A 92,712-nucleotide genomic window follows, 5' to 3' on the forward strand; every position below is an offset into this window, starting at 1 on the left:
ACAACGAGGTTCTCCATGCCGCTTGCCACGCTTATCCGCCGATCCAGTCTGCCTTGCCCCGAGGTCAGCGTGGACCAGGCGCTGCAATTGCTTTCTGAGCACTACGGGCTGAGCGGCACGCTGAAAGCGTTGGGCAGCCAGCAGGATCGCAACTTTCTGCTGGATACCGGCACGCGGCGTTATGTGCTGAAAATCTGCCACGGCGCGTATTCGACCACCGAGCTGAACGCCCAGCACGCGGCGCTGCAGCATCTGGCCGGCCACAGTGCATTCAAGGTGCCGGGCGTGATCCGCGCCAACGACACCGAGCAGTTACTGTCGGCCGACATCGACGGGCAGGCGGTGCATGTGCGCCTGCTGGAGTTCATCGACGGTCAATCGCTGGGGCATGTCGAGCATCTGGGGCGTGACATCGTGGTCGAGCTGGGCGAGCTGTGTGCCCACGTGGATATCGCGCTGGCCGATTTCGACCACCCCGGTCTGCAGCGCATCCTGCAGTGGGACCCGCGCCACGCCCACGCATTGATCAAGCACCTGCTGCCGGTGATCAAGGATGCCGACGCCCGCGCCTGTCTGATCGAAGCGGGCGAGCAGGCTCATCGCCGTCTGTTGCCATTGATTGCGGCACTGCCGATCCAGGCGGTGCATCTGGACATCTCCGAGCACAACGCAGTCTGGCGGCGCGAGGCGGGGCATCCGTGGCACTTGCAGGGGCTGATTGATTTCGGCGATCTGCTCAGTACCTGGCGAGTGGCTGACCTGTCGGTGACCTGCGCGGCGCTGCTGCACCATGCCGAGGGCGATCCGTTGTACATCCTCCCGGCCATTGCCGCCTATCACGCTCTCAATCCGCTGAAGATCGAGGAGTTGCAGGCGCTCTGGCCGCTGATCGTCGCTCGATCCGCAGTGCTTGTGCTCAGCAGCGAACAGCAGGCCAGCGTCGAGCCCGGCAATGCGTATATCCAGGCCAACCTTGCCGGCGAATGGAACATCTTCGATGTCGCCACGTCGGTGCCGATGGCGCTGATGGAAGCCGTCATTCTGCGCGCGGTGGGTCTGGACCTGCCGCCCGTCGAGCAACCTGCCTATTCGCCGTTGTTGCCCAGCCTGGCGGGGCTTCAGCCGGTGCTGGTGGATCTGGGTGTGCTCAGCGAACACTTCGTGGCAGGCAACTGGGAACAGAGCGGCATCGATGAATACCTGCTGTCGCAAGCGGCCGGGGACAATGGTCTGGCGGCCAGCAGGTTCGGTGAATACCGTCTGTCACGCACCTTGCCTGATTGCGCCAGCGAGCCGGAGACCTTTGCGCTGCACGTCGAATTACACGTGCCCGCAGCAACGCCGCTGCATGCGCCGTTCGATGGCACCTTGCGGCTGACGGCCGATGCTGCGGTGCTGTTGGTCGGCGAGCGCATCAGTTTGAAGCTGTGGGGTGTATTGCCGGAGGCTTCGCTGCAGGGTCAGGTGGCGGCGGGCTCGTTGATCGGGCAGGGCGGTGGCTCGCTGTTGCTGCAATTGTGTACGGCGCCGGACCTCAGCCCGCCGCTGTTCACTACACCGGCCTGGGCAGATGTCTGGCGCGCAATCTGCCCGTCGCCGTCGGCGCTGCTGGGTTTTGATTGTGACGCGCCAGCCTTGCAAGACGCCGCGCAATTGCTGGCGCGCCGCGATGCCAGCTTTGCCCGCTCGCAAAAGCATTACTACCAGGCCCCGCCGCAGATCGAGCGCGGCTGGCGCAATCACCTGATCGACATGCAGGGCCGCTCCTATCTGGACATGCTCAATAACGTCGCGGTTCTCGGTCATGGCCACCCGCGCATGGCTCACGAGGCGGCGCGGCAGTGGTCGCTGCTCAACACCAACTCGCGTTTTCACTATGCAGCGATCGCCGAGTTTTCCGAGCGCTTGCTCAAGCTGGCGCCCGAGGGCATGGACCGCGTGTTTCTGGTCAACAGCGGCACCGAGGCCAACGACCTCGCGATCAGGCTGGCGTGGGCTTACAGCGGTGGCCGCGACATGCTCAGTGTGCTGGAGGCGTATCACGGCTGGTCGGTGGCGACCGATGCCATTTCAACCTCGATCGCCGACAACCCGCAGGCGCTCAGCACGCGCCCGGACTGGGTGCATCCGGTCACCGCGCCCAACACCTATCGCGGGTCGTTCAGGGGCGTGGACAGCGCGCCGGAGTACGTGCGCAGTGTCGATCAGGCCCTTGCCACGCTGGCGGAGCAGCAACGGCAGGTGGCGGGCTTTATCTGCGAGCCGGTGTATGGCAATGCCGGCGGGATCTCCCTGCCGCCGGGCTATTTGCAACAGGTGTATCAGAAGGTCCGCGCTGTGGGTGGCGTATGCATTGCCGATGAGGTGCAGGTGGGTTATGGCCGGCTGGGTCATCACTTCTGGGGCTTCGAAGAGCAGGGCGTGGTGCCGGACATCATCAGCATGGCTAAAGGCATGGGCAACGGCCATCCGCTGGGCGCGGTGATCACCCGCAGTGAGATCGCCGAGGCGCTGGAGGCCGAGGGCTATTTCTTCTCGTCATCCGGTGGCAGCCCGGTCAGTTGCCGAATCGGCATGGCGGTGCTGGATGTCATGGAGGAAGAAAAGCTCTGGGACAACGCCCGAATCGTGGGTGACCACTTCAAGGCGCGGCTGCAGGCCCTGGCCGACAAACATCCGCTGGTGGGCGCGGTGCACGGCATGGGCTTTTATCTGGGCATGGAACTGGTCCGCGACCGCCACACCCTGGAACCCGCTACAGAAGAAACCGCCCGCCTGTGCGAGCGCCTGCGTGAACTGGGCATCTTCATGCAGCCGACCGGCGACTACCTGAACATCCTGAAAATCAAACCCCCGATGTGCACTACCCGGCGAAGCGTGGACTTTTTCGTCGACAACGTATCGAAGGTTTTGCACGAACTGGAATAGAGGACGCAGAGCGTCCAGAACGGCATACCCACGCGGAGCATGGGTACGATAGGGGTTGGCCGGACATTATCGTCATACCCGTATCTGTTTTTGATTCTGGCCGAAGGCCGTAGGAGCGAACCGGGCGACGCTTCGCTTGTTCGCGAAAGGGGCCTCCGCGTCACACCCAGCTCGTAGCAACGAGTGCCGTCATGAGCCTTAAGCAGATTAATATCGGTAAAATTCAAAAACTAATGCGTTCTAAACATTTTTTTAGCTTTTAATACCGATTTATATCCGCTATAAGGGTGTTCATAATCGTCATCGCTCGTCTGCTATGGTGATAAGTCCTTTGCAACCGCCCCTGGAGATATTTTCATGAGCCGTATCGTTTCTGTCGCTGCTACCCAGATGGCCTGCTCCTGGGATCTGGAAGCCAACATCGAGACCGCTGAAAAGCTGGTACGTGAAGCTGCCGCCAAGGGCGCCCAGATCATCCTGATTCAGGAACTGTTCGAAACCCCGTACTTCTGCCAGAAGCCGAACCCGGACTACCTGCAGTTGGCGACTACCCTCGAAGCCAACGTCGCGATCAAGCACTTCCAGAAAATCGCCAAAGAACTGCAGGTCGTACTGCCGATCAGCTTCTTCGAGCTGGCAGGGCGTGCGCGTTTCAACAGCATCGCGATCATCGACGCAGACGGCAGCAACCTCGGCATCTACCGCAAGAGCCACATCCCGGACGGCCCTGGCTACCACGAAAAGTACTACTTCAATCCGGGCGACACCGGCTTCAAGGTCTGGCAGACCCGTTACGCGAAAATCGGCGTCGGTATCTGCTGGGATCAGTGGTTCCCGGAGTGCGCGCGCAGCATGGCGTTGCAGGGCGCGGAAATTCTGTTCTACCCGACTGCCATCGGCAGCGAGCCGCACGACAAGACCATCAGCTCGCGCGACCACTGGCAGCGCGTGCAGCAAGGTCACGCCGGCGCAAACCTGATGCCGCTGATCGCCAGCAACCGCATCGGCAACGAAGAGCAGGACGGCTACGACATCACCTTCTACGGCTCGTCGTTCATCGCCAACCAGTTCGGTGAAAAAGTCGCTGAGCTCAACGAAACCGAAGAAGGCGTGCTGGTCCACAGCTTCGACCTGGACGAGCTGGAGCACATCCGCAGTGCCTGGGGCACGTTCCGTGATCGCCGCCCTAACCTGTACGGCGCGGTGAAGACCCTCGACGGTTCGCTGGAGTCCTGATCGCCATGACCACGCTCAATAGCACGCCACGCGCCGACGGCTTCCACATGCCGGCCGAATGGGCACCGCAAACCCAGGTCTGGATGGTCTGGCCCGAGCGCCCGGACAACTGGCGCCTGGGTGGCAAGCCTGCCCAGGCTGCTCACGTCGCCATCGCCAAGGCCATCGCCCGCTTTGAGCCGGTCACGGTGGCTGTGTCCGCTGCACAATACGACAACGCCCGTGCGCGGCTGGACATGCCGAACATCCGCGTTGTGGAAATGAGCAGCAACGACGCCTGGGTGCGCGACAGCGGCCCTACCTTCGTCATCAACGACCGTGGCGAAGTGCGTGGCGTGAACTGGGAATTCAATGCCTGGGGCGGCTTCGATGGCGGCCTGTATGCGCCGTGGAACCTCGATTCTCAGCTGGGCAGCAAGGTGCTCGAAATCGAGCGCTGCCCGCGTTACGTCACCGAAGGCTTCGTGCTCGAAGGCGGCTCGATCCATGTGGATGGCGAAGGCACGCTGATCACCACCGAAGAGTGCCTGCTCAATCGCAACCGCAATCCGCACCTGACCCGCGAACAGATCGAAACGATCCTCGGCGATTACCTGGCTGTGGATAAAGTCATCTGGTTGCCGGACGGCCTGTTCAACGATGAAACCGATGGGCATGTGGATAACTTCTGCTGCTACATCCGCCCGGGCGAGGTGTTACTGGCCTGGACCGATGATCCCGAAGACCCCAACTACTCACGCTGCCATGCGGCATTGGGTATTTTGGAAAACACCCTGGATGCCAAGGGTCGTGCGTTTATCGTGCATAAAATGCCGATTCCGGGCCCATTGTTCGCCACAGAAGAAGAATGCGCAGGCGTCGATCAGGTGCATGGCAGCCAGGAGCGCAACCCTTCGGTGCGTCTGGCCGGGTCGTATGTGAATTTTCTGATCGTCAACGGCGGCATCATTGCGCCCAGCTTCGACGATCCGATGGACGAAAAGGCCCGCGAGATCCTGCAAAAGCTGTTTCCAGAGCACGAGGTGGTGATGGCACCGGGCCGTGAATTGCTGCTGGGTGGGGGCAATATCCACTGCCTGACACAGCAACAGCCAGCCCCTCACAAGAACTAGTGCTTAGTAACTAGTTGTAACTAACAGCAACTAGTTGGTCCCGTTTTTGCTGGTATTAAGCCCGTCATCTGACGGGCTTTTTTATGCGTTACCTTATAACTAAATTGGGCTCGTTTATCCGAATGACCCTAAATCAGACTGGCGAAAACCCGTTTTCTTAGCTTGACTGTCACATGGCATCAGTAGATTTAGCCCCTCATGAATCAAGAGGTTTTCGTTATGAATGCAGGTATGAGCCAACAGCGAGTCCGTGGTTTTTCTGCTTCGCTCAGTAACGAGGCACGCCAGCGAGTGGCGGATTGGTTAAGGACGACCAGGCCCGTGAAAGCCAGACCGGACGTACGTGCCATGCTGCTGCAGCGCTATCCGGCAGGCCTGTTCAACGATGCCGAATTCGAAGCGTTGGCGCGCGTGCTGACAGATTAAGCAATACACCAGACCCGGCCCCGGCCATCCACACGTTTGACACCCCCAGGCACCCGAACTAGGATTCGCGCCCCACTGCCTGTGGCTCCACCCCCTGTACGTGCTTCGTAGTCCACTGCGATGACCTCGTGCGGCTCTCTACCGCTTGATCAGAGGCGGGAAGCCAGACGGCCATTGGCCGCCGCCACAGCGCATGTCATTTGCAGAACAAGGAAGACAAGATGCTTAACACACGTATGGGCATGCTCGCTTTGGGCATCATCAGCGCCGGTCAGGCCGTGGCTCAGGGCCAAGCCGATTCGAAGGGCTTCGTTGAAGACAGCAGCCTGAACGTCAACCTGCGTAACGCCTACATCAATCGCGACTACAAAAACGATCGTGAAGACAAATCCGAATGGGGCCAGGCCTTCATGGGCACCTTCGCGTCCGGTTTCACTCAGGGCACGGTTGGCGTGGGCGTCGACGCCTTTGCGCTGTATGGCATTCGCCTCGATGGCGGAAAGGGCCGCAGTGGCAATGGCGGCATCGACTTCTTCAAGCAGGGCGACAGCGGCGCGGCTGCCGATGACCTGTCCCGTGCGGGCGCTGCGGTCAAAGCGCGCTTCTCGAATACCGTCATCAAGTACGGCGATCAGATGCCGCAATTGCCGGTGCTGAACTACGACAATTCCCGCCTGCTGCCGGAAAGCTACACCGGCACCCTGATCACCTCCAAGGAGATCGATGGGCTGGAGGTGGTCGCCGGGCGTTTCACTCAGGAAGCGCGCAAGAGCGCCGAAGGTCGCGACAGTGGTGACCTGAAAAGCATCAACGTCTACGGCGCCAGCTACAAATTCACCGATGAGTTCAGCGCCGCTTTCTACGCTTCGGACAACGAAGACGTGTTCAAGAAGCAGTACCTGAACCTGAACTACGTCTTCGCCTTGCCGCAAGATCAGTCGCTGACCTTCGATTTCAATGGCTACAAGACCCGACTGGATAAAGACTTCACTGCCAGCGACGCGCGTGACAACAAGATCTGGAGCCTGGCCGCGACCTGGGCCGTGGGTATCCACTCCTTCACCCTGGCGCATCAGCGCAGCACCGGTGACATGGGTTACGCCTACGGAGGCTATCGCAACGACGGTGGTTTTGGTGATGGCGGTAACACCATCTACCTCGCCAACTCCTACTGGTCCGACTTCAACGGCAAGGACGAACGCTCGTGGCAGGCGGCTTATGGCGTGGACCTGTCCGGGCTGGTCCTGCCCGGCCTGAGCTACAAGGCTGCCTACGTACGCGGCGACAACATCGACGATGGCACCGCAGGCAGCGGCGACGGCACTGAACGCGAAATCTTCAGCCAGCTGACCTACGTGGTCCAGAGCGGCCCGGCCAAAGACCTCTCGATCCGCCTGCGCAACTCGTTCCTGCGGGTCTCAGACGATGCACAGGCCTACAACAGCGAAGGCAATGAGACACGCATCTTCGTGGACTACCCGATCAACGTTTTCTGATCTGAAGGCGACGGCCAGGCAAAGGCCGTCGCCTGACTCAGTCCGCGACCAACTGAACAAACACTGCGAAACTGCCGAGGAATATCCAGAAAAAGCTGAACAGCCAAGGACTGCGCTTGGAGAACAGCAAGGACTTTTTCGGCCCGGTTTCGCTGGATTCCCAATCGCTGAACAACGGCGAATCGTCATAGGTCAGCCCGATGACCGGCTCGCTGAGCAGCAGTTGCGCCTGTTTGTGGTGCCAGTGCTGGATGATGTCGCACGCGGCCCGAATACCCGGCCAGGCGAACAGCGTACTGAGCAACCCCAACAGTGCCAGCATCGGCGGCACCACCAGCGTGAACATCGCGCCCCAGGCCGTATTCGTATTGGCCATCGACGACGCGTAAGCGATCACCAGAAATGACTGTGCCGACAAATAGGCGTTGGTGCGGTTGGAGAGGTTGGTGGTTTCGTAGTGAATTTCGCGTCGATAAAAGTCCAGCCGTTCCTTGGGCGAGCCAAACAATTTGACCTGCTGCTCATCCACGACCTTCGCGGGTGTTTCATCCGTTATGATTCTGGGCACTGGTGTTACCGATGTATAAAAGGTGCTGGATAGACCCCCACCTGCAGCCGGCAGTTCGACTTAAATCCCCGGCATACGGGACCGTTCATCCAGTGAGCACGTTTCGACGAACCGAGAAATCGTCATGACCATCATCCCCACGCTGCACACCGACCGTCTGCTGCTGACGCCACTGCAGCTCGAGGATGCGCCTGCGGTTCAGCACCGCTTTCAGCTCTGGGACATCGTGCGCTACCTGAACAACCGCGTCCCGTGGCCTTATCCACAGGACGGTGCGCTGCGCTACATTCAGGACGTCGCACTGCCCGCTATAGCAAACGGCACCGAATGGCACTGGATGATCCGCCTGCAGAGCTCGCCCCACGACATCATCGGCAGCATCACCCTGATGACCCATCCCGGCAACAACCGCGGCTTCTGGCTGCACCCGGACTGGCAAGGCCGCGGCTACATGAAAGAGGCCTGCCGCGCGATCAATCGACAGTGGTTCGACGTGATGGGCAAGCCCCTGATGCAAGTACCCAAAGCCGCCCCCAATGAAGCCTCGCGGCGCATCTCGATCAGCGAAGGCATGCGCAAGGTGAGCACGCAGGAAGGGGAGTTTGTTGGTGGACGGTTCGAGGTGGAAGTCTGGGAGATGACGCGGGAGGAGTGGTTGGCGCGAGCGCTGCAAGCAGGCACTTCGAACGTCTGACATAGAGGCCGACCGGGCGTTATCCCGTTGCCAAAAACCACCAGCCCAAGTGATATTGCTCGACAAACAGGGAGCGACCCGAATGCAGTTGACCCGCAACACCGAGCCCGACATCACTCTGGTAACGGTCCAGCCCGAAGACTTCGAAACCTTGGTGGCCATACGTATCGAAGCCATGCGCGAAAGCCTCGAGCGCGTTGGCCGGTTCGATCCGGTGCGCGCCCGAGAGCGTTTTCGTGAAGGGTTTTCTGCATCATGCACGCACTACATCCAAGTTGCCGGCAGCAAGGTCGGCTTCGTGGTCGTCAAACCGAGCAGCGACGGCCTGTTGCTGGAGCACCTGTACATCAAGCCTGCTGTTCAAGGGCAGGGCATTGGTGCTGCCGTGCTTCGGCAAGTGCTCGCACACGCGGACGCAACCGCATCCACAGTACCAGTGGGCGCCCTGAAAGAAAGCGACTCCAACCGTTTCTACGTCCGCCACGAGTTTCAGCTCGTTGAGAGCGGCGAGTTCGACAACTACTACCTCCGCCCGCCACGTTTTGAGGGTGCCCCGATGGCGTCTATCAACGTTCGTATCGACGACGATCTCAAAACGCGTGCTTACCTCGAGCTGGAAAGGCTTGGCGCCACCCCCTCGGAAGTACTGCGCCAAACCCTTCAATACGTAGCTGAGCACGGCCAGCTACCCTCCATGATGACCGATGAAGACGAAGCGCTACTGGCAACTGTCCGCGAGCGCCTGGCAGCTCCGCAGCGGGTCAAGGTTTCACTGGATGACCTATAACCTCGAATTCGATGCGCGAGTTCTAAAGATTTGGCACAAATAAGGAGATACCGTGCGTCAGCAGATGCCACCGCATCCACGTTATACATCTGCCCCCTGAAAGAAAGCGACTCCAACCGCTCTACGTCCGCCACGGGTTTCAGCTCGTTGAGAGCGGCGAGTTCGACAACTATTACCTCCGCCCGCAACGTCTGCCGATGTGCTGACGGGTTGGGATCAACCCGCAGAGGCAGCTTTCTCCGCCGCACGTGCAGCGAGCATCGCCGCCTCCGATTCCTGGGTGTGCAGCTCACCTTTGTAGGCCAGTTGATTGAAGAACATGCCGTCCGACTGCTCCTTGGACGGCGTCGACGTCTTGGGAATAAACAGCGCGCCCAGGTCCAGAGAATTGGCGAAGTTCTCCTTGTTCAGGTTGTAGCGACCCAGATAACTGCCGCTCCAGGGCGAATCGGCGTCTACCAGATCAATGGCCGTCTCCCGATAGGTAGCCGCTGCGGCTTTCAGCCCACTGGACGCATTCAACAATGTATTGAGTTGCTTGGTATCCGCCTCGCTCAACTCACCAGAACTGTTGATCGCCTTCAGATTACCGTCCGCCTCGATTGTGAAGCCGAACTTCTTGCTGGCCAGATCCGGATACACCGACGCCAGCGTCGACGTGAACGCTTCATACGACGTCTTCAGCGCCTCCGTCGAGTTACTGTGCTGCGCCGCCATCTTTGGGAAATCAGGCGACTGCGAGCGACCTATCCAGGTATCCACTGCTTCCATCGGCTCAGTGGTCGCAGGCACTTCGGTACTCGGATGATAAACAACGGCAGGCGTGTTGGCGGCAGCGTTCTTAAATGCTTCTTTCTGCGCATCGGTGAGCGGCTGCGGGCTGAGCGTGATGCCGGAATTGGGCAGGGTGATGGTGGGAGACGTGTTGTTACCGGGGGTTAGTGAGATAACCATTTCATCGATCCATGATTGCGGGGTTGTATGGAGGGTATCGACGAAGGAGGGGGGAGCTTGAGGGGAGGTCGGGGGACGGAAAATATCCCGACGTACTTGCAGGGCGCGCATTGCCACACGCCCTGCAAATATTTGTTAACGGAATTGATGCTTTTTCAAGACTCTGCGTAGCTCAATACGGTGTCCTTGAGGGCATCGGCAAAACCGTAAATATCATCCAGGGAAGCGATTGGATAGCGGGTTTCGCCCTTGTCCTTTTCAAAAATGCCGATGTATTTCTGAGCGCGATTGAAATGCAGGCGGGTGATGGGTTTACGGTTGTTGTCATCCAGAAGAATGCCGAAATAGCTTTGTGTATCACGATGAGCAATACGTTTCGCTTCAACCACAGTGCGGATGATCGACTTGACGATATGGAAGCCTTCCATTTCCTCCACAGTCGTCACAATCCGGTCGTCTATCGGCTCTTCCTTTTCAGGCTGAGTGTTATTTTCGATGATGGTTTCGGCCACCGTGGGCGCCTGAACTCCGCTCATTGCCAGCTTCAACCGGTCGTTGACCTGATCGTTCAGAAATTGCGAGGTGGCCTTTTTGGTCAGAATAGTGAACTGCTCACGTACCTTCTGAGTAATAGCGCCCTCATAAATGCGTGACGCGAAGTAACGGACGAAATCGTCGTCCGGCTGACTGAACTGGGCCGCAATCACACGCTTGATCTGACCTACGTACTTCAACTCGCCAGCGGCATTGAGAATTGACTCAACGTCGAAGGACGACTTGGTCAGCTTCTGCAATTCCGGAATGGCATGGTCATCAATCGCCAGCAGGTCCAGTTCAAGAAATGGTTTTTCATCCATCTTGTTAGGCGCGTCCAGGTCTGTAAAAAACTTGTAGACCCGGCCATTGGTGAGGATCGAAATCCTTGCAGTGGTCACATGGAAGTAGCGGAAAAGCTGGCTGGCATGATTGATGTTCAGCGGCTCGCCGATTTTCTTGGTCTCGATGAGGATCTGAATATTGCCCTCTTTAACGATGGCATAGTCAATCTTCTCGCCTTTCTTGGTGCCTACATCGCAGGTGTATTCCGGCACAACCTCAGAAGGATCGAATACATCGTAGCCCAGCACGGTATGGATAAACGGCATGACCAGAGCCGTTTTGGTAGCCTCTTCGGTGCGGATGGACGCAGCTTGCTGGCGGACTTTTGCGGAAAGGGAATTGAGTGCTTCAAGAAAATCCATTTTTATTGCTCCGTGCCGGGCTCATGAGCCCTCAGTCCTATCGATAATCGATAGAGGCGCAACGCTACTACGATGGGCTGCGAAATAGCTATAGGATTTTGAGGCGTGAGCGGAGATATCTGAGGAAATCGGAAACGTCTTACGCGTGGCGGGGTATAGCGGGGTGAGCGGTCTGTTTTGGTTCGTGCGTAATGAAGATCTACATGTGCGTTGCTAAATCTGACGTAAAAAAAAGCCTGTATTGTTGAAAGCACTTTTTTGTATGGTGCGGAGCTAGGAGTCGAACGCGAGGCCTACTGATTACAAGGAAGATGCTTTTAACTTGTATATCAGTGGGTTACAGATTTTCGTGTTACGTGCCGATGCCCTAAAAGCCAATGCCTACGTGAGGTCTATAGCTGTTATTACGTGGGTCAACAGGGTGAGGGACGTAGCTCATTCGGCCAAAAGCAGTCGTTCAGGAGTAGCTACGACACTGGGGACGATTCAAGCTCGATTGGGATAAGAGTTTTCATGTTGTAGCCTGAGAAAATCAGGCTACAACATGAAAGCATGTTTTTAGGCGCAATAAGCCAATGCTCAGACTACTCTGCTAATAATGCATCTAGCTTATTGAAATGAAGACGAAGCTGTGTGAATTCGTCTCTTGTAAGATTTTTTGCGTGAGCCTCAGGCCGCCCAAACAGATTTATTTCTTCCAGCATATACATCAGTTTTGTTTTGTCCGCCTCTAGAGACTTGTCAAAAATCGCCCACTCACGTTTAATAATATTTATTAATTCGAGAAGGAAAAGCGGTGACTTATCTCTATCGAGCAGTAGGTTTATGTTTAATCCAGTTAATGCAGGCCTGCGTGTTTCGGGTACTGCAGCTAATACCGCAGTAGCCGCTTTCGCTGGGCCGTAGGTGATTTTCAATACGTTACGGGAAAGGGTTCTTAGATTCTTTTCTAGCAAATTTCGACGAGCCGAAACTTCTTGTACCATTTCCTCATTTGTGAGGTTGATCTTTTCGTTGCTATGTTTTGTTTTTAATAGGTCTGCGATCGCTTCAAGATTGAATGCGTAACCACTTGCCCCTTTCTGAATTAAACCATATCCAATTAGGTGGCGGGTAAGGCTAGCATTCTCAAATGCAAAGCTTTCGAAGCTTTCTCGATCGCCTTGCGCAAGAAAGCGGAGCATTTCATATTCATCCGGATACCAGTCGCTCAAAACCTGCAGCATCATATCTAGATAGTCTTTTGAATGGAGCTTGAACTCTTCTTTTGCCTTGTTGTAGATGACTTTATCAATTGTAACGGGACGGTTTATTCCTGCCATTTTATGAATGCAGCTACACATTTGGCGAATTAAAAAAGGATGACCTCCGAAGTCATCGGTAAGCTTTGCGGCTATGAGGTCATCAAATTTTAAGCCCATATAATCGCCCAGCCTAACGACCATTTGCTTAACTTGTTCTACTGAGAAAGAAGGAACATATTGACTTGGTATCGAAGCATATATTGGGTTGTCATGTCCTACGACCGAAGAGGATTCAACACAGCTGGGGTTCGTACCGACGAGCATGTAGCAAAAAACCTGTGGGTTTTTTTGATAGAAACCACGCAACGTCTGCCAAAAGTACAGAAAATCTGTGCCACTACGCCAATGATCTGAAGACCCTGTCCCAGGAGATATGCGTTCAATTTCGTCGAAAATAAACAACATGCTAGAGGGCTTCTTAGATTCAAAAATCCTCATAATGTCGGTTTCAAAGCTATCAGCTGCATCCTTTTCTGCGTAGCGATCTTTTGTGTCGACTTTGATTCTGGTCTGTTTTACTTTTGCGTATAGATTGACTAGCTTTTCTAGTAGCTCGTTCCAGCGACAAAGATGGATGGAGGGACTTTCACAATCTAAAAGTAGAGCATGCTCCCCGAGTGACTCAAGCTTGCGTTCTATTGCATAGACTATAGATGTTTTACCACTTTTACGTAATCCGAATAAGCTGGTGTGTTCGCCTGACTGATAGCGACTGATTAACTCAGTTATGAGGCTTGAGCGGCCAAAAAAGTAAATGTCCTTTTTGAGTGGCGATAGAAAACCGAAAAGGTCGCGAGAGTAAAAATGTTTTCTAAATTTGTTCTCTAAAATTTTTATGCAATCGTTGTGTAGTAACTCTTGGTACGTTGCTGGAATGACAATAGAGTGCTCGGGGTCGGATTTGAGAAGACGTTCGACTTTTTCCTCTACTACACTCGCGCGGCTGATCAGTAGCCCGCATACTGTCTCTGTGCGCATTTTTGGTAGAGATTTTAGGACTTTGTCAAAAATATCAAAGCTTCGCGGTTCAAAATATTCATAGTCGCTGAATACGCAAATTATTTCGCGCTCAATATTGAACATTTCCGATGTTCTTTGACTGGGTTTCATTAAAAAATATGAATATCGCGATTGGGCGACTCGAACTTCTTGTCCAGAGTTGGTTAGATACCAATCCTTCGATAAATGCAGAAGAATCTTCCTTTCATCTTCTGAGTAATTTGCCATTATAAATTGTTTGTGGATACCAGGGTTTGTTATCGATTTATCAATCATTGCGCATAATCCGTCATGTCCAAAAAATCCAATTTAGCTAGAGGCTATTTTAGTCAGCTATGGTGACTTTTTGCCATCTCCCGGGTGCGGTTTTTTAATAAAAAAAAGGCCAAGGGCACTCTGCTCTGTTTAGAGGGGCCTGAGGTTAGAACACTGATCAAGCGATGAGAGGGGATTTTGTACCTGTTAACACTTTGTTTTATAAGAAATTAACGATTTCAACACGGCCAATTACTGACCCGACTCTGGACGGTAGGAAATAGTGAGACCCGATTTCAACTTTCGGACATTACCACCAACGGCAGCTCTCGACCGAATGCTGCGCCTCGCTTATGAGGCCGTGTTCTGAATTACACGTAACCCGTTCTATGTTCATTCGGCCCCCACATAAAAGCCCGCTCCGACGGGCTTTTTCACATCTCCAGGTCGCCAAAGGATGGGGGCGCGGCATACCGCTGACCTAAGGCATCAAGCTTCGTCAAGTCCTTACATCGCTACGTCTGAGAAGCATTAACCAGCGGAACGCTGAGGTCGTAGACGTCCATCATCGCCCCGTCCCGGTGACCGCTGGCCTCCTGCTTGTCCGCCCGATTACCTACTGTGTCGGTGATGCCCCGTCGCTTGAGGTCATGTAGGCCAAATCGCTGCTCGGCCATGATGGTACCGTCCTCGATAGCCGAGGTGATGAAGCGTTGCCAGGCTGTGTCCAGACTGGATTTGCGCAAAGCCCCGCCATGGCTGGCCACGATGATGTAACGTCGATCGGGACGAATCGGAACGATCGTTGATTTGCTGGCCCACACCTTGGCCCGGTAGGCCTTCGCTCCCTCCCAAGCGGCGCGCAGTCGTGGCGTCCAGCGGACAATATTGTCCCGGCTCCCCTTGCGCCGGTTGGTCATGATCCCTTCGGCCAGTTCATGGGCATCGGTCAGCGTGATGGTCTCAATGCCCCGCAAACGGCACAGGTAACCGATCTCCATCACGTAGCTCAGGTACTCCGGACAGCCGCCTTTCTCGTTCCTGGCCAAGCGCCCGAACGCCAGTGCACGGTCGACCAGCGCTTCCATGACCAAGTGTTCCGGCAAACGCCGGCGCTTGCGCTCCACGGGCGCTTCAATTCCCTGCGCGGGATTGTGGTCGAGGTAGCCCCGGTTGCGACCCCACTGCAGCACTCGGCGCAGGTATCGCAGGACATGCGCCGCTTTGGACGGCGTGCCTTCGTCGGCCAGGCGATCGACAATCCGCTGGATCAATGCTGCGGTGAATTTCTTCACCAGTAGATCCCCCAACGGCTTGCCCAGCCTGGTCGGGATACCCAGCAGGACGTCCCGCGAATAGCAGTAATCGCTGTGAGTCTTGAGGCTGAGTTTCTTGTAACGATCGCTCAAGTGAAACTGCGTACAGACGTAACGCAATGTGCCTTTATCGACGCCCGAGGTTTGCTCCATGATCTGGTGCAACTCGGCCAGGCTCACGTCAGCAGGTGCCACATTGCGCCGGCGCTGTTTGCCTGTCTCGTCGTAATGCAGCGTGTACCAGACGCCGGCGTTGCGATGATCAAAATAGATGGCCGCTGGAAGAGCGGCCTGGTCGATGTGTTGGGGGATGTGCGGATTGTGCTTCCGCTTACGCGCTTTCCTCATAGGATATTGGTGTCATAACTCTTTGAGGTTACAGACTCGATGCCCGCAGCATGGTTGATGAGATCCAGCGTCGTCCACGGACCAGTGCGCCCCCGGAACATGCGGATCCCCTGAGTGATCAGCGAGCGTTCTACGTCGGAGCGGCGTTGGTAGCCGGTGATGCGCTGCAGGTCCTCAAAAGTGAGAACATTGCTTGTTTGGGAGTTCATGATTGCTCTCTATCTCAAGCAGCAATCAGGGCAGTGTAACGTCCCGCCCTGATGCTCAAAGCCAGAACCTGACGGCTCAATTACTGGGGGAGGGGATGGCGAGAATGCTGGCCAGAACGCGCATGTCGTTGGCGCTCAGATCACCTTGGGTCGTGGCCTGTGTGGCCAGGCTTTCAAGTCGCCCGCGAGCGTGCGGAGTCTTGTGCACCTGGTAACTGATCAATGCTGCGCCGATCAGGGCGATAGTCAGCAGGTTTCGGGATGGTGTGCTAGCCTTTGAATCGCTGCTGCTTGGATGTTCCGTCTTCATCACCGTACTCCTAGTCGTAGTGGGTACTGGAGAGCTGCAACTCTCCAGTACTGTTTGCTTAAGTCGTTAACGTCAGTTAATCCGGTGATAGCTCTCATCGACTTTGAACAGCAGGTCGACGTCCTCTACTCGGTAGCATCCGCCCACGCCGCCTTTAACGATGTAGCCCGATGGATCAGGTTCAAATCGCACAGGGAAGGGATAGTCTTTTCCAGGCCGCATCCAGCCGATCTGGGATGCGTACTTGCTTGTAGCCTTAATTTCCGCGTAAAGCTGCTGACCTAGTACACGCGCTGGGTTTGGTGTCAGCCCTTCCAGGTAAGCTTCAAACACTAGTTGAACCGTCTTGTTAACGAAGCATTCACCGTCGTGTCCCATATTCTTTGGATCGATCTTGTGAAACATCAGGTCGACGAACGTTTTAACGTTCAGTTGCTGTTCGAGACGTTGCTTCTCTTCTTCATGCATAGTTGCTTCCTCTGAGTAGTGATTAGGCAGCCTGGAAAATCCAGCATCGGACGGTTTTCGGTTTATCAGCGGCGTCGATATCCCAGGACGAACAAACGTTGCGGTTCGTCTCGATGAACTTCGGGCACTTGCTGGTTTTCAGGTGGCGTTTGAGCTCGACCAGATCCGGGACTTTTTGTCGTTTGTTTGCGGCAGCTTCGGCGAAGTCGTTCAGGTTGACGGCAATCAGCCCCTCATTGCGGGAGTGGTTCAACGCGCCAGCGTGGCTGTTCAGGTATTCGTAAAGCTCCCAGAACTCAACGACCATCGGGTGATCAGCGTTGATTGCCAGTTGTCGCTCTTTGGCCATGCTTTGAACCTCGGCATGGGCAGCGTCAACTTGGTGCTGCTGCAGCGGCACGACGTGTACCAGGGCGTCGACCAACGCGTGCAACTGGGCGTGGTTCTTGGCAATACGCACCGTGCGGATCTCGGGCAACTGCAGCAGCCGCTGTTCATAGAGCGGCACGCTCGCTTTCACGGTCTGCATCACTAGCGCTTCCCGGGTTGTTGCCATCAACAGAAAGCCACTCACCTTGTCGACTGGCATTTGCTCGAGCTCTTCCACCAGCAGTTTGGTTTTGGCTGTCTGGCCGTCCTTTGTCATGCCGACGTGGGCTATCCGCTGCAGGATGGGCTCCGAGGCGTTCACAGCATGGTTTTGAGCGAACACAAAAGCACCGCGGAACGGCGGTTCCCGAGTGTCGTTGCCGTTGTTCTTGACCCCGGTCGACCGGACGCTACGGCCGTTGTAAGCGGTTTTCAGCTCGTCCCAGTCGTACTGCTTAGTCGCGCTGCCGTCGGTCTTTTCCCGTTCGGATTCGATCAGCACGACCGGTAGGTTGCCGACCTGGGCGAAGTTACGGGCGCGGGCGACCGGTGTGCCCTTGGATGGGTCAAAGCCTTCGTAGTCGAGGCGACCAAGTAGCTTCCACAGAAACTCGATCAGCGTGGACTTACCCGCACCGGCTTCGCCGACCACCTCAAGAAACAGATAACTCTTCTGGTGCTGCCGGATCTGCTCCGCGAACAATGCTCCAAGCCAGTACGCCAGAACGACAATTCCTTTGGCCCCAAAGCACTGCCATAGAATGTCGAGCCAGCGTGTGGTGAACTTGTTCAGGTCGGTGTTGATGTTCAGTGTGACGGACTGACTGAGCGTTTTAATGCTCAGTTTCTCCATGTCGAAAAAGTCTTCCTCGTTCAGTTTGTAAACCTTGCCGTCGCGCACGGCCACGTCGCCGTAAACGTAGGCACCGTGTTCGCGGGTGTAGCCGGTGAAGTCGATTGTCTGCACGGTCTTGAGCGCGTTTGTCTGCTCCTCAATGAACGCGTCCAGTTGCTGCGTGGTGCCGGTGAACATCCCACCGGGTGCGATCCCGAGCAGTCGTTTCTTGAACTCGGCGGACGAGGCGATCTGCGAGCTGGTAAAGGTGTTCTTGATCGGCGCGGCGTCGTGGGCAAACGTGATCCGGAAGTAGTACCAGGACTCGTCGGTTAGCTTGTTCTCCTGGTAGTACAGCGCCTTGGGGTTGCAGGTGGCGATTCGCTGAATCGCGCCACATTGCTGCATGGCTTTGGCTCGACGTTGCTTGTCGTTCAGTAACTGATCGTCCTGATGCTCGCTGTCCTCAAGGTCTTGCATGGCCCGGTTGAATTTCTCCAGGTCGAGCTTGAACCAGTAGAGGCGATTACCAAATTCAAGGTGGAATTCGCTACGGCGCTTCCAGTCGAAAAGTACCAACGCTTTTTCCGTTGCGTTGTCGGCGATCAGCAGAGCACCGTGGTGCCGGGCAACAGTCAGGTCCTTCTGTGTCTGCTCAGTGCGCTTGTCATCCTCATCGATGGCCCACCAACGCTGGTGCAGATCGTTCCAATCGACCTTGCGACCGTCACGCTGGGGGATCTGAGCTGCTTCGCAGACAAAGCCCAGCTCACGTGCCTGGCGTACCCAGCGCTTCGTGTACGCGTGTGCACCTGGCTCGTTGTCTAATGCCCACACCAGCTTCGGTAATTTGCCTTCACGGTCTTTGGCTAGGCGCTTCAATGACTCGTCTGGAAAAGCATTGGACGACATAGCGGATACTGCTGCCACGCCGTGATGCACCAGCGCGATGGCATCAAAGATCCCCTCGACAATCCAAAGCTCTTTGACTTCCAGCAACTCGACACACGGGGGGCACCACCATACGCCCTTGTAGCTTTCGCCTGGTTTGAAGCGCGCCTTCATTTTCCCGAATCGGGCAGGGCGATCAATCAACCGCTCCCAGTAGCCACCTTTGTCTAGTGCGAAACGCACTGTGGCGCTGCCAGCGTCATGTTGTGACGAGAAGAAAGTGTCTTGAGTGAACCAGCCGGTGATCAACGACATGTCGAAGCTGCGGGCAAATTCCATGTAGGCGCGAGCTGTTGCGGTAGGGGCGTTATCGGTCGCGGGTGCGCGCTTGCTCCAATCCTCAAACAGGTCGTCATAAATCTCTTTGACGTGCAGCGTGTGACCACACTTTTCCTGCCGGCCGCAAATCAACTGCCACGGGCTGTCAAAGCGGGTGTAAAGCTCCTTTTTGTTGCACTTGGGGCAGGTGCCGCCGCGCATATAGTTGGTTGATTTGCGGAGCTTCAATCCGTAGTCGGACTGAATGCGCTGCAGAACGTCGTGGCGTAGATCGTCTCTCATGAATGCTTCACTGCTTTGAGGCTTTGGCTCAGGGCTGCCATAAGGCGTTTTTGCGCTGCCATAACAGGGACGTGGGCGAGAATTGCGCCATGGCGTTGGCCGTCCGCTACAAAGCGGTATTGGTCGTCGTACCAGTATTCATTGAGCCTCAGGCGATACTGTTCACGCAGTGCTTCAAGCAGTGCTTGAGCCTCTGCCTGGGGCAATTGAGCGGTGACGATCACGGCGTTGGCCATCGTTAAACCTCGAATTTAGGCGCAGCTCACCCATACCCACTGGAGTGGGGCAGGCAATGTTTGGGGGTGTTTAAGTGGCGGGGGAGACGGGTTTGCCGTGGCCGGCAGCGATCAGGTGTTCGTAGATCAGATGAACAGGTACAGACCAAGCGAGTCCTCGAATGGGATCACTGATCACTACTGTCATTTCTGCGCTTGCCTGAAGGTCTATACGCTGGCGACCGATGACTGCCAGAACGTTGCTGTAGGCCTGGTGCACCAGATGGTTCGCAAAAGCCTCTTTGACCTCAAAGCTTTCGACCAGGTGATCGGTCGTTCGACTGAGCAGTTGGCCTAGATCGCCCAAATGCTCGCCCTGATGGCGCTCGATAAATGCCTGAGCTGCAGCGCGGATGGTCTCTTGATAATCCATATCAGCTGGTACGTTATTCATTTTTCAGTCCCTGATTTAGCGCGGTACAGATCGATAGCTGCCAACACTTCTGCATGACGTGCAGCCATGTGCAGGTTGTGTGCGTTGAGGATGTGTTCTGCCTCGGCCTCATTGATGCAACCGTCTGCAAGTGCCTTGGAGATCTCCAGGTCGACACATCCACGCTTTGCCGCCGCGTGAATGGAAAGGGCGTACATCTCGACGTTGTCCAGCGAATCAGGATCAGCCACCGGAACGAACAGGCCGCCGTACATCGACGCCACATAGTTGGGAAAATGCTGAGTTCCGGCTTCCTGCTCCAACTGGAACAACTGAGCATCATTTAGCGGGCGACTGTTGTTGTTCTCGTAAGCGTGGTTATCAAACTTTTTCAAAGCAAGACCGATCCGAGCTGCAGCGCATTCACGTCCGCCTGGATAACTGCAGATGATCGCGCTGACTACTTCACGGCGTGTCTTTAGAACTGGACTTTTCATGTTCTGCTTTTCCATGCTGATGTGTGCCATTACCTTGTAATCACGCCGTCTTTGATCCCGAGGAGGACGGCAGCTCGATGTGCCTCCCCGCATCTACATCGGCTCTGGCCACTCAGCACTGCGTACACTGTGCTGGGATTCAAATTGTGCTGCAGCGCAAATCCTCTGGCCGTCTGGCCACGACGCTCAAGAGCTTCACGTGCAGCTATACGGGCTTGCTCGGTGATGGTGCTGTTCGGCATAGTGCAATTCCATGCATTTTCATGTGGTGTGGAATGCAGAATGATGCACATAAGTGCATTTGTAAAGCCATTGGATGAATAATTTTGCACTCTTCTGAAGAGATCGGCTCGCGACTGCGCGAAGAGAGAATGCGGTGCGGACTTACTCAAGAGCAGGCCGCCAAAGCGGCTGGCGTTGTGAAGCGTACTCAAGCGAACTACGAAGCCGGGTCGAGCGACGCGCCGGCAATGTATCTGAGCATCGTTGCACGTGAGCTGAGCTTCGACGTCATGTACATACTCAACGGCGTCCGAACTACACTCAGTTCTGGTGAACTCAGCGAAGTTGAGGACCAGATGATTCAACAGTATCGAGCAATACCTGAGCACGACCAGCATGCGATTCGACGTTTTCTGAAGGCCATGGCTGATGACGCGAAAACGCATATACGATAAGGCGTGAATGATTTTCCCCGGCCCACACAAAACAGTAATGCCATGGCCGATAAAGCCTCCTCCCCTATGTATTTCAAGGAGTTAAGGCATGTCAGATATGACAAACGTAGCGTGTGATTCTCGTAACCTGAGCTATAGCCGGGAGTACATGCACGGCCTTGAGGAGCAACAGATTATTCAAGGTTTTCGCCGGTTGACTGATGATGAAAAGCGCAGAGTGCTGCGCCTTGTCGATCTGTTGGTTTGTCACCCTGAATGTGAAGAGGATTAATGCGCTGATCGCCGGCCTAGTCGGTCGGCGGTTCTCACTTCACGCGACCGCTTTCCTTCCCAACTGCTCAAACAGTTCCTTCTGTTTGTCAGGTGTCAGATCCCTTAAACGATCAAAAAGCATCACGTCCAGCTGCTGCCCGGACGGCCGGAGTGTGTGCGAAAACGTCAGGTTGGCCACCCATGTATGGCCGCAACCGGCGTCCAAGCATTGGCAGTACAACTTCACATACGCCCTAGTCACTTCCTCCCGTGAGCTGATCCGTCCCTTGTGCCCGCATGTTGTGCAATAAATCCGCATGTTCCCTCCCCAGGGCCATCCTATAGCTACTATTTTGCCATATCTGTAATGGCATTATCTGTGCTTTCGGTCATATCAAGCCGTTACAGATGTATCCGGCAGCGGTTTCCAGGCGAACCGCCTGTCCTCTCGCAAAGTCGCATTAGCCTGGTCAAACAGCTGACAGATCGGCCTGATCTCGTTGCTGGTGTAAACGCGATCGATCTTCTCGATGTCACCGAATCCGCCACTGTTCTCCGGGATGATTCCGGCCAGCGCCGGGTTCATGCGCCAGGCCGCGATCACGTCATTGCGCGTAATGTTCTTCACCTTCTCCAGTTCGTCCTTGGCCTGGAAGTCACCCACCGGGATGATCTGAATGGCCTTCTCAGAACCGCCTGGAATGTTGACGAACATCGATCGGAAGTTGCCCACGCCTTTGCTGGCCGTGATCTGGGCACGCAACTCCTCTTCGTCCTCCTCGGTCAGGTTCGGGTCGTTGGTGTAGAAGATGTATCCCGCGTGCGCGCCGTTGCTGTAGTAACGCCGGCGAAACAGTGTTGCTGCCTCGTTGAGCAGCAGTGCCTGCAGACCGCCCAGGTACTCAGGCACGCCGTAAATGTTCTGTTCGACGTCGTAGTTGAGGACGTGCTCGATCTCGTCCGCGTCGAACTCCGTTTCTCGCCCGTTCTGCTCCAACTGGATGAACCCACCGTCGACCTTGACCCGCATATTGATGGCCGGCAGGTGTCGCAGCTCCAGAATCTGGCCCAGCAGGTTAGGCACCCGGTAGAAGTACGCTTCGCCAAACACCATGAAGTCCAGCGCAGCCCTACCTATTTCGGCCACTGACAGGCCGGCTGAAGGCATGAACTCACGCAGCAGCAGATTGCGCTTGAACCCTGGTATGGCACCGTGGTGTGCGTTGGCCTTGAGCAGCTTGGCCAAGCCTCTCCGCGAAACCGGCGGCGTGTAAATGCGACCGTCGTCGCTGGCGAACACGCCCAGGTACTGCGCGATGTTGTCGGTCAGCACGGATTCCGGAGCACCGAATGTGAACGCGCGCATGGGACGTTGCGCCGGTTTTTCCTGCTGCAGGGTTTTGGGTTTTGCCATGGGGATTTGATCCAGTGAGAGCGTAGCGACTGCGCCGCTTTTTGTCCGTGTTGAGGGGTTCGTACTGCAGGGCGTGCATAACCGCCCAGGCCACGTCCGCGTGACCGGTCGCGTCGGTTCGCGACGCGCTGTAGGTCACTTGGCCGCTGGCGGTTGTGCCGCGCTTGATTGTCAGGAAGGCCTGAGCGATATCGTTCCAACCGGCGTCCCATTCGATGCGGCTGCCCTGGATGGTGTCCTGCGCCTTGAGCACCAACAGGTTCTTGGTTTCCAGGCTGTAGTGGATCGAGGTCGCACGCGGGTAGAAGTCGCGCACCAGGTCGAAGACGCCGTAGCCGATACCGGTCGTGTCGATCCCGATGTGCTGAACGTTGAAGCGCTCGGTAAGCTTCTTGACCTGCTCGGCCTGGTACTTGAATGACTGGCCACGCCAGCTGTGCTTCTCCAGGATCCGGAACTTGCCGCCGTTCTCCAGCGGCGGTGCGATGACCACGCACGTCGCGTCGTCGCGTGTCCGGCTCGGGTCGTAACCGATCCAGACCGGGCTGTTGCCATACGGGCGCGGATCGTCCGGGTCGAAGTCGGCCCACAAAGACAGGTCCGAATAGCAGCGCTCCAGATCTGCCAGGGAAAAAGCGCTCTGGCTGCTGTCGATGAACTTGCACATGAACAGCTGCTGAAACTTGTCGTCGTCGTACTCCAGCTGCAGCTGCTCAAGGTCGAACAGATCGCAGCCACCGGCGATGGCGTCCAGGATGGTGATGACCTTGCGCCACTGACCGTCCGGACACAGCGCGCCGGCAGAGATCTGTTTGTCGCTCGGCCAGGGATCTTTAGCCGCCTTGCGTTTGCTGTTGCGGAATTTCTCACCCTGCCAGAACGGGTACGCCTGGTGCGATACGGCGCTGGGCGTGGAGAAATAGGTTTTGCGCCACTTCTTATGGGTCGCCATGGCGCTCGCCACGGTGTTCAGTTTCTCGAAGTCGCGGATCCAGAAATATTCGTCGACATACACATGGCCATGGTGACCCTGCGCAGTGCTGCTGTTGGTACTGAGAAAGCGCAGCTCGGCCCAGGGCTTGCCGTCCTTGCTGAGTACGATCGGGTTGCCGGTCAGCTCCAGGCCAAACCACGCCTGGGCAAAGGCGATGATGTAGCTGCGGAAAATCTCGGACTGGGCGCGGCTGGCCGACAGGAACACCTGGTTATCGCCGGTCAGCACCGCGTCCATGAAGGCTTCGCCGGCGAAGTAGTAGGTCAGGCCCACCTGGCGGCTTTTGAGGATGTTCCGGATCCTGGCGGTCAGCGGGTTCTGTTTCGCGGCGAACAGCTCTTTCTGGTAGCCGTACATTTTGCTGATGAACTTGTCGAGAAAGTCCACTTCGCGCAGCTCGCTAACGTCGTTCTTGACCTTCTTTTCCCGCTTCTTGCCATCGCGCTTGCCACGCTCCCGACGCTCACCGCGTTGATCATCGGGGCGATGGCCATCGTTGTCCTGGTCATCACGGACCGGCGCAGTCACCGGCTTTACACACTGCTTAACCAGTCGTTCGCGAACAGTCGTCAACCGGTCCAGTTCGTCCAGCTCGCCCTTGGTCAGCGAGTCGGCTTTCTCCAGAAGCAAGGTGATACGCCGGCTGACGGCGGTCAGCGGTTCTTCATCCGTCAGCATGTCTTCCCAGCCACCAACGCGGATCCAGTGGTACACGATCCGGATGTTGGGCAGGTTCAACTGCGCCTGAATTTCCTTGGCCTTGTGACGGCGTAGAAACAGGCGTTTGGCGGCTTCTTTGACTTCGGTTGAGTAGTACATGGGCCGCAGTCTATGCGGCGAAAACGCGGAAAACGTGCAGTTAAAATCCGTGTTTCTCCTATAAATCAAATATAGGAGAAGTGCGAAAGTAAACCGTTTGTTGGAGGCGTTGCGGCTCCCTATCTTGGGGCCTCAACTTACCGATGAGCGCAGTTCTTCCCATGCCCCGTTCCCTTGTCAGCTTCTGGAAACGCGTCGCCACCAGCGGTCCTACCGTCGATGGTCGCGTCATCACGCCCCAGGAACTGCGCGACATCGCCGAGACGTACAGCACTACTACTTACACGGCCACCATCTGGTCCGAACATGACCGCTGGCCAGGCTCCTACGGCACTGTGTTTGCCGTGCGCCTGATCGAGGACGTCGAGGGTCTGGCCCCCGGCCAAGTCGCGCTGGAAGCGCAGTTGAAGCCCAACCAAAAGCTGTTGTGGCTCAACGACCAAGGCGAAAAGCTCTTCACCAGCATCGAGATCATGCCCGACTTCGCTGGCACTGGCAGGGCGTACCTGACCGGCCTGGCTGTCACCGACGAGCCGGCGAGCCTTGGCACTCAAGAACTTTACTTCTCCCGCAACCCCGGCAACTCCGGCAACCCCGGCAAGCGCGTGCACTACGCGGCGGCCGTCCCGCTGGGTTCGATTGGTGAAGACGAACCGCAGGGCGAGGTGGCCAAGCTGTTCAGCATGTTCACCGGCCTGTTCAAGCGCTTTGGCATTGAAGAGGTGCCAGCCGAAACCACCCCGCAAACCCCTACTGAGAGCAAACCCCCAATGGATGAAGCTACAGCCAAAGCGCTGCAGGCCTTGATCGAACAGCAACTGATCGTTACTGCCGGCATTCAGGCGCTGATTGACAGTTTCGCAGAGGCACCGCCGGCCCCCGACCAGGCCCCGATCGACGACGTACAGACGGCGGTCGATGACATCGTGGCCACCGCCGAAGACGAAAAGCAGTTGAGCCGCAAGGGCTCGTCTAACGCCGCAGTGCTGGCCGGCATGAACAAGCTGCAGGCGCAATTCAGCGCGTTGCTGGACAAGCCGGAAGGCCGCCACCTGTCACGCACCACTGGTGCCGCTGACCCTAAACCGAAGCGGGTACTCTGACATGGCCCAGTCACTGAGCGCATACGGCGCGAAGATGTTCGCGGCCCTGCAGGTTTCCCTGGCTGAATCCTACGGCGTCGAGCTGGCCAGCAAGACGTTCAGCGTCGAGCCGTCGATTGCCCAGGAACTCAACGAGGCGATCACCCACAAGTCCGATTTCCTGCAGCGCATCAACGTCATCGGCGTGACCGAGATCAAGGGTCAAAAGGTATTCCTGGGCGTCTCTGGTCCGGTGACCGGTCGCACCAACACCAAGACCACCGATCGCGAAGCCAAGGACGCCTCGGCGCTGGATGACAACCAGTACGAGCTGTATTCCACCGAATCTGACGTCAGCCTGCCTTACGCCAAGATCGACGCCTGGGCCAAGTTCCCGGACTTCCAACAGCGTTACTCCGCTGCCGTGCAGAAGCAGATCGCACTCGACCGTCTGATGATCGGTTTCCACGGTCTCAAAGCCGCGCCGCAGACCAACCTCACTGAATTCCCGATGCTGCAGGACGTGAACAAGGGCTGGTTGCAGATCGCTCGCGAGCAGATCCCGGAGCAGGTTCTCAAGGAAGGCAAGGTCGCTGGAAAGGTGACGCTGGGCGAAGGCGGTGACTATGCCAACCTCGACGCCCTGGTGCATGACACCAAGCAGATGGTCGACGAGCGCGTTCGTGATGGCGGCGACCTGATCGCAATCATCGGCAGTGACCTGCTGGCGGCTGACAAAGCCAAGCTGTACGCCAAACAAGGCGATCTGCCAACCGAGAAAGAACGCATCGAAGACGCTCAGGTCATCGCGACCTATGGCGGTCTGCCAAGCTTCAGCGTGCCGTTCTTCCCGGTCAACGCCGTGGTGGTCACCAGCTTCGACAACTTGTCGATCTACTTCCAGGATTCCAGCTGGCGCAAGCAAACCATCGATAACCCGAAGCGCTCCCGCGTCGAGGATTACAACAGCCGTAACGAAGGCTATGTGATCGAGCAGCTGGAAAAGTTCGCCATGACTGAAAACGTCGAATTGGTGAAAGCATGAGCCTGGCACTGGCGCACAAACGCCGCTTGATCGCAGAAGGCCCAGCGGCTGCGATCGCCGGTGCCCAGATGGCTTATTCGGCTGACACCGCGCTGTCCAGTCCTGCCAATGCACGCAAGCATTTGAAGCTGATGGAAGACGCCTTGGCCGGTGATCTGGAGCGCATCAGCGCGATCAATAGCCGCGAGCAGCGCCAGATGCTCAAGCGTGACGAGCTGCTGCCCAAGTACCTGGATTACGTACAGCGGTACCGCGATTCGGAATTGAATTTCCAGAACTCGGTGCTGGTGTATGTCCTGATCTGGCTGTTCGACACCGAGCAGTTCACCCAGGGCCTGGAGCTGGCCGACTTCGCAATATCCCAGGGCCAGGCGCTGCCTGAGCGCTTCAACCGCGACATTCCGACCTTTGTTGCAGACGAGGTGATCGACTGGGCCGAGGCGGAATTCAAGGCCAGGCGCAGCCCTGAGCCCTACGTTTCCAACCTGCTGCCCCGTGTGGATGGCGAATGGCAGCTGTATGAGCGCATCCCGGCGCGCTACCACAAGTTGCTGGGAATGATCGCGCTGCATCGCAAGGACTGGCCTGTCGCTATTCACCACTTCGAACGAGCCGAACAGCTCTACGAAAGCATCGGCGTAGGGACACGCCTGTCTGACTGCCGCAAGGCGCTGGCCAAGGCGCAAGCCAAAGAAAACGCCGGCAACGGCACCGAATAACCGACTACCCCCCCCCGGCGAGAAACTGTGGATGTGAGCCAACCATTTTATGGCCCCTGACCCACTGAAACAGTTTTCCCGCCCCTAATACAAAAAGCCCCGCACTGGGCGGGGCTTTGTGAGGCACAGATGTTTAACGGATCACTGCGAGAGCTTATCTATCGCCATCTTCCCCTCGGGGAAGGTCGCGGTGACTTCCAAACTACTGCCTCCCAGCACGTGGACGCACTCCCTCAGTGCTATGACGTACCGGTCAGCGACTTTCAGCGCTGCCTTTATCGTCGCCACATGATCACCTTGGGTGCGCATAAACATAAGCGCCATTGCGTGTGCGTCCTCAAGTCTTCTATCGGAGAGCTGCTGCTTACGCCTGGCAGCAGTCTGGCGCGCCTTAAGACGCTCTTTCATAGAAACAACCGTTCCTTGTTCGTCGGTCATGTTGAGCAGTCCTCCTTGGCTTGTGGGGAAAGTGTATGAGCTTTTCCGGAAAACCCACGGTGCTGGTAGACGAACGGATCGGGAACGATGGTTTTTGGCCCGACCTATCGATAGCCGAGTTCCAGAAAGGTTACCGCCTGCCGGCGGAGTACCTGGTAGAGATGCTGGCCGCCGATCTGAACATGGCCATGGTCGAGGTCAATACCGACCTGGCCAAGTTAAAAGCGCGATGGCAGGGCGCTGGCGTGTCCAACGTTGAGTCCGCAGACACCACCGTCCTGCCAGAGCGCACCTTTCAAGCGGGGACGTATAAGCGCGCCGTGTACAGCCGGGCGAAAGCCAGCTTGCTGACCCAGTTCGCCACGGTCAGTCGTCGCGAAAGCGCCGAAAACGTGGGCAAGGAACTGCCAGAGCGCTCCGAAACCTTCCTCGCTTTCAGTCAGGCCGCCGTGCGGTCGCTGCAGGGCCGTGGCCGCATCACGGCGGCGCTGTTGTGATCAAGCTCAAGGCTTTGACCGCCTACCTACTTGAGCGCCAATTGGTTGCCCCTGAGCAGCTCGACAGCTGGACCGACCAGGTGCAGGTCGAGCTGGTCTGGAAGCCTGACACCCAAGGCATGCACATGGGTGACATGAATTACGGCGCGACCATCTCGATCGAGCGGTTCGCGGATCACCCTGCGCGCCTGTTTGCCCTGGTAGGCAGTTGGCTGGAAACCCACGACCAGGACCGCGACGGTCTGCCAAACGTGGTGTTCGATGTGGTCATGCTCGACAACGATCTGGCCGACGTCGACATCAAGCTGCAGTTCACCGAGGCGCAATACCTGGCCGAGGATCCTGCCGGCGAGATCGAGGCCTTTGGCAGAACCTGGTCGTTCGTACCGTTCGAACTGTGGGTTGCTGAGAGCGGCGAGGTGACCGGTCATGGCCTTTGATCTGGACATTCGCGGCATGCTCGAAGCCCAGGACCTGCTGGCTTTGATGGAGCTTCCGACGCCCAAGCGCAGACGTCTGTTGAACAACGTGGCCAAGCGCGTGCGCAGTCTGAGCCGCCAGCGGATCCGCAACCAGCAGAACCTGAATGGAACTCCGTTCGCTGCCCGCAAGGACACGTCCAAGGGCAAGAAGAAGATGGAAACCGGCCTGGGCAAGCTGCTCGATGTCACTCGCCTGACCGGTACCGAAGCGGAACTGGGCTGGCGTAACACGCTGACCCGCTGGGTTGCCTCGCAGCAGCACAACGGCGTGTCCGAACGGCGCACCGCCGCGCAGATGCGCCAGTGGAACAAGGTTCCGCCGGGCACCGCCGCTACGGAAAAGCAGGCCAAGACCCTGCGCCGGCTGGGTTTCAAAACCCGGCAGGAAGGCAAAAAGACCCTGACCCGCCCATCCGTGGCGTGGATCCAGCAACACCTGAACTACGCCCGGGCGGGATTGCTGATCCGCGTCCTGGACGACGAACGAGCCGAATCCACCGGTGCGCAAAGCTGGAACATCCAGCTGCCTGCGCGTCAGTTCCTCGGTGCCAGCGACAGCGAAACCAGCCAACTGGTGAACCTGGTGCTGCAACAAATCCTTAATTCACCCCGCTAACGAGGCACCGCTTTATGGCACTCGGCAAAGTCAGCGTTAACAATCTCAACCTCGGCCAGGGTGCCGTGAGCGAGATCGAACGCTATTTCCTGTTCATCGGTCCCGCCGCCAAGAACGTCGGCAAGCTGGTCCCGTTGGACACCCAAAGTGATCTGGACGTCCAGCTGGGCGTTGCAGACAGCGACCTGAAAACCCAAATCCTGGCAGCACGCAGCAACGGCGGCGATCGCTGGGCATGCATCGCTGCTCCGATCGCAGGCGAAACCACCTGGCAACAGGCGCTTGAGAGCGCCACCCGCAGTTATTCCTTCGAAGCGGTGGTGATCGTCAATCCGGTGACCACTCAGGCCGAGCTGTCAGCGATGCACGTTGCAGCCAATGACCTGAGCAACAAGCTGGGCCGCCGCGTCTTCGTGCTCGCCGCGACTGCCGGCATTGCTCCGCAGTTGAGCTGGAGCGCTTACGTTGTCGAGCAGAAAGCCATCGTCGACGGCCTGGCTGCGCCTCGGGTTCTGCCGGTACCGCAACTGCACGGCAATAACCTGGGCGTGCTGGCCGGTCGACTGGCCAATGCCGCCGTGAGCATTGCCGACACGCCGATGCGCGTTGCCACCGGCGCGGTCCTGGGCCTGGGCGCTGAACCCAAAGACATGGACGGCATCCCGCTGAGCACCGCGGTGCTTTCACAGCTCGACGCAGCACGTCTGTCTGTGCCGCAGACGTACCCGGACTATCCGGGCACCTACTGGGGCGACGGCAACATGCTGGACACCCCCGGCAGTGACTTCCAGATGATCGAGAACCTGCGTGTCGTCGACAAGGCCGCCCGCCGCGTGCGCGCTCTGCTGATCCGCTACGTGGGCGATCGGACCCTGAACAGCTCGGCCAACAGCATGGCGACCACCACGTCCAAGCTGATGGCCCCGCTGCGCGCGATGGCCAAGTCCACCAAATTCGCCGGCCAGGTGTTTCCAGGCGAGATCGAGCAGCCCAAGGACGGCGACATCGTGCTGACCTGGACGAGCAAAACCTCTGTCGTGGCCTACCTCAAGCTGCGCCCCCTCAACTGCCCGAAAGACCTGACCGCGAACATCGCGCTGGACCTTTCCGTTACGGATTCGGAGTAACCCATGGCCGCAAAAATTGGCGGTAAGAACTTCGACGTGAACCTGGGCGATCTGCTCGTTCACGTCGAGGCCGGCACCATCGACATCACGGACAACAGCACCGTGGCCCAGACCAAGGGCGTGCCCAACGGGCACGTCGACGGCGATGTCGCTGCAGCCGGCGAACTGGAGCTGGACACCACCAACTTCAATCTGCTCATTGAGCAGGCCAAGACTGCCGGCAGTTTCCGCGAGCTGGAGCCGTTCGACATCGTGTTCTTCGCCAAGGCCGGCGAAGAGGAGCTGCGCATCGAGGCCTTCGGCTGCAAGGTCCGCGTGTCGAGCCTGCTGAGCATCGATCCCAAGGGCGGCGCGAAGAACACCCACAAGGTGCCGTTCGACGTCACCAGTCCGGACTTCATCAAGATCAACGGCGTGCCGTACCTGGCTGCTGCTGAAATCGAGGGCCTGACGTAATGGTTTGCCCGTTCGATCGTGCGCAGGCTCTGGAGCAGCGACAGCGCGACCAGGCCATTGCGGCCCAGTTGGCCAAGCCGCGAGCGAGCGGGCCGAGCCTCACCCATTGCCAGGACTGCGACAAGGAGATCCCTCCGGCGCGCCAGGCGTTAGGCGGCATGACCCGTTGCGTGCCTTGCCAAACCCTGACCGAAAAAGGACTTCGCTGATGAGCACGAATCAAGTTGCTCAAGACACAGCCATTGCCCTGGTAAAGGCATCGCCCGCCATTGGCGTTGCCGCCACGGGCGCGACCGGTGCCGTCGACTGGTCGACAGTGGCCTACATGCTGACCGCGTTCTACATGGTGCTGCAGATCCTGCTGCTGATCCCCAAGTACCGCCAGATGCTGCGTGAGTGGGAGACCAAGGCATGAGCCTGCGCGTCAAGATCACCGCTGGCTTGCTGCTGCTCTGCAGCGGCACGTTGACCGCCTTCCTGGGCACCTGGGAAGGCAACGGCCAGAACGTGGTGTATGCCGACAAGCTGGCCAGTGGTTTGCCCACGGTCTGCAAGGGCATCACCAAGCACACCAGCCCGGATCCAGTGCTGGTCGGTGAATATTGGTCGGATGCGCGCTGCGCCGAGGTGGAAGGCCTGGTCATCGCAAAGGGGCAGTTGAGCCTGGCCGACTGCCTGACCAACCAGGCGATCGGGCAGAACACGTTCGACGCCTTGAGCAGCCATGGCCACAACTTCGGCGTGCCGACGACGTGCGCGAGCCGTGCCGTGGGCCTGATCAATGCGGGCCGCATTGCCGAGGGCTGCAAAGCGCTGGCCTGGGCTTCCGACGGCACGACGCCGGTGTGGGCCTACGTGACCGGTGCCGATGGTCGTAAGACCTTCGTTCGTGGCTTGCACAACCGCCGGCTGGCCGAAATGAGGCTGTGCCTGCAATGACCATCAGCCCGCTGCGCCTTGCCCTGTTTTTGCTGGTGGTCGGTCTGCTGACCTGGGGCGCTTTTGAGTACCAGGGCAACCAGCTCGTCGCTGCCCGCGCTGAGCTGGTCGACGCCACTGCAGAACTGCACACCGAGCGAGAGGCGGCGCGCCTGGCCCGCGATCAGCTGGAAGCGCGGGACCAGCTCGACACCCACCACACCGAGGAACTGAACCGTGCCCGCGCTCAAATCAACACTCTGCAGCTTGCTGTTGCTGATGGCAGTTACCGGCTGCGCATCAAAGCTGTCTGCCCCGCAATGCCCGGTGCCCCCGGCACCGCCGGCCTGGCTGATGCAGGCAGCGCCGAACTCGCAGCAGACGCTCGATCGGATTATTTCACCCTCAGAGACGAGCTTGCCCTCAGCCGGCAAATGATCCTCGGCCTGCAGGACTACATCCGCCAGGTCGTGCAACGCACGCCGGCACAACCCTGACCCTTTACAACTCAACCTTACGGAAACACCGACATGAGCGAAGTAAACCGCAGCATCACCCTGGAACGTGGCGACAAGGAATTCACGTTCAACCTGACCCCGCAGGTGATCACCAAGTACTTCAATGCCACGACCCAGGCCAACAAGGTCGCGCCGGCCCACAACCTGCTGATGGGCACCGTCAAGGACGAAGACAAGGCCGCACTGAAGGCGCTGCTGGAAAACCCGATCACCACCATGACCCTGGCCGGTGCGTTGCTTGAAGAGTATTCGCCGGACGTTGAAGTGATCGTAAAAAAGCCCTCGAACATGCCGAAGGCCTGACCCAGGACGGGCTGGGCCAGTTGCTGGCCCTGACCCAACGCTGGCTGCCTGGCGCTGAGCCCACCATTGAAAGCATGGGCACTGCCAAGTGGCTTGAAGACGAACACTGGAGACGCATGGAAATTGCCGTCGCCAACGGCATTTCCACTGCCTTTAACGGATAACCCTGATGGCTGACCGTTCCGCCCGCCTGGCTTTCATCCTGAAACTGACCGACAAGGTCAGTGCCCCGTTGGGCAAGGTGAAAACCAGCTTCAGCGACCTTGCCGCCAAGAGCCAGCAGAACATCATTCAGATGGGCGCGGGCCTGGCCGGCATGGTGGGGGCGGGCAAGGCCATCACCGAATCACTGGAACCGGCGCTGGAAGTGAACCGGGCGCTGGGCGACATGCGCGCCTTGGGCACCACTGAAGACGCGCTGGCGTCGCTGAACCGGACTGCCCTCGAATTCTCGATCACCTACGCCACCAGCGCCGCCGAGTTCGTGGCGTCGTCACGCGTCATCGATGGCGCGATCAAGGGCCTGGTCGGCGGCCAGCTGGCCACCATCACCAGTGCCAGCAACCTGTTGGCCAAGGTCACCAAATCCGACGCCGAAACGACCGGCGCGTACCTGGGCACCATGTACAACCTGTTCAAGTCCCAGGCAGACAAGATGGGCAGGGTGGAATGGGCCCAGCAACTGACCGGCCAGACCGCGCTGGCGGTGAAGCTGTTCCGCACCGATGGTGCCCAGTTGAAAGACGCCTTCAAGGAAGTAGGGGCGATCGCCACCCAGGCCGGTGTCAGCTTTGCCGAACAAATGGCGGTGGTCGGTACGCTGTCCAGCACCATGGAAGGCGGCGACGCCGGCGGGCGCTACAAGGCGTTTTTCGAAAACCTCAGCGCGGCTGCCGAAAAAACCGGCCTGAGCTTCACGGACGCCGCCGGCAATGCACTGCCCATGCTGCAGATCATGGACAAGCTGCAGGGCAAGTACGGCGACCTGACCAGTGCTGCTGCCGGCACCAAGCTGATGGAAGTGTTCGGCGGTGAAGGTGCCCAGGTGATCGGCGCGCTGGCCAAGGACACCGATCGGCTGCGCAACGGCATTGCCGAGCTGGGCAAGGTCCGAGGCCTGGAGAACGCCGAGAAGATGGCCAAGGCCATGGTCGACCCCTGGCAGCAGTTCGGTAAAGCCGTCGAAGCGCTACGCATCGCCTTCGGTCAGTCCCTGATTCCGACGCTGACCCCGCTGATGGATCGCCTGGTGGGCATTGCCAAGACCTTGACCCGCTGGACGCAGCTGTTCCCGAACATCACCCGCATCATCGGTATCACCACACTGGTGGTCTTTGGCTTCATCGCCGCGATGTCGCTGCTGACCCTGGTAGTCGGGGTCAGCAAAATGGTCTGGCTGGGCATGCTCACCGTGTGGAAGCTGCTCACCTGGCAGGGCTTCAAATCGATCGCCATGTTCCTGTTCCACACGGTCATGGTTGCGGCTTTCGTGGTCGGCCTGATCGGGCTGTACACCTGGATGGCGATCGTGCGCGTCGGCATGTTGCTGTGGCAGGGCGCGATCTGGTTGGTCAACGCCGCCATGCTGGCCAACCCGGTGCTGCTGATCGTGGCCGGCATTGTCCTGTTGGCCGCTGCCGTGGTTGCGGCGGTCGTGTACTGGGACGATCTGTGCACGGCGCTGATGAACACCACCGCGTTCCAGTGGATCAGCGATCAGATGGCCAAACTGTCCAGCTGGTTCGACTCGATGGGCGGCTGGTCCGGCATCGCCAAAACTGCCTGGGACAGCATCCTGTCCACGGTGAAGGGCGCAATCAATGGCCTGATCGAGATGGCCAACAAGATCCCCGGTATCAACATCGAGACCACGTTTGGCGATTTGCCAGAGCCGCCGAAGGTGCCCGATCTGCCTGGTCAGGTGGGCGCACCTGTACCGGGCCCACAGCTGCCGGCAGTGGTGACCACACCGCCGGCGGGCACAGTGCCGGGGGCGAAAGTCGCCTCGGCTGCGCAGACTCCCGCAAGTCAGTCACCCAAGCCCCTGGCTCTGGTACCGGCTGCCGTCGCTCAATCTGCGCGTGTGCAGGTTCCCGCACCTGCAGTTCAGGTCCAGCCGGGCCAGCCCATCAGCCTGCCGCAACCCAACGTGCTGCCCTTCAAACCGCTGCAGATGCCTGCTCCGCAGATCAGCCAGGCCGACCCGATCATGCTGCCGCCTGCGTCGGCTGACCTGGCGTTTTCTATGCCGGCCAAAGCTGCTCTGCCAGAGCGCGTCGAGAAGGTCATCGAGCTGCCCGCCAAATCGGACAAGGGTATCGAGGCCCGCAAGGCGATCAACGCCAATACGTCGATCAGCCCCACCAAACCGCAGGCCGTCCCGAAAGGAGGACTGATGCAAAGCTTCCAGAACCAGAGCAACGCCATGAACCCCAACCAGCGCCCCGGCACCCATGTCGAGACACTGAATATCAATACCTCCAAACCGATGACACCGCTGGAACTGGAAAACATGATGGCCATGGCGGTGGGCGGCTGATGAGTGAATACGTTGATCTGTTGATCATGAACAACGACCTGGTACTCGATCCGGCCCGCCAGCCTCTGCTGGTGGATGACCGCGCCTCGATCGCTCAGGACATCGCGCACCTGATCCGCGAAAGCGGCCTGCTGATCACCCTGGTGGCCGAGCGCGACCGGTTGCGTCAGCGTGACTGCATTCAGCAGATGGAGCTGCTCGTCGAGGATGACGAACGCCTGGTACCAGGCACTGCGCAGATCGAGCAGACCCAGCCGGGTGTGTACCTGGTGACCGCCACCACCGTGAAGTTCGGCCAGGTGGAGATCACCCTATGACCGTCGACTTCAAAAAGGCGCTGGGTGACTCCGGCATTCCGACCACCGAGGCGCAGCTCAAACAGGCCTGGGAAAAGCTGGCTGTCGAGCAGGGCAGCACGCTGACCAACACCAGCGCGTACAGTCCGTTCTGGCGGATCATCACGGCGCTGGTCACAAAGCCGGTGCTGTGGCTGCTGGAGTTCGTCAGCGGCACGGTGCTGCCGAATTTCTTCGTCAAGACTGCCGGCGCGCAGTGGCTGGACATGCTGGCCTGGGCGGTGAACATCGAGCGCAAGGCCGCGACGGTGGCCGTTGGTGAGCTGCTCTTTACCCGCGCCAATACCGGTGGCGAGCTGGAAGTGCCGATCGGCACTGTCGTTCAGTCACCGACCCTCAATGGTCATATCTATCAGTTGGTGACCACCGAACCGCGCAGCTTTGAAGAGGGCCAGAGTCAGCTGGTGGTACCGGTCAAGGCCGTGGGAGCCGGCAGCGGCTACAACTTGGCACCTGGTTATTACGCCGTGCTGCCTCAGTCGGTACCGGGCGTTGTCCAGGTGGTGAACAATACCGACTGGCTGCAGACGCCTGGCGCGGATTCCGAGCATGACGACCAGTTGCGTCTACGCGTGCGCAACCAGTTTTCGGCGGTCAACCAATGGCACACCGATGCGGTGTACCGGGCGATCATCACCGGGTTTCCTGGGGTTGCCGCTGACGGTGTGTATTTTGAACACGGCGCGCCGCGTGGACCAGGCAGCGCCAATGCCTTCGTGCTGTTCGACGCCGGCGTGCCCGCCGATACTTTCCTCGAGCAGATCAACACGCATATCCGCGATGGCGGCAACCATGGCCACGGCGACGATCTACTGGCCATGGCCATGCCTGAAACCCTGCACGCGATCAGCGTCAACGTTTGGCCGGTGGCCAACCTCACCGTGCTGCAGCTGCAGACGCTGCAGGCCGAGATCGCGTTGTTCATCCGCGCTGCGTTCCGCGAAAGCACCCAGAGTGACTACGCGCCGACTCGCACATTTCCCCTGTCGCGTTTCAGTTTCAGCCGCCTGACCGAAGAGCTGCACGTCCAGTTTCCGGATATCAGTTCGTTGCGGTTCGCCAACAGCGACATCGTCTCGGCCTTGGACATCCCGCGCATCAGCACCCTGGCGGTGGTCCTGCAATGATCAAGCTCAAGCTGCCGTTCTGGCTCGAAGGGCTGGAGCTGACCAAGCTGGTGGCCACCGCCCAGCTTTGGTGGGAACAGGCCACCGAATGGCTGCGCTGGCCGTACCTGCAGTTCGACGCGGACACCTGCCACCTGTCGATTCTGGAGCTGTGGGCTTGGCAGCGCGACGTCACGCGGTTTCCCGCCGAACCTGAAAGCCTGTTCCGGTTGCGGGTCAAGTACGCCTTTATCAACTCCGTGGACGCCGGCAGCACTGCCGGTTTGAAACGCATCCTGGAGCGCCTCGGCGTGGGTTATGTCGAGATCCAGGAACGCATGCCCGAGCGCGACTGGGACGTCGTGTTGCTCACCCTGAGCGATTCCCAACTGTCCGAGAACCCCGACCTGTTGCGTGTGCTGATCCGTCAGTACGGACGCACCTGCCGCCGGTATGACTTCGTAACCATCACCCCGGTGCGGCTTGCTGTTGCCCTGGTGGATTTCAATGACGATCAGCAAACGCTGGTCGCCAGCCTTTAGGAGCCCTCATGGCTGCAAGCATTACCCTCGCCGGCGAGAAACTGATCGCCCAGAAACAAGCGGCCAACCTGCCGCTGACCGTGGCCCGCTTCGTGCTGGCCAACGTGCCAGGCCTCAATGTGAGCGGCCCGGTCAATCGCGCCGGCGTGAAGCCGCCAGCGGCCCAGATCGTTTACACCGCAAACATCACCCAGCAGGGTTACGTAAACCCTAACCAGGTGGTGTACAGCCTGCTGATGGGCACCGATATCGGTGACTTCGACTGGAACTGGATCGGCATGGAGACCAGCGACGACGTGCTGCTGTCGGTCGCCTACGTGCCTGTGCAACAGAAGCGCAAGAACATCCTGCCCGACCAGATCGGCAACAACGTCACGCGCAACTTCCTGTTGGTGTTCGACGGTGCCCAGCAGCTGACCGGCATCAAGATCGACGCCAGTACCTGGCAGTTCGATTACACCGCGCGAATGAAAGGCATCGATGAGCGCGAGCGCATCAGCAACCGGGACATGTTCGGGCGCGCCTGCTTTTTCGGCGCAGGCCTGCAGCTGCAGAAGGTGGGCAATGCCTACCAGCTCAATCCGGGCGTGGCTTATGTCGAAGGCGTTCGCCTTCAGCTTGATGCCGTGCTGCCTGTGACCGTGCCGGCAGTGCCGACCAAAGCGTGGCTGGATGTGGTGCTGCAGCGCGAGCTGAACGACGTCGTGGCCGCGTTCAAAGTTGTGTTCGGCCAGGAAGCGAAGGTCGACTACACCGACAGCGCCTCGGCCAGGCACTACCTGGTGCCGTTGGCCGACATCACCGGTACCAGCAGCTTGGTCGACCTGCGCCCGATCGAGGCGATCGACAGCGAGCTGATGAAGTACTTCGCAGCGCGGGTTGGTGACTATCCAGATCTGCGCGCCCGTGCCACGACCAAGGAAGACGTGGACTTGGGCAACCTGCCCAACGCGATCAGCGACGATCCGAACAGCAACAGCAGTGCCGTGCTGGCCACCACCAGAATGGTCAATGCCGTGCGCACGGCAATCAACCAGGCGATCGCGTCAATTGTTGACGGCTCGACTACCGTCGGCAGGGCCGTGCGTCTTGTTACGCCGCGAGCCTTTCGATTCAACGGTGCAGCCAGCGGCATCGGGACCTATGACGGCGCGAGTGATACCAATATCACCCTGACGCTGGCCGATAGCGGTGTAGCGGCAGGCACGTACACAAAAGTAGCCGTCAACCTGAAAGGTCTGGTCACCAGCGGCAGTAACCCGACAACGCTCGCCGGCTACGGCATCACCGATGCGTACAGCAAGGATGACGCTAACGGCAGTTTCGTGAAGCAAGGCGGCGGTCCTGACCAGAAGACCAACCGGATCAACATCGGCTGGACCGGCGCGATGCTCAAAGTAAGCGTCGACGGCAGCGACATGGGCAGGATCTGGACTGAAACGTCATTCAACCCCAATGACAAGGCCAACAAGGCGACCTCGCTGAGCGGCTACGGGATCACCAACGCCTATACCGTTGAGCAGGTCAACGACTTGGTGGGCAGACGGGTACTGGCCGACTCCATTGTTCACGCCGGTTTTGCCAGCAACAACACTGACTATCCGTATTTCCGTCGTATCTCGGATGACAAGGTTTATTACCTGCAGCCGCAGATCGGTTACACGCCATTGCAGCAGGGCGGCGGTGCCGGCCAGAAGACCAACAAGGTGTATATCGGTTGGTCGGACGTCGGTCTGAAGTTGACGGTCGACACCACGGACATGGGCCGAATCTGGACTGAGCAATCGTTCAACCCTAACGACAAGGCCAACAAGTCTAATTCGATCGCTGGCTATGGCATCACGGACTGTTACACGGTCACTCAGGTTAACTCTCTCGTGAACCAGCGCGTCGCAGGGGATGCCATCCAGACCGCCGGTTTCGCCAGTGACAACCCGGAGTTCCCCTATTTCCGTCGTACCTCTACCGGCGGCATTCATTACCTGCAGAACCGCCTGGGCTATACGCCTGTGCAACAGGGCGGTGGGGCAAGCCAAGCGTCCAACCAGCTGCGTCTTGGATGGGCAACCAACGGCGCGGGTATCCGGGCGCAAGTAGACGCTTCCGACCTTGGTCTGCTGTGGGGCGAACAGAATTTCTACCGACCGGACAACAACAACTTTCTGGCGGTATCCATCACTGCGACTGAAGTGCGACTGCCCGCTGGCGGCACTTGGTGCTATTCGCTGATGCACTACTACTCGGGCGGTGCCGGCGTGATCGGTCGAAGTGGCCAGGCAGCTGGCGGCACCGTTATTTCATTCAGCGGCGGAAGCACCATTTACGGTTTCGCCTGGAGGTACGCAGCATGACAGACGTGAAACTTGAAACCCCTGAAGAGGTCCTGCCGCCGATTTTCGCGGCTCCCGAAGAGCCAGTGGCTTTGGGCGTGTCCTTCTCCGATGTGGCCACTAAAAACGATGGCTCGTTCGTGATAACCGTTGCTGGCAACCGTTGTCATGTTACCCAGGACTACAACCCGCCGCTTTACCAGGCTGTTGTCGACTATCTGGACGCCGGTGGCCACGCTACCGAGTACGCCGAGGACATCGTTGTCCAGGCCGACCCGGCGTTGCTGGCCAAGCTCTGGGTGGAGCTGCGTTTGAAAGTCTCGGACAACTTGGTATCGCAGTACCGCGATGCTCGCGATCTGGGCGGTGAACTGCCGATCACACCCGAGCAGTTCACCCAGTTGCTGACCTGGCGGCAGGCAGTGCGTGAATGGCCGCAGGTGTCTGGCTACCCAAAGGAAACCACGCAGCCGGTTACACCGGACTGGATCGAAGCGGTCGTGCTCGATGGCGAATGAATGGGCACCGATCAAACTGCAATGGCCGGTGCAGGCCACGCAGTGGATGGATCAGATGGCGGACGCTCGGGAGTTGATCCAGAGTGAAATGGTCATCACCGGTCAGCGCGTATCGACGCTGGCCGATATTGCCACCACCAGTCCTGGTCTGATCGCAGGGGCTGCGAAGTCCGCCATCAGTGCCGGACGTGATGCGTTAGTCGCGCAGTTCGAAAACATTCCGTCATGCATTGTGGTGACACCGTTTCAGCACGGTGTAGGGCAGGGCAGCGGTGGTCACCAACGCTTTCTGTCTGCGCCCAACCTGCTGCAGCTGCTGGCCGACAAGTTGACTGACACAACCGACGCAGTCCGTCCGCAAGGTCAGCAGAGCGCCCTGGTACTGATATTCCTCGCCACGCGCCTGGACCAGCTCGCCGCGACGCTGGGGCGGTTCAACGTGGTGTTGCCTATGCCTGACCTAGTGCGCGCCGAGCGCCGTGCCGAACACCTGGCCAAGCTGGAAGTGGAAAAATGGATCATGCCGATCGCCGGGCAAATGCCGCTCTGGAGCCAGTTGCCGCTGCAGCGCTGCCCGATCACCAAGCTGGCCAGCCAGTCCATGGCCGGACAACTGGCGGTACTCGAAGGCTATGCCGCCGACAGCTCGCCCATGGCGGACCTTGCAGATCTGCAGGCGCGAAAGAAGGCGCAGATACAAGAGCGCGAGCAACAGTTGGCCGATCTGAAAGCCCAGTTCACCAACAGTGCCGACGACGTATCGATACAGTCCAGGATGCTGGGACCGGGTGACCTGGGCCAGCTGCGCCGCGAACTGCTCGAAGGCGAAGCACCTGGTCATGAATGGCCGCTGTGTGCCGGCGCATTGTTGGTCGGATCTGCGGAGAGCCTGAGCTTTGTCCAGGAACTGGTGGGCCTATGACGCTGCTACTCAATGGCGAGCAGATCGTCGGCCACCGCATGAAGCTGACGGCCAACCTCAAGATCGAGGCCGACGAGCTGGGCGGCCAGACATCGGCTACCGACAAATCGCACAAGGGGTTCAAACCCAAGACGCTGACCGTCGCGCTGACAATCCCCTACAAGGCCCTTGAGGACCTGCGCACTATCATGCGCCTGGCCGAGGCGACTGCAGGCGGTGGCCAGCTCCAGACCTACCGCATCGTGAACGACACGGCCAAGGCCTTTGGCATCCGGCAGGTGACGTTCTCTGACGGGGTCAGCGCCCGCGAGGACGACACACTGGCCCAATGGATCGTCCAGTTCACCCTGAGCGAGAAGCTATCCAACCCGGAGAAGGTCGAGAACCGGCGCGCCGGCAACGGCGTCACGTCGCAGTCAGCACCAGGTGATGGTGTTACAAACAGCGGATCTGGCACGCCCGAAGAGCTGACGGGCTTTGAGGCAGTGCTCAAGAAGGTGGACAGCTACCTGGGTGGAGCGTCATGAGCATGAAACTGCACAAGGTGCTGTCGATCGGCGGCACGGTCATGCCGCTGGTCAACGACGATGTCCGCCTTGACCTCAAGAGTCCGGGCCGCGCTACGTTCACGATCAAGGCCGGCGTTACCGTCAAAGGTTTGGTCACGTTCGATATCGGCTACAACGAAGCGGTCCTGCAGCGCCATTTCATTGGCTATGTTGAACGCTGCACTGCCACCAACGGCATCGAGCAGGTGGTGCTTTGCCGCGAGTTAGCCGCGGTGCTGGCCAACCCGTTGCCCATGAACCTGCGCCACGTGGATCTGCGCGCGGCACTGGCCGATATCGGCAGCAAGACCGGCCTGCGTTTCCGGGTTCCGGATCAGGCCTACACACGCGTCAAGACACCGTTTTTCTACAACCTGGCCGCTGGGTACCAAGCTCTGGACAGCATGGCGCGGGTGTTTGGCATCAAGGACTTTATCTGGCAGCAGCAGGGCGACGGCGAGATCTACGTCGGTGCCTGGGCTGACAGTTTCTTCGGCGCTCGGTCGCCGTTGCAGTTGCCGGTTAACCTTTTCGACGGTTACCAGGGCAGCCAGAGCGCGATGATTGCGGCCTTGCCAGGCCTGCGACCAGGCGTATCAATCAACCAAGGCGAGCGCATCACGAACGTGACGCTGGCCGGCACGCAGATGGCTATCAAATGGACGACGCAATCAAGCGCAGCGTAGAACGACAATTCCCTGAACTCACCGGCGGCTATCACTTGCCGCGCTTCGCCAAGGTGGTGGCCGTGGCGGATGCGCCGGCCAGCGCTGGACTGTGTGACGACTTCCGTCCGCGCTTCTCAGTCGACCTGCAGGTGATGGGGCCGGACGGCGAGATTGATACAGCGCTGCCGGTACTGGCCGGTGTGCCGCTACCCATGCCGGTGGGCGGTGATGAAATGGGTTTCTTTGCCTTTCCGGAGGAGGGCACCAGCGTAGTGGTGTGTTTCGCCTACGGCCTGCCGCATAAGCCTTACATTCAGACGATCCTGCCGCATGGCCTGACACTGCCGAAGGTGCCCAAGGGCGACCAGGTGTGGCAGCACAGTGACGCCGTGCAGCAGCGCGTCGACGCGGATGGCAACTGGCTGCGCAAGACCGACGGCAAGATCCAGGACCAGGCGATCGAGCGGGAAGTCGACGCCATGACGAACACTGAAAGCTTCCAGAGCCACACCAGGACGGTGGACGACCATTCGACTGAGTCAGTGGGTGGGGTGAAGAAGATCGAGGCTCTGGGAGCGCTCAAGCTGCTGTCGGGCGGATCCGCGAGTTTGGCGGCAGTGGACGACCTGCACCAGGCAACCGGTCGTGACCTGAACCTGGTGGTCGGCCAGAAGCACAACGCCACGGTGGGTGGCGACATGCACGAGCGTATTCAGGGGTTACGAGAGAGCATCACCAGCAAGAGCCAGCGGCTGCAGGCTCCTAAAAACTGGGTTGGATCGGGTGGTGTAAACATCTTTCAGGTGGTGTGTGACCTGCTCGATTTGGTTCAGGATATGAACACCCAGATGGCCGCGCACACGCATGGGCCCACGCCGGTACCTAGCAATGCAGCTGAGTTTACATCTGATGCTGCAACAGCATCACTACTTTATATGAGATTGAAGGCTGCGACTTTGTAACAGTCGGTTTTAGGAGGTCAAAAAGTGAAAGACACATTTCGATCAATATAGTAGTTTGTAGAAATATGGGCTTTTAATATGGGTAGTGGGGTATCTATGCCAAAGTACTTTTATAAATATACCAGTTCGGCTGTGGCAAAAAAAATTATTGAGAATGGTACTCTGCGCTGGTCTACGCCAGGGTCACTGAATGATCCGTATGACATACAGTTTGATTTTAGAACTGACCATGATGTTGAAAAGATCCGCAAAATTGTGATGGATAACTGGTGGGGGTTATACACTGGTGAGTTGCAAGGCGCAGAGGACAATATCGTGGTGGCGCTAATTGGTCTAGTGAAACAGTCAATGCCCAATCTTTCAAAAGATTTTTTTAATCAAAAGTTTAGCGGTGCGGTGGAGCAGGCTGTACAGGTTTTAAATGAGAAGATCGATGCTTTTAATAAAGAGGTTAGAGGTCATATGTCTACGGTGAAAGTATTATGTTTAACCGAGTGTCCAGTTAGCCAGCTTATGTGGGCTTATTATGGTGATAGTAATAAGGGCATTGCACTTCGATTCGAATCCGATCCGGAAATTGATAGTCCATATGTCACAGCAAAACCTATGCGCTACCAAAAGCACATACCTAATCTGTACGATGACGAGGATTTGGCAGGATTCATTTCCGGGGTTTCAAGTATTAGTGATAAGTACATTTTGGAAAAGTTAATATACACTAAGTCTGATGCGTGGGCTCATGAGAAAGAATGGAGGCTTCAAAGTGGTGATGGGCGTAATAAGTATGATGCGTTTGAAGATATAAAATTCGCAAAGTCCGAGCTGACGGGTGTCATATTTGGTTGCCGTATGCCAGAGGAAGAGCGCACTCTATTGGCGAATATGGTTCGACTCCACTATCCTCATGCAGAGGTACTTCAGGCTGAAATTAGATCTGACGAATACCAGATTGAAATATGCATGTCCAGTTATTAGCTGATTAGCAGTCTTGTGTAAGTGTCGTGCAAAGGAGAGGCTCAAACGCGTATCAACCATGCGTGTATCAGCTCTTTTGTTTGCCCATCAAATTCAACGCGCATTTTTTCAATATGAGTTACTAAATTTGCTTCTACGCCAAAAAAGTCCACCACGGATTTATTCTCCCTAGGGTGAGTACTATTCCATTTCTTAAAAAGTGTAACGTATTTTTCTGAGTAGTGGATTTCACCGTTCTCACTCAAAGTGAAACATGCATTTATTCGTTCGCTTTTAAATTTTGAGATCTTCTCAAATAAATCTTGAGAAACTGCGAAGAAAGATGTGGGGTTCAAAAATCTTTCCAAATGAGTAATGTCTAGTCCCTTGGTGTAGCGCAGAACATTGCTGGTGTTGTAGAGGCTGCGCATAAAATCCTCAGCGAGAATACCAAACTCGTGAAGTGCTCTAAATGTAAGAAGCAGAGTGATCTTTGACGTTATAGAGAATATTTTTTCATGAGGGTAAACCTCTAAGTCAACAGCGTCACCGTGAGCAATAGTGTCTCTTACTTTTTTCAGTAGTATGAATTCTTCATTTGACAGGTTTATGGTTTTAAGGATGTTTGCATCAGTGTTAAGGATGATATATTCATACTTTTCTTGAAAGTGTAGTTCCTTCCTCGGTTTTGGTAGCGCACAATTTAGTATCGCCCTAATTGCTGCTACGCCCTCACTGCTAACTAAAGTATTGAGATTTTCAATCTGTTGAATTATGCTCTCTATTGTAGCAAGTTTATTGCTCGTGGGCTTGATGTTATTCAGTTTTGTAATGCTCGTTGCGTAAGAGTCGAGTAGGCTTACATAACCTAAGACTTTATATTCCCAAAAACCCTGATATCTCTGCATTCCTGCTAGCCGAACCCAAATCGATTCACGATGCTTTGAATTAAAATAAGAGTTTAGTATTCCCGGCCAATGTAGATCTAGCATTTCACGACGAATAAGCGAGTTGCGCCAGAATCTGTTTCTCTCAAACTCTTTTTTAGGACGCTCAAAAGCTGAGAAGTAAGTTGGCAGCCAATTCCTTTTTGCTCCTGTGACCCAAATGCAAGTGATAGTTATTGGAGCAGCAATCAATATGGAAAAAAGGCATGCCAAGTGATGAGGCTTCTCTCTTACTTCAGAGAAATCGAAAAGAGCTTTATCTTTTGAAAAAATGAAATTCACATATTCAACAAGTACACGCTCTTCTACTCTATTGTTAATAATGAAAGAAGAAACTTCACTGCTTATTTTAAATTGTTCGCGATCAGTTTGTACTGTTGCATCTATAGGTGGTGGAGCATTGCTCCAGTTAAGTGACTCGCCAACGTTACCCTCTATACGTTGATCATGCAGAAACCATTCAGATATATCCGCGTATCTTATTATAATACTGCTAACGCCCAACTCTATTTCACCCGAAATTAAGAGGTCGGCGTATATAGTTAAGTCTTCTATCTCGCAGTTTATTAGGGTAAAAATGTCACCGCTTGCTGTTATGGCCTGTATATTGGGCTCTCCTTCTGGAATGGGAAAGCTATCAAACCCACTAATGTTAACACTGATAAAGTTACCCGCTCCAAACTTAAGAGTTCCAGACCCTAGCAATTTTTTATTTTGGCCATGCAGCTCAACTGAGTACTCATGCTTTTCTGAAAAGATAATTTCATTAATCATCGTCATTTCCTATGATCGTTGATGTCTGACCGAGATGGGAATCATGTGGGTTTTTGCCATTATTCACATGATCTACTGTATGTGCCTACACCACCAAGACTGTGCGTAAGCACAGCCATCGATATACTCAATCCCACTAAGAACAAAACCATTATGAGCCATCGCGGCCAATGTGACATCCAGCAAATCCGGCAGCAACTTTTGTTCCTTTGGCATACCGGCATCGAGCCAAGCAACATTTGTATTTCTGCCCAAATATTCGCAGTGAGTTGATCTGACCAGCACGCTTCCTTTTATTGCTTCGTATCGCTCCCTCTCCCTCCGCTCAAGCGCCACCCCCTTGAGCCTCATTGGAATCACCAAGACCTGCATCAGGCAGCACTGTCTGGTGCATTAAGGTCTAACTGAGCCTCAATAGCATAGGCTAATGCTCCGTCAGCGAGTTCCAGCATGTCACCGTATTCCTCCGGACTGACTATCTGCGAGGTGTGCAAGGCGCTTGCGCGCTGAACCAATAATTTATGGTGAGCACCAGGACTTATGAGCAACGTCGCGCTTTCTTCGAGCAGCGCGACCCAAGCATCGACCGCTGGCTTTTTCTCTGTGATCACTATGGCCATGAGCTTCTAATCCCCCCCTTAACTGTATTTTGCTGTATGTACATACAGTACATCTGGGCGTAAGCGTTTTGCCATCGCTGTCCGATGAATGACCGAATCAGCTAAGAGCGTCGATTACAGCAAAATCTGCTAGGGAATAAAAAACGCGAAGGAAAAGCACTTATCCCCCTCCCGCCGACGGGCTCCGCGTCCGTTTTTTGTGCAAATCCAGATGCGATGAAAGCACTACCCCAGCCCAAGCCAGCCGTGGGGTTGCGCAGGGGAGCGGCAATTGCACAACGTGCAAGCTTATGCAGAAAAATGTCAGCGCCTTACACAGTGAGCGACTGAGCGGTACAGATGGTGGCAAATCTCGGGGGCCCGGCCCGCTTGGGTGAAAAGTTGGAAAACCGAGGAGGAGGGTGGTTTTCCAAATCGACACCAGTCCTGAAGCGGCGCACCAGGGCATCGATAGCCAGATCAGGTCAAACCTCTACAACGCACGCAGGACGGGGGCTATAGCCGCACTCAGGATGCTTTGGACGTTGCACACGGTTACACGTGCTGGTGACGACCTGAAGACCTTAATCCGCTGCAGTCGGCGTTTTGAAAAAAGCCGTTTTAAATGAGATCGAATCTCAGGTATGGGAGGGTGTTTTCAAAAAGAGCGATATTAGCTATATGACCCACGAACCTAGGCTGGAGGCCACGGTTTTACTGGGCTGCGCGTATTACATCGAAAGGTAATATGAAGCGATATGAAAGGTAATATTTTCCTGAAACCCCCGGATTCATTGGGTTTTAGGAAATGAAAATATAGCTTTAGTAAAAGGTAATATTATCGCCTTTGTATCGCTTCAATATTACCTTTGCCCGGAAACGCTGAAAGCCACGGCCTGCAAGGGCTGCAGCCATTTTTCCAGAGCCGTATTACTAATATTACCTTTTTTCTGACCCCCCTCAGATTTTGAGCGGGGCACCCTGTACCGAGCGGTTGGCCAGGGTCTCGCGCTACTGCTCATGAGCGTCTGTAGCTGCGGTTGGAGCTCGACGTGGAGCGCGTAAGAGAGGCCCGATCGGTGGCCTTGTTACGTGGCTTATTACGTCTGGGGGAAAAAACAAGGGCCTGCATCGCTGCAAGCCCTTGATTTATATGGTGCCGGCACCAGGAGTCGAACCCGGGACCTACTGATTACAAGTCAGTTGCTCTACCAACTGAGCTATACCGGCGTAATGGGCTGCGAGTATATAGAGTCTGATGCGCTTGTAAAGCCTAGCTGTCTGATTCAGTTGAAAAAAATCGACCATTGGCGCCTCGGGTCGGATGCGGGCGGGTGGTGGTGCAGGACGTTTCTGTTGGTTTGGACGGATTGGTCTATGCGGCAGGGCGGATGGCGTTGAATTCGGGGGTTGATTTTGCCTTTGGCGCTCGTCGCTTGTGCCTGACAGAACGCTGGATTTTTAACCTGGTCGCGCAAACCAATGGGTCCAGCGTTGATGGCGATTTGGCGTACGAACAGGCACCCATCCGACCCCGCCATTTTTGGGCAGTTGCGGGGCAGGAGGGCTTTGCATAGGCTTGTTCTCAACGGCCCAGGCTACTGAGTCAGCAGCACGGGTCGTTAGCTTTTCAGCCATGCAGATAAAGGACTATCTGATGAGTGATGCGATGGATCGTAACCGGGTTTGGGGTGTTGTATGCCGCAGGCTGGTCATTCGCTGAAGAGTTGTTGAAGGATATTTGCAGGTGCGCCTGGCCTGTTGGCTTTGCGCAGGGTGGGGCTGAGGATGGCTGTCTGAATCGCATGAATGTGCGTCTGGATGCCGACGAAGGCTTCATCGATGTTTCAAGAAATGCCCGGATCCTCTGGATTCGGGCATTTTCTTGTGGGCTGGTTGCTGTTGCGTCGGATTTGCACTGGAGCTACCGGCTTTTTGGCCGATACAGCTGTATCGAAAATGGCAGTCAGCCATGGACAGCAAGTGCAATGCAGAGAACGCCTACGCATTACGAGCTGCTGAGTGTCGCTCGCGATGCCTCTCCTGAGCAGATCAAGAAGGCTTATCGCAAGCTGGCGCAGAAGCTGCACCCGGACAGGAATCCAGATCCTTACGCCTCGGACATGATGGGCGTCGTCAACGCGTCTCACGATGTGTTGGCTGACCCTTCGCGGCGTGCGGCTTATGATGCGCAGCTCGCTGCCAATGAGCACAAGGCGCGTATCGACGCTGCGCGCCGCAAGCAGGCGCATGCAGCGCGTGTGCAGTCGGTGCATGTGTATGCGGCCACTTCTGCAGCCACTGCTGCTGCGCCGTCTCAGGCGGCTCGTTCGGGGCCGGCGCCCAAGTCTTCGTCCCATGCTTCTGCATCCCCTTCCCGTGACAAGCGTCGTCGCAGTGCGTGGCGTTGGGCGCTGTTGTTTGTGGTGTTCTGCGCGGGTGGCGCGTGGATGGGCTACGACCCGGGTGCAGGCAAGTCGTTTGTGCCGTCCGAGCCTGCGCCGGTTGCGCAGACATGGGTCAAGCCCGCACCTGCGACGCCTGCCGCGCCGGTCGAGGAGCCTGTAGCGAGCCCGGCCAAGCCGGTGGATGCGGCGGCGTCCGAGTGTGGTGTGCCGGCGCTTGATCCGATGGGCGCGCCGTGGCCGGACAAGGCGGGCTATGTGAAGGACATGCCGGTGCTCAAGGACAACGGTTGGTCGCAGATCACTGTGGATAACTCGGCGGGCGAGTCGGCGGTGTATGCCAAGGTTACGGATGCGGTGGGGCGCAGGGCGTTTCGGCATGCGTTTGTGCCGGCCGGGGCGGTGTTTACGTTCGCCAAGATGGACCCGGGGCTGTACCTGCTCAAGTACAAGATGATGAGTACCGGCTGTGCATTTGCGTCGGGTCGGATTTTGCTGGAGGAGACGCCGATGGGCAGTCAGATCAAGTCCAGTGCCTACAAGCTGACGTTGCGCAAGCTGCAGAACCGCAGTGTGCCGTTTGCGCGGTTGAAGGATGATCAGTTTTAGTAGTGAGTCATGACAGGAATGCGGCGCTGCGTATTCAGTCTTCGCGAACAAGTTCGCTCCTACGGCCTTCGGCCAGAATCAAAGCGTCGTACTGTGAACTCACCTTTTGCAACGCTTTCAGGCGCGTTTTTGCAGGCACCGTCTCTTTCTTTTGAAGGACATTTCCGAGAGAATCCCCGACCGCTTGCGCCCCTCTATCTGGGCTTCTACTCTCCGCCCGTCGCTGCCTATCAGCGATCGGGTTTAGTCGCCCGGATTTGAGTTAAGGCGTATCGCGTCGCTGTTTTGTTCAGGTCTTCTTCCTGCACTCTATGGCGGCTGTGCGTGAGGGCACCTTCGGGTGCGCCGGTCTTAGCTCCCGGTCGACTAACCTTTCGCACAGCTGCCACCTCAATCGTTTAGTCGCGATCCAGTGGCAGTTCCATTGAGGAGAGAGCTAAGCATGGTCAAAGTAACCCCCGATCCGCCCAACAAACCGTCCAGCGGCGCACCAGTCTTCGACAAGGCTGTGGTCAAGCGCGCCATGGAGTGTTACCTGCCAATCTCCCGACCGGCCAAGGAACCCCACGACAGCAAGTTCGACTTCATCAGCCTGGAAGCCACCCTGGTGCACGCGCTGGATTTTCTGCGCTGCGCATCGGCCACCGCTCACGAACTCGGCGATGAACTGACCGGTTCGCAACGCGATCTGGCGTTCGCTTCCATGCACATGCTGGAAATGGCCAAAGTCATGGTCGAGCGCTCGCTGGAGTGTGTCGAAGAGGCCTGAAATCTTGCGCCGGACAGGTCGTGCACAGGCGTCTGCGTGTGCACGATTGGGCCGCGCAAAACGCTTGCGCCAGAGCCTTTACCAAATCTTTATGCACAATTTGCTGATAAAGATTTGCGCAGCCGGGTAATTATGTGCAGTCGGGCGCATTGAGCCGCAAGGCATTGTTTTTGCGGGTTACGGGAAGGATTGCGGAAAAAAATAAGGGGCTTCAGTAACTGGCGCGCCAAGCTTTAACGCACTCATCCACATTTTCATCAACAGACTTATCCACAGGTTGCTCAACCGATTTGAGTCACAATTTTCGGGCCAAAATCAGCAGGTTGCGCGGTGTAATTCGGCTGTCACAGAAAGTGCCAACGCTCACGCTGTAACCCTGCTCACGCACATACATCGCCCTGTCCAGCACCAGCCACATCTCCAGCGGACGCCGAAACAGATCGCGGACCAGTTCCAGATTGCGCACTTCGGCCAGTCTCTTCCAGCCAGCGGCCTCCAGGGCGGCCCAGTCCTGCTGACCCGGCGCGGGCAGATGCTTGAGTTTTGCCAGATGGTTGCAGTAGTCCGCGTAGGACGCATCCAGCCATGACGTCGGCAGCGAGGGTGTGGGCAAGTAGTCATCAATGCCGCGCAGGCGGCGCTGCAGCAGGTCGAAGCCCAGGCGGCGGGCCATCGAGATGTCGCGTTGACGGCGTACGCGTGCGCTGGCCGTCACGGTTTCACTGAGGGGCAGACCCAGCTCGTCTCGCGACAGCTTCAGGCCGGACGCCTTGCCATCGCTGGACAGCGCCTGATACAGGTCGTGCCGGGTGCGGTTATAGCAGCACGGCGCAATCGCCATACGCCGACAGCCCGTCTGGCTGGCCAGCTCCATCAACTGAATGTGCAGGTCGCCACACGCATGCAGCGCCACAGGCGTGTGTTCGGGTTGCAGGTAGCGCCACGTGTCGTCGGCCATGACATCCTGCTGCACATGTCTGGCGTCGATGCCTTGCCGCGTGCTCAGGGCCAGGCCTGCTTCGATCAGCGCCGGGTCGTGCTCCAGACAGGTCAGACGCTGGCCGGGCCCGGTCAGGCGGCGCCCCAGATGGCCTTTGCCAGCGCACCAGTCCAGCCAGTGAGTTGTGCTGTCACGCATGTCCAGATGGCTGGCGAAGGCTTCGATCTGCTGCCACTTGCGCCCCGGCACATCGACACTCATGCGCGGCTCGACCGGCTGCAGAGCGTGCACGGGCAGTTCGGCGACGTGGCTCAGCGCGACGGCTTCGGCGGCCAGTTGCTTGAACGGGAAGGGCGCGTCGAGGTGTTCCGGGTGGTTGTGCGCGGCCTCGGCCTGTTCCAGCGTGCGTTGTCGCAGCCAGTGCGCGAGGTCCGGGTATTTGTCTTCCCACGGCAGGGCCAGGTGCGTGAACGGCTTGGGCCGCCACAAGGCCTGATGCGCGAACAGGAAGCTGTCCAGCGCACCGAAGTGGCTGTCGAGGTGTTCATCCTGCAAGGGAGGTTCAGAGGGCATGGTGGCGGCCTCGTGGGGCAAAGTGCTGACTGGATCGACGCCAGCACCTTTCATATCAGCGCCCCTGGCTGGCGTCTACACGCAATAGTTTTTCCAGCAGCCGGAAGCCCTGCACCAGCACGAAGGTCATGACCAGATAGAACATGCCGGCGGCGAAGAAGATTTCCACCGGCAGGTAGGTGCGGGCGATGATCGTGCGCGCCATGCCGGTCAGTTCCAGCAGGGTGACGGTGCTGGCCAGCGCACTGGCCTTGAGCATCAGGATCACTTCGTTGCTGTAGGCCGGCAGGCCGATACGTGCTGCGCGTGGTAGGACGATGTAGAACAGCGCCTTCCATTTCGACATGCCCAGCGCCCGTGCCGCTTCGACTTCACCTGGCGGCACGGCCTGCATGGCGCCACGCAGGATCTCGGCGATGTAGGCGGCGGTGTGCAGGGTCATGGTCACCACGGCACACCAGAACGGGTCGCGCAGGTACGGCCACAACGCACTCTGGCGCACCGACTCGAACTGCGCCAGCCCGTAATAGACCAGAAACAGTTGCACCAGTAGCGGTGTGCCGCGGAAGAAAAAGATGTAGGCGTAGGGCAGGGCGCGCACCGGCCAGTGACGCGATGCGCGGGCGATGCCCATCGGGATGGCGAGGATCAGCCCGGCGATGACAGCAATCGCCACCAGTTCCAGGGTGAGGGTCGCGCCCTGTGCCAGGCGGGGCAGCCACTTGATGATGACTTCCCAGTTCATGACGCGCTCCTCAGAAAGCCGCGACTGGCGCGTTTTTCAAGGAAGTACATGCCGGCCATGGCCAGCACGGTCAGGCCCAGGTACATGAAGGCCGCGACCATGTAGAAAGTGAACGCTTGCTTGGTGAAGCCCACGGCGATCTGCGCGTGCCGCATGATTTCTTCCAGGCCGATCACCGAGACCAGCGCGGTGTCTTTCATCAGAATCATGAACAGGTTGCCCAGGCCGGGCAGGGCGATGCGCCACATCTGCGGCAGGACCAGTTTGAAGAGGATGCGCGAGCGTGACATGCCCAGCGCCAGCCCGGCTTCGCGGTGGCCTTTGGGGATGGCCAGAATCGCGCCGCGAAACACTTCGGTCGCGTAGGCGCCAAAGCAAATGCCCAGGGCGATGACCCCGGCAGCAAAGGCGCTGAGGGCCAGGTCGGGAATGTCGAACAGTTTGCCCAGGGCGCGCATGCCGTTGACGGTGCCGAAGTAAATCAGCAGCACCCAAAGCAGTTCGGGAATGCCGCGTACCAGGGTCGAGTAGGTACTGCCCAGCCATTGCAGCGGCTTGTAGGGCGAGGTCTTGGCCAAGGCGCCGAGCAGTCCGAGCACCAGCCCCAGGCACAGGGCCGAGAGTGCAAGCTGGACCGTCACCAGCGCGCCAGCCGCAAGGGCCGGGCCGAATCCGTGGAGATCAATGTTCATGGGCAGGCTTTGTCAGGGCCGGTCGCCGCGCTTCAACAGGAAGCGGCGGCGACGCGGTCAGGTGAATCAGAGGATGCTGAAAGGGAAATACTTGTCGTTGATCTTCTTGTAGGTGCCGTCAGCGATGATTTCTTTCAGGGCAACGTTCAGGCGCTCACGCAAAGCCTCGTCACCCTTGCGCACGGCAATGCCGATCTTGTCGTCTTCCACGACAGGCTCGCCCTTGAACTCGAATTTCTGACCCGCTTCGCTTTTCAGCCACTCGAAGCTGACGTATTTGTCGGCCAGCATGGCGTCGACGCGACCGGAGGACAGGTCGAGGAAGGCGTTTTCCTGAGTGTCATAGAGTTTGGGGTCCATGATCCCGAGCTTGTCTTCCAGCCAGGTGGCAGCCAGCGTCGAGCGCTGTGCACCCACTGACTTGCCGGCAAGGCTCTCTTTGGCCTTTTCAATGCTCGATACGTCGATCGAGGAGGTTCTCGGCGCGATGAATTGCAGCTTGTTCGAGTAATACGGGTTGGTGAAATCGACCACCGCCTTGCGCTCTTCGGTGATCGACAGCGACGAGATCAGGAAGTCGAACTTACTGGCTATCAACGCCGGGATGATGCCGTCCCAGTCGGACGTCACCGCTTCGCACTCGACCTTCATCCTGGCGCACAGGGCCTGGCCGATTTCATAGTCGAAGCCCACCACTTGGCCACTTGCGTCCTTGTTGTTGAACGGCGGGTAGGCACCTTCGATGCCCATTTTCATTTTTTCAGCAAAGGCACTGCCGCTGAAGGCAAGGGTGGCCGCTGCGATCAGCAAGATCTTTTTGTACGACTGCATGGGTGTTGCTCCGTTAGCGGTGACTCGACATGAATTGTTTGCACCTTGCCGACAGCGGGTTTTCGAATACTTGCTGCGGTGTGCCCTGTTCTTCGACCATTCCCTGATGCAAAAACACCACTTCACTTGATACCTGACGTGCAAAATTCATTTCGTGGGTCACCAGCAGCATGGTCCGGCCTTCTTCAGCCAGTGCGCGGATGACGCCGAGTACTTCCTGAACCATCTCCGGGTCGAGGGCCGAGGTCGGCTCGTCGAACAGGATAACCTTTGGTTGCATGGCCAGCGTACGCGCAATGGCGGCGCGTTGCTGCTGTCCGCCGGAAAGTTGTGCCGGGTAGGCATAGCGCTTGTCGGCGATACCTACCTTGGCCAGCAGCTCTTCAGCCACCGCGATGGCTTCGGCCTTGCTCTGACCGAGGACGCGACGCGGGGCTTCGATGATGTTATCGAGCACGCTCATGTGCGGCCACAGGTTGAAATTCTGGAACACGAAGCCGATCTGGCTGCGCAGGCGATTGATCTGCCGGTTATCGGCGGCAATCAGGTCGCCGTTGCGCGCGGCCTTGAGCTTCAATTCTTCGCCGGCCACCAGAATCTGGCCCTGATGCGGGTTTTCCAGCAGGTTGATGCAGCGCAGCAACGTGGACTTGCCGGAACCGGAGGAGCCGAGGATCGATATGACGTCGCCGTCGCGAGCCGTCAGCGAGATGCCTTTGAGCACCTCAAGCTGATCGTAGCGCTTGTGCAGGTTGCGGATTTCCAGGGCGGGCGTGGCCTCGGCCATGTGGGGTCCTCGTTGAAGTGTGCGCGCTGGCTGCCAGCGAACGCCAAGCTAGCACAGCGTTTAAAGGACAACCATCGACGTATTGTGTCCAGCGTGGAGGCGCTCGACGGGTTGTCAGATCCGGGCAGCGGACGGTCGCAAGAAGGCAAGCACGGTGCCCTGTAAAACGGGGACGTGCGCGAAAAAGGCGCGATGTTGCCAGCTTTGGGCTGGTGTTGGAAGTAGCATTTGCTGAGCGGCGGTCTGATTTCTGCACCATGTTCGCGCTTGGAAGAAGGTTTGGGGCGTTTTTGGTGCGTGCATAGAGACGAATCTGAGGCGTTTGGTAACAAATCCTACAGACTGCGTATAAAAGCCATCGCCTTGCACGCTTCACGGGTCAAGCCACAGCCCTCGTATTCTCTAAGCGACGTCGTTTTCGAAATATTTTGGCGCAATTCTTGCGTCAAATATAAAGAACGGCACCGTAGGTTTCTTTTTACGTAACGCTCCGGTGTGCCTCGCTCGTCTTGCACAGGTGGTTTTATGAGCAGTACCGCTAACTCTTCCGAGCTCGAACAAGGGCTGAAACCTCGACACATTACGATGCTGTCGATTGCTGGCGTGATTGGCGCCGGGTTGTTCGTCGGCTCCGGCCACGCGATTGCCGAAGCCGGGCCTGCCGTGCTGCTGGCGTATGCCGCTGCAGGTACGCTGGTGGTGCTGGTGATGCGCATGCTGGCCGAAATGGCCGTTGCCTCGCCTGACACCGGTTCGTTTTCAACCTATGCCGACCGCGCTATCGGTCACTGGGCCGGTTTCACCATCGGCTGGTTGTACTGGTGGTTCTGGGTACTGGTCATCCCGCTGGAGGCCAACGCTGCTGCAACCATCCTCCATGCCTGGTTCCCCGACATCGCGATCTGGATGTTCACGCTGGTCATCACCTTGCTGCTGACGGCGACCAACCTGTTCAGCGTGAAGAACTACGGTGAATTCGAGTTCTGGTTTGCGCTGATCAAGGTGGTGGCGATCATCGCCTTCGTGGTGCTGGGTGTTGCGGCGATCTTCGGTCTGCTGCCCACCAGCAACGTCAGCGGCGTCAGCCATCTGTTCGATACCGGCGGCTTCCTGCCAAACGGTATGGGCGCGGTGCTGGCAGCGATGCTGACCACCATGTTCTCGTTCATGGGTACCGAGATCGTCACCATCGCAGCGGCCGAGTCCAAGAACCCTGGCAAGCAGATCACCAAGGCCACCAATTCGGTGATCTGGCGGATCTTCCTGTTCTATCTGGTTTCGATCTTCATCGTTGTATCGCTGGTGCCGTGGAACGACCCGCGCCTGGCCGAGGTGGGTTCGTATCAGACCGTACTCGATGCAATGGGCATCCCGAACGCCAAGCTGATCGTCGATCTGGTGGTCCTGGTCGCTGTGACCAGCTGCCTGAACTCGGCCCTGTACACCGCTTCGCGCATGCTCTTCTCGCTGGGCAAGCGTGGCGATGCACCGGCCGTGTCCAAGCGCACCAGCAAGGGCGGCACGCCTCACTGGGCGGTGATCATGTCGACTGCGGCGGCGTTCCTGACTGTGTTCGCCAACTACATCGCGCCTGCGGCCGTGTTTGATTTCCTGCTCGCCAGCTCCGGTGCCATCGCACTGCTGGTGTACCTGGTGATCGCGGTGTCGCAGCTGCGTATGCGCCAGAAGCGCATTGCTGCGGGCGAGGCCATCGACTTCAAGATGTGGCTGTTCCCATGGCTGACCTGGGCGGTGATCGCGTTCATCGTCGCGGTGCTGACCATCATGCTGCTGCAGGAAGAGCATCGCCTCGAAATCATCGCCACCGGCGTGCTCAGCCTGTTGGTGATCGGCGCTGGCCTGATCGTATCGCGTCGCCGCAAGGACGGACGCGTGGGCGCTGCTGCGCTGGGTTGATCGCGCCCTTGGGCGGATGACGTTCGTGCCAATGCCACGCATTGGCACGATCCTCTATCAGCGTGCGGCTCTGGTGTCTCTCTTCATCAGCAGGTCGGACGCCAGCGTGTAATCCTTCTGGAAGGCAGGGCTTTCGATCCACTCGATTGCGCTGTCTTCGTCTTCATCGTGGTACATGGCGCGGTACACGATGAGCAGGCCCATCATGAAGTCCGTGGCCGGGTCTTCGTCCTCTTCGGAAATCACCAGCGTCAGCACCGGGTACTGCAGGAAGACGACGCACAGCGCGAGCTGGCTGATCGCCTCTGCTTGCTTCATGGCCGTGAACAGGTCGTCGTAGTCGGCCGGGTCAAAACCGTTCTCGACAATGTCGCTGAAGTCGAAGGTATTAAGGTCGAGCTCGACGTCGTCGAACGGCTGGTTGACCAGCGCCGAGGCAAACACCGGATGAACCAGGCTGGTTGCAGCCTTGCCCGAGCGGTTCTGCTTGGCCTTGATCTTTGCGCGCTTGGCACGTTTTTGCTGCTTGTCTGGCGAGGCCATGAGCGGTCCTTTGGCTGGCGTTGGGTGCAATGGGCGCTATTGAAGCGCAGACGGGCCCGATAACCAAGGTTTGTGCAGTAATCAGCGGTCGATAAAAAACCCGCAACATGCGGGTTTTTGATTTGCGGGGTATTACCGACGCGTCACCGCTTACCCGGCTTTGCGAACGCTTCGGCTTCATCCATGCGGTTGGCGAACATGCTGACTGCCTCGACCGCATCGCTTGCGCCATCGCGGATCTGCACAATGACCTGTCCAGCCTGATCTGCCAGTGTCACACCGCGAATGGCACCTTCCTGCGTGGTGTCCATGCTCGCCACCGCTTCACGTGTTTCGGCGAGGATCTTGCCAATCATTTCGGCAATTTCGGTGGTCGAGCCGCTGGTACGTCCCGCCAGTTGCCTGACTTCGTCGGCCACCACGGCAAACCCGCGGCCCTGATCACCCGCCCGGGCCGCCTCGATGGCTGCGTTGAGCGCCAGCAGGTTGGTCTGATCGGCGATGCCGCGAATGGTGTTGACGATAGCGGTGATCTGCTCGGAGCGGTCGCCCAGCTGACTCACCAGCCTCGCCGATGCACCGATGTTTTCGGAGATCTGACGCATCTCCCGCGCCGTGTCCTGAATGACCAGGGTTCCCTGTTCGGCCACTTTCTCGGTTTCTGCCGAGATATGGTAAGCGCGCGATGCACCGTGCGCGTCTGCTTCCTGTTTTTCGACGCGTTGGGTAATGTCGCTGGCGAACTTGACGATTTTGTAGAGTTTGCCGTCGACATCAAAAACCGGGTTATAGGTTGCTTCCAGCCAGACAACCCGACCCTGTTTGCCGATACGTTTGAACTGGTCGCCGATGAACTCGCCGTGGTTCAACTTGCGCCAGAACTCGGTGTATTCCGGACTGTTGACCAGTGTCGGCTCGCAGAAGGTTCGGTGGTGTTTGCCCTTGATCTCGGTCAGCGCATAACCCATGACGTTCAGGAAGTTGTTGTTGGCGGTTATCACATTGCCGTTGGGTTCGAATTCGCAGATAGCCATCGCCCGGTCTACCGCTGCCAGCTTGCTGTTGGTTTCGTTCTCCGACATCACGCGTGTGGTGACGTCCAGGGCGTACTTGACCACCTTGACTACGTTGCCCTGCGCATCGGTTACCGGGTTGTAGCTGGCTTCGAGCCAGACGCTGTGGCCGTTCTTGCCGACGCGTTTGAAAGTGCCCGAGATGAATTTCCCGGCCTTCAGGGATGCCCAGAGATCAGCGTACTCGCGGCTGCGGAGCATTTCCGGTTCGCAGAAGTCGCGATGCGTCTTGCTTGTCAGTTCTTCGGCCCGATAGCCCATCGCCGCGAGGAAGTTATCGTTGGCACGAAGTATTTTGCCATCGAGACTCAGCTCGATCACCGCCATCGATTTTTCCAGCGCGCTTGTCAGTCCGTTGAGTCCATCTACCTGGGCCTTCATGGCCGTCAGCTCAGCTTTGTTCTTATTTCCGAACATAACGTGCCCCTTGGTGTATTTGCGGACTTACTGTGATGAGGCTATCGACTCGAAAGGCTGCAGCATGAATGTGCATTGCTACAATCGAAAAAATAAATCAAGTATTTTTTTTGACGCCAGAAGACGCGCAGGTCTGATTTGCCAGGAAAAGCATTCGGCAATGAGTTCGGGGCTAATGCGGAGGTGGTTTGCCCGCCAGATTCCGGACAAAGAAAAGCCCGCGATGGGGGAGCGGGCTTAAGGATTCACACTTGGGAGCAGCTCTACAATGACGCGGCCGCTGTGAAAACTTTGTGAAGAGTTTTCACTGTTTTACTTTTTTTCAGGCTGAATGGTATTGGTCACTTCGGACGTCGGCACGAAGGTCTTCGACTCTTCGGCAGCCGCTTCCTTGGACTCGGCTTTATCCTTGGCCGCTTCGGTGTTCTCTTTGGCCGCTTCGTTCACTTTGTCCTGAGCAGACTCCATCTTCTCCTGGGATTTCTCCTGATGCGCCTGAGCGTCCTGTGCCTTCTGTTCGGATTTGCTGTCGCAGGCAGCCAGACCCAGAGTGGCGGCGAGGATGAGGGCGGAGGCGGTTAACTTGAGCACGGAATTTTCCTTGTGGAAGCAAATGTATGGCTTCGAGGGTGGACGGGGAAAATTAGTTCAATGGGATGGGGGGGAGGGCTCTGGATGGCTGGTCTTGAGGGGCTCGAAGCTCTGGGCTTCCGCGCTGCTTAACGCATGTGTGAGCATGCCTCTTCCAGGCGAAGGCCTCTCGCAGTCGATAACCGATTCTTGAGTTCAATTATGGAGACCGTACGGATGACCGATCAACAAGTCGCCTCGATAAGCGCGCAGACTGACGTGGACACGTACACCCGCGACAGCGAACATATTCGCGACTTGATTCTTCGCAAACAGGCCCGGAGCGCAGACATCGAAGCCATCCGGCTTGCGCTGATCGAAGGCGAGTCCAGCGGGGAACCTCGTCCATTCAGCGCCGATGAGTTCAAGCAGAGAATGTTGAAAGCGAATGGCTGACTATCTAGCTCATTTGCTATCACCAACCCTGATTAGGAATGTATCTCTACCGCTTAGCTGAATCAGAGGCGCAAATGTGCGCAATGAGAAACCCGACGCCAAGCCGGGCTCTACGCTATGGCTTATAGAGCCAGTCGCGAGACTCGGCATTAGCCCTAAGGATCTTTGCTTTTTTCTCGATCTCTTTCTTTTCGTAATCACTGAAATCGATCAGGACGTGCTCGGGAAACTCTTCTGGGTCGGCCACGGTTGGCAGTCCAAGTGCTAGGCACTCTCCCGCGGTGATAGAAACAACGCCGGCAGAACGGCAGTCCTCCCTTGCGGTGAAGTGAGCGTACGAGGCGTCTGGCGTAATCAAGTCACCGTCATACGAAGAAAGCTTTTTGTCGTCCTTGGGGGTTGGGCGAAACACTTGAGAGGTGATTTTCCCGTCTTGAACAAAACTAGGGTGAACCTGGCGCAGCAACTGAGTTTGATCATCCATCACACTTCACCCTTTGCCGCCTTGGAAATGAAATCTATTAGCGAATCAACGTCAGCTTTGGCTTCGAGATTCAGCTCCATAAAGGTGTCTGCTCCATCCTGGATGTTAAGCCCATGTAGCTCAGCTGTTTTTTCTTTTGGAAAGATTTCAAGGCTGACGTCTTGGTTGCCTGTCCTCCACTCCAGCTGGAAGCCACCTTCGGCAGTAGGGTAGATAAATGGTGTTGGCAGCGTAGCTGGGTACTGGTCCCTAAAGAATGACTCTATCCAATCAAACTCTTGAGGGCTGGGAACCACGCCGCGACCGTCAAGCCATCCGACTCTCAAAAGTCTGAGCTCATCCAGTCGTGCTAGCGGGTCATTAGATTCAATAATGACTGCGTCCTCAATAAGGTCCAGAGAGTGGAGCTTTTCCATCCGGTCGAATCTGCCAACACCCGACACTGAGATTTTAAGGCCTTCACGAAATCCTCGCGTAGCCATCAAGGATGGTGTCGAGATGTATTGCATCCATTTTTGCAGTGATTTTTTTGCTATCGGGTAACAGCAGCTCAAAGCTCATTTTCGCTTGATCAATCTCAGGTACTAACCCTCGGACAGTGACTTCATCCGTAAGAACCTGATTCTGTGATGCTAGCAGAAGCCTACGCCGGGTTACCTTTGAAAGCCTGGCAGGCCGATCAGTACCTGGTCTAAATTCCAATACCTCCCCATCACGCAAACCTCTGCCGAATCTGTCGAAATAGCCAAGCAGCGTAGCGGGTATGTGCTCTGTAATCGAAAAACCCTGTTCGGCAGCGTCGATTGCATTGCCGATCGACTGCGCCGCTTGAAAGAAATAGCCCTCATTAGCAGCAGCGAATAGCCCGGCGGTGGGGTCATTGTATTCAATCACGATGCTGGGGACAGCGCTTCCCTCGCCGACAGAAGACAGGTTTATGGATAAGTGATCCGTAAACCCTTTAGGCGCTCGGACTCTGCCGTGTTGCTGTACGAACTTCCACTTGGCTACGGCCACCACGAATTCTTCGAGGGCTGCCAAATCCTTGAGCAGCTCCAATGGAATCGTATGGTCATCAAACCGTGCGCCGACAAGCCGCGGTGCGACAAATGGCCTTTTCATGCGACGTCCTTTTCTTAAGTCATGACTGTTTTATAGTGGCGCAGGTTGAAAATCCCGCCGCGCCCTACGACACAGCCTCCATTTCGGTGGCAGCTGGTTACTCTGTCATGTGCTAAGAAATTCGAGCAAGCGAAAATATGGTGCCAACGATTTCAGGCGCGCGATTAGCAGTGATGAAGTCAAACCGGGTTGCCACGAAGCGGTAGATGCGTCTTGTGTAATGAGCTGGCATCCTCCCGTCCAAGGTATAAGCTTCACTTCGTTTTTGTGGTATCTGACCTTGGTGAGGTGAGCGCTTTGCTGGCTTGTTTTGACTAGACTTCCAGACCGAGCTGGTTCCGCCCTCGATCTTTGTGGCCTGCCGGGGAGCATCCGCAAACCCCAGACAACAAAAAGCCCGCACGAGGCGGGCTTCTTGTGTGCTTTCAGGCGTGCTTGGCATCACCTGAAAACGGAAGGTGGTGCCCAGAGACGGAATCGAACCGCCGACACGGGGATTTTCAATCCCCTGCTCTACCGACTGAGCTATCTGGGCAACGGGGCGCATTAGACGTGTTTTTCAGGAGGTCGTCAAGCGTGTTTTTTAAAAAATTTGAATTATTACCGACGCTTACGACCTTCACTGCGTGAAACGCTTTATTTTTCGGGGGGAACGTAGCCTTCGGCCTGGGCGTATTCTTCGCCGGAAAGAAACTTGTCCATCTCGGTCTGGAGGAATTTGCGGTCTTCGGCGTTCATCATGTTCAGGCGACGCTCGTTGATCAGCAGGGTCTGGTGTTTCTGCCAGTCGGCCCAGGCTTTCTGCGAGACGTGGTTGAAGATGTCTTCGCCCTTGGCACCCGGATACGGGGCGCGTTCCAGGCCGGGCAGTTCTTCTTTGTATTTGCGGCACATTACGGTGCGGGTCATGACGACTCTCCTGCGTTCAATACGTCGGCTGCGCGTTTGAGCAGCTTTTTCACCGGGGCGGCAAGGCCCAGGCGTGGCGGGGTGGCGAGGTTATACCAGAGCCAGTCGGCCTCGGCCACGTGATCGGCGGACTCGCGGACCTTGACCAGCCAGGGTTCGATACTCAACTGGAAGTGGCTGAAGGTGTGGATAAGTCCCGGCAGTTCATGGTGCTCGCCCAGTTGCAGCGCGTGTTGCGTGGCCAGATGCTGAAGGTCATCGAAGTCATCCAGTTCCGGCAGGCTCCACAGGCCGCCCCACAAGCCGCTGGAAGGGCGGCGATAAAGCAGGATCGCGCCGTCTTCGTTGGCGAGCATCGGCATGAGCGTGCGTTTCTGCGGCACGGTCTTGCGCGGCTTGGGGATCGGGTAGCGCGTTTCCAGGCCCAGCATGTGCGCCTCACAACTGCGCTCCAGCGGGCAGAGCAGGCAGCTGGGTTTGCTGCGGGTGCAGAGTGTGGCCCCCAGGTCCATCATCGCCTGGGTGTAGTTGTTGACCCGGCTGTGCGGCGTGAAGCGTTCAGCGGTGGCCCACAGCTGTTTGGCCACCTTCGGTTCGCCAGGGTAGCCCTCTTGCGCGGTGAAGCGCGCCAGCACGCGTTTGACGTTGCCATCGAGGATCGGCGCACGAATGCCCATGCTCAGGCTGGCAATCGCGCCTGCGGTGGACAGACCGATGCCGGGCAGCAGAATGAGTTTTTCGACATCGCGGGGAAACTCGCCGCCATGATCGGCGACGACGATTTTTGCCGTCTTCTGCAGGTTGCGGGCGCGGGTGTAGTAACCCAGCCCGGTCCACAGGTGCAGCACTTCGTCCTCGGGCGCTTCGGCCAGCGCCTGCACGCTCGGCAGGGCCTCCATGAAGCGGTCGAAATAGCTCAGAACGGTGCTGACCTGGGTCTGCTGCAGCATGATTTCCGATACCCAGACCCGGTACGGCGTGATGTCTTGTTGCCAGGGCAGGTCATGTCGGCCATGACGGTCGTACCAGTCCAGCACGGCGCTGGAGAATTGTTCGGGTTGCATGGCCTGGAGGGCTCTCGTCGAGATGTGAGTCGGGATATGAAAGGAGCGCCGCGAGGGCGCTCCTGAGCAGTGCACGTTGCCCTAACGTTTGAACAGTCCCTTGAGGGCGTCCTTGAGCTCGGGGCTGACCTTGTCACCGAGTTTGTCGTTCAGCTTGTCCTCAAGCTTCTCGCTGATCCGGTCGCCCGCCAGCTTCGCAGCGATTTGACCGACGCCTTCCTTGTCCAGACGGCAGGCCTTGGCGCCCAGTTCCAGCGGGCCACGGCACTGCACCGGCCACTCGATGCCGACAAAGCGCGGGTTGATCTCGCAGGCCGGGTCCGGCATGTCGCTCTTGTCGCCTTCGACGATGATGCCGACGCGGTAGTTCATGCCCAGGACGCGCAGGTCGACGTCGCCGTTACCGTTGACGGCCATGCCCGGCGTACGGACCTTGAGGTCCGGGTTGCTGGCGACGCCATTGCGTATCACCAGATTGCCGTTGAGCTGCTGGAAAGGAGTGTCCTTGGCGCGCGGTTCGCCGCTGAGCGTCTTACGGTTGAGGATCGAAATCCCCTTGCACAGCTGCTGCTCCAGGTTGGCATTGACCAGCACGCCATTATTGAGCGCAAAGCTGGCGGTGCCGTTCAGGCTGTCGATCAGGGCTTTTTCGCTGTTGCCTGTGCCGGTCAGGCTGCTGTCGAGGTTCAGCAGGCCGCGCACTGGCGGCGTCTGGCCCTGGCTTTCCAGAATGCGTTCTACCGGTACTTTGGCAATGCGCGTCTGCACCGTGGCCACTGGCGTGTCCGGACGCGCGTCCAGATTGCCCTTGACCTCGAAGTTGCCGTTGTACAGATCGCCACTCAGCGTATCGACCTTGATAAGACCAGCATTGGCCTGGGTCTTGAGCGCTGCGTTGTCGATAGGCAGTTTGTTCAGGGTCAGTTTGCCGAAGCTCAGGTCAGCCTCGACATCCAGCGTGCGCAAGCGCTCCAGCGGCAGCAGTTTTGCCGTGCTCCAGGCGGCCTTGGTCGGTTGTTCGGGCAGCGGCGAGTCGCCTGCAGCGGCGGCGGCTTCACCGGACTGCACCTCGGATTTGCGCGCGGCCTTGGCACCTTTGCTTTCTTCGCTTTCAGCCGGACGGTAGCGGTCGGCGTCGAAGGTATCGCCCTTGAGCTGGACACGCAGCGCCTGTTTGGCGAAGTCGTCCACCGCGATGCGACCCGTGAAGGTGCTGTCGTCGACTTTCAGGTTGAGGTTTTCCAGCGCAAGGCTGGTAGGCGTACCCGCCAGGCGCGTGACCATTTCAACCTTGCTCAGCGCGCCCTCGGACATGGCTGGCAACGGCTGGCCGATGTTCTCGAAGAACGCGCGCAGATCAAGCTGGGCAATGGACAGGCCGCCGCTGATCTGTGGCGTTTTGTCCAGATCGCGGGCACGCAGTTCGCCGAGTGCACGCAACTGGTTGGCCGAGACTTTGAGACTGTTCCATTCAGCGATATTGGCGGCCAGGTCGACGAGCAACTGGCCCTGCGCCGAGAAGGTCACGGTCTTGCCTTGCAGCGGCTCGCCGGCGACTTCACCGGACAGGCGCATGTCTTCGAATTGATAACGCTTGAGCACGCGATCCATGCGCAATGCGCCGACCAGCTCGGTCTTGGCGCGCACGACGGGCTGGTTGGTGCTCAGGAATGCCGTCAGTTTGATCGGGATATCGGACGCCTCACGAATCGGTCCGGTACTCAGCTGAATGCTCTCGGCCATGAAGGTCCGGCCTTTTCGGGCATCGCTGTAATCCACACGAGCGTTGTTGACGGTCAGGCTGTCGATATCCAGGCGGATCGGCTGGGAAGGGCGATCCGCTTTGGGCGCGTCCGCAGCCGGGGCCGGTGTTGGCTCGCCAGGAGTGTCAGTGCTTGCCACGGCAGGCTTGCCGATGTCTTCCCAGTTGCCATGACCGTTTTCATCGCGGTGCAGGGTCAGGTTCAGGCCTTCGACGCGAATGTCGCTCATCTGTACCTGGCGACGAAGCAGTGGCAGGACGCGAACGGACAGGCCGAGCATCTGCACATCGGCGAACGGCTGATCGGGAGCGGTCAGGGTGGCGACATGGGCGTCGTGCAATTCCAGGCCGAGCCAGGGGAACAGGCTCCAGCCGATATCGCCGTTGAGCGTCAGCTCGACGTTGGCCTTGTCGCGTGCCAGCTGGCGAATCTCGTCTTTGTAGTCGTTGGGATCAAACAGGTGGGTCAGGGCGAAGCCGAGAGCCACGATGATCAGCAACAACCCGAGAATAAACAGCCCCAGGATTTTGCCGAACGCTTTCATGGGCGAGTCCTTGTGTCGATGTTCAAAAATAGCCCACGAGTATACCGCTCTGACGAGCCGACCGGGCTGCGGATACCGTTATTGCTGTCTGGCCTCCGGTTCGAGACGCTGGCACCGTGCGCCACTACGTCTGGGAGCCGATGAAAAGTGCGAGTGGTCTTGTCGCGATACATCTTCCGAATCTTCGCGCGCCGGTCGGACAGCCACACAGGTGCTTGCCCAACTAAGCCCAAGGCAGGTTTTCGATAATGCTTAATTGGTTGCGTCTATGGCTCGATAGAGCACGTGGATTAACGTGTGAAAATAGATAATAAAAAGCATGTAGTGAGATGCTTATTTGCCATCAGACAGTGATAGTCTCCGTTTTTGCTGGGTTGGGTGCGTCTTTTTGTCACGTATCTGAATAACCTGCCGATAAAACAGACATGGCCGCTCGGCACTGAGTCTGTGGCGGACCAGCGGACCATCTGCGAGCTTCACACATTGGGGTAATTATAATGAGCACAAGCACAGCCTTGGGCGGCGCAGCCGTTCAGCCTGCGTTCTTGTCCAAAGAGCGCATTATCGCCAAGCCAGGTTTCAACCGTTGGCTTGTTCCACCTGCAGCACTGGCCATCCATCTTTGTATCGGTATGGCTTACGGCTTCTCGGTATTCTGGTTGCCGCTGTCGAAGGCTATCGGTGTTACGGCACCTGTCGCTTGCACACCGGACATGGGTTTTTTCGCGCAGATGTTTGCGTCGACCTGTGACTGGCAGATCTCCATGCTGGGCTGGATCTACACACTGTTTTTCATCTTCCTGGGTTGCTCGGCTGCCATTTGGGGTGGTTGGCTGGAGCACGCAGGTCCACGCAAGGCGGGTGTGGTTTCGGCTCTCTGCTGGTGTGGTGGTTTGCTGATTTCCGCACTGGGCATTTATACGCACCAGATCTGGCTGATGTGGCTGGGCTCGGGCGTAATCGGCGGTATTGGTTTGGGGTTGGGCTATATCTCCCCGGTATCGACCCTGATCAAGTGGTTCCCGGACAAGCGCGGCATGGCGACCGGCATGGCGATCATGGGCTTTGGCGGCGGCGCAATGGTGGGTGCACCGCTGGCTACAGCTCTGATGGGGCACTTCGCTTCGGCTGAAAGCGTTGGCGTATGGCAGAGCTTCGTGGTGATGGCGGTGATCTACTTCATCTTCATGATCGGCGGTGCGCTGGGCTACCGCGTTCCGCCAACCGGCTGGAAACCTGAAGGCTGGACCGCTCCGGCTGCCAAGGCCAAGAACTCGATGATCACCAACCGTCACGTGCACGTCAGCGTGGCCTGGAAAACACCGCAGTTCCGTCTGGTCTGGCTGGTGCTGTGCCTGAACGTATCGGCCGGTATCGGCATCCTGGGCATGGCTTCGCCGCTGCTGCAGGAAGTCTTCGCCGGCAAACTGCTGGGCCTCGACCTGACCTTCAGCCAGCTCAATGCCGATCAACTGAAGGCCATTGCTGCGATTGCAGCCGGCTTCACGGGTCTGTTGAGTCTGTTCAACATCGGCGGTCGTTTCTTCTGGGCTTCGTGCTCGGACTTCATCGGTCGCAAGGCAACCTACTTCGTATTCTTCGCACTGGGCTTCCTGCTTTATGCGTCGGTTCCGACCCTGAGCCATATGGGTAGCATCGCGTTGTTCGTGGCCGCGTTCTGTATCGTGCTGTCGATGTACGGTGGCGGTTTTGCGACGGTTCCGGCTTATCTGGCTGACCTGTTCGGTACGCAGATGGTCGGTGCGATCCACGGTCGTCTGCTGACTGCCTGGGCTGCGGCCGGTGTGCTGGGTCCGGTATTGGTCAACTACCTGCGTGAGTATCAACTCGCCCACGGTGTTGCACGTGCCGACGCCTACGACATCACTCTGTACATCCTGTCGGGTCTGCTGGTGCTGGGCTTTATCTGCAACCTGCTGATTCGTCCGGTTGCCGACAAGTACTTCATGACCGACGCCGAACTGGCGGCTGAACAAGCCATCGGTCACGACAAGGGTGCCAACGCCACGACTTCGCTGGAGTGGAAAGCATCCGCAGGCAGCAAGCCGCTGGTCATCGCGGCCTGGCTGGCTGTAGGCATCCCGCTGGCATGGGGCGTCTGGATTACCCTGCAAAAAACCGCAGTGCTGTTCCACTAAAAGCCTGCCGGTAACAGAAAAGCGCTTGCACCTCGGTGCAGGCGCTTTTTTTTGCCTGGGTTTTGGTGCGCTGCGCTTTTGATCATCGCGTCCGGATTTTATTCGTCGCGATAGTCATATTCAGTTGACCCTATGTACTCGATGCACTGCCCGTTCCGGTGCATACGCTGCTACATTAGTCAGCCCTGATTTTATTGCCCGAAGGAGTTGTTTGCATGCTAGCCCACGTGGAGTCATACGCCGGTGATCCGATCCTTTCGCTGATGGAGACCTTTGGCAAGGACTCGCGTGCGGACAAGGTCAATCTGAGCATCGGCCTGTATTACGACGCACAGGGCCGCATCCCGCAGTTGGCATGCGTAGCAACGGCGCAACAGCAACTGGCCGAAGGCGAACAGGCAGCGTCTGTGTACTTGCCAATGGAAGGCCTGGCAGCGTATCGGCAGGCGGTGCAAACCCTGTTGTTCGGTGCCGATCACCCGCTGGTTCAGGCCGGCCGCGTCGCCACCATTCAAACCGTGGGTGGCTCGGGCGCGCTGAAGATAGGTGCCGATTTCCTCAAGTATGCGTTTCCGGACTCACAGGTCTGGGTCAGTGATCCGACCTGGGAAAACCATAACGCGCTGTTCGGCGGGGCGGGCTTCAAGGTCAACGCGTATCCGTACTTCGATGCCCAGACCGGCGGCGTGAGGTTCGAGGCCATGCTCGACACGGTACAGGGGCTGCCTGCGCAGAGCATTCTCCTGCTGCACCCGTGCTGCCATAACCCGACCGGTGCCGATCTGACAGTGGCGCAATGGGACCGCCTGATCGACGTGATCAAGGATCGTCAGCTCATCGCCTTCCTGGATATCGCCTATCAGGGCTTCGGCAAAGGCATCGACGAAGACGCCTATGCAATCCGGGCGATGGCCAACGCAGGTATCACAACGCTGGTCAGCAACTCGTTCTCGAAAATCTTCTCGCTGTATGGCGAGCGGGTAGGCGGGCTGTCGGTGGTCTGTGAAGACGCGGCGTCCGCGGCCAACGTGTTCGGCCAGCTCAAGGCGACCGTGCGCCGCAACTACTCCAGCCCGCCTGCACATGGCGCGTTTCTGGTGTCGAAAGTGCTCAACACGCCGCCTTTGCGCGAGCAGTGGCTGGGCGAAGTCGAGGCCATGCGCCTGCGTATCATCGACATGCGCACGCGTCTGGTCGAGGTGCTGGCGCAGAAGGTCTCCGGCCACGATTTCAGCTTTATCCTCAGGCAGAACGGGATGTTCAGCTACACCGGTCTGACCCCGCAGCAGGTCGACGAACTGAAAGATGTTCACGGCATTTACATGCTGCGCAGTGGCCGGGTGTGTATGGCAGGTTTGAATGAAGGGAATATCGACAAGGTATGTGACGCAATCGCGAGCCTCTTTGCCCGTTAAATACCCTGCTGGTCGTCTGTTTGCTTCATGGCGGGCGCTTCTGGGCCTATAATGCTCGCCTTTTTTTCGCCCAATGATTTTGCGGAGCTGGTGATGGCCGAACGTAAGGCGTACGTCGAGCGCAATACTCTGGAAACCCAGATCAAAGCCTCGATCAACCTGGATGGTACCGGAAAGGCCCGATTCGATATCGGCGTGCCTTTCCTTGAGCACATGCTCGACCAGATCGCCCGGCACGGGCTGATCGATCTGGACATCGAATGCAAGGGCGACCTGGCAATCGACGATCACCACACGGTGGAAGACGTCGGTATCACCGTGGGCCAGGCGTTCAGCCAAGCGATCGGCGACAAGAAGGGCATTCGTCGTTACGGCCACGCCTATGTGCCGCTCGACGAAGCGCTGTCGCGCGTGGTCATCGACTTCTCCGGACGTCCGGGCCTGCAGATGCATGTGCCGTATACCCGCGCCACTGTAGGCGGCTTCGATGTGGACCTGTTTCAGGAGTTCTTCCAGGGCTTCGTCAACCACGCGAACGTGACGCTGCACATCGACAACCTGCGTGGCACCAACACTCACCACCAGATCGAGACCGTGTTCAAGGCTTTCGGTCGCGCGCTGCGCATGGCGGTCGAGCTGGATGAGCGTATGGCCGGACAGATGCCATCCACCAAGGGTGTGCTCTGATGCAGACAGTTGCGGTCATCGATTACGGCATGGGCAACCTGCACTCTGTCGCCAAGGCGCTGGAGCATGTGGGCGCAGGCCGTGTGCTGATTACCAGTGACGCCAAGGTGATTCGCGAAGCCGACCGCATCGTCTTTCCGGGTGTGGGCGCGATTCGCGACTGCATGGCCGAGATTCGCCGTCTTGGTTTTGATTCGCTGGTTCAGGAAGTCAGCCAGGATCGCCCTTTTCTGGGAATCTGCGTCGGCATGCAGGCGTTGCTCGACAGCAGCGAGGAGAACGGCGGTGTGGACTGCATCGGCATGTTTCCCGGCCAGGTAAAGTTTTTCGGCAAGGACCTGCACGAAGAGGGCGAGCACCTGAAAGTGCCGCACATGGGCTGGAACCAGGTCGCTCAGGCGGTGGATCACCCGCTGTGGCATGACATTCCGGACCAGGCGCGTTTCTACTTCGTGCACAGTTTCTATATCGATGCTGCCAATCAGCGTCAGGTGGTCGGGCGTGGTCACTACGGCCTCGATTTCGCCGCTGCGCTGGCCGACGGTTCGCGCTTTGCCGTGCAATTCCACCCTGAAAAGAGCCACACCCACGGCCTGCAGTTGCTGCAGAACTTTGCCGCCTGGGATGGTCGCTGGTAAGCGCATGAGCAAAGCAAAGGGCAAACCGCCGATCCTGACCCTCTCGCCCGAGCATGAGCAACAGGCGATCGACAAGCTCAAGCGCCTGTTCGCAGAGCGTTTCGAGCTGGAGCTGGGCTCGTTCGAAGTGGCTGAAGTCCTCGAGCTGTTCACGCGCGAGATTGCCCCGCATTACTACAATCGCGCCATTTTCGATGTTCAGCAGCAGCTCAAGGAGCGCTTCGAGAGCATCGAAAGTGACTTGTGGGCACTCGAAAAGAATTAGATAAAGCAGCTTCAAGCGTTGAGCTTCAAGCCGCAAGAATCAGTGAGTACGCATACTTGCAGCTAACCGCTTGCAGCTTGCCGCTCTTTCAGACCAAGGAATAAGCATGCTGATTATCCCCGCTATCGATCTCAAGGACGGCGCTTGCGTGCGTCTGCGTCAGGGCCGGATGGAAGATTCCACGGTGTTCTCCGATGACCCGGTGGCCATGGCCGCCAAGTGGGTCGAGGGTGGCTGCCGTCGTCTGCATCTGGTCGATCTGAACGGTGCGTTCGAAGGTCAGCCGGTCAACGGTGATGTGGTCACGGCCATCGCCCGACGCTACCCGAACCTGCCGATCCAGATCGGCGGCGGCATCCGTTCGCTGGAAACCATCGAGCATTACGTCAAGGCGGGCGTGAGCTACGTCATCATCGGCACCAAGGCCGTCAAAGAGCCAGAATTCGTGGCCGAAGCCTGCCGTGCGTTCCCCGGCAAGGTGATTGTCGGTCTGGATGCCAAGGACGGTTTCGTCGCCACCGACGGCTGGGCTGAGGTCAGCTCGGTGCAGGTCATCGATCTGGCCAAGCGTTTCGAAGCCGATGGCGTGTCGGCCATTGTCTACACCGACATCGCCAAAGACGGCATGATGCAGGGCTGCAACATCCCGTTCACCGCGGCGTTGGCGGCTGCCACGCGGATCCCGGTGATCGCTTCGGGTGGCATCCATAACCTGGGCGACATCCAGGCGCTGCTGAATGCGAAGGCTCCGGGCATCATCGGCGCAATCACCGGCCGTGCGATTTACGAAGGCACGCTGGATGTGGCCGAAGCTCAGGCGCTCTGCGACCGCGAACAACGCTGAACAGCTGGAGATTGACCCTGTGGCCCTAGCCAAACGCATCATCCCTTGCCTGGACGTCGACAACGGTCGAGTGGTCAAGGGCGTCAAGTTCGAGAACATCCGCGACGCAGGCGATCCGGTTGAAATCGCTCGTCGTTACGATGAGCAGGGTGCCGACGAAATCACCTTCCTCGACATCACCGCCAGTGTCGATGGCCGTGACACCACGCTGCATACCGTCGAGCGCATGGCCAGTCAGGTGTTCATCCCGCTGACCGTTGGCGGCGGCGTGCGTACCGTGCAGGACATCCGCAACCTGCTCAATGCCGGTGCCGACAAGGTCTCGATCAACACGGCCGCGGTATTCAACCCCGAGTTCGTTGGTGAAGCCGCCGCGCGTTTCGGGTCGCAGTGCATCGTGGTCGCTATCGATGCCAAGAAGGTCTCCGGTCCGGGCGAAACCCCGCGCTGGGAAATCTTCACCCACGGCGGGCGCAAACCCACCGGGCTGGATGCGGTGCTCTGGGCGAAAAAGATGGAAGACCTGGGCGCTGGCGAGATCCTGCTGACCAGCATGGACCAGGACGGCATGAAGAACGGCTTCGACCTGGGCGTCACGCGCGCCATCAGCGATGCGCTGGGTATTCCGGTGATTGCTTCGGGTGGCGTCGGCAACCTCGAGCACCTGGCTGCCGGTGTCATCGAGGGCCACGCCAGCGCTGTGCTGGCGGCGAGTATCTTCCACTTTGGCGAATACACGGTCCCCGAGGCCAAGGCCTACATGGCCAGCCGCGGGATTGTCGTGCGCTAAGCCACTGCGCATGAAAGCGGGCGTCGCTTGTTTCAGGCCAAGGGTTTGAAACAGCCGGCGCTCGCTTTGTTTCAGCCCTGTGGCATTCGACTATTGCCTGTAAGCGACATCGCCGGACAGCGCGCTAGACAGTGCGCCGGGTTCACGGCACTCTGCATGCGTCGTTCACGATCGAGTGCCGGAACATGTTCAAACGCCTACTGCTTGCACTGATCGGGATCGGTGTCTTGTCGAGTGAAGGTGTCCGGGCCAGCGAGTCGACGCCTTATTCCATGGTGTTGCTGACCGAGAACTTCCCGCCGTTCAACATGGCGGTCGACGGCAAGAATTTCGCCCAGGAAAACAACATCGACGGTATCGCCGCCGAGGTGGTGCGCGAGATGTTCAAGCGCGCCAATATCGGCTACAGCATGACGCTGCGCTTTCCGTGGGACCGGGTCTACAAACTGGCCCTGGAAAAGCCCGGCTACGGCGTGTTTTCCACGACCCGCCTGCCCGAACGGGAAAACCTCTTCAAATGGGTCGGCCCGGTAGGTTCCTACGACTGGATCATGTTGGCGCGGGGTGACAGCCCGATCACCTTGACGTCGCTGGAGCAGGCCAGGGATTACCGTATCGGTGCCTACAAGGGCGATGCGATTGGCGAGCGTCTTAAAACCATGGGCTTGAACCCGATTCTGCTGTTGCGTGACCGCGACAACGTGAAAAAGCTCGCCAACGGCCAGATCGACCTGTGGGCGGTAGGCGATCCAGTGGGCCGCTATCTGGCGAAACTGGAAGGCGTCACGGGCCTCAAGACGGCGCTGCGCTTCAACAGCGCCGAACTCTACCTGGCAGTCAACAAGAGCACGCCTGACGAGGTCGTCAGACGCTTGCAAAAGGCCCTCGATCAGATGCGCGCCGAAGGCTGGGTCGATGCCGCCAAGGCGCGCTATCAGTAACCACTCAACCTGCTGCGGGCGACGGGATGATGTCTTCGCGCAAGGCGGATGGCTGACCGTTGATGTCGTGGGCGTAAGTGCAGATCTTCAACGGCAACGACTGCGCGCGTAGTACCAGATTGCGAAATTGCGGCTTGAAACCTTCAGGGGCGGAGCAGTCGGTGGTGTCCGGCTTGCCCATTTTAACCGTGTAGTAGTCGATCAGCCGGTGCTCGTGCGACCAGACGACCGATGTCGCGCCAGATCGGTTTTTGCCGATCTCCATTTGCGGTGCCGGGGTGGGGCCTGCCGGTTGCAGCTCTATGCCAAGCGTCAGTGCATTGCGCATCAGACCGATGCTTGGGCGTTGCTCGGCCGAAGACACGCCGACCATGCACAGCCAGTTGATGCCGATCTGTTTGTCCACAGGGTCATCGATGGCCGCGTCCTGTGAGCTGATCGTATGGCTGTAGCCCACCGGGTCTTCGCACTGCATGGCCGAATCGACCTTCTTGTAGCGATACAAGGGCGTGTCGACCATGAAGCGCAAGTCCCAGGATGGATAGACATTCCTGCCCTCGGCATCCAGTTGCACCCTGGCATGCTGTGCGGGCTGCCGGCCCAGCGTTTCGAAATCGACCGAGAAGGCTGGAAACAGATCGCAGACTGCCGGATCCGTACTCAGCGTGCCGCTGACAAAACACTTCTTCAACAGCGTGACCGGGTTGCCATAGTTGCTGTCGGCGACCATGGGCGGAAAGCCGGGTATTTCATCACTGAGGTCTTCGATCGGGTTATCCGACGGGGCCTGGTTGGTGAGGTTCATGACCGCATAGAGCTCGCCGTTGTCACGGGTCAGCAGCGGACTGCCGGACGCGCCCGTACCGACATCCCGGCACTGATTGCGTGCGGTGTGACGCCAGACCCAAGGCTGCTCCATGATCACCTCCGACGTCTGGTGAACACAGGCCGCCATGCGCAGATGCCCGGTATCCTTGTCGAGCGGTGCGCCCACCCACAAAATGTCGCGACCCTGTTCGGGCATCTCGCTGGCGAGCCTGATCGGCTGAATACCGTCGTTGACGAGCGTTTCAAGCGTGGGCTGCAACTCGACAATCGCCAGGTCGACACCCTGCATGCTGCTCCAGCTGACGCGCTTCAATGGATAGCTGCGCGCTTTGCTGTCTGTAAAGAAATTGAACTGCACGCTGCCTTCGACTTCGCCATCGGTGATGATCACGCCATTCTGGCGATTGATACAGTGGCCGCTGGTGAGTACGTAGGCGGGCGCGTCAGACGGGCTGTCGACGCTTCGGCTATCGATCAGCGTCGCCGTGCAGTTGGACCCTGACCTGCTGTTGATACGGCCAATGCCGTTCCAGTGGTCGCGCGAGCCGTCGGCGTTGAGCAGGGCTATCGAAGGTGCGAGAGCCATCAGCCCTTCGCCCAGGTCTGCAGGTGTGGCGTGGATGGAAAAAGGCAGCAGTGTGGCGACGCAGCACGCCCCCGTCATCATGGTCGGTTTCATCATCAATCCCTGATAAATGTGTCTGGGCCCCCATCATGGGAGCACCTTCCTTTAAGCCGGAATTGACACGTTTATCAAGGCTGAGACGGTGGTGGACACGGAAAGCAGATTTGTCGGACTTAGCGTATGGAAAGTTCTGACGCGTAAGAGATGCGATCAGCGATAAATCCCGTTCTTGCCATGCGCCGCACTCGCCTGATTGCCGCGTTCGCCGATCATGCTGCGCAGGTCGATCCATTCGACGCCTTGTGCCTTGAGGTTGGGCAGTTCGCGTTCCAGTACGTCCAGCGTGACAGGGTAGGGGTGGCCGATAACCACGGCTGAACCATATTTGCGGGCGATTTTTATCGCGGTCTGCAATTGGCGGGTGATGGCTTCTGCGGTGCGTTCGTCGTCCAGGAACACGTCACGCGAGACGCTGGCCAGCCCGATACGCTGCGCCTCGGCGGCCGCCACGGTTTTCGCGCTGGTGCGGCTGTCGACGAAGAACAGGTGACGACGCTGTAGCTCGGCCATCAGCCAGGTCATGGCGACCGGCTCGGCGGTCATCCGGCTGCCCATGTGGTTGTTGATACCGGCTGCATACGGCACTTTCAGCAGGGCAGCATTGAGACGGCTTTCCAGCTCAGGCAGTGGCAGCTCGGGGTGCCAGGCGTAAGGACCGGTCGCGGGGTCCATGGGCATGTGCAGCATGACCGTTTTGCCTGCGCGATGCGCTTGGCGGGCAAACTCGGTGGCATGCGGAGTATCAGGCATGATCGCCAGGGTGACCGGGCCGGGAAGCGCCAGTGCGCGGCTGTCGCGATCCTGGTTCTGGCCCAGGTCGTCGATGATCAGGCTCAGGTAAGCCTTGGACGGTTTGCCGCTGTTCTCGGCTGACGCTGCATGAGCAGCGCCAGTGATCGAGAGGGTCAGCAGTAGCAGAGCCAGAAAGCGCATCCGTCAATTGCCGCGGGTGATACTCAGCCCCTTCAGCAGGCTGAGCGCCTGGCTGAGCTGGAAGTCGTCATCCTGCGGACGCGCCTTGGCGGCTGCGCCACTCTTGACGGTCGGTTTGTCCGCGCCGCCGTTGCCATTGCCCAGGTGACCCAGCAGGTCGGCTTCCTTGTAGTTCTCGCCGTCCGCTTCGTTGGTGACCTTGGCCCGACGTACCACGATGTCCGGGTTGATGCCCTGGGCCTGGATCGAGCGGCCGTTCGGCGTGTAGTACAAGGCGGTGGTGATCTTCAGGGCGCGATCGTTGTTCAGCGGCAGAACGGTCTGCACCGAGCCTTTGCCGAAGGTGTCAGTGCCCATCAGGATGCCGCGTTTCTGGTCTTGCAGGGCGCCGGCAACGATTTCCGATGCCGAGGCGCTGCCGCCGTTGATCAGCACCACCAGTGGCACGCCTTCGCTGGCGTCTGCCGGGTCTGCCGAGAAGCGCAATTCGGAGTTGGCGATGCGGCCTTTGGTGTAGACGATCAGACCCTTGGTGAGGAAGTGATCCGCCACCTGCACCGCCGATTGCAGCACGCCGCCCGGGTTGTTGCGCAGGTCGAGAATCAGGCCGCTCATCTTCTTGCCGTTGTCCTTGCGGAATTTGGCCAGCGCCTTGCCGACTTCGTCACCGGTCTTGACCTGAAACTGGGTGATGCGGATGTAGCCGTAGCCATTTTCCAGCATCTGCGCCTTGACGCTCTTGACCTGAATGGTTGCCCGCGCCAGGGTCACGTCAAACGGCGTGCCGCCATCGCGGACCAGCGTCAGGGTGATCTTTTCGCCGATCTTGCCGCGCATCTTGTCGACCGCTTCCTGCATGTTCTGGCCCTGGGTCGGCGTACCGTTGATCTTCACGATCAGGTCGCCTGCCTCGATGCCAGCCTTGGAAGCCGGTGTGTCGTCGATGGGTGAAACCACCTTGACGAAACCGTCCTCGACGCCGACTTCGATGCCCAGCCCACCGAACTCGCCGCTGGTGCTTTCCTGCAGCTCCTGGAAATCTTCCGGGCCGAGGTAGGCAGAGTGCGGATCAAGGTTGCTGAGCATGCCTTTGATGGCGTTCTCCAGCAGGGTCTTGTCGTCGACCGGCTCCACGTAGGCCGCCTTGACCCGGTCCATGACCTCGGCAAAGGTGCGCAACTCATCGAGCGGCAGCGGTGGCTTTGCGGTGGCATTGGTTTTGGCGGGCGAGACTGCTGCAGGCGTGGCTGGCGCGGTCTTTTCGGCAGCTTGCGCCAAAGGCGCGCCGATAACGATGGCAATTGCCAGGGCCAGCGAGGTGAGGCGGGACAAATGCAGCATGTCTAACGAACTCCTACAGATATTGACGCCGACTTATCCTTGAGTGCGGCACCATTGGGCCGGATCGCTGGGGCGACCCTGCTGACGAATAGCAAAGTACAACGCTGCCGTGTCCTGACCGCCACTATTGCCGACCGTGGAAATCGCTTCACCGGCTTTTACAATGTCACCTGCCGACTTGAGCAGGCTCTGGTTGTGCCCGTAAAGGGTCAGATAACCGTTGCCATGGTCGAGAATGACCAGAAGCCCGGCACCGCGCAACCAGTCGGCGAACACCACTCGTCCGCCATGCACGGCACGTACCTGGCTTCCGGCTGCGGCGCTGATCATGACGCCGTCCCATTTGGTACGTTCGTCATCACCGCGGGCTTCACCGAAACGCGCAAGCAGTCGACCATCGATAGGCCACGGAAGTTTTCCCTTGGCCTGTGCAAAAGGTCCGCCATAGGAAACACCGGCACTGGAAACGACTGCGCCGGGGGCTTTGACCGGGCGACGCGGTGCCGGTTCATCATCGCTTTTGCTACTGCTGTTGCTGCTGTTATTGCGGGCGACGGCTTCAGCTTCGCGCTGACGCTTTTCTTCTGCCTCGCGGGCGGCAACCAGCGCCTTCTGGCGAGCTTCTTCGGCTTCACGTGCCTGGCGGGCCAGGGTTTCTTCGATGGTCTTGAGGACTTTGGCCAGATCGGCCTGATCCTGCTGACGGGCCTGCATTTTCTGATCGCGTGCCTTGTAGTCCTGATTCAGCTTGGCCAGCGCCTGCTGACGTTCCTGGCGAACCTTGGCCAGCTCTTCGCTCTGGCTGTCCAGGTTGCTCTTCTGCACCAGCAGTTGGGCCTGTTGCAGGTCGATGTCTTTTTCGACGTTGGCCAGCTGGCGCAGGGTTTCATTGAAATTGCGTAGCTGCTCCAGACGCGCCTGGCTCAGGTAATCGTAATACGTGAGGGTTCGGGCGAACTTCTCGGGGTGTTGCTGGTTGAGCAGCAGCTTGAGGTACTCCTGACGGCCACTCTGGTAGGCGGCGCGGGCCTGGATGGCAATCAGGCGTTGCTGTTCAACGCGGGCGCTGTTCAGTTTCTTTTTTTCACTGTCGAGCTTTTGCAGCTCGGTTTCGGTCTTTTTTAGTTCCTTTTGCAGGACCTCGACCTGCTTTTCCAACTTGCCCATTTCGGTTTCAGTGGTGCGCAGGTCCTTCTGGACACCTGCACGTTCTTCCTGAAGCTTGCCCAGGACTTTTTGCAGCTCTGCCACATCCTGACGCGCAGCATCTATCTGTTTTTGGGTTTGCACACGCTCGTCTTCGGCAAACGCCGGATTGAGCAGGCAGATCAGAGCAAGGGCAATCAAGGCGCGAAGCATGTGGGTGGGCGATACCGAGGAATTGTGAGAAAAAATGTCAGGCCTAGTATGCCCGCCATGCGCTGCAAAAAAAACGCCTCGCAGCCACTGCTTTGAGGCCTGAAACATAAAAAACCGGCCTTGCCTGATGGCTAAAGGCCGGTTTTGACCGAGTTATTCGGTCACGAGGATCGAGTGACCGGTCATTTCCTGCGGTTTCTCCATGCCCAGCAGATGCAGCATGGTCGGCGCGACATCGGCCAGAACCCCGCCCTGGCGAACTTTCAGCTGACGTTTGCCGACATAAACGAACGGCACCGGCTCGGAGGTATGCGCGGTGTGCGCTTGCCCGGTGTGGTCGTCAGTCATCTGCTCGACGTTGCCGTGGTCAGCGGTGATCAGCGCCTCACCGCCGACTTTCTCCAGCGCCTCGGTGATGCGCCCGACACACACGTCCAGGCATTCCACAGCCTTGATCGCGGCTTCCATGATCCCGCTGTGGCCAACCATGTCGCCGTTGGCGTAGTTGACGACGATCACGTCATAACGCTGATGTTCGATGGCATCGACAATCTTGTCGGTCACTTCCGGTGCGCTCATTTCCGGCTGCAGGTCGTAGGTGGCGACTTTCGGCGACGGGATCAAAATGCGCTCTTCACCCGGGAACGGTTCTTCACGTCCGCCGGAGAAGAAGAAGGTGACGTGGGCGTATTTTTCGGTTTCGGCAATGCGCAGCTGGGTCTTGCCGTTGTCCGCCAGGTACTCGCCCAGCACGTTTTTCAGGCTGCCCGCAGCAAAAGCGGACGGCGCAGGGATGCTGGCCGCGTACTGGGTCAGCATCACGTAGTTGACCTTCGGCTGACGGGCGCGCTCGAAGTCCTTGAAATCGTCTTCGACGAACACGCGGGTCAGTTCACGGGCGCGGTCGGCGCGGAAGTTCATGAACACCACTGCGTCGCCATCTTCCACGCGGGCAGCTTCGCCAATGCGGGTGGCTTTGACGAACTCGTCGTTCTCGTCGCGTGCGTAGGCGGCTTCGAGCCCGGCAACGGCGCTGTCTGCGTGGAAATCGGCGGTGCTGTCGACGATCAGGTTATAGGCGGAGGAAACCCGGTCCCAGCGGTTATCACGGTCCATGGCGAAGTAACGGCCGACGATCGTGGCGGTGCGGCCCTTGCCCAGGCGGGCGAAGGTTGCGTCCATCAGCTCAAGGGATTTCTTCGCGCTGCGCGGTGGCGTGTCGCGGCCATCGAGGAAGGCGTGCAGGTAGATTTTTTCTGCACCGCGTTTGACCGCCAGTTCCGCCATCGCCACCAGATGGTCCTGGTGGCTGTGCACGCCGCCATCGGAGAGCAGGCCCATGATGTGCACGGCCTTGCCGGCGCCGACAGCTTTATCCACAGCGGCGCAGATGGTCGGGTTCTCGAAGAACTCGCCATCGCGAATCGCTTTGGTCACCCGAGTGAAGTCCTGATACACCACGCGCCCGGCACCCAGGTTCATGTGCCCGACCTCGGAGTTGCCCATCTGCCCGTCCGGCAGACCGACGTCCATGCCCGACCCGGAAATCAGGCCATTGGGCATGGTTTGGTAGAGACGATCCATGACGGGCATCTTCGCGGCCAGAATGGCATTGCCCTTGTGGCTTTCGCTGTGTCCGAAGCCATCCAGGATGATAAGAACCAGAGGTTTTGGCGTGGCAGTCATAGAACCCACTCGATGCTGATTGGATAAAGAGATGAACAAAGTACAAGGGAACGGCATTTTAAGGACAAGTTCAAACGGCGTCACTGCCGTACGGACTTTGGCCGACCTTGGCTGCTGTGTATACTGGCCGACATTTTAACGCCCTGGAACCTACTGATGGTTGCTCACCTGCTTGAATTCGCCACTAACCACTATTTGATCACCGGTGCCTTCGTCATTCTGCTGGGACTGCTGATTGCTTACGAAATGAGCAAGGGCGGCGCCAGCCTGAGCACTCGCGAGCTGACCGCGCTGGTCAACAGCGATCAGGGCGTGGTCATCGACGTGCGCTCGAAAAAGGATTACACCGCAGGGCACATCGTCGGCTCCCTGAATTTCCCGCAGGACAAGGTACTGACCCGTACCGCCGAACTGGAGAAATACAAGGACAAGACGTTGATCATAGTCGATGCAATGGGGCAGCATGCTGGCACCACCGCCCGCGAGCTGCTCAAGTCCGGCTTCAAGGCGGCCAAGCTGTCCGGCGGTATTTCCAGCTGGCGCGGCGATAACCTTCCTCTGGTGAAGTGAACATGGCTCAAGTCATCGTCTATTCCAGCGACTACTGCCCGTATTGCATACGTGCCAAACAGCTTCTGCAGAGCAAGAGCGTGGCCTTCGAGGAAATCCGGGTCGACGGCAAGCCGCAGCTGCGTGCCGAAATGACCAAGAAGGCCGGTCGTACTTCCGTACCGCAAATCTGGATCGGCTCGACCCACGTGGGCGGCTGCGATGACCTGTTCGCTCTGGAGCGTGCCGGCAAGCTCGATGCGCTGCTGGCCTGATACCCCTTAATCTTTCAGCCTAATCTGACAAGGATCCGAGATGACCGATCAACCGAACAACGACGCCGTTGCCAACGAAGAAAACGGCCCACAATTCTCCCTGCAGCGTATCTACGTTCGCGACCTGTCGTTCGAAGCGCCAAAAAGCCCGGCGATCTTTCGCCAGGAGTGGACGCCGACCGTCAGCCTGGACCTCAACACCCGTCAGAAGCAGCTGGAAGGCGATTTCTACGAAGTCGTACTGACCCTGTCCGTGACCGTCAACAATGGCGACGAAGTTGCCTTTATCGTTGAAGTGCAACAGGCCGGTATCTTCCTGATCAAGGGCCTGGACGACGGCGCAATGAGCCACACCCTCGGCGCATTCTGCCCGAACATTCTGTTCCCTTACGCTCGCGAAGCCATCGACAACCTGGTCGTACGTGGCTCGTTCCCTGCGCTGATGCTGGCTCCGGTGAACTTCGACGCCCTGTACGCGCAAGAGCTGCAGCGCATGCAGGAAGCTGGCGAAACGCCGACTGTTCAGTAAGCGTTACCGCTGCAAACAAAAAGCGCCTTTCGGGGCGCTTTTTTGTGCATGGCCGCTCGGTCTAGGCAAACCCGTGCTGACGCCATGCTTCATAGACAGCCACGGCCACCGTGTTGGACAGGTTCAAGCTGCGGCAGCCTTCACGCATGGGCAGTCGCAGGCGATGCTCGCTGCTCAGCGAGTCGAGAATATCGGCGGGCAGGCCACGGCTTTCCGGACCGAACAGAAAGGCATCGCCTGGCTCAAAGCTCGCATCATGAAAAGGCCGAGAGCCTTTGGTGGTGAAGGCGAACAATCTCGGGTTGCCTATCTTCTCCAGACAGCTTGCCAGGTCAGCATGTGTCTGCAGCGTGGCATACTCGTGATAATCGAGCCCGGCACGGCGCAGGCGCTTGTCGTCCAGCTCGAAACCCAAGGGTTCGATCAAATGCAGGGTGCAGCCACTGTTGGCGCATAGCCTGATGACATTGCCGGTATTCGGCGGAATTTCTGGTTGAAAAAGGATGACGTGAAACATGCACGGCTCCGAACGAAAGGACGGGATGCATTCTACCCTTGAAGAGGACCCGAGACCGAAGCTATGGCCGCGTGTTCTTGGTTCCATGGCGATTGTCGGGTTTACCGTGGGCACCATTATCGGCCGCCTGCAGCAGCCTGACCCGGTCGAGCTGGAACAGATCGAAGAATTGCCTGCCGGTCTGGCGCTCTGGTTCAACGAAGAACCGAAGTATCGGGGTGCGACAGTCGATGGTGCAGTAGTGCTCAACGTCGATGCGTCAGGACAGCCGTGGACGGGCCAACTGAGGTTCGACAACCGGGTTGCGCGCTGGAATGTGGAACGAGGGGAGAAGGGGTTGGTGCTGACGCTCCTCGCAGCCCGTCCACTTCATGGCGACTGGCGCACTGAGAAGGTGGACGGGCGCTGGAGACTGGAGGTCAGTCTCCGGGAGGAATAAAAGAGGGGAATCCCCGGCCTGCCTGTACCAAGGTCCCCAAAACTGGTGATGTAATACCTATTGCAGGTGGCGTGCCAGTTTTCAAATCGTCTCAGAAAAAGCGTGTCCGCGTGTGAAGCGTATCCTCTCTGTGTGATGCCATGCTTTATTTGTGCAGCGCATAACTCTTTGAATTATAAATATTTATACATGTTCTTCGTGTGCCGAAGGTGATTTGGCTATAGAGCGGAGCCGTGGTGTCGCGTCGCTCATCCCTCATAACGCAGTACATGTTCCAGCTTTCCGGTTTTCAGGAGCGCACTCAATTTGCGCACCACGGGGGTGCAGAAACCCATACTGATGCACTCATTCATTCGAACTCGATGATGGATCGTCCCCGTCTCGTGCATAAATGAGCCGTTTGCGCATTGGCCAATCGGCTGGCTGTTAAGGCGCCGGACACCAGAATTGCCTTTTTGTTCACGTGGGCTACAGTGAAGGACGGGTCTGAAGGCCGAAAATCGCATGAAAATGGCCCAAAAAGGCAAAGTGAAAAAAAATTTTTGTGCTTGAACAGGGCGCGCCATCAAAGTGATGACAACTGTCACATTTACTGACTAATCTCTCCGAAGTTCCCGTAATACAAGGCTTTCGCCAGTTTTGCATCAGCGCTCTGCTGGCGGAGATCGAGACCGGTGAAGGTGCATTTTTCCGGTCGGGCGCACGAAAATGAAAGATCTGACGAACGGTACCAAAATAAATTTTGGGAAATGGGTAGTTAGGTCGATACACTCCGTGACGTCTTTGCTGACACGAGTTGTGACATATGACTGGATGTTCTCAAGATTCCAGCAATGGTTTCTTCAGCGCATAAAAAGCATTGCACAGACGTGTTGCCAGCGACAAAAGCGGTCTAGTCAAAAGTCAGGGCGAACAGAATCCATTGATCTCGGATCGGGACTGTCGCCTATCGCTAATCCGTGGGTCAGGGCCAAGCCCGGCACCATGGATATAAAAAATTAGATTCACGAGGAGCGTAGTAATGAAGAAGTCCACCCTGGCTTTGGCCGTCACCGTTGGTGTATTGGCTCAGCAGGCCAGCGCAGCTGGTTTCCTGGAAGACAGTAAAGCGTCCGTCAGTTCTCGTACCCTGTATTTTGACAACGATTTCCGCGAAGGCACTACCCACAACAACCGTGAGACGGCCACTGGCCTGAAATTCGACTACCTGTCGGGCTTCACTCAGGGTACTGTCGGTTTTGGTCTGGACGTCCAGGGATTGGTCGGTGTTCACCTTGATGGCGGCCGTGGCAACCACGGTCCTGCAGCGAACGGCGGCATTCTGCCTACCGACAGCGACGGTTCTGCTGTCAGCGAGTGGAGCCGTCTGGGCGCCAACGGCAAGGTACGCTTCTCGAAAACCGAGCTGAAAGTCGGTAACGCATTGGCACCTAACCTGCCAATTCTGGTCAGCAACGATGGTCGTCTTCTGCCTCAGGCTTTCCAGGGCGGCATCCTGACTTCCAAGGATCTGGACAACGTCACCTTCACTGCCGGTCAGCTGAACAAATCCATCGGCCGTGCTTCGAGCAACTGGACTGACCTGTCCATTGCCGGCGCTTCCGAGACTGCCGATCAGTTCCGCTTCGCCGGTGCTGACTGGAAAGTCACCAAAGACCTGACCCTGCAGTACTACTACGCAAACCTGGAAGACTTCTACAAGCAGCACTTCCTCGGTTTGGTACACGTTTACCAAATCGATGCCAACCAGTCCTTCAAGACTGACCTGCGTTATTTCAACAGCAGCTCTGACGGCAAAAACAGCGACGCAGCAACCGGCTACCGTTTCAACAACAACAACGGTTATGCCAAGAACGCTGGCGAAGTGGATAACTCCACCTGGTCCGCCATGTTCACCTACGCCCTGGGCGGCCATGCGTTCATGGTTGGCCATCAGCAGATTGGCGATGACGGCGGCATGGTTTTCCTGAACCAGGGCAACGTCACCAAGAACGGCACCAGCACTTCGAGTCTTGAAGGCAACGGCGGTTCGAGCTTCTACCTGTTCACTGACTCGATGATCAACGGCTTCAACCGCGCGGGTGAAAACACCACGTTCGGTCAGTACTCGTATGACTTCGCCAAGGTGGGTGTTCCAGGCCTGAAAGCAGCCATCGCTTACCTGCACGCAGACGACATTCGTGATCGCACTACCGGTAAAGAAGAATACTCCGAGTGGGAAACCGACATGCGTGTTGACTACGTGATCCAGAGCGGTCCGATGAAAGGTTTCGGCACCACCCTGCGTCACGGTACTTACCGTGCCGATGGCGACCTGAACAACTCGACCAACACCGATCAAACCCGTCTGATCTTCAACTACACCTACAACTTCATGTAAGTGTATTGAGGCTTGAAGGAACCCCGCCCCGTGCGGGGTTTCTTTTGCCTGTTTTTTGATATTTCCAAAAGGTCTATAAGGCGCATTATTTATTCTTTTTAACTTCTCTCGACAGGGCGCACAGTAGTGCTATACCAAGGCCTACCCGATACAGACAAGGAGCAACACCATGACACTGCGACTTGGCGACATCGCCCCTGATTTCGAACAGGAATCCAGTGAGGGGCGTATACGTTTTCATGAATGGCTCGGTGACAGCTGGGGTGTGTTGTTTTCTCATCCGGCTGACTTCACGCCGGTGTGCACCACAGAGCTAGGCTTCACTGCCAAATTAAAAGACGAGTTCGCCAAGCGCGGCGTGAAAGCCATTGCGCTGTCGGTGGACCCGGTCGATTCGCACATCAAGTGGATCGACGACATCAACACCACGCAAAACACCCTGGTCAACTTCCCGATTCTGGCCGATGCCGACCGCAAGGTTTCCGACCTGTACGACCTGATTCATCCCAATGCCAACGACACGCTGACTGTGCGCTCGCTGTTCGTGATCGATCCGAACAAGAAGGTGCGTCTGACGATTACCTATCCGGCCAGCACCGGGCGCAACTTCCACGAAATATTGCGGGTCATCGACTCCTTGCAACTGACCGACAATTACAAAGTTGCCACGCCCGCCAACTGGGTGGACGGTGATGACGTAGTGATCGTGCCGTCGATCAAGGACGAAGCCGAGATCAAGCAGCGCTTTCCCAAGGGCTACAAAGCAGTCACGCCTTATCTACGCCTGACACCACAGCCAAACCGCTGATTTCCGATCTACCAGGCGTGGGGTTATTCGGGCCGATTTATCGGCCCTTTTTTATTGTTCCCTGCCGCTTGCTGCGTCGCTGGATCAACCGCGGACGCAGAGCATGGGCACGATAGTTGAGATTATCGTTCCTCACGCTCCAGCGTAGGAATGCATGTCGTAACGCTCTGCGTCACAGGTCGCCAACGTGCAAACCTGGGCACTTCTCTTATATTCATTTATGGAATAACTAAATGAATAAATAAGATTTATAGATATAAAAAAGGGCTGTTAATGTCGTGCCTATTCCCACCTTGCTCGTTCCTCAGCGGTCGAGCAGGGGGCCACTCCAAATAGGTAAAGGAGCGCATATGCGCACTGTCATTTTGCGTCGAAGCCTTGCCGCGCTGTTTGCTGCTGCAGTCGCTCTTGGTGCGGTCACTCAGGCCCAGGCGGAAGATCTGCGCATCGGTTACCAGAAATACGGCACGCTGGTGCTGCTCAAGGCCAAGGGCTCGCTGGAAAAGCGTCTGGCCGAGCAGGGCGTTAAAGTCCAGTGGACCGAGTTCCCCGGTGGCCCTCAGTTGCTTGAAGGCCTGAACGTCGGCTCCATTGACTTCGGCGTAACAGGCGAAACGCCGCCGGTCTTCGCTCAGGCCGCAGGCGCGGACCTGCTGTATGTCGCCTACGAGCCGCCAGCGCCGACCAGCGAAGCCATCCTGGTCCCTAAAGACTCGCCGATTACTTCGGTCAAAGACCTGAAGGGCAAGAAAGTCGTCCTCAATAAAGGCTCGAACGTCCATTACCTGCTGGTCAAGGCGCTGGAAGATGCGGGTCTGAAATACACCGATATCCAGACCGTCTTCCTGCCTCCGGCCGATGCGCGTGCCGCTTTCGAGCGCGGCAGCGTGGATGCCTGGGTCATCTGGGACCCCTACCAGGCCGCTGCTGAAAAGCAATTGCAGGCGCGGACCTTGAAAGACGGCACCGGCATTGTCGACAACCATCAGTTCTATCTCGCCACCAAGCCATACGCGCAGAAAAACCCCAAGGTGATTCAGGCGCTGGTCGAGGAGGTTCGTGCGGTGGGCGAGTGGTCCAAGGCCAACCCCGATGAAGTGACCCAACAGGTCGCGCCGTTGCTGGGGCTGCCTGCCGACATCACCCTGACTTCGGTGAAGCGTCAGGGCTACGGCGCGCAGTTCCTTACCCCGCCGGTGGTGGCGGCACAGCAGAAAATCGCTGACACCTTCTACCAGCTCAAGCTGATTCCAAAGCCGCTCAGCATTGCTGATGTGGTCTGGACACCTCCTGCTGCTGTTGCTCAAGCACAGTGATCGTCAGGCCCTTCGAGGAGACAACTCCATGAGCCTCAGTGCTTCGCAACGCATCGTTCACCGACTGGCGCCCTGGGCACTTCCAGTGCTGTTGTTGGCAGTCTGGCAGCTGTCAGTCAGCGCCGGATGGTTATCCACACGCATTCTGCCCGCGCCCAGTGCTGTCATCGAGGCGGGGATAAACCTGGTCGCCAGCGGCGAAATCTGGACGCACCTGGCGATCAGCGGCTGGCGCGCCGGGATCGGTTTCGCCATTGGCGGCGGCATCGGTCTTGCGCTGGGCTTTATCACCGGCCTGAGCAAATGGGGTGAGCGTCTGCTGGACAGCTCGGTGCAGATGATCCGCAACGTGCCGCACCTGGCGCTGATCCCGCTGGTCATCCTGTGGTTCGGCATCGATGAGACCGCCAAGATATTCCTGGTCGCACTGGGCACCTTGTTCCCGATTTACCTGAACACCTACCACGGCATCCGTAACATCGATCCGGCGCTGGTAGAAATGTCCCGCAGCTATGGCCTGTCAGGTTTCAGCCTGTTCCGTCACGTGATCCTGCCGGGGGCCATGCCTTCGATTCTGGTCGGTGTGCGCTTTGCACTGGGCTTTATGTGGCTGACGCTGATCGTCGCGGAAACCATTTCCGCCAGCTCCGGCATCGGCTACCTGGCGATGAATGCGCGGGAATTTCTGCAAACCGACGTCGTGGTGCTGGCCATCGTGCTGTACGCCGTACTCGGCAAGCTGGCCGATCTGGCGGCGCGAGGCCTGGAACGTATCTGCCTGCGCTGGCACCCGGCCTATCAAGTGAGCAAAGGCGGTGCCGTATGACCAGTCTGAAACAGCAACCTCCACACTTGCTGCGTGGCATCCCGCTGGCGGTACGCAAGCTGAAAAAAGCGTTCGGCGCCCGCGAAGTGCTCAAGGACATCGACCTGCACATTCCGGCCGGTCAGTTCGTCGCCATCGTCGGCCGCAGCGGTTGCGGCAAAAGCACCCTGTTGCGCCTGCTCGCCGGCCTCGACAAACCAACGCAAGGCCAGCTGCTTGCCGGCTCTGCACCATTGGACGATGCCCGCGAAGACACGCGATTGATGTTTCAGGAGGCGCGCTTGCTGCCCTGGAAAAAGATCATCGACAACGTCGGCCTTGGCCTGAGCGGCGACTGGCGGACGCAGGCCCTTGAAGCGCTTGAGGCCGTCGGCCTCGCCGAGCGCGCCAATGAATGGCCTGCCGCATTGTCCGGCGGCCAGAAGCAGCGCGTTGCCCTGGCTCGCGCGCTGATTCACAAGCCGCGCCTGCTGTTGCTCGATGAGCCGTTGGGCGCGCTGGATGCCCTGACCCGGATCGAAATGCAGCAACTGATCGAAAAACTGTGGGGCCAGTATGGTTTCACGGTGTTGCTGGTCACCCACGACGTCAGCGAGGCCGTTGCCATTGCTGACCGGGTGATCCTGATCGAAGAAGGGCAGATCGGTCTCGATCTGCTGGTCGACCTGCCACGTCCGCGTGTTCGTGGTTCGCATCGCCTTGCGGCGCTCGAGGCCGAAGTGCTCAACCGCGTGCTGGCCCTGCCGGGTTCGCCGCCTGACCCGGAACCGTTTTCGCCACTGCCTACGCAATTGCGCTGGGCAAATTAACCCTGATCCCCAAAGGAAGACATGCCATGACTATCAAAGCCATCAACGTTCGCAACCAGTTCAAAGGCACCATCAAGGAAATCGTCCACGGCGACGTACTGTCGGAAATCGACGTACAGACCGCATCGGGCGTCGTGACCTCGGTCATCACCACCCGCTCGGTCAAAGAGCTGGAGCTGGTCGTCGGTAGCGAAGTCATCGCCTTCGTGAAGTCCACTGAAGTCTCCATCGCCAAGCTGTAAACGATGGGCAAAAAACACCTCGGACGGTCCTGACCCTCCGGGGTTTTTTGCTGTTTACCTAGCAGTTATGCGAGGTAGGCGACGTATCGGTTTTGCCGGATGATGAAGACTGGTTCTATGTGAAACAACTGCCATGACCTCTCTCGACCAGACAGTGCTATGCACGTATCGCTACGACCCGTTGGACCGGCTGGCTTCCAGCTCGCCGGTTGGGCAGACGGATGTGCAGCGCTTCTATCAAAAGAACCGCCTGGCAACCGAGATTGAGGGCGCGCTGCAGCGTACGGTCTTTCAGCATGAAGACCTGTTGTTGGCTCAGCAGCGGCATGTTGATGGTGTGGTGAACACGATGCTGCTTGCGACTGATCAGCAACGTTCTGTTCTGCGGCTTGTGGATAAGTCTGGAATTGAGCCTGTGGCGTACAGCGCCTATGGTCATCACCCGGCTGAAAGTGGCTTGACCAGCTTGCTGGGTTTCAATGGCGAGCGGCGTGATCCGGTGACCGGGCATTATCTGCTGGGGAATGGGTATCGGGCTTATAACCCGGTGTTGATGCGGTTCAACAGTCCCGACAGTTTGAGTCCGTTTGATGAGGGCGGGTTGAATGCGTATGGGTATTGTGGGGGGGATCCGGTGGGGTTTGTGGATGAGACGGGGCATGCACCAATAGGTCTACTTTTGGCGGCATACATACCCAAAAGGCCATTTTTAAAGATAAACTATGGTAGGCGGGCTATTGATAGTATATCCGAGGGAAAGTTTAAAGGCATTACTACACCAGTATCATCCAGCATAGAGGCGCCGTCTTTACCAGATGCTTATGCGTCAGCTCCTTTACTCAGTCAGGGCTCCTCATCATTAGCCGAGATCTCTTCAGCTAAGCGCGCGACCTCTGTCGGAAAAAGGGCAACTCGTGATCCAGGTGTTGCTAATGATTTAATATCTGTGAGTAGGGAGGGTATGTTGCAAAAGATGTCTGACAATAACTATCGAGAGAGCATAAGAGGCTGGATTGAGACGAAAGCTAGTGTGCGTGTGCCTGAATTGCGTAGGTCTGCGGCCAACAGATTGGATCTACATAATCTCAAGATTAGAGCGGCTTCACTAGGTGTGGATTTTTATGGGAAAAAACTTTTAGATAAGCCCGGGGATAAGTTGAGCATGAGGTCTTTGACAAAATATAAGGCTAGGTTAAAAGAGTATGAGGGAAGGAAGGCGCGTTATGAAAGCGCCTTAATTAAGAGATTCAATCCCCCAGTCAAGTCAGGTGTAAGGAGTGATTAGGTGAAGTCGCTTTGATTGCTCTTCACCGAAAATACCGGCAAATACAACCTAAATAAGCATCAAACACCCGCATCCCTTCCTCGGCCATGCGTGGTGTGATCTCGTCATGTAACTGAACCGACCGCGCATACACCCGATCCTCCCAGTCCCATCGCCGCCTACATCATTCTGCAATGCAGACAGCTTGAGGCGGCGATCAAAGACCTTAAGCACGGTGCCTTCAAGCTCGAAGCCGAGCGTTTACCTAGCATTTATGCGAGGTAGGCGGCATGTAGGTTTTGCCGGATGCTGAAGACTGGTTCTATGTGAAACAACTGCCATGACCTCCCTCGCCCCGATAGTGCTGTGCACGTATCGCTACGACCCGCTGGACCGTCTGGCTTCGAGCTCGCCTTTGGGGCAGGCTGATGTTCAGCGCTTCTATCAAAAGAACCGTTTGGCAACCGAGATTGAGGGCGCGCTGCAGCGTACGGTCTTTCAGCATGAAGACCTGTTATTGGCTCAGCTGCGGTATGCCGATGGCGTAGTGGACACGAAGCTGCTTGCGACGGATCAGCAACGTTCTGTCCTGCGGTTTGTGGATAAGTCTGGAATTGAGCCTTTGGCGTACAGCGCCTATGGTCATCACCCGGCGGAAAGCGGGTTGACCAGCCTGCTGGGTTTTAATGGCGAGCGGCGAGATCCGGTGACCGGGCATTATCTGCTGGGGAATGGGTATCGGGCTTACAACCCGGTGTTGATGAGGTTCAACAGTCCCGACAGTTTGAGTCCATTTGATGAGGGCGGGTTGAATGCGTATGGGTATTCTGAAGGAGACCCGGTGGGGTTTAGAGATCCGTCGGGGCATGCGCCATATAACGTGCTACTTAGACGGGTACTAAAAAACGCATACTTGAAATCAAAAGGAGGGAGAAAACAAATTTCTCGCGGTTTTTTGAGCACGCGGGACAAATACTCAAAAGCGCATCGTTCAATGGAGAACAGGCCTTTGCCAGCATCACCCCCTGCATCAACGAACACTGCTTCATCCCCTCCGCCATCTATGACCTCAGCTCTGCAAGTTTCTGATAAAGGTAGGCCGTCGGTCGCCTTTCCAGACATGAGTTGGGAGTATAGGGCGAGAAAGACTAAGGAGTTTCATACTCCAATTGACACGGCTGCACCCGCGGATTTTTATAAGGCCAAAACCCTTTTGGATTTGCACAATAAAAGACGGGTAGACGTCGAAAAGTTCATCTGTTTTCATAATGCCAGACGGGCTGTTAGCACTGAGAATTCTATAGCGGCTGGTCCATCGCAGTTTTATAAAGCTATTAGGGAGAGAGATATTAATAATTTTAAATTATACGCGGCTGATATGTATAGGATACACCGTAAGGCTATACGTAAACAGCATAAATAACAGTGTTGCACTCAGTCTCTACAACCTCGGTCACTGCAGTGGTGATATTTTTCTCTTCACCAAAAACACCGGCAAATACAACCCCAGATAAGCATCAAACACCCGCATCCCTTCCTCAGCCATGCGCGGTGTAATCTCGTCATGCAACTGCACCGACCGCGCATACACCCGATCCCCCAGTTCCATGGCCAGCGCAAACACGTCGACATCGTCCGGCAGTGCGGGCAGCTGGAAGTGGCGGTCAAACACTTCAAGCATCAAGTGACCCAGTTCAATGTCGTGCTGGCGGTCGGCCTGGTTGATTTCGGTCAGGCCGTGCTGGGCGAGGATCAATTGGCGGGCGGCGGCGTCGGCATTGTAGATGGCCAGCATGCGCAGCTCGACGATGCGTGACAGGTCGCGCCAGGTGGTGAGCTGCCCGTGATCGATGGGGGCCTGCAGCGACGCGCGAAAGGCGGCGTGGATGTCGGCGGTCAGGGCTTCAAGCAGCGCGGGGACGCTGGCGAAGAAGTGGTACACCGACGAGGGCGGAATGCCGGCTCGCTCGGCGACGCTGTAGATCGACAGGCTGGCCACTCCTTGTTCGGCAAGCAGCGTGCGGGCGGCGTCGAGAATCGAATCGATTCTGGCCTGGCTGCGTGCTTGAGGTTTGCGAGGCGTGGCGGCGCGTGTCATGGGCGTGGCTCTTGGTTGGGCTGCGGGCATTGTAAGGGATTACAACGGGATGAACCGCTGTCGTTGCCAAACGAACCGCATTCCCACGCTGGAGCGTGCGGAACGATAAGCGTGCGGCCAAACGATTATCCCACAGTGGTCTTACTTACTGCATCACTCCACGGAGCGCCTGCCACACGCACTCCCACAGTGGTCTTGCTTACTGCATTCAATCGGCGGAGCGCCTGCCACACGCACTCCCT

The 92,712-nt window shown here is 57.8% G+C and carries 98 protein-coding genes, 2 tRNA genes and 4 pseudogenes; 59 read left to right on the forward strand and 45 right to left on the reverse strand.

Annotated elements, in window-relative coordinates; translation table 11 throughout:
* Positions 1-15 precede the first annotated feature (15 nt).
* From LIX91_RS18480 to LIX91_RS18495, 4 genes are all read left to right on the forward strand, one after another.
* Positions 16-2,928, forward strand: coding sequence for an aminotransferase (locus LIX91_RS18480; protein WP_226488922.1), 2,913 nt, complete (start codon positions 16-18; stop codon positions 2,926-2,928).
* A gap of 357 nt (positions 2,929-3,285) precedes the next feature.
* A complete protein-coding gene (gene aguB / locus LIX91_RS18485; RefSeq protein ID WP_054091725.1) occupies positions 3,286-4,164 on the forward strand; it encodes an N-carbamoylputrescine amidase in 879 nt (292 codons plus the stop codon).
* A 5-nt stretch (positions 4,165-4,169) separates the two neighbouring features.
* Positions 4,170-5,276 carry an agmatine deiminase gene (gene aguA / locus LIX91_RS18490; RefSeq protein WP_226488923.1) on the forward strand — a complete coding sequence of 369 codons (1,107 nt, stop codon included), beginning with the start codon at positions 4,170-4,172 and terminating at the stop codon, positions 5,274-5,276.
* Positions 5,277-5,923: 647 nt separating this feature from the next.
* Positions 5,924-7,198, forward strand: a complete 1,275-nt coding sequence (locus LIX91_RS18495) for an OprD family porin (protein WP_003420302.1) — start codon at positions 5,924-5,926, stop codon at positions 7,196-7,198.
* Between the two features lie 37 nt (positions 7,199-7,235).
* On the opposite strand, the gene LIX91_RS18500 is transcribed toward LIX91_RS18495, so the two are convergent.
* Complete coding sequence (locus LIX91_RS18500; protein WP_226488924.1) at positions 7,236-7,766, reverse strand: hypothetical protein; 531 nt, start codon at positions 7,764-7,766, stop codon at positions 7,236-7,238.
* Between the two features lie 124 nt (positions 7,767-7,890).
* Between LIX91_RS18500 and LIX91_RS18505 the strand changes: the two genes are divergently transcribed.
* From LIX91_RS18505 to LIX91_RS18520, 4 genes and pseudogenes are all read left to right on the forward strand, one after another.
* Complete coding sequence (locus LIX91_RS18505) at positions 7,891-8,460, forward strand: GNAT family N-acetyltransferase (RefSeq protein WP_226488925.1); 570 nt, start codon at positions 7,891-7,893, stop codon at positions 8,458-8,460.
* An 82-nt stretch (positions 8,461-8,542) separates the two neighbouring features.
* A pseudogene (locus LIX91_RS18510) lies at positions 8,543-8,995 on the forward strand (GNAT family N-acetyltransferase); the annotation flags it as partial.
* A gap of 21 nt (positions 8,996-9,016) precedes the next feature.
* Positions 9,017-9,247 carry a type II toxin-antitoxin system RelB/DinJ family antitoxin gene (locus LIX91_RS18515; RefSeq protein ID WP_226488963.1) on the forward strand — a complete coding sequence of 77 codons (231 nt, stop codon included), beginning with the start codon at positions 9,017-9,019 and terminating at the stop codon, positions 9,245-9,247.
* 51 nt (positions 9,248-9,298) lie between these two features.
* Positions 9,299-9,453 (forward strand): annotated as a pseudogene (locus tag LIX91_RS18520) (GNAT family N-acetyltransferase); the annotation flags it as partial.
* 10 nt (positions 9,454-9,463) lie between these two features.
* On the opposite strand, the gene LIX91_RS18525 reads toward LIX91_RS18520, so the two are convergent.
* The 12 genes from LIX91_RS18525 to LIX91_RS18580 all read right to left on the reverse strand — a co-directional run bounded on the left by LIX91_RS18525 (position 9,464) and on the right by LIX91_RS18580 (position 20,754).
* Positions 9,464-10,201: a hypothetical protein gene (locus LIX91_RS18525; RefSeq protein WP_226488964.1), complete on the reverse strand. Its 738-nt coding sequence runs from the start codon at positions 10,199-10,201 to the stop codon at positions 9,464-9,466.
* Positions 10,202-10,356: 155 nt separating this feature from the next.
* Positions 10,357-11,442 (reverse strand): type I restriction endonuclease, encoded by a 1,086-nt coding sequence (locus LIX91_RS18530; RefSeq protein WP_226488926.1) that lies wholly within the window; start codon positions 11,440-11,442, stop codon positions 10,357-10,359.
* Between the two features lie 584 nt (positions 11,443-12,026).
* A complete protein-coding gene (locus LIX91_RS18535; RefSeq protein WP_226488927.1) occupies positions 12,027-14,021 on the reverse strand; it encodes an adenylyl-sulfate kinase in 1,995 nt (664 codons plus the stop codon).
* A 494-nt stretch (positions 14,022-14,515) separates the two neighbouring features.
* The gene (xerC, locus tag LIX91_RS18540; RefSeq protein WP_226488928.1) at positions 14,516-15,664 is read right to left on the reverse strand and encodes a tyrosine recombinase XerC; all 1,149 of its coding nucleotides are present in this window, start codon (positions 15,662-15,664) and stop codon (positions 14,516-14,518) included.
* Complete coding sequence (locus LIX91_RS18545; protein WP_226488929.1) at positions 15,661-15,873, reverse strand: hypothetical protein; 213 nt, start codon at positions 15,871-15,873, stop codon at positions 15,661-15,663. Before LIX91_RS18545 ends, xerC begins: the two co-directional genes overlap by 4 nt.
* 76 nt (positions 15,874-15,949) lie before the next feature.
* Positions 15,950-16,183, reverse strand: a complete 234-nt coding sequence (locus LIX91_RS18550) for a hypothetical protein (protein ID WP_005749151.1) — start codon at positions 16,181-16,183, stop codon at positions 15,950-15,952.
* 72 nt (positions 16,184-16,255) lie between these two features.
* Positions 16,256-16,651 (reverse strand): hypothetical protein, encoded by a 396-nt coding sequence (locus LIX91_RS18555; protein ID WP_122232757.1) that lies wholly within the window; start codon positions 16,649-16,651, stop codon positions 16,256-16,258.
* Positions 16,652-16,673: 22 nt separating this feature from the next.
* Entirely contained in the window at positions 16,674-19,367 is a 2,694-nt protein-coding gene (locus tag LIX91_RS18560; RefSeq protein ID WP_226488930.1) for a toprim domain-containing protein, read from the reverse strand.
* The gene (locus LIX91_RS18565; RefSeq protein WP_004407174.1) at positions 19,364-19,603 is read right to left on the reverse strand and encodes a hypothetical protein; all 240 of its coding nucleotides are present in this window, start codon (positions 19,601-19,603) and stop codon (positions 19,364-19,366) included. Before LIX91_RS18565 ends, LIX91_RS18560 begins: the two co-directional genes overlap by 4 nt.
* Positions 19,604-19,673: 70 nt before the next feature.
* Entirely contained in the window at positions 19,674-20,036 is a 363-nt protein-coding gene (locus LIX91_RS18570; RefSeq protein ID WP_122232755.1) for a hypothetical protein, read from the reverse strand.
* Positions 20,033-20,512 carry a YmfL family putative regulatory protein gene (locus LIX91_RS18575; RefSeq protein ID WP_317135436.1) on the reverse strand — a complete coding sequence of 160 codons (480 nt, stop codon included), beginning with the start codon at positions 20,510-20,512 and terminating at the stop codon, positions 20,033-20,035. Before LIX91_RS18575 ends, LIX91_RS18570 begins: the two co-directional genes overlap by 4 nt.
* A 29-nt stretch (positions 20,513-20,541) precedes the next feature.
* Positions 20,542-20,754 carry a hypothetical protein gene (locus LIX91_RS18580; RefSeq protein ID WP_032703435.1) on the reverse strand — a complete coding sequence of 71 codons (213 nt, stop codon included), beginning with the start codon at positions 20,752-20,754 and terminating at the stop codon, positions 20,542-20,544.
* An 84-nt stretch (positions 20,755-20,838) separates the two neighbouring features.
* On the opposite strand from LIX91_RS18580, the gene LIX91_RS18585 reads away from it, so the two are divergent.
* Positions 20,839-21,189, forward strand: coding sequence for a helix-turn-helix domain-containing protein (locus tag LIX91_RS18585; RefSeq protein ID WP_032703434.1), 351 nt, complete (start codon positions 20,839-20,841; stop codon positions 21,187-21,189).
* Positions 21,190-21,277: 88 nt separating this feature from the next.
* Positions 21,278-21,460: a hypothetical protein gene (locus LIX91_RS18590; RefSeq protein WP_032703433.1), complete on the forward strand. Its 183-nt coding sequence runs from the start codon at positions 21,278-21,280 to the stop codon at positions 21,458-21,460.
* A 39-nt stretch (positions 21,461-21,499) separates the two neighbouring features.
* Here LIX91_RS18590 and LIX91_RS18595 read toward each other — a convergent pair whose 3' ends face one another.
* The 3 genes from LIX91_RS18595 to LIX91_RS18605 form a co-directional block, all read right to left on the reverse strand.
* Entirely contained in the window at positions 21,500-21,760 is a 261-nt protein-coding gene (locus LIX91_RS18595) for an ogr/Delta-like zinc finger family protein (RefSeq protein WP_187599918.1), read from the reverse strand.
* A 75-nt stretch (positions 21,761-21,835) separates the two neighbouring features.
* The gene (locus tag LIX91_RS18600; protein WP_222944550.1) at positions 21,836-22,687 is read right to left on the reverse strand and encodes a phage portal protein; all 852 of its coding nucleotides are present in this window, start codon (positions 22,685-22,687) and stop codon (positions 21,836-21,838) included.
* Positions 22,614-24,668: a terminase large subunit domain-containing protein gene (locus LIX91_RS18605; RefSeq protein ID WP_096105715.1), complete on the reverse strand. Its 2,055-nt coding sequence runs from the start codon at positions 24,666-24,668 to the stop codon at positions 22,614-22,616. Before LIX91_RS18605 ends, LIX91_RS18600 begins: the two co-directional genes overlap by 74 nt.
* A gap of 161 nt (positions 24,669-24,829) precedes the next feature.
* Here LIX91_RS18605 and LIX91_RS18610 point away from each other — a divergent pair, with 161 nt between their 5' ends.
* Genes LIX91_RS18610 through gpM form a run of 3 tightly spaced genes read left to right on the forward strand, consistent with a single transcriptional unit; the run spans position 24,830 to position 27,514 of the window.
* Complete coding sequence (locus tag LIX91_RS18610; RefSeq protein ID WP_226488932.1) at positions 24,830-25,771, forward strand: GPO family capsid scaffolding protein; 942 nt, start codon at positions 24,830-24,832, stop codon at positions 25,769-25,771.
* Position 25,772: 1 nt separating this feature from the next.
* Positions 25,773-26,795, forward strand: a complete 1,023-nt coding sequence (locus tag LIX91_RS18615; RefSeq protein WP_024662766.1) for a phage major capsid protein, P2 family — start codon at positions 25,773-25,775, stop codon at positions 26,793-26,795.
* Positions 26,792-27,514, forward strand: coding sequence for a phage terminase small subunit (gene gpM / locus LIX91_RS18620; RefSeq protein WP_129484561.1), 723 nt, complete (start codon positions 26,792-26,794; stop codon positions 27,512-27,514). Before LIX91_RS18615 ends, gpM begins: the two co-directional genes overlap by 4 nt.
* A gap of 141 nt (positions 27,515-27,655) precedes the next feature.
* On the opposite strand, the gene LIX91_RS18625 is transcribed toward gpM, so the two are convergent.
* Positions 27,656-27,952, reverse strand: coding sequence for a hypothetical protein (locus tag LIX91_RS18625; RefSeq protein ID WP_226488933.1), 297 nt, complete (start codon positions 27,950-27,952; stop codon positions 27,656-27,658).
* Between the two features lie 35 nt (positions 27,953-27,987).
* Between LIX91_RS18625 and LIX91_RS18630 the strand changes: the two genes are divergently transcribed.
* From LIX91_RS18630 to LIX91_RS18735, 22 genes are all read left to right on the forward strand, one after another.
* On the forward strand, positions 27,988-28,449 hold the full coding sequence (locus LIX91_RS18630; protein WP_226488934.1) for a head completion/stabilization protein: 462 nt from the start codon (positions 27,988-27,990) through the stop codon (positions 28,447-28,449).
* The gene (locus tag LIX91_RS18635; RefSeq protein WP_003420277.1) at positions 28,446-28,889 is read left to right on the forward strand and encodes a phage tail protein; all 444 of its coding nucleotides are present in this window, start codon (positions 28,446-28,448) and stop codon (positions 28,887-28,889) included. The genes LIX91_RS18630 and LIX91_RS18635 overlap by 4 nt, the downstream gene beginning before the upstream one ends.
* Complete coding sequence (locus LIX91_RS18640) at positions 28,879-29,547, forward strand: phage virion morphogenesis protein (RefSeq protein WP_032655889.1); 669 nt, start codon at positions 28,879-28,881, stop codon at positions 29,545-29,547. The genes LIX91_RS18635 and LIX91_RS18640 overlap by 11 nt, the downstream gene beginning before the upstream one ends.
* A gap of 14 nt (positions 29,548-29,561) precedes the next feature.
* Positions 29,562-30,674, forward strand: a complete 1,113-nt coding sequence (locus LIX91_RS18645; protein ID WP_226488935.1) for a DUF2586 domain-containing protein — start codon at positions 29,562-29,564, stop codon at positions 30,672-30,674.
* Positions 30,675-30,677: 3 nt separating this feature from the next.
* On the forward strand, positions 30,678-31,130 hold the full coding sequence (locus LIX91_RS18650; RefSeq protein WP_003342306.1) for a phage protein: 453 nt from the start codon (positions 30,678-30,680) through the stop codon (positions 31,128-31,130).
* Positions 31,130-31,339: a TraR/DksA family transcriptional regulator gene (locus tag LIX91_RS18655; protein WP_004407224.1), complete on the forward strand. Its 210-nt coding sequence runs from the start codon at positions 31,130-31,132 to the stop codon at positions 31,337-31,339. The genes LIX91_RS18650 and LIX91_RS18655 overlap by 1 nt, the downstream gene beginning before the upstream one ends.
* A complete protein-coding gene (locus LIX91_RS18660) occupies positions 31,339-31,545 on the forward strand; it encodes a hypothetical protein (protein WP_004415377.1) in 207 nt (68 codons plus the stop codon). Before LIX91_RS18655 ends, LIX91_RS18660 begins: the two co-directional genes overlap by 1 nt.
* Positions 31,542-32,069, forward strand: coding sequence for a lysozyme (locus tag LIX91_RS18665; protein ID WP_088236224.1), 528 nt, complete (start codon positions 31,542-31,544; stop codon positions 32,067-32,069). Before LIX91_RS18660 ends, LIX91_RS18665 begins: the two co-directional genes overlap by 4 nt.
* A complete protein-coding gene (locus LIX91_RS18670) occupies positions 32,066-32,545 on the forward strand; it encodes a lysis system i-spanin subunit Rz (protein ID WP_088236223.1) in 480 nt (159 codons plus the stop codon). Before LIX91_RS18665 ends, LIX91_RS18670 begins: the two co-directional genes overlap by 4 nt.
* A 33-nt stretch (positions 32,546-32,578) precedes the next feature.
* Entirely contained in the window at positions 32,579-32,869 is a 291-nt protein-coding gene (locus LIX91_RS18675; RefSeq protein WP_003342295.1) for a putative phage tail assembly chaperone, read from the forward strand.
* 20 nt (positions 32,870-32,889) lie between these two features.
* The gene (locus tag LIX91_RS18680) at positions 32,890-33,033 is read left to right on the forward strand and encodes a DUF6890 family protein (protein WP_003342293.1); all 144 of its coding nucleotides are present in this window, start codon (positions 32,890-32,892) and stop codon (positions 33,031-33,033) included.
* Positions 33,034-33,038: 5 nt separating this feature from the next.
* Positions 33,039-35,408, forward strand: a complete 2,370-nt coding sequence (locus LIX91_RS18685) for a phage tail tape measure protein (protein ID WP_226488936.1) — start codon at positions 33,039-33,041, stop codon at positions 35,406-35,408.
* Positions 35,408-35,725 carry a DUF2590 family protein gene (locus LIX91_RS18690; protein ID WP_003342289.1) on the forward strand — a complete coding sequence of 106 codons (318 nt, stop codon included), beginning with the start codon at positions 35,408-35,410 and terminating at the stop codon, positions 35,723-35,725. Before LIX91_RS18685 ends, LIX91_RS18690 begins: the two co-directional genes overlap by 1 nt.
* On the forward strand, positions 35,722-36,891 hold the full coding sequence (locus LIX91_RS18695) for a baseplate J/gp47 family protein (protein ID WP_226488937.1): 1,170 nt from the start codon (positions 35,722-35,724) through the stop codon (positions 36,889-36,891). Before LIX91_RS18690 ends, LIX91_RS18695 begins: the two co-directional genes overlap by 4 nt.
* Positions 36,888-37,412, forward strand: coding sequence for a phage tail protein (locus LIX91_RS18700; protein WP_004407232.1), 525 nt, complete (start codon positions 36,888-36,890; stop codon positions 37,410-37,412). The genes LIX91_RS18695 and LIX91_RS18700 overlap by 4 nt, the downstream gene beginning before the upstream one ends.
* 8 nt (positions 37,413-37,420) lie before the next feature.
* Complete coding sequence (locus tag LIX91_RS18705; RefSeq protein WP_226488938.1) at positions 37,421-39,763, forward strand: phage tail protein; 2,343 nt, start codon at positions 37,421-37,423, stop codon at positions 39,761-39,763.
* Positions 39,760-40,260, forward strand: coding sequence for a hypothetical protein (locus tag LIX91_RS18710; RefSeq protein WP_044422702.1), 501 nt, complete (start codon positions 39,760-39,762; stop codon positions 40,258-40,260). The genes LIX91_RS18705 and LIX91_RS18710 overlap by 4 nt, the downstream gene beginning before the upstream one ends.
* Positions 40,250-41,182 carry a hypothetical protein gene (locus tag LIX91_RS18715; RefSeq protein WP_044422703.1) on the forward strand — a complete coding sequence of 311 codons (933 nt, stop codon included), beginning with the start codon at positions 40,250-40,252 and terminating at the stop codon, positions 41,180-41,182. Before LIX91_RS18710 ends, LIX91_RS18715 begins: the two co-directional genes overlap by 11 nt.
* Complete coding sequence (locus tag LIX91_RS18720) at positions 41,179-41,709, forward strand: DNA-binding protein (protein WP_122233290.1); 531 nt, start codon at positions 41,179-41,181, stop codon at positions 41,707-41,709. The genes LIX91_RS18715 and LIX91_RS18720 overlap by 4 nt, the downstream gene beginning before the upstream one ends.
* Entirely contained in the window at positions 41,706-42,416 is a 711-nt protein-coding gene (locus tag LIX91_RS18725; RefSeq protein ID WP_226488939.1) for a hypothetical protein, read from the forward strand. The genes LIX91_RS18720 and LIX91_RS18725 overlap by 4 nt, the downstream gene beginning before the upstream one ends.
* Entirely contained in the window at positions 42,389-43,360 is a 972-nt protein-coding gene (locus tag LIX91_RS18730; RefSeq protein WP_226488940.1) for a hypothetical protein, read from the forward strand. The genes LIX91_RS18725 and LIX91_RS18730 overlap by 28 nt, the downstream gene beginning before the upstream one ends.
* Positions 43,361-43,456: 96 nt before the next feature.
* A complete protein-coding gene (locus tag LIX91_RS18735; protein ID WP_226488941.1) occupies positions 43,457-44,335 on the forward strand; it encodes a DUF2971 domain-containing protein in 879 nt (292 codons plus the stop codon).
* Between the two features lie 41 nt (positions 44,336-44,376).
* On the opposite strand, the gene LIX91_RS18740 is transcribed toward LIX91_RS18735, so the two are convergent.
* The 4 genes from LIX91_RS18740 to LIX91_RS18755 form a co-directional block, all read right to left on the reverse strand.
* On the reverse strand, positions 44,377-46,035 hold the full coding sequence (locus LIX91_RS18740; protein WP_226488942.1) for a hypothetical protein: 1,659 nt from the start codon (positions 46,033-46,035) through the stop codon (positions 44,377-44,379).
* Positions 46,036-46,107: 72 nt separating this feature from the next.
* Complete coding sequence (locus tag LIX91_RS18745) at positions 46,108-46,407, reverse strand: hypothetical protein (RefSeq protein WP_226488943.1); 300 nt, start codon at positions 46,405-46,407, stop codon at positions 46,108-46,110.
* A complete protein-coding gene (locus tag LIX91_RS18750; RefSeq protein ID WP_226488944.1) occupies positions 46,407-46,655 on the reverse strand; it encodes a hypothetical protein in 249 nt (82 codons plus the stop codon). The genes LIX91_RS18745 and LIX91_RS18750 overlap by 1 nt, the downstream gene beginning before the upstream one ends.
* A 1,133-nt stretch (positions 46,656-47,788) precedes the next feature.
* A tRNA-Thr gene (locus tag LIX91_RS18755) sits at positions 47,789-47,864 on the reverse strand.
* Between the two features lie 758 nt (positions 47,865-48,622).
* On the opposite strand from LIX91_RS18755, the gene LIX91_RS18765 reads away from it, so the two are divergent.
* A complete protein-coding gene (locus LIX91_RS18765) occupies positions 48,623-49,648 on the forward strand; it encodes a J domain-containing protein (protein WP_226488946.1) in 1,026 nt (341 codons plus the stop codon).
* A 442-nt stretch (positions 49,649-50,090) separates the two neighbouring features.
* Complete coding sequence (locus LIX91_RS18770; protein WP_226488947.1) at positions 50,091-50,417, forward strand: DUF6124 family protein; 327 nt, start codon at positions 50,091-50,093, stop codon at positions 50,415-50,417.
* A gap of 295 nt (positions 50,418-50,712) precedes the next feature.
* Here the strand turns inward: LIX91_RS18770 and LIX91_RS18775 are convergent, their stop codons facing one another.
* The 5 genes from LIX91_RS18775 to LIX91_RS18795 all read right to left on the reverse strand — a co-directional run bounded on the left by LIX91_RS18775 (position 50,713) and on the right by LIX91_RS18795 (position 54,985).
* Positions 50,713-51,984 (reverse strand): methyltransferase, encoded by a 1,272-nt coding sequence (locus tag LIX91_RS18775; protein ID WP_226488948.1) that lies wholly within the window; start codon positions 51,982-51,984, stop codon positions 50,713-50,715.
* 1 nt (position 51,985) lies between these two features.
* Positions 51,986-52,675 (reverse strand): ABC transporter permease, encoded by a 690-nt coding sequence (locus LIX91_RS18780; protein WP_003318320.1) that lies wholly within the window; start codon positions 52,673-52,675, stop codon positions 51,986-51,988.
* Positions 52,672-53,367: an ABC transporter permease gene (locus LIX91_RS18785; protein ID WP_103697227.1), complete on the reverse strand. Its 696-nt coding sequence runs from the start codon at positions 53,365-53,367 to the stop codon at positions 52,672-52,674. Before LIX91_RS18785 ends, LIX91_RS18780 begins: the two co-directional genes overlap by 4 nt.
* A 66-nt stretch (positions 53,368-53,433) precedes the next feature.
* Positions 53,434-54,198 carry an ABC transporter substrate-binding protein gene (locus LIX91_RS18790; RefSeq protein ID WP_226488949.1) on the reverse strand — a complete coding sequence of 255 codons (765 nt, stop codon included), beginning with the start codon at positions 54,196-54,198 and terminating at the stop codon, positions 53,434-53,436.
* 13 nt (positions 54,199-54,211) lie between these two features.
* Positions 54,212-54,985, reverse strand: coding sequence for an ABC transporter ATP-binding protein (locus LIX91_RS18795; RefSeq protein ID WP_226488950.1), 774 nt, complete (start codon positions 54,983-54,985; stop codon positions 54,212-54,214).
* Between the two features lie 525 nt (positions 54,986-55,510).
* On the opposite strand from LIX91_RS18795, the gene gabP reads away from it, so the two are divergent.
* Complete coding sequence (gene gabP / locus LIX91_RS18800; protein ID WP_003413568.1) at positions 55,511-56,902, forward strand: GABA permease; 1,392 nt, start codon at positions 55,511-55,513, stop codon at positions 56,900-56,902.
* Positions 56,903-56,959: 57 nt separating this feature from the next.
* On the opposite strand, the gene LIX91_RS18805 is transcribed toward gabP, so the two are convergent.
* From LIX91_RS18805 to LIX91_RS18820, 4 genes and pseudogenes are all read right to left on the reverse strand, one after another.
* Positions 56,960-57,445: a hypothetical protein gene (locus LIX91_RS18805; RefSeq protein WP_226488951.1), complete on the reverse strand. Its 486-nt coding sequence runs from the start codon at positions 57,443-57,445 to the stop codon at positions 56,960-56,962.
* A 143-nt stretch (positions 57,446-57,588) separates the two neighbouring features.
* Entirely contained in the window at positions 57,589-58,095 is a 507-nt protein-coding gene (locus LIX91_RS25885) for a methyl-accepting chemotaxis protein (protein WP_410524759.1), read from the reverse strand.
* A 63-nt stretch (positions 58,096-58,158) separates the two neighbouring features.
* Positions 58,159-58,935, reverse strand: a pseudogene (locus LIX91_RS25890) (PAS domain-containing protein); the annotation flags it as partial.
* 312 nt (positions 58,936-59,247) lie between these two features.
* Positions 59,248-59,526, reverse strand: a complete 279-nt coding sequence (locus LIX91_RS18820) for a lipoprotein (RefSeq protein WP_003318312.1) — start codon at positions 59,524-59,526, stop codon at positions 59,248-59,250.
* 216 nt (positions 59,527-59,742) lie between these two features.
* On the opposite strand from LIX91_RS18820, the gene LIX91_RS18825 reads away from it, so the two are divergent.
* The gene (locus tag LIX91_RS18825) at positions 59,743-59,961 is read left to right on the forward strand and encodes a type II toxin-antitoxin system ParD family antitoxin (protein WP_226488952.1); all 219 of its coding nucleotides are present in this window, start codon (positions 59,743-59,745) and stop codon (positions 59,959-59,961) included.
* Positions 59,962-60,076: 115 nt separating this feature from the next.
* Here the strand turns inward: LIX91_RS18825 and LIX91_RS18830 are convergent, their stop codons facing one another.
* From LIX91_RS18830 to LIX91_RS18860, 7 genes are all read right to left on the reverse strand, one after another.
* Complete coding sequence (locus LIX91_RS18830; RefSeq protein ID WP_177205373.1) at positions 60,077-60,445, reverse strand: hypothetical protein; 369 nt, start codon at positions 60,443-60,445, stop codon at positions 60,077-60,079.
* Positions 60,445-60,861 (reverse strand): hypothetical protein, encoded by a 417-nt coding sequence (locus LIX91_RS18835; RefSeq protein ID WP_226488953.1) that lies wholly within the window; start codon positions 60,859-60,861, stop codon positions 60,445-60,447. The genes LIX91_RS18830 and LIX91_RS18835 overlap by 1 nt, the downstream gene beginning before the upstream one ends.
* 43 nt (positions 60,862-60,904) lie before the next feature.
* A complete protein-coding gene (locus LIX91_RS18840; protein ID WP_226488954.1) occupies positions 60,905-61,567 on the reverse strand; it encodes a hypothetical protein in 663 nt (220 codons plus the stop codon).
* A gap of 459 nt (positions 61,568-62,026) precedes the next feature.
* Positions 62,027-62,102 (reverse strand) — tRNA-Phe (locus LIX91_RS18845).
* A gap of 101 nt (positions 62,103-62,203) precedes the next feature.
* A complete protein-coding gene (locus tag LIX91_RS18850) occupies positions 62,204-62,476 on the reverse strand; it encodes an oxidative damage protection protein (protein WP_002555777.1) in 273 nt (90 codons plus the stop codon).
* Positions 62,473-63,540 carry an A/G-specific adenine glycosylase gene (gene mutY, locus LIX91_RS18855; RefSeq protein WP_004415441.1) on the reverse strand — a complete coding sequence of 356 codons (1,068 nt, stop codon included), beginning with the start codon at positions 63,538-63,540 and terminating at the stop codon, positions 62,473-62,475. The genes LIX91_RS18850 and mutY overlap by 4 nt, the downstream gene beginning before the upstream one ends.
* 81 nt (positions 63,541-63,621) lie before the next feature.
* Positions 63,622-65,847 carry an AsmA family protein gene (locus LIX91_RS18860; protein ID WP_226488955.1) on the reverse strand — a complete coding sequence of 742 codons (2,226 nt, stop codon included), beginning with the start codon at positions 65,845-65,847 and terminating at the stop codon, positions 63,622-63,624.
* A gap of 497 nt (positions 65,848-66,344) precedes the next feature.
* On the opposite strand from LIX91_RS18860, the gene LIX91_RS18865 reads away from it, so the two are divergent.
* The 8 genes from LIX91_RS18865 (at position 66,345) to LIX91_RS18900 (ending at position 73,586) form a co-directional block, all read left to right on the forward strand.
* Positions 66,345-68,006, forward strand: a complete 1,662-nt coding sequence (locus LIX91_RS18865) for an OFA family MFS transporter (protein ID WP_046270855.1) — start codon at positions 66,345-66,347, stop codon at positions 68,004-68,006.
* 215 nt (positions 68,007-68,221) lie between these two features.
* A complete protein-coding gene (locus LIX91_RS18870) occupies positions 68,222-69,421 on the forward strand; it encodes an aromatic amino acid transaminase (protein WP_103697233.1) in 1,200 nt (399 codons plus the stop codon).
* 93 nt (positions 69,422-69,514) lie between these two features.
* Positions 69,515-70,108: an imidazoleglycerol-phosphate dehydratase HisB gene (gene hisB, locus LIX91_RS18875; protein WP_002551454.1), complete on the forward strand. Its 594-nt coding sequence runs from the start codon at positions 69,515-69,517 to the stop codon at positions 70,106-70,108.
* Positions 70,108-70,746, forward strand: a complete 639-nt coding sequence (gene hisH, locus LIX91_RS18880) for an imidazole glycerol phosphate synthase subunit HisH (RefSeq protein WP_003318304.1) — start codon at positions 70,108-70,110, stop codon at positions 70,744-70,746. Before hisB ends, hisH begins: the two co-directional genes overlap by 1 nt.
* 4 nt (positions 70,747-70,750) lie before the next feature.
* Positions 70,751-71,011, forward strand: a complete 261-nt coding sequence (locus LIX91_RS18885; protein ID WP_024652468.1) for a DUF2164 domain-containing protein — start codon at positions 70,751-70,753, stop codon at positions 71,009-71,011.
* Positions 71,012-71,117: 106 nt separating this feature from the next.
* Positions 71,118-71,855, forward strand: a complete 738-nt coding sequence (gene hisA / locus LIX91_RS18890; protein WP_003372206.1) for a 1-(5-phosphoribosyl)-5-[(5-phosphoribosylamino)methylideneamino]imidazole-4-carboxamide isomerase — start codon at positions 71,118-71,120, stop codon at positions 71,853-71,855.
* A 19-nt stretch (positions 71,856-71,874) separates the two neighbouring features.
* Positions 71,875-72,645 (forward strand): imidazole glycerol phosphate synthase subunit HisF, encoded by a 771-nt coding sequence (hisF, locus tag LIX91_RS18895; protein ID WP_002551458.1) that lies wholly within the window; start codon positions 71,875-71,877, stop codon positions 72,643-72,645.
* A gap of 185 nt (positions 72,646-72,830) precedes the next feature.
* Positions 72,831-73,586 (forward strand): substrate-binding periplasmic protein, encoded by a 756-nt coding sequence (locus LIX91_RS18900; protein WP_100073445.1) that lies wholly within the window; start codon positions 72,831-72,833, stop codon positions 73,584-73,586.
* A 4-nt stretch (positions 73,587-73,590) separates the two neighbouring features.
* Here the strand turns inward: LIX91_RS18900 and LIX91_RS18905 are convergent, their stop codons facing one another.
* The 5 genes from LIX91_RS18905 to gpmI all read right to left on the reverse strand — a co-directional run bounded on the left by LIX91_RS18905 (position 73,591) and on the right by gpmI (position 80,418).
* Entirely contained in the window at positions 73,591-75,093 is a 1,503-nt protein-coding gene (locus LIX91_RS18905) for a trypsin-like serine peptidase (RefSeq protein ID WP_226488956.1), read from the reverse strand.
* Between the two features lie 156 nt (positions 75,094-75,249).
* Positions 75,250-76,032: a divergent polysaccharide deacetylase family protein gene (locus LIX91_RS18910; protein ID WP_003420226.1), complete on the reverse strand. Its 783-nt coding sequence runs from the start codon at positions 76,030-76,032 to the stop codon at positions 75,250-75,252.
* Positions 76,033-76,035: 3 nt separating this feature from the next.
* The gene (locus tag LIX91_RS18915; protein ID WP_003413541.1) at positions 76,036-77,373 is read right to left on the reverse strand and encodes a S41 family peptidase; all 1,338 of its coding nucleotides are present in this window, start codon (positions 77,371-77,373) and stop codon (positions 76,036-76,038) included.
* Between the two features lie 33 nt (positions 77,374-77,406).
* The gene (locus LIX91_RS18920; RefSeq protein ID WP_044312436.1) at positions 77,407-78,732 is read right to left on the reverse strand and encodes a murein hydrolase activator EnvC family protein; all 1,326 of its coding nucleotides are present in this window, start codon (positions 78,730-78,732) and stop codon (positions 77,407-77,409) included.
* Positions 78,733-78,885: 153 nt separating this feature from the next.
* Positions 78,886-80,418, reverse strand: coding sequence for a 2,3-bisphosphoglycerate-independent phosphoglycerate mutase (gene gpmI / locus LIX91_RS18925; RefSeq protein WP_226488957.1), 1,533 nt, complete (start codon positions 80,416-80,418; stop codon positions 78,886-78,888).
* Positions 80,419-80,574: 156 nt separating this feature from the next.
* Between gpmI and LIX91_RS18930 the strand changes: the two genes are divergently transcribed.
* The 3 genes from LIX91_RS18930 to secB are packed head-to-tail and all read left to right on the forward strand — an operon-like array spanning position 80,575 to position 81,771.
* Positions 80,575-80,988, forward strand: coding sequence for a rhodanese-like domain-containing protein (locus LIX91_RS18930; protein ID WP_003318290.1), 414 nt, complete (start codon positions 80,575-80,577; stop codon positions 80,986-80,988).
* 2 nt (positions 80,989-80,990) lie between these two features.
* Positions 80,991-81,242, forward strand: coding sequence for a glutaredoxin 3 (grxC, locus tag LIX91_RS18935; protein ID WP_002551467.1), 252 nt, complete (start codon positions 80,991-80,993; stop codon positions 81,240-81,242).
* A 40-nt stretch (positions 81,243-81,282) separates the two neighbouring features.
* A complete protein-coding gene (gene secB / locus LIX91_RS18940; protein WP_003372189.1) occupies positions 81,283-81,771 on the forward strand; it encodes a protein-export chaperone SecB in 489 nt (162 codons plus the stop codon).
* A gap of 61 nt (positions 81,772-81,832) precedes the next feature.
* Here secB and trmL read toward each other — a convergent pair whose 3' ends face one another.
* A complete protein-coding gene (trmL, locus tag LIX91_RS18945; protein WP_002551469.1) occupies positions 81,833-82,288 on the reverse strand; it encodes a tRNA (uridine(34)/cytosine(34)/5-carboxymethylaminomethyluridine(34)-2'-O)-methyltransferase TrmL in 456 nt (151 codons plus the stop codon).
* Here trmL and LIX91_RS18950 point away from each other — a divergent pair.
* From LIX91_RS18950 to LIX91_RS18985, 8 genes are all read left to right on the forward strand, one after another.
* Positions 82,287-82,727, forward strand: a complete 441-nt coding sequence (locus tag LIX91_RS18950) for a hypothetical protein (RefSeq protein ID WP_226488958.1) — start codon at positions 82,287-82,289, stop codon at positions 82,725-82,727. The genes trmL and LIX91_RS18950 overlap by 2 nt on opposite strands.
* 1,021 nt (positions 82,728-83,748) lie before the next feature.
* The gene (locus tag LIX91_RS18955; RefSeq protein ID WP_003342199.1) at positions 83,749-85,107 is read left to right on the forward strand and encodes an OprD family porin; all 1,359 of its coding nucleotides are present in this window, start codon (positions 83,749-83,751) and stop codon (positions 85,105-85,107) included.
* 169 nt (positions 85,108-85,276) lie between these two features.
* On the forward strand, positions 85,277-85,915 hold the full coding sequence (locus tag LIX91_RS18960; protein ID WP_003318285.1) for a peroxiredoxin: 639 nt from the start codon (positions 85,277-85,279) through the stop codon (positions 85,913-85,915).
* Between the two features lie 350 nt (positions 85,916-86,265).
* Positions 86,266-87,231, forward strand: a complete 966-nt coding sequence (locus LIX91_RS18965; protein ID WP_003420212.1) for a sulfonate ABC transporter substrate-binding protein — start codon at positions 86,266-86,268, stop codon at positions 87,229-87,231.
* A gap of 28 nt (positions 87,232-87,259) precedes the next feature.
* A complete protein-coding gene (gene ssuC / locus LIX91_RS18970) occupies positions 87,260-88,057 on the forward strand; it encodes an aliphatic sulfonate ABC transporter permease SsuC (RefSeq protein WP_100073438.1) in 798 nt (265 codons plus the stop codon).
* Positions 88,054-88,866 (forward strand): aliphatic sulfonates ABC transporter ATP-binding protein, encoded by an 813-nt coding sequence (gene ssuB, locus LIX91_RS18975; RefSeq protein WP_054092642.1) that lies wholly within the window; start codon positions 88,054-88,056, stop codon positions 88,864-88,866. Before ssuC ends, ssuB begins: the two co-directional genes overlap by 4 nt.
* A gap of 26 nt (positions 88,867-88,892) precedes the next feature.
* Positions 88,893-89,108 carry a molybdopterin-binding protein gene (locus LIX91_RS18980; RefSeq protein WP_002555770.1) on the forward strand — a complete coding sequence of 72 codons (216 nt, stop codon included), beginning with the start codon at positions 88,893-88,895 and terminating at the stop codon, positions 89,106-89,108.
* A 133-nt stretch (positions 89,109-89,241) separates the two neighbouring features.
* Entirely contained in the window at positions 89,242-90,393 is a 1,152-nt protein-coding gene (locus LIX91_RS18985; RefSeq protein WP_226488959.1) for an RHS repeat-associated core domain-containing protein, read from the forward strand.
* Here the strand turns inward: LIX91_RS18985 and LIX91_RS18990 are convergent.
* Positions 90,390-90,532, reverse strand: a pseudogene (locus tag LIX91_RS18990) (TetR/AcrR family transcriptional regulator); the annotation flags it as partial. The gene LIX91_RS18985 and the pseudogene LIX91_RS18990 sit on opposite strands and share 4 nt — an antisense overlap.
* Before the next feature lie 180 nt (positions 90,533-90,712).
* On the opposite strand from LIX91_RS18990, the gene LIX91_RS18995 reads away from it, so the two are divergent.
* The gene (locus LIX91_RS18995) at positions 90,713-91,795 is read left to right on the forward strand and encodes an RHS repeat-associated core domain-containing protein (RefSeq protein WP_226488960.1); all 1,083 of its coding nucleotides are present in this window, start codon (positions 90,713-90,715) and stop codon (positions 91,793-91,795) included.
* A gap of 30 nt (positions 91,796-91,825) precedes the next feature.
* On the opposite strand, the gene LIX91_RS19000 is transcribed toward LIX91_RS18995, so the two are convergent.
* Positions 91,826-92,470 carry a TetR/AcrR family transcriptional regulator gene (locus tag LIX91_RS19000; protein ID WP_226488961.1) on the reverse strand — a complete coding sequence of 215 codons (645 nt, stop codon included), beginning with the start codon at positions 92,468-92,470 and terminating at the stop codon, positions 91,826-91,828.
* Between the last annotated feature and the right edge of the window lie 242 nt (positions 92,471-92,712).

Origin of the sequence: Pseudomonas sp. B20 (genome assembly GCF_020515755.1) — a bacterium.
Taxonomy (GTDB): Bacteria; Pseudomonadota; Gammaproteobacteria; order Pseudomonadales; family Pseudomonadaceae; genus Aquipseudomonas; species Aquipseudomonas syringae.

Bases quoted from the DNA above. Each gene is read 5' to 3' on its own strand.
- secB (WP_003372189.1), top strand. From the start codon at position 81,283: ATGACCGATCAACCGAACAACGACGCCGTTGCCAACGAAGAAAACGGC.
- LIX91_RS18615 (WP_024662766.1), top strand. From the start codon at position 25,773: ATGGCCCAGTCACTGAGCGCATACGGCGCGAAGATGTTCGCGGCCCTG.
- LIX91_RS18640 (WP_032655889.1), top strand. From the start codon at position 28,879: ATGGCCTTTGATCTGGACATTCGCGGCATGCTCGAAGCCCAGGACCTG.
- LIX91_RS18555 (WP_122232757.1), bottom strand. From the start codon at position 16,651: ATGCATGAAGAAGAGAAGCAACGTCTCGAACAGCAACTGAACGTTAAA.
- LIX91_RS18645 (WP_226488935.1), top strand. From the start codon at position 29,562: ATGGCACTCGGCAAAGTCAGCGTTAACAATCTCAACCTCGGCCAGGGT.
- LIX91_RS18915 (WP_003413541.1), bottom strand. From the start codon at position 77,373: ATGCTGCATTTGTCCCGCCTCACCTCGCTGGCCCTGGCAATTGCCATC.
- LIX91_RS18985 (WP_226488959.1), top strand. From the start codon at position 89,242: ATGACCTCTCTCGACCAGACAGTGCTATGCACGTATCGCTACGACCCG.
- mutY (WP_004415441.1), bottom strand. From the start codon at position 63,540: ATGCAACCCGAACAATTCTCCAGCGCCGTGCTGGACTGGTACGACCGT.
- ssuB (WP_054092642.1), top strand. From the start codon at position 88,054: ATGACCAGTCTGAAACAGCAACCTCCACACTTGCTGCGTGGCATCCCG.
- LIX91_RS18690 (WP_003342289.1), top strand. From the start codon at position 35,408: ATGAGTGAATACGTTGATCTGTTGATCATGAACAACGACCTGGTACTC.
- LIX91_RS18575 (WP_317135436.1), bottom strand. From the start codon at position 20,512: ATGAAAAGTCCAGTTCTAAAGACACGCCGTGAAGTAGTCAGCGCGATC.
- LIX91_RS18675 (WP_003342295.1), top strand. From the start codon at position 32,579: ATGAGCGAAGTAAACCGCAGCATCACCCTGGAACGTGGCGACAAGGAA.
- LIX91_RS18920 (WP_044312436.1), bottom strand. From the start codon at position 78,732: ATGCTTCGCGCCTTGATTGCCCTTGCTCTGATCTGCCTGCTCAATCCG.
- LIX91_RS18720 (WP_122233290.1), top strand. From the start codon at position 41,179: ATGACGCTGCTACTCAATGGCGAGCAGATCGTCGGCCACCGCATGAAG.
- LIX91_RS18930 (WP_003318290.1), top strand. From the start codon at position 80,575: ATGGTTGCTCACCTGCTTGAATTCGCCACTAACCACTATTTGATCACC.
- LIX91_RS18545 (WP_226488929.1), bottom strand. From the start codon at position 15,873: ATGAACTCCCAAACAAGCAATGTTCTCACTTTTGAGGACCTGCAGCGC.
- LIX91_RS18775 (WP_226488948.1), bottom strand. From the start codon at position 51,984: ATGAAAGGTGCTGGCGTCGATCCAGTCAGCACTTTGCCCCACGAGGCC.
- LIX91_RS19000 (WP_226488961.1), bottom strand. From the start codon at position 92,470: ATGACACGCGCCGCCACGCCTCGCAAACCTCAAGCACGCAGCCAGGCC.
- LIX91_RS18865 (WP_046270855.1), top strand. From the start codon at position 66,345: ATGAGCACAAGCACAGCCTTGGGCGGCGCAGCCGTTCAGCCTGCGTTC.
- hisA (WP_003372206.1), top strand. From the start codon at position 71,118: ATGCTGATTATCCCCGCTATCGATCTCAAGGACGGCGCTTGCGTGCGT.
- hisH (WP_003318304.1), top strand. From the start codon at position 70,108: ATGCAGACAGTTGCGGTCATCGATTACGGCATGGGCAACCTGCACTCT.
- LIX91_RS18910 (WP_003420226.1), bottom strand. From the start codon at position 76,032: ATGCGCTTTCTGGCTCTGCTACTGCTGACCCTCTCGATCACTGGCGCT.
- LIX91_RS18950 (WP_226488958.1), top strand. From the start codon at position 82,287: ATGCACGGCTCCGAACGAAAGGACGGGATGCATTCTACCCTTGAAGAG.
- LIX91_RS18630 (WP_226488934.1), top strand. From the start codon at position 27,988: ATGAGCTTTTCCGGAAAACCCACGGTGCTGGTAGACGAACGGATCGGG.
- LIX91_RS18515 (WP_226488963.1), top strand. From the start codon at position 9,017: ATGGCGTCTATCAACGTTCGTATCGACGACGATCTCAAAACGCGTGCT.
- LIX91_RS18730 (WP_226488940.1), top strand. From the start codon at position 42,389: ATGGACGACGCAATCAAGCGCAGCGTAGAACGACAATTCCCTGAACTC.
- LIX91_RS18835 (WP_226488953.1), bottom strand. From the start codon at position 60,861: ATGGAAAAGCTCCACTCTCTGGACCTTATTGAGGACGCAGTCATTATT.
- LIX91_RS18740 (WP_226488942.1), bottom strand. From the start codon at position 46,035: ATGATTAATGAAATTATCTTTTCAGAAAAGCATGAGTACTCAGTTGAG.
- LIX91_RS18790 (WP_226488949.1), bottom strand. From the start codon at position 54,198: ATGCAGTCGTACAAAAAGATCTTGCTGATCGCAGCGGCCACCCTTGCC.
- LIX91_RS18980 (WP_002555770.1), top strand. From the start codon at position 88,893: ATGACTATCAAAGCCATCAACGTTCGCAACCAGTTCAAAGGCACCATC.
- LIX91_RS18715 (WP_044422703.1), top strand. From the start codon at position 40,250: ATGGCGAATGAATGGGCACCGATCAAACTGCAATGGCCGGTGCAGGCC.
- LIX91_RS18735 (WP_226488941.1), top strand. From the start codon at position 43,457: ATGCCAAAGTACTTTTATAAATATACCAGTTCGGCTGTGGCAAAAAAA.
- gpM (WP_129484561.1), top strand. From the start codon at position 26,792: ATGAGCCTGGCACTGGCGCACAAACGCCGCTTGATCGCAGAAGGCCCA.
- LIX91_RS18745 (WP_226488943.1), bottom strand. From the start codon at position 46,407: ATGCAGGTCTTGGTGATTCCAATGAGGCTCAAGGGGGTGGCGCTTGAG.
- LIX91_RS18770 (WP_226488947.1), top strand. From the start codon at position 50,091: ATGGTCAAAGTAACCCCCGATCCGCCCAACAAACCGTCCAGCGGCGCA.
- LIX91_RS18655 (WP_004407224.1), top strand. From the start codon at position 31,130: ATGGTTTGCCCGTTCGATCGTGCGCAGGCTCTGGAGCAGCGACAGCGC.
- LIX91_RS18795 (WP_226488950.1), bottom strand. From the start codon at position 54,985: ATGGCCGAGGCCACGCCCGCCCTGGAAATCCGCAACCTGCACAAGCGC.
- aguB (WP_054091725.1), top strand. From the start codon at position 3,286: ATGAGCCGTATCGTTTCTGTCGCTGCTACCCAGATGGCCTGCTCCTGG.
- LIX91_RS18830 (WP_177205373.1), bottom strand. From the start codon at position 60,445: ATGGATGATCAAACTCAGTTGCTGCGCCAGGTTCACCCTAGTTTTGTT.
- trmL (WP_002551469.1), bottom strand. From the start codon at position 82,288: ATGTTTCACGTCATCCTTTTTCAACCAGAAATTCCGCCGAATACCGGC.
- LIX91_RS18785 (WP_103697227.1), bottom strand. From the start codon at position 53,367: ATGAACATTGATCTCCACGGATTCGGCCCGGCCCTTGCGGCTGGCGCG.
- LIX91_RS18665 (WP_088236224.1), top strand. From the start codon at position 31,542: ATGAGCCTGCGCGTCAAGATCACCGCTGGCTTGCTGCTGCTCTGCAGC.
- LIX91_RS18650 (WP_003342306.1), top strand. From the start codon at position 30,678: ATGGCCGCAAAAATTGGCGGTAAGAACTTCGACGTGAACCTGGGCGAT.
- LIX91_RS18765 (WP_226488946.1), top strand. From the start codon at position 48,623: ATGCAGAGAACGCCTACGCATTACGAGCTGCTGAGTGTCGCTCGCGAT.
- LIX91_RS18700 (WP_004407232.1), top strand. From the start codon at position 36,888: ATGATCAAGCTCAAGCTGCCGTTCTGGCTCGAAGGGCTGGAGCTGACC.
- gpmI (WP_226488957.1), bottom strand. From the start codon at position 80,418: ATGACTGCCACGCCAAAACCTCTGGTTCTTATCATCCTGGATGGCTTC.
- LIX91_RS18805 (WP_226488951.1), bottom strand. From the start codon at position 57,445: ATGGCCTCGCCAGACAAGCAGCAAAAACGTGCCAAGCGCGCAAAGATC.
- LIX91_RS18595 (WP_187599918.1), bottom strand. From the start codon at position 21,760: ATGCGGATTTATTGCACAACATGCGGGCACAAGGGACGGATCAGCTCA.
- LIX91_RS18570 (WP_122232755.1), bottom strand. From the start codon at position 20,036: ATGAATAACGTACCAGCTGATATGGATTATCAAGAGACCATCCGCGCT.
- aguA (WP_226488923.1), top strand. From the start codon at position 4,170: ATGACCACGCTCAATAGCACGCCACGCGCCGACGGCTTCCACATGCCG.
- LIX91_RS18995 (WP_226488960.1), top strand. From the start codon at position 90,713: ATGACCTCCCTCGCCCCGATAGTGCTGTGCACGTATCGCTACGACCCG.
- LIX91_RS18560 (WP_226488930.1), bottom strand. From the start codon at position 19,367: ATGAGAGACGATCTACGCCACGACGTTCTGCAGCGCATTCAGTCCGAC.
- LIX91_RS18530 (WP_226488926.1), bottom strand. From the start codon at position 11,442: ATGGATTTTCTTGAAGCACTCAATTCCCTTTCCGCAAAAGTCCGCCAG.
- LIX91_RS18705 (WP_226488938.1), top strand. From the start codon at position 37,421: ATGGCTGCAAGCATTACCCTCGCCGGCGAGAAACTGATCGCCCAGAAA.
- LIX91_RS18580 (WP_032703435.1), bottom strand. From the start codon at position 20,754: ATGCCGAACAGCACCATCACCGAGCAAGCCCGTATAGCTGCACGTGAA.
- LIX91_RS18860 (WP_226488955.1), bottom strand. From the start codon at position 65,847: ATGAAAGCGTTCGGCAAAATCCTGGGGCTGTTTATTCTCGGGTTGTTG.
- LIX91_RS18870 (WP_103697233.1), top strand. From the start codon at position 68,222: ATGCTAGCCCACGTGGAGTCATACGCCGGTGATCCGATCCTTTCGCTG.
- gabP (WP_003413568.1), top strand. From the start codon at position 55,511: ATGAGCAGTACCGCTAACTCTTCCGAGCTCGAACAAGGGCTGAAACCT.
- LIX91_RS18685 (WP_226488936.1), top strand. From the start codon at position 33,039: ATGGCTGACCGTTCCGCCCGCCTGGCTTTCATCCTGAAACTGACCGAC.
- LIX91_RS18505 (WP_226488925.1), top strand. From the start codon at position 7,891: ATGACCATCATCCCCACGCTGCACACCGACCGTCTGCTGCTGACGCCA.
- LIX91_RS18885 (WP_024652468.1), top strand. From the start codon at position 70,751: ATGAGCAAAGCAAAGGGCAAACCGCCGATCCTGACCCTCTCGCCCGAG.
- LIX91_RS18605 (WP_096105715.1), bottom strand. From the start codon at position 24,668: ATGTACTACTCAACCGAAGTCAAAGAAGCCGCCAAACGCCTGTTTCTA.
- LIX91_RS18610 (WP_226488932.1), top strand. From the start codon at position 24,830: ATGCCCCGTTCCCTTGTCAGCTTCTGGAAACGCGTCGCCACCAGCGGT.
- LIX91_RS18495 (WP_003420302.1), top strand. From the start codon at position 5,924: ATGCTTAACACACGTATGGGCATGCTCGCTTTGGGCATCATCAGCGCC.
- LIX91_RS18660 (WP_004415377.1), top strand. From the start codon at position 31,339: ATGAGCACGAATCAAGTTGCTCAAGACACAGCCATTGCCCTGGTAAAG.
- LIX91_RS18670 (WP_088236223.1), top strand. From the start codon at position 32,066: ATGACCATCAGCCCGCTGCGCCTTGCCCTGTTTTTGCTGGTGGTCGGT.
- LIX91_RS18900 (WP_100073445.1), top strand. From the start codon at position 72,831: ATGTTCAAACGCCTACTGCTTGCACTGATCGGGATCGGTGTCTTGTCG.
- grxC (WP_002551467.1), top strand. From the start codon at position 80,991: ATGGCTCAAGTCATCGTCTATTCCAGCGACTACTGCCCGTATTGCATA.
- LIX91_RS18625 (WP_226488933.1), bottom strand. From the start codon at position 27,952: ATGACCGACGAACAAGGAACGGTTGTTTCTATGAAAGAGCGTCTTAAG.
- LIX91_RS18905 (WP_226488956.1), bottom strand. From the start codon at position 75,093: ATGAAACCGACCATGATGACGGGGGCGTGCTGCGTCGCCACACTGCTG.
- ssuC (WP_100073438.1), top strand. From the start codon at position 87,260: ATGAGCCTCAGTGCTTCGCAACGCATCGTTCACCGACTGGCGCCCTGG.
- LIX91_RS18750 (WP_226488944.1), bottom strand. From the start codon at position 46,655: ATGGCCATAGTGATCACAGAGAAAAAGCCAGCGGTCGATGCTTGGGTC.
- LIX91_RS18590 (WP_032703433.1), top strand. From the start codon at position 21,278: ATGTCAGATATGACAAACGTAGCGTGTGATTCTCGTAACCTGAGCTAT.
- LIX91_RS18525 (WP_226488964.1), bottom strand. From the start codon at position 10,201: ATGGTTATCTCACTAACCCCCGGTAACAACACGTCTCCCACCATCACC.
- LIX91_RS18480 (WP_226488922.1), top strand. From the start codon at position 16: ATGCCGCTTGCCACGCTTATCCGCCGATCCAGTCTGCCTTGCCCCGAG.
- LIX91_RS18960 (WP_003318285.1), top strand. From the start codon at position 85,277: ATGACACTGCGACTTGGCGACATCGCCCCTGATTTCGAACAGGAATCC.
- LIX91_RS18840 (WP_226488954.1), bottom strand. From the start codon at position 61,567: ATGAAAAGGCCATTTGTCGCACCGCGGCTTGTCGGCGCACGGTTTGAT.
- LIX91_RS18850 (WP_002555777.1), bottom strand. From the start codon at position 62,476: ATGACCCGCACCGTAATGTGCCGCAAATACAAAGAAGAACTGCCCGGC.
- LIX91_RS18955 (WP_003342199.1), top strand. From the start codon at position 83,749: ATGAAGAAGTCCACCCTGGCTTTGGCCGTCACCGTTGGTGTATTGGCT.
- LIX91_RS18695 (WP_226488937.1), top strand. From the start codon at position 35,722: ATGACCGTCGACTTCAAAAAGGCGCTGGGTGACTCCGGCATTCCGACC.
- LIX91_RS18725 (WP_226488939.1), top strand. From the start codon at position 41,706: ATGAGCATGAAACTGCACAAGGTGCTGTCGATCGGCGGCACGGTCATG.
- LIX91_RS18825 (WP_226488952.1), top strand. From the start codon at position 59,743: ATGACCGATCAACAAGTCGCCTCGATAAGCGCGCAGACTGACGTGGAC.
- xerC (WP_226488928.1), bottom strand. From the start codon at position 15,664: ATGAGGAAAGCGCGTAAGCGGAAGCACAATCCGCACATCCCCCAACAC.
- LIX91_RS18780 (WP_003318320.1), bottom strand. From the start codon at position 52,675: ATGAACTGGGAAGTCATCATCAAGTGGCTGCCCCGCCTGGCACAGGGC.
- LIX91_RS18710 (WP_044422702.1), top strand. From the start codon at position 39,760: ATGACAGACGTGAAACTTGAAACCCCTGAAGAGGTCCTGCCGCCGATT.
- LIX91_RS18550 (WP_005749151.1), bottom strand. From the start codon at position 16,183: ATGAAGACGGAACATCCAAGCAGCAGCGATTCAAAGGCTAGCACACCA.
- LIX91_RS18535 (WP_226488927.1), bottom strand. From the start codon at position 14,021: ATGATTGATAAATCGATAACAAACCCTGGTATCCACAAACAATTTATA.
- LIX91_RS18565 (WP_004407174.1), bottom strand. From the start codon at position 19,603: ATGGCCAACGCCGTGATCGTCACCGCTCAATTGCCCCAGGCAGAGGCT.
- LIX91_RS18965 (WP_003420212.1), top strand. From the start codon at position 86,266: ATGCGCACTGTCATTTTGCGTCGAAGCCTTGCCGCGCTGTTTGCTGCT.
- hisB (WP_002551454.1), top strand. From the start codon at position 69,515: ATGGCCGAACGTAAGGCGTACGTCGAGCGCAATACTCTGGAAACCCAG.